The sequence below is a fragment of the Methylobacterium sp. 1973 genome (assembly GCF_040545035.1).
Lineage (GTDB): Bacteria > Pseudomonadota > Alphaproteobacteria > Rhizobiales > Beijerinckiaceae > Methylobacterium > Methylobacterium fujisawaense.
In genome coordinates this window covers 56,263-171,605 of sequence record NZ_JBEPLA010000003.1, presented here as the reverse complement: position 1 = coordinate 171,605, position 115,343 = coordinate 56,263, and the positions used below count along the sequence as shown (strand labels likewise).

General features: G+C 67.8%; 93 protein-coding genes, 1 pseudogene and 1 riboswitch (2 of these 95 only partly in view). Of the genes and pseudogenes, 51 read left to right on the top strand and 43 right to left on the bottom strand.

All coding sequences use genetic code 11. From position 1 onward, the window contains the following. Both ABIC70_RS07800 and ABIC70_RS07795 read left to right on the top strand, forming a co-directional pair. Positions 1–174 carry the 3' portion of an AMP-binding protein gene (locus ABIC70_RS07800; protein WP_354439360.1) on the top strand. It extends 2,715 nt beyond the left edge of the window, so the window shows 174 of its 2,889 coding nt (coding positions 2,716–2,889); its start codon lies off the left edge, out of view; the stop codon is at positions 172–174. Continuing rightward, a complete protein-coding gene (locus ABIC70_RS07795; protein WP_502915958.1) occupies positions 171–2,015 on the top strand; it encodes an AMP-dependent synthetase/ligase in 1,845 nt (614 codons plus the stop codon). The genes ABIC70_RS07800 and ABIC70_RS07795 overlap by 4 nt, the downstream gene beginning before the upstream one ends. 330 nt (positions 2,016–2,345) lie before the next feature. On the opposite strand, the gene ABIC70_RS07790 is transcribed toward ABIC70_RS07795, so the two are convergent. Next, positions 2,346–2,717: a hypothetical protein gene (locus ABIC70_RS07790; protein WP_354439358.1), complete on the bottom strand. Its 372-nt coding sequence runs from the start codon at positions 2,715–2,717 to the stop codon at positions 2,346–2,348. On the opposite strand from ABIC70_RS07790, the gene ABIC70_RS07785 reads away from it, so the two are divergent. Beyond that, a complete protein-coding gene (locus tag ABIC70_RS07785; RefSeq protein WP_274925996.1) occupies positions 2,716–3,366 on the top strand; it encodes a BON domain-containing protein in 651 nt (216 codons plus the stop codon). The genes ABIC70_RS07790 and ABIC70_RS07785 overlap by 2 nt on opposite strands. Positions 3,367–3,738: 372 nt before the next feature. Here ABIC70_RS07785 and aqpZ read toward each other — a convergent pair whose 3' ends face one another. Next, on the bottom strand, positions 3,739–4,473 hold the full coding sequence (gene aqpZ, locus ABIC70_RS07780) for an aquaporin Z (protein ID WP_354439356.1): 735 nt from the start codon (positions 4,471–4,473) through the stop codon (positions 3,739–3,741). Between the two features lie 367 nt (positions 4,474–4,840). On the opposite strand from aqpZ, the gene ABIC70_RS07775 reads away from it, so the two are divergent. The 11 genes from ABIC70_RS07775 (at position 4,841) to ABIC70_RS07725 (ending at position 19,901) form a co-directional block, all read left to right on the top strand. After that, the gene (locus ABIC70_RS07775) at positions 4,841–5,452 is read left to right on the top strand and encodes an HdeD family acid-resistance protein (protein ID WP_043350331.1); all 612 of its coding nucleotides are present in this window, start codon (positions 4,841–4,843) and stop codon (positions 5,450–5,452) included. A 97-nt stretch (positions 5,453–5,549) separates the two neighbouring features. Next, on the top strand, positions 5,550–5,777 hold the full coding sequence (locus tag ABIC70_RS07770) for a hypothetical protein (RefSeq protein ID WP_354439354.1): 228 nt from the start codon (positions 5,550–5,552) through the stop codon (positions 5,775–5,777). 89 nt (positions 5,778–5,866) lie between these two features. Then, positions 5,867–7,981 (top strand): alkyl/aryl-sulfatase, encoded by a 2,115-nt coding sequence (locus ABIC70_RS07765; protein ID WP_354439353.1) that lies wholly within the window; start codon positions 5,867–5,869, stop codon positions 7,979–7,981. A gap of 94 nt (positions 7,982–8,075) precedes the next feature. Beyond that, the gene (locus tag ABIC70_RS07760) at positions 8,076–9,125 is read left to right on the top strand and encodes a patatin-like phospholipase family protein (RefSeq protein WP_274925993.1); all 1,050 of its coding nucleotides are present in this window, start codon (positions 8,076–8,078) and stop codon (positions 9,123–9,125) included. A gap of 332 nt (positions 9,126–9,457) precedes the next feature. Beyond that, positions 9,458–9,658 (top strand): hypothetical protein, encoded by a 201-nt coding sequence (locus tag ABIC70_RS07755; protein WP_182592529.1) that lies wholly within the window; start codon positions 9,458–9,460, stop codon positions 9,656–9,658. A gap of 566 nt (positions 9,659–10,224) precedes the next feature. After that, positions 10,225–10,431, top strand: a riboswitch (cobalamin riboswitch). A gap of 236 nt (positions 10,432–10,667) precedes the next feature. Further along, complete coding sequence (locus ABIC70_RS07750; protein WP_354439351.1) at positions 10,668–12,755, top strand: TonB-dependent siderophore receptor; 2,088 nt, start codon at positions 10,668–10,670, stop codon at positions 12,753–12,755. Continuing rightward, the gene (locus tag ABIC70_RS07745; protein WP_354439350.1) at positions 12,755–13,480 is read left to right on the top strand and encodes an ABC transporter ATP-binding protein; all 726 of its coding nucleotides are present in this window, start codon (positions 12,755–12,757) and stop codon (positions 13,478–13,480) included. Before ABIC70_RS07750 ends, ABIC70_RS07745 begins: the two co-directional genes overlap by 1 nt. Next, complete coding sequence (locus ABIC70_RS07740; protein ID WP_354439348.1) at positions 13,477–14,871, top strand: DUF3526 domain-containing protein; 1,395 nt, start codon at positions 13,477–13,479, stop codon at positions 14,869–14,871. Before ABIC70_RS07745 ends, ABIC70_RS07740 begins: the two co-directional genes overlap by 4 nt. Beyond that, complete coding sequence (locus tag ABIC70_RS07735) at positions 14,868–16,355, top strand: DUF3526 domain-containing protein (RefSeq protein ID WP_354439347.1); 1,488 nt, start codon at positions 14,868–14,870, stop codon at positions 16,353–16,355. The genes ABIC70_RS07740 and ABIC70_RS07735 overlap by 4 nt, the downstream gene beginning before the upstream one ends. Before the next feature lie 259 nt (positions 16,356–16,614). Further along, a complete protein-coding gene (locus ABIC70_RS07730; protein ID WP_043755194.1) occupies positions 16,615–17,766 on the top strand; it encodes an acetyltransferase domain-containing protein in 1,152 nt (383 codons plus the stop codon). Positions 17,767–18,230: 464 nt separating this feature from the next. Continuing rightward, positions 18,231–19,901 (top strand): SulP family inorganic anion transporter, encoded by a 1,671-nt coding sequence (locus ABIC70_RS07725; protein ID WP_354439345.1) that lies wholly within the window; start codon positions 18,231–18,233, stop codon positions 19,899–19,901. Between the two features lie 18 nt (positions 19,902–19,919). Here ABIC70_RS07725 and ABIC70_RS07720 read toward each other — a convergent pair. The 6 genes and pseudogenes from ABIC70_RS07720 to ABIC70_RS07695 form a co-directional block, all read right to left on the bottom strand. Beyond that, a pseudogene (locus ABIC70_RS07720) lies at positions 19,920–20,212 on the bottom strand (IS630 family transposase); the annotation flags it as partial. A gap of 219 nt (positions 20,213–20,431) precedes the next feature. Then, positions 20,432–21,094 (bottom strand): ribonuclease HI, encoded by a 663-nt coding sequence (gene rnhA, locus ABIC70_RS07715; protein WP_354439343.1) that lies wholly within the window; start codon positions 21,092–21,094, stop codon positions 20,432–20,434. 669 nt (positions 21,095–21,763) lie between these two features. Next, positions 21,764–22,564 (bottom strand): MetQ/NlpA family ABC transporter substrate-binding protein, encoded by an 801-nt coding sequence (locus ABIC70_RS07710; RefSeq protein ID WP_236952827.1) that lies wholly within the window; start codon positions 22,562–22,564, stop codon positions 21,764–21,766. A 176-nt stretch (positions 22,565–22,740) separates the two neighbouring features. Continuing rightward, positions 22,741–24,078, bottom strand: a complete 1,338-nt coding sequence (locus ABIC70_RS07705; protein WP_354439342.1) for an LLM class flavin-dependent oxidoreductase — start codon at positions 24,076–24,078, stop codon at positions 22,741–22,743. Positions 24,079–24,092: 14 nt separating this feature from the next. Beyond that, a complete protein-coding gene (locus tag ABIC70_RS07700; RefSeq protein ID WP_053608937.1) occupies positions 24,093–25,136 on the bottom strand; it encodes an LLM class flavin-dependent oxidoreductase in 1,044 nt (347 codons plus the stop codon). Between the two features lie 4 nt (positions 25,137–25,140). Beyond that, positions 25,141–26,130 carry an ABC transporter substrate-binding protein gene (locus tag ABIC70_RS07695; RefSeq protein ID WP_107088705.1) on the bottom strand — a complete coding sequence of 330 codons (990 nt, stop codon included), beginning with the start codon at positions 26,128–26,130 and terminating at the stop codon, positions 25,141–25,143. A gap of 405 nt (positions 26,131–26,535) precedes the next feature. Here ABIC70_RS07695 and ABIC70_RS07690 point away from each other — a divergent pair, with 405 nt between their 5' ends. From ABIC70_RS07690 to ABIC70_RS07680, 3 genes are read left to right on the top strand one after another with little or no spacing between them, the layout of a single operon-like run. Further along, positions 26,536–27,756: an acyl-CoA dehydrogenase family protein gene (locus tag ABIC70_RS07690; protein WP_043382265.1), complete on the top strand. Its 1,221-nt coding sequence runs from the start codon at positions 26,536–26,538 to the stop codon at positions 27,754–27,756. A 13-nt stretch (positions 27,757–27,769) separates the two neighbouring features. Next, positions 27,770–29,134: an LLM class flavin-dependent oxidoreductase gene (locus ABIC70_RS07685; RefSeq protein ID WP_354439340.1), complete on the top strand. Its 1,365-nt coding sequence runs from the start codon at positions 27,770–27,772 to the stop codon at positions 29,132–29,134. A 44-nt stretch (positions 29,135–29,178) separates the two neighbouring features. Further along, positions 29,179–29,373 (top strand): hypothetical protein, encoded by a 195-nt coding sequence (locus tag ABIC70_RS07680; RefSeq protein ID WP_139239460.1) that lies wholly within the window; start codon positions 29,179–29,181, stop codon positions 29,371–29,373. 348 nt (positions 29,374–29,721) lie between these two features. Here ABIC70_RS07680 and fghA read toward each other — a convergent pair whose 3' ends face one another. Together fghA and ABIC70_RS07670 are read right to left on the bottom strand one after the other, a co-directional pair. Continuing rightward, the gene (gene fghA / locus ABIC70_RS07675; protein WP_043382092.1) at positions 29,722–30,555 is read right to left on the bottom strand and encodes an S-formylglutathione hydrolase; all 834 of its coding nucleotides are present in this window, start codon (positions 30,553–30,555) and stop codon (positions 29,722–29,724) included. Between the two features lie 134 nt (positions 30,556–30,689). After that, positions 30,690–31,826, bottom strand: coding sequence for an S-(hydroxymethyl)glutathione dehydrogenase/class III alcohol dehydrogenase (locus ABIC70_RS07670; protein ID WP_043382090.1), 1,137 nt, complete (start codon positions 31,824–31,826; stop codon positions 30,690–30,692). A 751-nt stretch (positions 31,827–32,577) separates the two neighbouring features. On the opposite strand from ABIC70_RS07670, the gene ABIC70_RS07665 reads away from it, so the two are divergent. Then, positions 32,578–35,232, top strand: a complete 2,655-nt coding sequence (locus ABIC70_RS07665; protein ID WP_354439337.1) for an MHYT domain-containing protein — start codon at positions 32,578–32,580, stop codon at positions 35,230–35,232. A gap of 240 nt (positions 35,233–35,472) precedes the next feature. On the opposite strand, the gene ABIC70_RS07660 is transcribed toward ABIC70_RS07665, so the two are convergent. From ABIC70_RS07660 to ABIC70_RS07605, 12 genes are all read right to left on the bottom strand, one after another. After that, complete coding sequence (locus tag ABIC70_RS07660; RefSeq protein ID WP_354439336.1) at positions 35,473–37,545, bottom strand: response regulator; 2,073 nt, start codon at positions 37,543–37,545, stop codon at positions 35,473–35,475. Next, positions 37,542–43,355 (bottom strand): HAMP domain-containing protein, encoded by a 5,814-nt coding sequence (locus tag ABIC70_RS07655; protein ID WP_354439335.1) that lies wholly within the window; start codon positions 43,353–43,355, stop codon positions 37,542–37,544. Before ABIC70_RS07655 ends, ABIC70_RS07660 begins: the two co-directional genes overlap by 4 nt. Positions 43,356–43,612: 257 nt before the next feature. Then, positions 43,613–44,056 (bottom strand): hypothetical protein, encoded by a 444-nt coding sequence (locus tag ABIC70_RS07650; protein ID WP_053608934.1) that lies wholly within the window; start codon positions 44,054–44,056, stop codon positions 43,613–43,615. Between the two features lie 122 nt (positions 44,057–44,178). Beyond that, on the bottom strand, positions 44,179–44,412 hold the full coding sequence (locus ABIC70_RS07645; protein WP_043382083.1) for a hypothetical protein: 234 nt from the start codon (positions 44,410–44,412) through the stop codon (positions 44,179–44,181). A 494-nt stretch (positions 44,413–44,906) separates the two neighbouring features. Continuing rightward, entirely contained in the window at positions 44,907–45,152 is a 246-nt protein-coding gene (locus ABIC70_RS07640; protein WP_078947043.1) for a hypothetical protein, read from the bottom strand. Between the two features lie 126 nt (positions 45,153–45,278). Further along, the gene (locus ABIC70_RS07635; protein ID WP_043347011.1) at positions 45,279–45,632 is read right to left on the bottom strand and encodes a response regulator transcription factor; all 354 of its coding nucleotides are present in this window, start codon (positions 45,630–45,632) and stop codon (positions 45,279–45,281) included. A gap of 104 nt (positions 45,633–45,736) precedes the next feature. Further along, the gene (locus tag ABIC70_RS07630; protein ID WP_354439559.1) at positions 45,737–45,904 is read right to left on the bottom strand and encodes a response regulator transcription factor FixJ; all 168 of its coding nucleotides are present in this window, start codon (positions 45,902–45,904) and stop codon (positions 45,737–45,739) included. After that, positions 45,825–46,601 (bottom strand): PAS domain-containing protein, encoded by a 777-nt coding sequence (locus ABIC70_RS07625; RefSeq protein WP_354439333.1) that lies wholly within the window; start codon positions 46,599–46,601, stop codon positions 45,825–45,827. The genes ABIC70_RS07630 and ABIC70_RS07625 overlap by 80 nt, the downstream gene beginning before the upstream one ends. Before the next feature lie 105 nt (positions 46,602–46,706). Then, entirely contained in the window at positions 46,707–48,761 is a 2,055-nt protein-coding gene (locus ABIC70_RS07620) for an ATP-binding protein (RefSeq protein ID WP_354439332.1), read from the bottom strand. Beyond that, positions 48,761–50,287 (bottom strand): ATPase domain-containing protein, encoded by a 1,527-nt coding sequence (locus ABIC70_RS07615; RefSeq protein ID WP_354439330.1) that lies wholly within the window; start codon positions 50,285–50,287, stop codon positions 48,761–48,763. The genes ABIC70_RS07620 and ABIC70_RS07615 overlap by 1 nt, the downstream gene beginning before the upstream one ends. 116 nt (positions 50,288–50,403) lie before the next feature. Then, entirely contained in the window at positions 50,404–52,800 is a 2,397-nt protein-coding gene (locus tag ABIC70_RS07610; protein ID WP_354439328.1) for a hybrid sensor histidine kinase/response regulator, read from the bottom strand. Between the two features lie 326 nt (positions 52,801–53,126). Then, a complete protein-coding gene (locus tag ABIC70_RS07605; RefSeq protein WP_354439327.1) occupies positions 53,127–56,858 on the bottom strand; it encodes a vitamin B12-dependent ribonucleotide reductase in 3,732 nt (1,243 codons plus the stop codon). Between the two features lie 513 nt (positions 56,859–57,371). Between ABIC70_RS07605 and ABIC70_RS07600 the strand changes: the two genes are divergently transcribed. Both ABIC70_RS07600 and ABIC70_RS07595 read left to right on the top strand, forming a co-directional pair. Then, positions 57,372–57,788 carry an NADH:ubiquinone oxidoreductase subunit NDUFA12 gene (locus tag ABIC70_RS07600; protein ID WP_078947231.1) on the top strand — a complete coding sequence of 139 codons (417 nt, stop codon included), beginning with the start codon at positions 57,372–57,374 and terminating at the stop codon, positions 57,786–57,788. Between the two features lie 128 nt (positions 57,789–57,916). Continuing rightward, positions 57,917–58,573 carry a DUF2155 domain-containing protein gene (locus ABIC70_RS07595; RefSeq protein ID WP_043380931.1) on the top strand — a complete coding sequence of 219 codons (657 nt, stop codon included), beginning with the start codon at positions 57,917–57,919 and terminating at the stop codon, positions 58,571–58,573. Positions 58,574–58,656: 83 nt separating this feature from the next. Here ABIC70_RS07595 and ABIC70_RS07590 read toward each other — a convergent pair whose 3' ends face one another. Then, positions 58,657–59,718 carry a polysaccharide deacetylase family protein gene (locus tag ABIC70_RS07590; RefSeq protein WP_354439325.1) on the bottom strand — a complete coding sequence of 354 codons (1,062 nt, stop codon included), beginning with the start codon at positions 59,716–59,718 and terminating at the stop codon, positions 58,657–58,659. 245 nt (positions 59,719–59,963) lie between these two features. Between ABIC70_RS07590 and ABIC70_RS07585 the strand changes: the two genes are divergently transcribed. Further along, on the top strand, positions 59,964–61,151 hold the full coding sequence (locus tag ABIC70_RS07585; RefSeq protein ID WP_354439323.1) for a GNAT family N-acetyltransferase: 1,188 nt from the start codon (positions 59,964–59,966) through the stop codon (positions 61,149–61,151). A gap of 43 nt (positions 61,152–61,194) precedes the next feature. On the opposite strand, the gene ABIC70_RS07580 is transcribed toward ABIC70_RS07585, so the two are convergent. Continuing rightward, positions 61,195–63,417 (bottom strand): GumC family protein, encoded by a 2,223-nt coding sequence (locus ABIC70_RS07580; protein WP_354439322.1) that lies wholly within the window; start codon positions 63,415–63,417, stop codon positions 61,195–61,197. A 189-nt stretch (positions 63,418–63,606) separates the two neighbouring features. Here ABIC70_RS07580 and ABIC70_RS07575 point away from each other — a divergent pair, with 189 nt between their 5' ends. Beyond that, positions 63,607–64,185 (top strand): polysaccharide biosynthesis/export family protein, encoded by a 579-nt coding sequence (locus tag ABIC70_RS07575; RefSeq protein WP_043345320.1) that lies wholly within the window; start codon positions 63,607–63,609, stop codon positions 64,183–64,185. A 16-nt stretch (positions 64,186–64,201) separates the two neighbouring features. Here the strand turns inward: ABIC70_RS07575 and ABIC70_RS07570 are convergent, their stop codons facing one another. Both ABIC70_RS07570 and ABIC70_RS07565 read right to left on the bottom strand, forming a co-directional pair. Further along, positions 64,202–64,840, bottom strand: coding sequence for a hypothetical protein (locus tag ABIC70_RS07570; RefSeq protein ID WP_043755239.1), 639 nt, complete (start codon positions 64,838–64,840; stop codon positions 64,202–64,204). A 182-nt stretch (positions 64,841–65,022) separates the two neighbouring features. Further along, complete coding sequence (locus ABIC70_RS07565) at positions 65,023–65,271, bottom strand: hypothetical protein (protein WP_043345326.1); 249 nt, start codon at positions 65,269–65,271, stop codon at positions 65,023–65,025. Positions 65,272–65,540: 269 nt separating this feature from the next. On the opposite strand from ABIC70_RS07565, the gene ABIC70_RS07560 reads away from it, so the two are divergent. Then, positions 65,541–65,759, top strand: coding sequence for a hypothetical protein (locus ABIC70_RS07560; protein ID WP_043345328.1), 219 nt, complete (start codon positions 65,541–65,543; stop codon positions 65,757–65,759). A 19-nt stretch (positions 65,760–65,778) separates the two neighbouring features. Here ABIC70_RS07560 and ABIC70_RS07555 read toward each other — a convergent pair whose 3' ends face one another. Together ABIC70_RS07555 and ABIC70_RS07550 are read right to left on the bottom strand one after the other, a co-directional pair. Continuing rightward, entirely contained in the window at positions 65,779–66,834 is a 1,056-nt protein-coding gene (locus ABIC70_RS07555; RefSeq protein WP_354439321.1) for a hypothetical protein, read from the bottom strand. Between the two features lie 28 nt (positions 66,835–66,862). Continuing rightward, the gene (locus ABIC70_RS07550) at positions 66,863–69,910 is read right to left on the bottom strand and encodes a penicillin-binding protein 1A (RefSeq protein ID WP_354439319.1); all 3,048 of its coding nucleotides are present in this window, start codon (positions 69,908–69,910) and stop codon (positions 66,863–66,865) included. Between the two features lie 156 nt (positions 69,911–70,066). Here ABIC70_RS07550 and ABIC70_RS07545 point away from each other — a divergent pair, with 156 nt between their 5' ends. The 5 genes from ABIC70_RS07545 to gyrB all read left to right on the top strand — a co-directional run bounded on the left by ABIC70_RS07545 (position 70,067) and on the right by gyrB (position 76,514). Continuing rightward, positions 70,067–71,734 carry an alpha-amylase family protein gene (locus ABIC70_RS07545; RefSeq protein ID WP_043755248.1) on the top strand — a complete coding sequence of 556 codons (1,668 nt, stop codon included), beginning with the start codon at positions 70,067–70,069 and terminating at the stop codon, positions 71,732–71,734. A gap of 67 nt (positions 71,735–71,801) precedes the next feature. Continuing rightward, positions 71,802–72,185: a hypothetical protein gene (locus tag ABIC70_RS07540; protein WP_043345342.1), complete on the top strand. Its 384-nt coding sequence runs from the start codon at positions 71,802–71,804 to the stop codon at positions 72,183–72,185. 89 nt (positions 72,186–72,274) lie between these two features. Next, the gene (locus ABIC70_RS07535; protein WP_043380910.1) at positions 72,275–72,919 is read left to right on the top strand and encodes an MBL fold metallo-hydrolase; all 645 of its coding nucleotides are present in this window, start codon (positions 72,275–72,277) and stop codon (positions 72,917–72,919) included. An 8-nt stretch (positions 72,920–72,927) separates the two neighbouring features. Further along, positions 72,928–73,890 carry an aldo/keto reductase gene (locus tag ABIC70_RS07530; RefSeq protein ID WP_043380908.1) on the top strand — a complete coding sequence of 321 codons (963 nt, stop codon included), beginning with the start codon at positions 72,928–72,930 and terminating at the stop codon, positions 73,888–73,890. Positions 73,891–74,069: 179 nt separating this feature from the next. After that, positions 74,070–76,514, top strand: coding sequence for a DNA topoisomerase (ATP-hydrolyzing) subunit B (gene gyrB, locus ABIC70_RS07525; RefSeq protein WP_043380905.1), 2,445 nt, complete (start codon positions 74,070–74,072; stop codon positions 76,512–76,514). Between the two features lie 217 nt (positions 76,515–76,731). Here gyrB and asd read toward each other — a convergent pair whose 3' ends face one another. Next, the gene (gene asd / locus ABIC70_RS07520) at positions 76,732–77,634 is read right to left on the bottom strand and encodes an archaetidylserine decarboxylase (RefSeq protein ID WP_043380867.1); all 903 of its coding nucleotides are present in this window, start codon (positions 77,632–77,634) and stop codon (positions 76,732–76,734) included. Between the two features lie 32 nt (positions 77,635–77,666). On the opposite strand from asd, the gene ABIC70_RS07515 reads away from it, so the two are divergent. Next, a complete protein-coding gene (locus tag ABIC70_RS07515; RefSeq protein ID WP_354439317.1) occupies positions 77,667–79,358 on the top strand; it encodes an aminotransferase class III-fold pyridoxal phosphate-dependent enzyme in 1,692 nt (563 codons plus the stop codon). A 40-nt stretch (positions 79,359–79,398) separates the two neighbouring features. Here ABIC70_RS07515 and ABIC70_RS07510 read toward each other — a convergent pair whose 3' ends face one another. Both ABIC70_RS07510 and ABIC70_RS07505 read right to left on the bottom strand, forming a co-directional pair. Further along, positions 79,399–80,010 carry a hypothetical protein gene (locus tag ABIC70_RS07510; RefSeq protein WP_279897423.1) on the bottom strand — a complete coding sequence of 204 codons (612 nt, stop codon included), beginning with the start codon at positions 80,008–80,010 and terminating at the stop codon, positions 79,399–79,401. 51 nt (positions 80,011–80,061) lie between these two features. After that, positions 80,062–80,748, bottom strand: a complete 687-nt coding sequence (locus ABIC70_RS07505) for a class I SAM-dependent methyltransferase (protein WP_053610386.1) — start codon at positions 80,746–80,748, stop codon at positions 80,062–80,064. Between the two features lie 680 nt (positions 80,749–81,428). On the opposite strand from ABIC70_RS07505, the gene ABIC70_RS07500 reads away from it, so the two are divergent. The 4 genes from ABIC70_RS07500 to mqo all read left to right on the top strand — a co-directional run bounded on the left by ABIC70_RS07500 (position 81,429) and on the right by mqo (position 86,225). Continuing rightward, positions 81,429–82,223: a lytic murein transglycosylase gene (locus tag ABIC70_RS07500; protein WP_043380860.1), complete on the top strand. Its 795-nt coding sequence runs from the start codon at positions 81,429–81,431 to the stop codon at positions 82,221–82,223. A gap of 230 nt (positions 82,224–82,453) precedes the next feature. Continuing rightward, the gene (locus ABIC70_RS07495) at positions 82,454–83,560 is read left to right on the top strand and encodes a tlde1 domain-containing protein (RefSeq protein WP_043346664.1); all 1,107 of its coding nucleotides are present in this window, start codon (positions 82,454–82,456) and stop codon (positions 83,558–83,560) included. A gap of 157 nt (positions 83,561–83,717) precedes the next feature. Next, positions 83,718–83,852, top strand: a complete 135-nt coding sequence (locus tag ABIC70_RS07490) for a hypothetical protein (protein WP_280142406.1) — start codon at positions 83,718–83,720, stop codon at positions 83,850–83,852. Positions 83,853–84,494: 642 nt separating this feature from the next. Continuing rightward, positions 84,495–86,225 carry a malate dehydrogenase (quinone) gene (mqo, locus tag ABIC70_RS07485; RefSeq protein WP_354439314.1) on the top strand — a complete coding sequence of 577 codons (1,731 nt, stop codon included), beginning with the start codon at positions 84,495–84,497 and terminating at the stop codon, positions 86,223–86,225. Positions 86,226–86,285: 60 nt separating this feature from the next. Here the strand turns inward: mqo and ABIC70_RS07480 are convergent, their stop codons facing one another. The 3 genes from ABIC70_RS07480 to ABIC70_RS07470 form a co-directional block, all read right to left on the bottom strand. Then, positions 86,286–87,020 carry a DUF3750 domain-containing protein gene (locus ABIC70_RS07480; RefSeq protein ID WP_354439312.1) on the bottom strand — a complete coding sequence of 245 codons (735 nt, stop codon included), beginning with the start codon at positions 87,018–87,020 and terminating at the stop codon, positions 86,286–86,288. A gap of 106 nt (positions 87,021–87,126) precedes the next feature. Further along, positions 87,127–87,999, bottom strand: a complete 873-nt coding sequence (gene mdcB / locus ABIC70_RS07475; protein WP_053610443.1) for a triphosphoribosyl-dephospho-CoA synthase MdcB — start codon at positions 87,997–87,999, stop codon at positions 87,127–87,129. A gap of 340 nt (positions 88,000–88,339) precedes the next feature. Then, positions 88,340–90,322 (bottom strand): acyl CoA:acetate/3-ketoacid CoA transferase, encoded by a 1,983-nt coding sequence (locus ABIC70_RS07470; protein ID WP_342144777.1) that lies wholly within the window; start codon positions 90,320–90,322, stop codon positions 88,340–88,342. 714 nt (positions 90,323–91,036) lie between these two features. Between ABIC70_RS07470 and ABIC70_RS07465 the strand changes: the two genes are divergently transcribed. Beyond that, positions 91,037–91,357 carry a hypothetical protein gene (locus tag ABIC70_RS07465; protein WP_043386257.1) on the top strand — a complete coding sequence of 107 codons (321 nt, stop codon included), beginning with the start codon at positions 91,037–91,039 and terminating at the stop codon, positions 91,355–91,357. A gap of 164 nt (positions 91,358–91,521) precedes the next feature. Here the strand turns inward: ABIC70_RS07465 and ABIC70_RS07460 are convergent, their stop codons facing one another. The 4 genes from ABIC70_RS07460 to ABIC70_RS07445 are packed head-to-tail and all read right to left on the bottom strand — an operon-like array spanning position 91,522 to position 94,981. Continuing rightward, positions 91,522–92,811 (bottom strand): NAD(P)/FAD-dependent oxidoreductase, encoded by a 1,290-nt coding sequence (locus ABIC70_RS07460; RefSeq protein WP_354439311.1) that lies wholly within the window; start codon positions 92,809–92,811, stop codon positions 91,522–91,524. 9 nt (positions 92,812–92,820) lie between these two features. Further along, positions 92,821–93,552 carry an amino acid ABC transporter ATP-binding protein gene (locus tag ABIC70_RS07455; RefSeq protein WP_043386251.1) on the bottom strand — a complete coding sequence of 244 codons (732 nt, stop codon included), beginning with the start codon at positions 93,550–93,552 and terminating at the stop codon, positions 92,821–92,823. Beyond that, positions 93,549–94,202, bottom strand: coding sequence for an amino acid ABC transporter permease (locus tag ABIC70_RS07450; RefSeq protein WP_043346657.1), 654 nt, complete (start codon positions 94,200–94,202; stop codon positions 93,549–93,551). Before ABIC70_RS07450 ends, ABIC70_RS07455 begins: the two co-directional genes overlap by 4 nt. A gap of 5 nt (positions 94,203–94,207) precedes the next feature. Beyond that, positions 94,208–94,981, bottom strand: coding sequence for an ABC transporter substrate-binding protein (locus ABIC70_RS07445; RefSeq protein ID WP_043386249.1), 774 nt, complete (start codon positions 94,979–94,981; stop codon positions 94,208–94,210). A 144-nt stretch (positions 94,982–95,125) separates the two neighbouring features. On the opposite strand from ABIC70_RS07445, the gene ABIC70_RS07440 reads away from it, so the two are divergent. Continuing rightward, positions 95,126–95,743 (top strand): cupin domain-containing protein, encoded by a 618-nt coding sequence (locus tag ABIC70_RS07440; RefSeq protein WP_354439309.1) that lies wholly within the window; start codon positions 95,126–95,128, stop codon positions 95,741–95,743. 60 nt (positions 95,744–95,803) lie between these two features. Here ABIC70_RS07440 and ABIC70_RS07435 read toward each other — a convergent pair whose 3' ends face one another. The 3 genes from ABIC70_RS07435 to ABIC70_RS07425 are packed head-to-tail and all read right to left on the bottom strand — an operon-like array spanning position 95,804 to position 98,351. Further along, on the bottom strand, positions 95,804–97,096 hold the full coding sequence (locus ABIC70_RS07435) for a TadE/TadG family type IV pilus assembly protein (protein WP_354439308.1): 1,293 nt from the start codon (positions 97,094–97,096) through the stop codon (positions 95,804–95,806). A gap of 38 nt (positions 97,097–97,134) precedes the next feature. Then, complete coding sequence (locus ABIC70_RS07430) at positions 97,135–97,749, bottom strand: TadE/TadG family type IV pilus assembly protein (protein WP_043386279.1); 615 nt, start codon at positions 97,747–97,749, stop codon at positions 97,135–97,137. Then, positions 97,749–98,351, bottom strand: coding sequence for a TadE/TadG family type IV pilus assembly protein (locus tag ABIC70_RS07425; RefSeq protein WP_091955289.1), 603 nt, complete (start codon positions 98,349–98,351; stop codon positions 97,749–97,751). Before ABIC70_RS07425 ends, ABIC70_RS07430 begins: the two co-directional genes overlap by 1 nt. A 514-nt stretch (positions 98,352–98,865) precedes the next feature. Here ABIC70_RS07425 and ABIC70_RS07420 point away from each other — a divergent pair. After that, entirely contained in the window at positions 98,866–99,351 is a 486-nt protein-coding gene (locus ABIC70_RS07420) for a protein phosphatase CheZ (protein ID WP_236952834.1), read from the top strand. A 22-nt stretch (positions 99,352–99,373) separates the two neighbouring features. Next, positions 99,374–100,450, top strand: a complete 1,077-nt coding sequence (locus ABIC70_RS07415) for an HD-GYP domain-containing protein (RefSeq protein WP_043346635.1) — start codon at positions 99,374–99,376, stop codon at positions 100,448–100,450. Between the two features lie 124 nt (positions 100,451–100,574). Here ABIC70_RS07415 and ABIC70_RS07410 read toward each other — a convergent pair whose 3' ends face one another. Continuing rightward, positions 100,575–101,918: a dicarboxylate/amino acid:cation symporter gene (locus tag ABIC70_RS07410; protein ID WP_043346633.1), complete on the bottom strand. Its 1,344-nt coding sequence runs from the start codon at positions 101,916–101,918 to the stop codon at positions 100,575–100,577. 295 nt (positions 101,919–102,213) lie between these two features. Between ABIC70_RS07410 and ABIC70_RS07405 the strand changes: the two genes are divergently transcribed. The 10 genes from ABIC70_RS07405 to ABIC70_RS07360 all read left to right on the top strand — a co-directional run bounded on the left by ABIC70_RS07405 (position 102,214) and on the right by ABIC70_RS07360 (position 110,020). Then, positions 102,214–104,097, top strand: coding sequence for a sensor histidine kinase (locus tag ABIC70_RS07405; protein ID WP_354439306.1), 1,884 nt, complete (start codon positions 102,214–102,216; stop codon positions 104,095–104,097). After that, the gene (locus ABIC70_RS07400; protein WP_354439305.1) at positions 104,094–105,449 is read left to right on the top strand and encodes a sigma-54-dependent transcriptional regulator; all 1,356 of its coding nucleotides are present in this window, start codon (positions 104,094–104,096) and stop codon (positions 105,447–105,449) included. The genes ABIC70_RS07405 and ABIC70_RS07400 overlap by 4 nt, the downstream gene beginning before the upstream one ends. 146 nt (positions 105,450–105,595) lie before the next feature. After that, on the top strand, positions 105,596–105,832 hold the full coding sequence (locus ABIC70_RS07395) for a DUF6894 family protein (protein ID WP_354439303.1): 237 nt from the start codon (positions 105,596–105,598) through the stop codon (positions 105,830–105,832). A 604-nt stretch (positions 105,833–106,436) separates the two neighbouring features. Further along, entirely contained in the window at positions 106,437–106,679 is a 243-nt protein-coding gene (locus ABIC70_RS07390) for a hypothetical protein (protein WP_354439302.1), read from the top strand. 167 nt (positions 106,680–106,846) lie between these two features. Further along, complete coding sequence (locus ABIC70_RS07385; RefSeq protein WP_043346618.1) at positions 106,847–107,215, top strand: hypothetical protein; 369 nt, start codon at positions 106,847–106,849, stop codon at positions 107,213–107,215. A 333-nt stretch (positions 107,216–107,548) separates the two neighbouring features. Next, complete coding sequence (locus ABIC70_RS07380) at positions 107,549–107,758, top strand: cold-shock protein (protein WP_043346616.1); 210 nt, start codon at positions 107,549–107,551, stop codon at positions 107,756–107,758. A gap of 105 nt (positions 107,759–107,863) precedes the next feature. Then, complete coding sequence (locus ABIC70_RS07375) at positions 107,864–108,226, top strand: DUF6481 family protein (protein WP_043755289.1); 363 nt, start codon at positions 107,864–107,866, stop codon at positions 108,224–108,226. 41 nt (positions 108,227–108,267) lie between these two features. Further along, positions 108,268–108,465: a hypothetical protein gene (locus ABIC70_RS07370; protein WP_043346614.1), complete on the top strand. Its 198-nt coding sequence runs from the start codon at positions 108,268–108,270 to the stop codon at positions 108,463–108,465. Positions 108,466–108,989: 524 nt separating this feature from the next. Then, entirely contained in the window at positions 108,990–109,262 is a 273-nt protein-coding gene (locus ABIC70_RS07365; protein ID WP_043346613.1) for a hypothetical protein, read from the top strand. Between the two features lie 602 nt (positions 109,263–109,864). Further along, positions 109,865–110,020, top strand: coding sequence for a hypothetical protein (locus tag ABIC70_RS07360; RefSeq protein ID WP_164706323.1), 156 nt, complete (start codon positions 109,865–109,867; stop codon positions 110,018–110,020). 438 nt (positions 110,021–110,458) lie between these two features. Here the strand turns inward: ABIC70_RS07360 and ABIC70_RS07355 are convergent, their stop codons facing one another. Beyond that, a complete protein-coding gene (locus tag ABIC70_RS07355; protein ID WP_043346609.1) occupies positions 110,459–111,352 on the bottom strand; it encodes a LysR family transcriptional regulator in 894 nt (297 codons plus the stop codon). 339 nt (positions 111,353–111,691) lie between these two features. Here ABIC70_RS07355 and ABIC70_RS07350 point away from each other — a divergent pair, with 339 nt between their 5' ends. From ABIC70_RS07350 to ABIC70_RS07335, 4 genes are all read left to right on the top strand, one after another. Beyond that, positions 111,692–112,195, top strand: coding sequence for a flavin reductase family protein (locus ABIC70_RS07350; protein ID WP_043346606.1), 504 nt, complete (start codon positions 111,692–111,694; stop codon positions 112,193–112,195). Between the two features lie 139 nt (positions 112,196–112,334). Next, the gene (locus ABIC70_RS07345) at positions 112,335–113,723 is read left to right on the top strand and encodes an MFS transporter (protein ID WP_354439301.1); all 1,389 of its coding nucleotides are present in this window, start codon (positions 112,335–112,337) and stop codon (positions 113,721–113,723) included. A gap of 29 nt (positions 113,724–113,752) precedes the next feature. Further along, a complete protein-coding gene (locus tag ABIC70_RS07340) occupies positions 113,753–114,907 on the top strand; it encodes an LLM class flavin-dependent oxidoreductase (protein WP_354439299.1) in 1,155 nt (384 codons plus the stop codon). A gap of 19 nt (positions 114,908–114,926) precedes the next feature. Beyond that, positions 114,927–115,343, top strand: the start of a protein-coding gene (locus ABIC70_RS07335) for a YbfB/YjiJ family MFS transporter (RefSeq protein WP_354439297.1). 777 nt of this gene lie beyond the right edge of the window; 417 of the gene's 1,194 nt are visible here — the first part of the coding sequence; the start codon lies at positions 114,927–114,929; its stop codon lies off the right edge, out of view.

Sequence of the window (115,343 nt, the reverse complement as noted above, 5' to 3'; positions counted from 1 at the left end):
CGGCGGAGCGTGATCCACGTCCATATCGGAGCGCCGATCGCCCCGGACGGCGAGGATTTCCACGCCGCGATCCGCCTGCGCAATCGGGCGCGCGCGGCGATTCTCGCCCGCTGCAACGAGCCGGATCTGTCCCGGGAAGCGGTGCCGCCGCCCGTCGAGCCGGCTCCGGAATGATCATGTCGGGCCGCTCCGAGACACGGATCTGCGCAAAGCCGCCCGCGGAGGCCTCGACGGGCACGATCCCCAGCCTTCTGCGAGCCCAGGCAACCCGCCGCCCGACGGCGGTAGCCTACGTGGCGCACGATCCTGCCGAGGGACGTTTTTCTGCGATCACATGGGCCGAGATGGCCGAGCGGGTCGCCGAACGGGCGGCCGCCCTGGCCAGCGAGGCGCTCGAACCGGGCGCACGGGTCGCGCTCTGGCTGCCGAACGGGATCGAGTGGGTGGCCTTCGATCATGCGGCGCTCTCGCTCGGCCTCGTGGTGGTGCCGCTGTTTCCCGATGACGCTCCCGCCAACGCCGTCGACATCCTAGTGGATTCCGGCGCCCGCATCGTCGTCGTCCGCACGGCGGCGCAGTGGGACAGCCTCGGCGATCGCGCCCAGCTGCGCACAGGAGTTCAGCGCGTGATCGCGCTCGAGGAGCCGCGAGGAACCCGACCTTCCGATCCGCGCCTGCAGAGCCTGCGGTTCTGGCTCGCAGGGGCGCGTGGATCCGTGCTCAATCCTGCCGGGCGCGACCCCGATGCCCTCGCGACGATCGTCTACACGTCGGGGACCACCGGTCGCCCGAAGGGCGTGATGCTCTCGCACCGCAATCTGCTGGCGGTCGCGCAGGCTGTTCTCGACCGCAATCCCGGCTCGGATCGGGACGTGTTCCTGTCCTATCTGCCCCTCGCCCACATCTTCGAGCGTGTGGTCGGGTGCTATCTGCCGCTGATCCTCGGAGCGCCCGTCGTGTTCGCACGATCGGTGGCGCATCTCCAGGAGGACCTCCTGTTCGCACGCCCGACCATCCTGCTGGTGGTCCCGAGCGTGCTGGAACGTCTGCGCCACAGCGTGACGGAACGGGCGGAGCGGACGCCGCCGACGCGCTGGCTGCTGCGCGCAGCCCTGGCCCGAGGCTGGGCGCTCTTCGCGGCCCGGCGGGACGGACGGCGGCTCGGCCTTGCCCGGACCGTACTCGGCCTCCTGCTGCGCAGCATCGTGGGGCGCCCCATCCGCCGCGCGTTCGGCGGTCGTTTGCGGCTCGCGGTCTCTGGAGGCGCCGTGCTTCCGGAAGATACCGCCCGGTTCTGCCTCAGCCTCGGCCTGCCCCTGGTCGAGGGATACGGCCTGACCGAGGCGGCCTCGGCGGTCACGGGATTCCGGCTCGGCGCCACGCGCCCGGGCCGGGTCGGCCCCGCACTCCCCGGAATGGAGATCCGCCTCGCGGCATCGGGGGAAATCCTCGTGCGCTCGCCAGGCGTGATGCTCGGGTATTGGCGCCGTCCGAACCTCACGGGCGAGGTCCTACGTGACGGATGGCTGTATACGGGCGATCTCGGCACGCTGCAGGACGGCGATCTGTGCATCACCGGCCGGCTGAAGCAGATGATGGTCCTGTCGACCGGCGAGAAGATCTCGCCCGAGGCCGTGGAGGCCGCGATCTTGCGCGATCCCCTGTTCCGTCAGGCCATGGTCCTGGGCGAGGGCGAAGCGCGGCTGTCGGTCCTGGCGGTGGTCGATGCGGCGATGTGGACGCAGCTTGCGCAGGATCTGGGTCTCGATCCCGCGGCGGAGGACGCCCTCGATGACGCGCGCGCCCGACGGGCCGCGCTCGATCGGGTCGCCGCGGCGCTGCATGACGGACCCCGCGCTGCCAGGGTCCGGGCGGTGCGTCTGCTGCGGACGCCCTGGACTGTCGAGGACGGCCTCCTGACCCCCACGCTGAAGCTGCGCCGCGCCGTCCTCCTTGACCGGTTCGCCGGAACGGTGGCGGCCCTGCGCGGCGAGCCCGAACCGCCGCGCGCCTGAGCAAGTCTGGGTTCGCCGACACGGTCCACCCCTGATGCGGCTCCGGTTCGCCGCTCAGTACTTATCCGTCAAAACCGCCTCGATCCCGTAACGCACCAGACGATCGCGCGATCTGACGCCCGATCGGATGCGGTGGGCAACTTCGAAGGCGATATGATTCTCGACAAGATATCGCGGAATCATAGGAAACTCGGACAAGAATCCGGTCAATGCGTCGAGGGCCTCTCTGTGGGCTTCGACAGCGAGTCGAATATCCGATGGCGACATCGCGATCCTCCTCCTGGCTTGAGAGTTTGATGCCGGAGACGGATGCGGCAGCGTTGATCCTGATCAATGTGTGCCGCGGTCGACTGCTTCACCGCTTCGACAGACGAAGAGCGCCGCCAGCGCCACGATGGACAGGCTCTCGGTGTCGCGCGAACCGGAATGCTGAAGACGATGGCAACGTTGAAAAAGGCCCGCGGAGTTGATCAGCCCGGACGCCGGGCCACGGCGATCGCGAATGCCAACTGGTTCCGGGCCCGTGCCCGCCAGGCGCTCCGCGAGGGCCATCCGGACAGCAGGCTGCGCGCCGGCCGAGCCCGGGTGGCCGCACGGCTCGTGCTCGAGCGAGCGCGACGCGAGGGCCTTCTGATGGATCAGGCGGCCGGCGCCGCCTGACCGGGAGCCGCGCGGCGCGCGCCGCCTCAGGAGGAACGCCATGACCGACAAGGATTTGCGCCGGGCGGTGCTCGACGAACTCGACTTCGACCCCAGCCTGGACGCCGGGGATATCGGCGTCGCCGTCTCCGAAGGGGTGGTGACGCTCACCGGCCATGTCGGCAGCTATGCCGAGAAGGTGGAGGCGGAGCGCGCCGTGCGCCGCGTCCGGGGCGTGCGCGCCATCGCGCAGGAGATCGCGGTCCGTTACGCCGACGCGAAGAAGGTGGCCGACGACCAGATCGCCGCCCGGGCGCTGGCGATCATCGACTGGTCGGTGCATCTGCCGAAGGACGCCATCCAGGTCACGGTGAGCGGCGGCTGGATCACCCTGACGGGCGCCGTGCCCTGGCGCTACCAGTCGAGATCCGCCGAGGCCGTCGTGCGGCAGCTCTCAGGGGTGCTTGGCGTCACCAACCGGATCGCGATCGAACCGCGCGTTCCACCTGGGGCGGTCAAGGACAAGATCCTGGAGGCGTTTCGGCGAAGCGCGCTGTTCGAAGCCGACGCGATCAAGGTCACCGTCTCGGGCGACCGGGTCATTCTGGAAGGTGCCGTGACGGCCTGGGCCGAGCGTGATGCGGCCGAGCGCGCCGCATGGTCGGTGCCGGGCGTGCGCGCCGTCGAGGACCGCATCGTAGCCATGGCCTGAGCGGACAAGATGGGATGCACCGCGGCGCGGATTCGAGATCGATCCTCGATCCCGGAGACGAACGCGCGCGGCACCGATCCGTCTGGCGGACGGAAAGACACGAAGTGTTCGGACCGGGGGGCCTGTCCCGTCGCGTGACAGATCGCGAGCCGCTGAGGCGCGGTTCCCGGTGTCCGATCAAGGATCGCGCCGGCCTTCGATTCGACTGGCGAAGGCCGGCGCAGGGAGGAACATCCCGGGTCGTCCGGCCAAGTCACGTTCGGCGCATCGCGATGACGCGCCGCGCGCAAAAATCGACATCGCGAAGAGAGACAGTGAATATGGTTTTTCAGCAAAGTTCTTGCCTGATTTCCCGGCGAGCGGTGCGTCGTCTCACTCCGCGGGGGCCGGAGGAGAGATGCCGGTCACTTGGACGGAGGGCTCCTCACTCAGCCAGCGATACAGAATCCCGCCGAGAACCCCACCGAAGATCGGGGCGACCCAGAACAGCCAGAGCTGGGTCAGGGCCCATCCGCCGACGAAGACCGCCGGTCCCGTGCTGCGCGCCGGGTTCACCGAGAGGTTCGTGACCGGGATGCCGACGAGGTGGACGAGGGTCAGGCACAGCCCGATGGCCAGCGGCGCAAAGCCGACCGGGGCCTTGCCGTGCGTCGCGCCCATGATGACGAAGACGAACATCATGGTGAGCACGACCTCGGTCAGGAGGCAGGCGGTCAGCGCGTATTGCCCCGGCGAATGCGCGCCATAGCCGTTGGCGGCGAAGCCCTTCTCGACGGAGAAGGCCGGCGCGCCGCTGGCGATGGCGTAGAGCACAGCCGCGGCGGCGAGGCCGCCGACGACCTGGGCGATGACGTAGGCCGGGATGTCGTGGGCCGGAAACCGGCCTCCGGCTGCGAGTCCGCAGGTCACCGCCGGATTGAGGTGGCAGCCCGAGATGTGCCCGATGGCATAGGCCATGGTGACGACAGTCAGGCCGAAGGCGAGCGCGACGCCGAGGAGGCCGATTCCGACCTGCGGAAACGCGGCCGCGATGACGGCGCTCCCGCAGCCCGCGAAGGTGAGCCAGAACGTGCCAATGGCCTCGGCCGCGCACTTGCGGATATCCATGGAACCTCCTGCGGTCAGGCGAGGCGACATTTCCGTGGCCCGCCCGACCGAGCGGATCGGATTATCCAGGGCCGGACCGCATCCTGCCGCGAAGGGAGGGGCCTCGATTTGAGCTAGATCAATCCCGCATCGCGGGTCTGGTCGCCGGCACCGATCTCTTCGGTGCGGTGCCTCGGTCGATCCGCCTGTTTCTCCCGTGCTGCGCAGGCCATGCCGAGCCGTCGATCGACGCCCGGGCCGTCGAGAACGGGGACCCGCGCCTTTGATTTGAATCAACGCCGTTCCGATCGAACGGGCGATTCAATCGGAAGTGATCGGACGGAGTAGGTACAGCCTCCTCATCCACGGGTCCGACGGGAGGTGTCGTATGGGCGGAACGGTCACCTTTGGAACGCTGCAGACCGGAGCGGGGCGTGCCCGCGGATGGCTCCTCGCGGTCGGCAGCCTGCTGCTGATCCTCGGCATCGTGGGCCTCTTCATGGTGGTCAGCCTCACGATCGTCAGCACGCTCTGGTACGGCGTCCTCCTGATCGCGGCCGGGATCGCCGAGATCGCCGAGGCGCTCGCCAAGCCGTCGGAGGTCGAAGCGTGGCGATCCCGCGTCGTTCGGTTCTTCGCGGGCCTGCTCTACCTCGTCGGCGGTCTTTGGGCCGTCTTCCGCCCCCTCGAAGCGTCGCTCGCCCTCACGCTCGTCCTCGGGCTCACCCTGATCGCCTCCGGCGTGGCGCGCGCGCTCTGGGCCATCGTCCATACGACGCAGCTGTCGCGCGCCACGGTGATCCTGTTCGCCCTGCTCTCGATGCTCCTGGGCGCCGCCATCATTGCGCAATGGCCCTATTCGGGCCTGTGGGCGATCGGCCTCTTCGTGTCCTGCGACCTGATAGCCGCGGGATTGTCATGGGCGTGGATCGGCCTCTTCGGCCCGCCGCCGGTCGCGCCGGCGCTCGCATCGCCCGGAAGCGGGTCGGCGACCCGTTGAGCCGCTGGGGTGAGCGCCGATCTCCGTCGGCGCGGACGGGATCGGGTGGCAGAGCCAGGGACATCAGACCACGAGCCGGAGGATGGCAATGGAACCGATGCATCGTCGTGCCGTGCTGGGCAGTTTCTCGTCCGCCGCCCTGGCGGCTGCGGGCCTGCTCATGGTGCCGGCTGCCGTCTACGCCGCGCCCCTGAGAATCGAGCCCCTCGATGATCCGAGCGGCGCGCCCGTCGAGAAAGCACAGGCCGTCGTCGTCGTCCCGCGGCGGCGCCGCCGCAGGGTCTGCTGGTGGCGACGCGGACGACGGGTCTGCGCCTGGCGCTGACTGGTGCGCCGATGACCGGATCCGGCCGCCGCCGCCCGGCGACCCGGTCGTCCCACGGCAAGCCACCGCGTCCGGGATGGAGCAGACCGATGTCGACGCGCCGCGCCTTCATCAAGACTCTTCCCGCTGTCGGAGCCGCATTCTCCGCAGCCGGATGCCTCCTGGCGGAAGCGCGTGCCGCGGACGACGGGGAATCCCCGGCTGCATCCGCCGGTCCGGAGCACTTCCACCCGAAAGGCAAACCGCCGTCGTCGTTCACCCGCGCCGTGCTCCGGCAGGCCCGCACGCGCCTGCCGTTCGCGGACGACACGGATTTCGAGGAGCAGCGGCGCGGGCTGATCGCCCCCATGGCCGACGGGATCATCCGGGCCGACGATGGTCACGTCGCCTGGGACATGCAGCAGTTCCAGTTCTTGGAGCAGCAGGACGGATTCGACAGTATCCATCCGTCTCTGCTGCGCATCTCGCGTCTCAACAACAATTACGGGCTCTACGAGGTCGTCCCCGGCATCTATCAGGTCCGGGGGTTCGATCTCTCGGACCTCACCATCGTGCGGGGGCGGACGGGTTGGATCGTGTTCGACCCCCTCGTCAGCCAGGAGACCGCACGCGCCGCCTGGGCGCTGTTCCAGGCGCATGCGGGCGAGGGGCGGCCGATCTCGGCCGTGATCTACTCGCATACGCATGGCGATCATTGGGGCGGCGTGCGCGGGATCCTTAAGGAAGAAGACGTGCGGTCCGGCGCCGTGCCGGTGATCGCGCCGGCCGATTTCCTCGTCCATACGGTGGCGGAGAACGTCTACGCCGGCAACGCCATGAACCGGCGGCTGTTCTACCAGTACGGGCTGCTCCTGCCGGCGGCGCCGCACGGCTATGTCGGGCAGGGCCTGGGACAGCGCGTCTCGGCCGGCACCACAGGCCTGATCGCCCCGACGCGCTACGTGGAGAAGCCGATCGAGACCTTCGAGGTCGACGGCATCCCGATGGTCTTCCAGAATACGCCGAACACGGAAGCGCCGCGGGAGATGAACACATACATCCCGGACCGGAAGGCGCTCTGGATGGCGGAGAACGTCATCGCGTCCCTGCACAACATCTACACCCTGCGCGGCGCCCCGGTGCGCGATCCGCTCAACTGGTCGAAATACATCAACGCGGCGCTGTACCGGTTCGGCCGGGAGGCCGAGGTAATGTTCGCCTCCCACCACTGGCCCCGCTGGGGCAATGCGCGGATCCAGGCGGTTCTGCGGGCGCAGCGCGACCTCTACGCCCACATGAACAATCAGGTGCTCCACCTCGCCAACCAGGGCGTGACGATCAACGAGATCCACAAGGTCTACGCGCTGCCGCAGAGCCTACAGCAGACGTGGCATTGTCGCGGCTATCACGGGTCGCCGGAGCACAACAGCCGGGGCGTGATCCAGCGCTATCTCGGATTCTGGGATTGCAACCCGGCGACGCTGATTCCGCTCGCCCCGTCGGAGAGCGCCCCCCTCTACGTCGACATGATGGGCGGTGCGGAGACGATCCTCGCCCGGGGAAAGCGGCTGCACGACGCGGGCCAGTATCTGCTGGCCCAGGAGATCGTGAACAAGCTCGTCCAGGCCGAGCCGCAGAACCAGGCCGCCAAGGACCTCCTCGCCGACATCTTCGAGCAGATCGGCTACCAGCAGGAGAATCCCGGCCTGCGCAACTGCTTCCTGGCTGGCGCCTACGAGCTACGCTCCGGCATCCCGGAAGGCGCGACGGCCAGTTCGAGCAGCCCCGACGTGGTGCGGGCGATGCCGACCGAGCTCTTCCTGAACTTTCTCGGCATCCGCATGGACAGCCGCAAGGCGGAGGGGATGCGCTTCACCATCAACCTGATCACGCCGGACAACGGCGAGCGGTTCATCGTCGAATTGGAAAACGCGACGCTGACCAACATCGCGGGGTTCCAGGCCGAGAAGCCCGATCTCACCCTGACCATCAACCGGTCGGATCTCGAGCAGACGATGATCGGCGCCAAGACCCTGGAGGCGCAGATTGCCGACGGGACCGCGCAGGTCGAGGGCGACGCCGGCATCCTGAGCCGGCTGGCCGCCACGATGGTGACGTTCGACCCGCGATTCGAGATCCTGCCCGGCACCAAGGCGCGCGGCGCCACCAATCGCGTGCAGTCCGACCCGTATCGGGCCGATTCCGGCGAGGCGGTCGCCGAGTAGCCGGCGACCGCCGCTCTTGCTCCGCAGCCGGTCGCGGTCCGGGATGGCCGCAGGGCGACGGAAGAGGTGCTCACGGGATGAGGGTATCGGTCCCATGTCGGATGAGGCGATCACGGCGGGCAGGCGGGGGCGGGATCCGGTCCTGATCGATCTGGCCCTGCAGGGCGGCGGCGCGCACGGCGCCTTCACATGGGGGGTCCTCGATCGCCTGCTCGAGGAGCCCTGGCTGAGCATCGACGGCATTTCCGGGACGTCGGCCGGTGCCATGAACGCAGCCGTCCTCATCGACGGCTACGAGCGGGACGGGGCCACCGGTGCGCGCGCGGCACTCCAGACCTTCTGGGACGCCGTCTCGCGCGCGGCCCGGTTCAGCCCGCTGCAGCGCAGCCCGCTCGACGTGATACTGGGCCGCTGGACGCTCGATTCCGCGCCTCTGTATCTGGCCGCGGACCTGATGGCGCGGGTCTTCTCCCCGTATGACCTCAATCCGCACGACTTCAACCCGCTCAGACAGATCCTGGACTCGCGGCTGGATTTCGAGCGTATCGCACGGAGCCGGATCAAGCTCTTCGTCACCGCGACGGATGTTCATACGGGCCGGGGCCGGGTGTTCCGCAACGCCGAGGTCACTGCCGACGTGCTCCTCGCCTCGGCATGCCTGCCGACCCTGTTCCAGGCGGTGCGGATCGACGGTGCCTCCTACTGGGATGGAGGCTATTCCGGAAACCCGACGATCACCCCCCTGGTCCGCGAATGCGAGTCGCGCGATACGATCATCGTGCAGGTCAATCCGGTCGAGCGCAGACAAGCGCCGACCTCGGCCCGGGAGATCCTCAACCGGCTCAACGAGATCTCCTTCAACGCGGTCCTGCTCAAGGAACTGCGGATGATGGCCTTGCTGCGGCAGGTCGCGCCCACGGACAATTCCGAGTGCGCCCGATGGGCGGCCATGCGCATGCACCGCATCGCCAGCGACGTTGTCGCCGAGCTGGGCTCGTCCTCGAAGCTCAACGCGGAATGGGCATTCCTGACGATGCTTCGGGACGAGGGACGCCGGAGCGCCGCGACCTTCCTGACCGATCATGGGCCGGATCTGGGCCGGCGTCCGTCGTTCGATCTCGACCGACTGCTCGAAGGCGTCTGACGCAGCCGGAACGCCCCATCGCGCATGACAGAGCTTGCTCAACTTGATCAATATCAAGGCGCCTATATTGATTTATGACTTATATTTATTTGGTATAAATGCAGCATGTGTTCCATTTATCAGTCTTGCGCGTCGCAGATCGACGATATTTTGTCAGACTAAATGGGCCTCTGCCCAAGCCTCTTCACACCGGTTCACGCGCATGATCGGCGCGGCACTTCGCAGTCGGACCGGCCCGATTCCGGGGGAGCACCTTCACACCGAAGACCGCTCGTCGCATCCGGCCGGCCCCGGAAACGGCCCGGCGCCCACAGACAGAGGAGTGAACGCTTATGCACACGATCCGGGCTCTTCGCGCGGCGCTGGCCGCCTTACCCCTGTTGACCTTCGCGACGTTCGCGGACGCGACGGCCGCTGGCCCCGCACCGGGCAAGGCGCTGGCCGGACCGACGGTGTCGGAAGCCAGGGTCACCATCGGCCGTCACAAGGCACTTCCGAAGAAGAAGCGTATCCATCGCGAGCGGAAGATGTAGGGGCGATCGAGCGACCGCAAATGCATGACTGACTTGACCGGCTGGCTTAGAACCGAACCGATCGAGAGCATCTGCCCGGTGCAAAGCCAGCCTGTCAGGGTATCGGGTTCGCGCCGAACGAGAAGTTTTGGCACGGGGCCACCGCGACCACGGCGATGACGCATGCCGCGATCCAAGGCCGGACGGCAAGGCCGGCCCTGAGATGGAGCGGGTCACCGAAGGACCGTATGCCGGGTCATGAGGTCGGGCCGCGCGTTCGGCAATCAGCAACACGATGCCAAGAGCGGACCATCGGATCTCCAATCAGCTGAGACGCTCGGCGCCCACCGGCGCATGAAACAGGGCGTCGATGACCGCTCGTCCGTTCGGTTCAGGATGGCGCATATCCAGCCGCCATCGGCCCGCCGATCTCGTTCGGACCCACGTCGTCCGAGCCCAAACCGGCCCATCACGGCAACTTGAGAGCCATGCGTTCCATCAAGGATCAGGCTGTGGCCATAGCGCCACACGTAACGTAACACTGTTACAAAGTTTGTCAGGCCCGTTGACCGGATGCGCGCCGGTGGCGAATATCGTCCGGCCAAGGTTCTCCGGGTCCCGGCCCGGAGCTAAGACGGGAATTCGGTGCGCTTTTCGGAGCGAATCCGAAGCTGCCCCCGCAACTGTGAGCGGCGAGCGCCTGCCACCGATGACCACTGGTGCTTGCACTGGGAAGGTCCGGCGGGCGCTTTGACCCGTGAGCCAGGAGACCTGCCTTCGGCACGATGACGTCCCTCGGGCGGGGTGCCCCGGCGGAGCGCGCGGTGTCGCCGTCTCGTGGGCGACGCTGCCCGTATCCCCGTGGCCTCCACCTGGCAACAGCGAGTGTGTGGTGGCGACCTCCGAACGTCCGTCTCTCGGCGAGCCTGCGCGATTTTCAGCGCCATCAGCGCGTCGTCCGCGGACTCCGCATCGCGGTCGGCGGCTGGCGCTCGCCGCTGTCCTCTCGGCCGGACTCCCGATCGAGGACGTGCGGGCGCAGGAGAGCGTGACGTTGGAGGAACTCTCGGTCGAGCAGGTCGGGGAGGGTGCCAGCCGCACGACGGCCTCCGGGCGCGGCACCATCGGCCTGATCGGCCCGACGCCGGGATACGGAGCGGGCACGGCCGTCAGCGCCACGCGCACCGCCACTCCGCAGATCGACGTGCCGGTGGCCGTCTCCGTGGCGCCGCGGGAGACGATCACAGACCTCGCCGCCACCCGCGTAGACCGGGCGTTCAACTATCTGCCCGGCGTCGCCCAGCAGAACAATTTCGGGGGTCTCTCGATCTTCAGTTACGCCATTCGTGGTGTGACGACCTCGGAGATCTACAAGAACGGTTTCCCCCTCAATCGCGGGACCCCGCCTCCGCCCGACGCGCAGAACATCGAACGCATCGAGGTGCTCAAGGGACCGGGGGCGGCCCTGTTCGGACGCAGCGATCCCGGCGGGCTCGTCAACCTCATCACCAAGCAACCCACCGCCGAACGGTTCGTCGAGTTCGGCAATCAGGTCGATTCGTTCGGTCTGACCCGCGGCACCATCGATGCCGGCGGTGCCCTGAACGCGGACGGGACGGTCCTCTATCGTTTCAATCTCGCCGCACAGGGGGCCGGCAGCTTCCGCGACTTCGTGGACAGCGACCGGCTGCTCGTGGCTCCAGTGGTGAGTTGGCAGGTCACGCCGGACACACGCGTTACGGTCGAGACCGAGTTCGTGAAGAACCGCATCGTCTTCGACCGGGGCGTGATCGCGCTCAACCGCCAGCTCGGCTTCCTGCCGCTCTCGCGGTTCCTCGGCGAGCCCGGTCAGAGCACCTACCAGAACAACAATTCGCTGCAGGTCCGCGTCGATCATCGCTTCGATGAGAACTGGCAGATGCGGCTCGCCGCTTACTTCAACACCGGCGATCTGGAAGGGGAATCGGCGGAGATCCGCGGAATCGCCGCCAACAACCGCACCGTCTTTCGCGACCGCAACGTGCGCGACTATCGCTGGGACGTGGCGGTCGGTCAGGCCGACCTGATCGGGCGGTTCGATACGGGCGGCATCGGCCACACGCTCCTCCTCGGCATGGACCGGGAGAGCACCGACAGCCGGACGGTCTATCTGCGCTCGAACTTCCGCACGAGCCCCTTCGCCCTCGACATCTATTCGCCGGTCTACGGACAGGCGCTGCCGCCGATCACCATCCCACGCAACAATATCGAGCGCATCACCAATACCGGCCTCTACGCGCAGGACGAGATCGTCCTGAGCCCGGAATGGCGGGCGCTGATCGGCCTTCGGCTCGACATCTTCGAGCAGAGCTTCCGCGAGCGCGTGGTGCGCAGCCAAGTGGACCAGTCGCGGGTCGCGGCCTCGCCCCGGGCGGGCCTCGTCTACCGGCCGATCCCGGAACTCGCCTTCTACACCAATGTCGGCACGAGCTTCCGGCCGAATATCGGCACCGACGCCGCCGCCGTCACGCGCGGCACGGCGCTGCCGCCCGAGACCGGCCTCGGCTACGAGGTCGGCGCCAAGTCCGAGTTGTTCGGCGGCAATTTGCTCCTCACCGCCGCCGCCTTCCGCGTGGAGCGGGAGAACGTGCTCACGCCCGACCCGGCGAATACCGGCTTCTCCCTCGCGGCCGGCGCCGTGCGCAGCCAGGGCTTCGAGCTGACGGCCCAGGGACAGATCACGCCGGAACTGAAGCTCCTGGCCGGCTACGTCTATGCCGATGCCCGCGTTACCAAGGACAACGTCCTTCCGGTCGGCGCCCCCCTGGTCAACGTGCCCCGCCACTCCGGCAGCCTGCTCGCGGTCTACGAGCCAGCAGGCGCGTGGCGCGGCTTCGGGATCGGCGGCGGCGTGCGCGGCGTGGGCGAGCGGGCGGGCGACGCGGCGGGGTCCGGCTTCACCCTGCCGGGCTTCATCGCGGTCGATGCGCTGGCCTATTACAAATTCGGGAACGCCCGCGTGGCGCTCAACATCGAGAATATATTCGACACCGATTACTACGAGAGTTCACTGAACGTATTCCGCGTCTATCCGGGCTCGCCCCGTCGCATCACGGGCTCCGTGACGGTGCGGTTCTGATGGCGGTTGAGTCGGTGTTGGCGCTCGGCCGCGTCGTCAAGCAGTTCGGAGGCAGGACCGCCCTCAGCGGTCTCGACCTCACCCTGAGCGCGGGTGAGGTCTATGCCCTGCTCGGTCCCAACGGTGCCGGAAAGACCACCACGATCAACCTCATCCTCGGCTTCCTGAAGGCCGATGCGGGGGAGGTCCGGGTCTGCGGGATCGATGCAGGAACGGATCCCATCGCTGCCCGGGCGCGCACCGCCTACATCCCGGAGCAGGTGGCCCTGTATCCGGGGCAATCGGGATTGGAGAATCTCCGTTACTTCGCGACCCTCGCCGGTCTCGCGATCGATCGGGCGGAGGCCGAGACGCATCTCGCGGCGGCCGGCCTGGCGCCCGAGGCCTGGTCGCGGCCAGCCTCCGGCTATTCGAAGGGGATGCGCCAGAAGGTCGGCATCGCCATCGCGCTCGCGCGAAAGACCCGGCTGCTACTGCTCGACGAGCCGACATCCGGCCTCGACCCATCGGCGGCGGCGGCCTTCTCCGGGACGGTGCGGGCGGCGGCGGAGCGCGGCATGGCGGTGCTGATGGCGACCCACGACCTCTACCGCGTGCGCGAGATGGCCGACCGGGTCGGCGTGCTGGCGGGCGGGCGCGTCGCCGAGGAGATCGATCCGAGGCGCTACGCGCACACCGATCTGGAACGCCTCTACATCGCGCGCCTGTCGGGGGCGGTCACGTGAGGCGCGTCCGCGCGGAGTTGGCGCTGCTGTGGCGGGACGCGCGCGTCCGCTGGATCGGCGGCATGCTCGTCCTGCTCCTGATGGTCACGGGCCTCGGCGCCTGGCAATCCGCCCGCGATTACGGTGCCGAGGTCGCGCGGGTTACGGCCGCAGAGCGAGCCCGCTGGCTCGGGCAGGATGCCAAGAACCCGCATTCCGCCGATCATTACGGCCTGTGGGTGTTTCGCCCGTCGTCGCCCCTCGCCATCCTCGATCCCGGCACCGAGCCCTATACGGGCCGGATGGTGCGGATCGAGGCGCACCTGTTCAACGATGCGGTCTACCGCGCCGTGCAGGATGCCGGCCCCTTCGACCGGGCCGGCCTCTCCGATGTCTCCGATGTCGTCGGCCTCGTCGTTCCCCTGGTGGCGCTTCTCCTCGGCTTTGCCGCCTTCGCGGCGGATCGCGAGCGCGGTACCCTGCGCCTCGCCCTCGGCAACGGCGCGCCGCCCGGCCCACTCTTTGCCGCCCGCTTCACCGCACTGACCCTCGTCCTTGCGGTCCTGGTCTGCCTGCCCCTCCTCACGCTCGGCGGCGTGGCCATCGCGAGCCTCGGCACCGCGGGTTGGCAGGCTTGGCCGCGCCTCCTCGTCTGGGTCGCGGTGCAGGCCCTCTACGGTGCCGTCTTCCTGCTCATCGCGATGATCGCCTCGCTGCTGGCCCGCACGGCGCGAGGAGCCTTGACGATCTCCCTCGCGATCTGGATCGCGCTGTGCCTCGTCGCGCCACGGCTCGCGACTGCAGGCATGGAGATGGTCTCGCCCGCCCCGTCCTATCGCGAGACCCGGCTGCGGATCGACGGGGACCTGCGTCCCCATAAATCCGCCGAAGCCAGCGATGCGCGAGCGCAGGCGACGCTCGCCCGCTACGGCGTGAGCGATTCGCAGGAACTCCCTGTGGATCTGCGTGGCCTCATGATGGTGGAGAACGACCACCATGCCTTCGCGGTCTACGACCGGGAACTCGGGGCCTTCTTCGCGGCCCTGGCGGCGCGGGATGCCGCGTTCGGCTGGGCGGGCCTGCTCTCGCCGCGCGTCGCCCTCCAGCGTGTGTCGGAAGGCCTTGCGGGGACCGATTTCGTTCAGCACGCCCATTTCGTCTGGTCTGCCGAGGCTTACCGGCGGGCGATCTCGGAGCGCATGAATGCCGAGATCCGCGACAACCCACAGCGCGACGGGCGCGCCATGCTGGCGGGGCCGGAATTGTGGCGCGCAATTCCGCCCTTTGCCTTTGCGCCCCTGCCGCTGTCGCGGTCCCTCGCCGAGATCCGGGTCCCGGGCCTCCTGCTCGGTCTGTGGCTGGCGCTGCTCGCCGCCGGGAGCTTCCCCCTGATCCGCAGGCTGGCCCCGTGAGCCAATCGCGCTTTCTCCCACTGCTGAGGACCGAACTGCGCCTGATCCTGCGCGAGCGGCTGACCTGGGCGATTCTCGCCGCGCTCCTGGCGGCCCTCTGCCTGGCGGGACATACCGGTGCCCAGCGTGTGGCGGGCGAACGGGCCGCGATCGCGCAAGCCTCGGACGATGCCGCGCGCTCCCTCCGGGACGCTAAGGAGGCCGCCGCCCGCTACGCCGTGCCGCGTGCGATGACGGTCAATTACTGGCAGGATCCGACCCACGCCTTCGGCTACATGCACTACTTCCTCGCCGCCTACGCCGTGAAGCCGCCGACGCCCCTGGCCGTGCTCTCTGCGGGGCAGAGCGAGATCCAGCCCGCCGTCATGAAGACGAGCTTCGGCTTCAGCTCCGTATTCGAGGACACGGCCTACGAACTGGGATCCGCCGCCGCGCTGAATCTTGGGCCCTTCGACCTCGCCTTCGTCCTCATCTACCTCGTTCCCCTGGCGGTGATCGCCATCGCGGGAACGCGCCTCGCCGCCGAGCAGGATGCCGGGATCCTCCGCCTCATCGCGGCCCAGCCCGTACACCCCCGGATCGTCGCGGGCGCGAAGTTCGGCGCGGCAGCGCTCATCCTCGTCGCCGCCGTGATCGGGGGGACGGCGTTGGCCCTGGCGCTGGCGGGATGGCTGGACCTCCCTCCGGGCTGGGCCACGACCGTCGCCCTCTTGGCCGCCGCGCTCTGCGCCTATGTCGTACTCTGGGTCGCCGCCTGTGCCCTCGCCGCCAGCCTATGGCGCGGGGCTGTGGCGTCGCTGACGATCCTCGTGCTGACCTGGGCCTGCGTGACCGTTGTCCTGCCGGCCCTCCTCGGTCTCGCGGTGGACAAACTGGCGCCGCCCCCCTCGCGGATCGCCGCCATCGACGCCAGCCGCCAAGTTCAGGATGCCTTCTACCGGGGCGACGAGGCGGCGAAAGTCACGGCCGCATGGCTGACGGCGCGGTTGCCCGGCACCACGGACCGACCCGACTTGCGCGAGACGCCGCAAATCAAGCGGCTGGCCCGGGATGCGTTCTACGAGACGACGCTCGCCCCCTACCGCGCAGGGATGCAGGCCCGCGCCGAGGGCGCCGCGGCCTGGAGCGCACGCCTGGCTCTTCTGTCTGCGGCGACGACGCTCGCCCTCGCGCTCGACACGGCGGCGGGCACCGACGCCGCCCGCCACGCCGCCTTTCTCGCTGCAGCCTCCGAGTACCGCCGGAGCCTGCGCGCCTTCTTCGAACCGCGCATCCTGGCGCAGGAGGTGCGGCCGGCGGCCGTCTGCGCAGGCTGCCCGGCGCGCCTCGATTTCGACGCCTACGATGCCGTGCCGCGATTTCCGACTGTGATAGCGGCAGACGCAGCGCGATGGCAGGCCGCGCTCAGTGCGCTCACCCTGTGGGGCGTGGCATTGGCTCTGGCCGGGCTGGCCTTCCGCCGCTTCGCGATATGGTCCGTATGAGCGCTGTCGCGACGTCGGCTGCCCGCCCGGATTTTGAGACGCGGCCCGGCGATGCAGAACGTCGAGCCGCGTCGCTTCGCGCGCAACGGTCCAGGCACGCGTCGAAGCGGCGACTGGCGGCTCTCGTGCGCGAGCGGCCGTACACCCCGGTGGGCTTTGCCGGCGGATTGAGCCGTCGCGGCTTCTGCATGCTCCGCGGGGGCACCGTCTGGACCCCGGCCGCGCGCCCAAATCTGCTTTGCCGTCTTGAGGACCAGTCGTGACGACCACGGACGTGAAGCGCCCGCCGCGCATCCTCTCGATCGACGCCTTGCGCGGGCTGGTGATGCTCCTGATGCTCGTCGACCACGTGCGGGAGTTCTTCTACCTTCATGCGCAGGTCCGAGACCCCATGGATCTCGCCGCGACGCCGCCGGACCTGTTCCTGACGCGGGCGTCCTCGCACCTCTGCGCGCCGCTCTTCATCCTGCTCACCGGCCTTTCGGCCAGCCTCTATGGGCAGAAGCACGGTCCGCGAGCGACCGCCGCCTTCCTGCTCAAGCGCGGGCTGCTCCTGATCCTGCTGGAAGTGACGCTCGTCAATGTCGCCTGGGCCGGCAGCTTCTGGCCGCCGATCCTTTATCTGCAGGTGATCTGGGTGATCGGCCTGTGCATGGTGGCACTGGCCGCGTTGCTCTGGCTGCCGCGGGTTCTCCTCGTGACCGGAGCCCTGGCGCTCATGCTCGGTCATAACCTGCTCGACGGGCTTGTGCTTCAAGTGGGCGAGCCGGGCTACGTGCTCTGGTCCATCCTGCACCAGCGCGGGATGATCGCGTTGCCCTGGGGCGGCGTGGCCCGGACTTCGTACCCGCTCCTGCCCTGGATCGGCGTGATCGCGGCAGGCTACGCGCTCGGGCCGCTTTTCACGGGAGCGGTCAACGAAACGCGCCGTCGCGCCTGGCTCGCCGGGCTCGGGGCGGCCGCCCTCGTCGCCTTCCTCGTCCTGCGCGCGCTCAACGGTTACGGCGAACCGGTGCCGTGGCAGCCCGGCCGCACGCCCCTCGCCACCGCGCTGTCCTTCGTCAATCTGACCAAGTACCCGCCGTCCGCCGATTTCCTGCTGCTGACGCTCGGGCTGGGCCTCTGCCTGCTGACGCTGTTCGAGGTGGTTCCGGCGCGGCTCGTCGGCTGGCTGTGCGTCTTCGGCGGCGCGCCGCTGTTCTTCTACCTGCTCCACCTTGCGCTCCTGCGTCTCCTGTATGATGGAGCCGCGACGGTCGGTCTGGTTGGGGCTTCAGGACGGGTCGAGGCTGGCTCACCGGCGGCGCTCTGGCTCATCGCCGCCGCTGTCAGCATTCCCCTCTGGGTGGCCTGCCGTTCGATGGTACGGCTGAAACGATCCGGGAGATGGCCGGCTTTGAGCTATCTCTGAGAGCACGAAGATCGCCCCAGTTAGAGCAGAGAGCGGGACAACGGACGTCCCATTGGTGACGGATAACCCAACAGATGCGGGGGAGGGGCTTGACGGCATCGTCCGACGGCGCAGGGTCTGCACCGCGGGTCGCGATCCGGCGGCGGCCGCGTCTGCCAGTCCGGCCGAGGGTCGCAAGACGTGGGCCACCGCGACACCGAGCGCCTCGCCGAGATGGGGATCGCCTTGGTCGAGACCGAGGTGAACCATCGACGCGGGCCGTGGCGGATGCTGCCCCGGCTGCCAGCGGGGCAAGGTCAGCCTTAACCACGCCCGACTTCGCGGATCGAACGCGATCCGTTATTCAATTGAGGAATGTTCTTAAGACAAGAATCCGGCCGAAGCTGCGCGGTGTCTTGTGCGGGAATCGTCGAAGCACTGGTAGAATCGATCCTCGTGCCCACGCCGAGCGCGGAGGAGCGCACATGAAGGACTTCGGTTCGACGCCACATCCAGTCCGGAAGGACGCGCCAAGGGAGATTCGGCTCGACGTGGTGGCAGGCCTTACGGCTGCGGCCGTCGTCCTGCCCAAGGCGATGGCTTTCGCCACCGTGGCTGGACTGCCGGTAGCGGTCGGCCTCTATACGGCTTTCGTTCCCGCGCTCATCTACGGTCTTCTGGGCTCGTCCCGCGTGCTCAGCGTCAGCTCGACGACGACACTGGCCATCTTGACCGCGGCAGAACTCGGCAGCGTGGTCCCTGACGGCGATCCGGCGAAGCTCGTCACCGCGACGGCGACGCTGACGGCACTTGTCGGAATTCTGCTCCTCGCGGCCAGACTGCTGAAGCTGGGCTTCGTCGCCAGCTTCATCTCGCTGCCGGTGCTCACGGGCTTCAAGGCCGGCATCGGAGCCGTCATTCTGCTGGACCAAGCTCCCAAGCTCCTCGGGCTGCACGTCGCGAAACAGTCCTTCCTTGCGGACGTGGTGAGCCTCGTTCAGCACCTGCCCGCAACCTCCCTGCCGACTTTGGCCGTCGCAGGGACCACGCTGACCGTGCTCGTCGGGATGGAATGGCTCAAGCCGCACGCGCCAGCCCCTCTGGTCACGGTGGCGGCTGCCCTCATTGCCTCATGGCTGCTGGATCTCGGCGCCGCGGGCGTGTCGACCGTCGGGACAATCCCGCAGGGCCTGCCCTCTTTCAGCCTGCCCGACCCAGCGCTCGCTCAAGCACTCCTGCCGGGCGCGATGGGCATCGCCCTGATGAGCTTCACGGAGAGCATCGCCGCGGCACGGGCGTTCGTGAGGCCCGGCGATCCGCCGCTGGATGCCAATCGCGAACTGGTCGCCACGGGCTTGGCGAACCTGGGGGGAGCCCTGCTCGGGGGCATGCCGGCCGGCGGCGGAACGTCTCAGACCGGTGTCGTCCGAGCCGCTGGCGGCAGGACACAAGTGGCCTCGCTCGTGACGGCCGGGGCGGCTCTCGCCACGATGCTGTTCCTGGCTCCGATCCTCAGTCTCCTGCCGCAGGCGACCCTCGCGGCGATCGTCATCGTCTACTCAGCCAGCCTCATTCAGCCGGAGGAGTTCCGGGCCATCTACCACGTACGGCACATGGAATTCCGCTGGGCGATTGTGGCGGCACTCGGTGTGCTCGTCTTTGGAACACTCCAGGGCATTGTCGTGGCGATCGTGCTCTCGCTCCTCGGCCTTGCCCTCCAGACCGCCCATCCGCGGGTCTCGATCATTGTCCGCAAGCGGGGGGCCGATGTCCTGCGCCCCCTGTCTCCGGAGCACCCCGACGACGAGACGTTCGAGGGCCTTCTGATACTGCGTCCCGAAGGCCGCCTCTATTTCGCCAACGCGCAGAACGTGGCCGATCGGATCCGGACGCTGGTCGCCGACCGTGCGCCGCGCGTCGTCGCCCTCGACCTCAGCCGTGTGCCAGACATCGAGTATTCGGCGCTGCAGATGCTGCAGGAGGGCGTACGGCGGACCGACGTGACGGTCTGGCTCGTGGACCTCAATCCGAGCGTCCTCGACATGGTGCGGCGCGCTGGCCTGGATCAGGAACTCGGTCCGGATCGCCTGCTGTTCAACACGCGGGCAGCCATCGCGCGATACAGGGAGCTTCATCCGCGTTCGGCGCCGGACTAGCGCTTCATCGGATCTGACCGGATCGTCAGAGTCGGAGCCTGCGGCCGCGGGAAAGTTGCGGCACTCGGCCGTGGAGAAGCGCCCGAGGACGGGCGTCTGATGGTGTCCGAGGAGGCGCTGACCGTGCGGGTTGCCTCGGCGCGTGGTCTGGCCTTGAGCGGGGCGAAGACGAGTCCGATCAGATTGAAGCCGAAAGAGTCGGCCGGTCGGTAGAGCAACCGTCCGCCGGCCGCCTCGATAGGCGCGCGGAGACCGCCGACCTTGCGGGCGGGCCGATTGCCGAGGACCACCGGATCACCATGCTTGAGCGCGTGGGCGGCGAACAGCAGACGCTCCGTCTCGACGGCCGCCTGCACGCCGTAGCCGACCATTCCCGTGCCCCTGCGAGTTTAGGTAAAGCTTCGGCAGCGTCGCGGGATGAATGTCGCGCAGGCCCGTCGCAGCCGGCGTCATGTCGGCGAGACCCAGGACCGCGCGATCGCGCTCATCCGCGAACACATCCACAAGGCGAATTGGATCGGCCTCGGCCACTAGGCCCGGCTCGATCGCAGGCGTGCGACCTCGCGAGGCCCGATCTCAAGGTAGAAGCGGATCGCATCGTCGACCAGAGCGTCGGGCGTGACGCCCGCCGCCTTTGCGGCGCGCGTGATCTGGAGACCCAGCGCAAGATCGACGCGCAGGTCCCCACCCTGGCTCGGCGAAGCCGATGCGGGGGTCGCGGCAGGTATGGGCGCAGCATGGGTCCGCGATTCGGGTTTGCCGAGCTTCGCTTCGCGGCGGCCTCGGTGGACGAGAGCGTCGGCGCGCTCATTGAGACGGTCGCCGGCATGCCCCCGGACCCAGGTCCATTTCACGTCGCGCGCCGCGTTCAGTTCGTCGAGGCGCTTCATGAGGTCGACGTTCTTCACGTCACCCGTCGTCGTGCGCCAGCCTTTCGCCTTCCACCCGCGCATCCACTCGGTCACGGATTTGACGACGTACTGGCTGTCGCACCGCATCTCGATCGCGGCTCCGGCCGGGAAATGCTCGAGACCCTTGATCGCGGCCGTCAGCTCCATGCGGTTGTTGGTCGTCGTACCGGGTTCTCCGCCGCACAGCTCGACCGTGCCGTCCGGGGCCGCAACGACGACCCCCCAACCACCTGGCCCGGGGTTAGGGTCGCAACCGCCGTCGGCATAAACGATCGTTCGCATCGTGGCGTCAGCCCTTCCGTTTGGTGTGGTCGATGGGAGGCCGCCATCCATGCCCGAAATCGGCTGACGGACGGTATACCCACCCCCGGCCGGTGCCGCTGGAGAGCTGCGAGCCGGGCAGCACACCTGTCGCCCCGGCCACGCCGCAGGCCGGGCCTGCGAGGCGCCCGTCAGCACGATCGCGGGGCTCGCAAATCCGCTGCTCCTCACGGAGCGGCCACCCTGCAGCGCTTAGATCAAAACCCGATCGGTTGGGCAATGCGCGGAGCCGCCTGCGACCCGAGCACGTCCTTGCGAACGACGCGCACCGCATCGAATGCGGTCACTCCGAGAGCCCTCCGCCCATCGGAGTCGATCGGTGGGCGCGGAGACGGTGGGATCGTGGTCACCGGCATGCAGGACGGCTCTGCTTACCGAAGACGTCGCGGTCCACGGGGCGACCGCGCCGGTCCCCCGATGGGTCTCCGACGAACGCCGCGACCTGCGATGCGAAGTCGCGATAGGAGCCGCTTTCCAATCAGGCCCTGCTGCCGGGCGGCGACGATGAGGCCGAACTTTTGGTAGCCGATCCGGAATTCCCTGGGCGCATTCTGGGCGAGGACGCCGGCCCCGAGGCAGAGGCCGGACTGCCCCCGCACCGAACCTCCGTCGTCCCGCAACCGTGGTCGGTCATGAATTCCGGACGGGGATCACGGAGCCGCGGTAGCGGCTGCGGATGAACGCCGCGACTTCGGCCGAGGTCAGCAGCGTTGCAAGACGCTGGATGCGCGGATCCTTCGCCAAACCCTCGGTCGTCACGAGGACGTTCGCATACGGATTGCCCTCGGCGCGTTCGAGGGCCAGCGCGTCCCGTGCGGGCTCCAGCCCCGCTTCCAGCGCGTAATTGCCGTTGATGACCGCGATCGCCACGTCATCGAGGGAGCGCGGCAATTGCGGCGGCGCGATCTCGACGAAACGGAAGTTCTTCGGATTCTCAAGGACGTCGTCCAAGGTCGCGTTCACGCCCGCGTCCTTCGCCCGCAGACGGATCAGGCCGTTGGCCTGAAGCAGCGACAAGCCTCGGCTGGTGTTGGACACGCTGTTCGACAGGGCGACGGTCCCGCCGGCCGGCACGTCCGCGAGCGACTTGGCCCGGCGGCTGTACAATCCCAGTGGCTCGATATGCACCGCCGCGACGACGGCGAAGCGCACGCCCATCGCGGCTTCCTCCGAGCGGAGGAAGGGTACGTGCTGAAAGAAATTGGCGTCGGCGTCGCCGTCACGCAGCAGGGCGTTCGGGCGGAGATCGCCCGAGATCTCGATGGTCTTGAGCGGCAGGTCGGGGGCGAGCTTGTCGGCGACGAACTCGAGGATCTCCGCATGCGGTACGGACGAGGCCACGACACGCAGGGGAGCCGTCGCGGCGCGCGCCGGCGCCATGCTCAGGGCCAGCGCGCCGGACAGGAAGAGACGACGGGAGTATTGGGGCACGGCGCACGCTTCTCGAAGAAAATTCTTGAACGATAATGCTTATATTCTTATCGCTCGGTGCTCCGTGGAATCAAGAGTATCGACTGTCGAACTTTCGCATTTCTGTAGGTCTTGCTTCTCGTGTCGTCGGGAAGATCGAGAGCGGAATTCTCTCAGCCTGATGCTGCTGCACTTGATCATGCCGAAGCCGCGGCGTCCGTGGCGGCGAAGCGGCTCGCCGGCCGTGGCAGGCCGAGATGGTCGCGCAGGGTGGCGCCGGTATAGTCGCGACGGAACAGGCCGCGCCGTTGGAGGATCGGGACGACCGCGTCCACGAAAGTCTCCAGACCATCCGGCAGCACGTCAGGCATCAGATTGAAGCCGTCCGCCGCGCCCGCGCGGAACCAGGCCTCGATGTCGTCGGCGATCGCCTCCGGCGTGCCCACGACGATGCGGTGGCCGACGCCGCCGCCCAGCGCCCGCAGGAGTTGGCGGACCGTCAGCCGGTCCCGGCGCGCGAGGGCGAGCGTGCCGAGAAACATCGTGTGGTTGGCGTCGGGCGGCAGGGGAAGCGGTTCCGGCAGTGGCTTGTCGAGTTCGAGCCGCGACGGGTCGAGGCGCAACGTCCCGGCGAGACGGGCGAGACTGTATTCCACCGGCACGAGGTCCCAGAGTTCGTCCTGGCGGCGGCGTGCCTCGGCCTCCGTCGCGCCGATCACCGTGGCGAGGCCCGGCAGGATAACGAGCGCGTCCGGTCGGCGTCCGTATCGCGCGGCCCGCGCCCGCAGGTCTCGGGCGTAGGCGGTGCCGTCCTCGATGGTCTGCGCCAGGGAGAACACCGCGTCCGCGGTGGCAGCGGCGAGTTCACGCCCGTCTTCCGATCCTCCGGCCTGAAAGGTCACCGGGCGCCCCTGCGCGCTCCGTGGCACCGTCAGCGGCCCGGCAACGGCGTAATGCGCGCCGCGGTGCTCGACGGCATGGACCTTCGCCGTGTCGATGAACCGGCCGCTCGCCTTGTCGCCGACGAACGCATCGTCCTCCCAGCTGTCCCACAGCGCGTGGACGAGATCGGTGAATTCTCGCGCCCGGGCGTAGCGTGCCCCGTGCTCCGAAGCGCCGGCGAAGCCGAAATTGCGGCCGGCGGCGGCATCGGCCGTCGTCACCACGTTCCAGCCCGCCCGGCCCCGGCTGACGAGGTCCAGGCTTGCGAAGCGGCGGGCAAGGTTGAACGGCTCGTTGTAGGTCGTCGAGGCGGTGGCCACGAGGCCGACATGGCGCGTCGCGGTGGCCAGCGCGGCGAGCAAGACGGTCGGCTCCAGGGCGTTGAAGGGCCGGTGGTCGATCTGGTCGTTGATGGCGGGCGTGTCCGCCAGGAAGACCGCGTCGAGCTTGCCCCGCTCCGCGACGCGGGCGACGCGCACGAAGTGGTCGAGGTCGAGGAAGGCATCCGGCTGGCTCTGCGGCAGCCGCCACGCGGAGGGGTAGACGCCCGCATGCAGTACATTGACGTTGAGGTGCAATTGACGGCCGCTCATCGACTCTCTCCGGATCAGCGGACGCGCGGCAGGATCTGCTCGGCGAAGCGGCGCATCTCGGCCTCGAAGGGCTGGAACTGCAGCATGAACAGGTCGATGCCGGCAGCGTGGAAGTCGCGGAGACGGCGGGCCACAGTCTCGTAGCTGCCCACCAGCCCGGCGGCGGTGCCGCCATTGGTGCCGACATGCCGAGAGGCGGCCGCATCGGTCTTGGCGAACATGACGCTCGCGGCATCGGTGCGGGCCCGGGTGTCGGCGCGCAGGGCCGCGTCGCGCTGGGCGAGGTCGAGGAGACGGTCCTGCTCGGCCTGCGCCTCCGCATCGGTCTCGCGGGCGATCACGAAGGCCGAGAGGCCGTAGCGCAGCGGGCCATTGGGGGCAGGGCGGCGGGCGACGTCTTCGATCAGCGCCGCGACCTCCGCGAGCGGCTGGCCGTTGATGAACCAGACATCGGCATGGTCGGCGGCGAGCGCCCGGGCGGGCTCGGATTCGCCGCCGAGATAGATCCTCGGCCGCGCCCGGAAGGTCCCGGCCGGGCGGAGCTGGTACTCCTCCACTTGGAAGTGCTGGCCCTGGACGGTCACGCGCTCGCCGCGCATCAGCCGGTCCACGAGGCCGATCCACTCGCGGCCGTAGGCGTAGCGCTCGTCATGGGCCGGGAAGGGCAGCCCGGCCCGCTCGAACTCGGCCTTGTTCCAGGCATTCACGAGGTTCAGGGCGAAGCGGCCGCCGCTGATATGCTCGATCTGCAGCGCCATCTTGGCGAGCACCACGGGGTGGTAAAGCCCGGGCTTGATCGCCGCGATGATCTCGATGCGCCGGGTCAGGGCCGCCAGTGCCGCCGCTCCTGTCCAGGCCTCCAGCTGATCGCGCTGCGGATCGTAGGGGTTCATCGTGTGCTGCGCGACCAGCACCGCGTCGAAGCCCAGCGCCTCCGCCTCCAGCACCAAGGCCCGGTTGCGCTCCCAGCTGGCATCGTCCGGCTCGTCGGGATCATGGTGGGCGGCGCGGGAGCCGTGGACGGCGGCCCAGATGCCGAACCGGGGTGAACCCGTCATGGCGTCAGCCCCGGCCGGGAGGAATCGCGAAGATCGGCACGGCGGTGGCGTCGATCCGGCGGGGGATGAGTTTCGCCTCGTAGAACACGTCGGCGATGGCCTGCTGCTCGCCGAGCTGCGCCCGCTCCACCGGCTCGACGGCATAGGTGCGGCGGCTGTTGGCGGCGGCCACGACGGCGGGCGGCAGGTCGCCCCAGATCGGAGCCAGCAGCGCCACGGCCTCCACTGGGTTCGCCTTCATCCACGCGCCGGCCTCGGCGAGCGCGCGGTAGACGGTCGCCACCACCTCCGGCTGCGCGGCGGCGAAGCTATCGTTGACGAGGTAGTACCGGTGATAGCTCGTGAGCCCGCTGCCGTCGGCGATGACCCGCACCGGGCGCTTCGCCGCCGCGAAGGCCAGGAACGGATCCCAGATCGACCACGCATCGAGGCGGCCCTGCTCGAAGGCCACGGCACCTTCCGGCGCCTGAAGATAGGCGGGCGTGATATCGCCGAGCGTGAGGCCGTCGCGCTTCAGCGCGGCGGCGAGCACGTAATGGCTGCCCGAGCCGCGCGAGACGCCGACCGTCTTGCCCTTCAGATCGGCGACGGTGCGGATCGGCGACTCGTCCGGCACGATGATCGCCTCGGCCGATGGCGCCCCCCGCTCCCGGGCGTAGAAGGTGAGGGGCGCCTTGGCCGATTGGGTGAAGATCGGCACCGCATCGGCCACGTCGGCATGGATATCGACCGCGCCGGCATTCATCGGCTCGATCACGCTGGTGAACAGGTGCCAGGTCGGCGTGAAGCCCAGCGGAGCGAGCCGCTCGGCCAGCGTGCCCTTCACCTTGAGCACGGTGAACAGCACCGACGAGCGCTGCATGCTGATCTTCACCTCGCGCGGCGCCGCGTGCACGGCGGGGGCACCGAGCGCGACGGCGGCCGCGCCGCCGAGTCCGGTGCGCAGGAGCGAGCGGCGGGAGGGCGCGATCCGCCAGAGGGTCTCGTCGGTCATCGAAGGCTCGCAACGCGGCAGGGAAAGAAGAGGCCGGCCCCGTATTGAAAGCCGCCTGGGGGCGCCGGATCAATGAAACGTGTTTTCGATTTGCCGTAGCAGCATGGCAGACCGTTCCTCGACGGGCGCTCGGAAAAGTATTCTTTCGCTGTCGACGCCCGACAGTTCGGAATTCGGCGCCGACGATCGATCTTTGTCGGATCGTCCACGAATCACGGGCCCGAAGAGGCAGCCTTTTCTCTCTGGGACGTTGAAGAAAATGAAAATCTCCGAAGCGTCTTCCTTGCAAGACCGAGTTTCCAAAAACGGATAGTGCAAGACCATTCGGCTTGAGATCCGGGAACAACTCACCGATTCCAGGGGCATCGCTGTCGGGCCGTCGGCCGGAATCGGGAAGTCGTGTTCATGTCTCAGACGGAAGCGGGCTGGGGTGCGGGGCCGAGCGGGCGCTACGAGGAACTCGCGGACCGGTTTCGGCCGGTCTTCGCCGAGATCCGCGCCACGGCGGTCGAGCGGGATCGGACACGCCGACTGCCCCATGCCGAGATCGGCTGGCTGCGGGAGGCCAACTTCACCACGCTGCGCCTCGCGCCGTCCGAGGGCGGCCACGGCGCCAGCCTGTCGGAACTGTTCGCTCTGTTGATCGAGCTGTCGAGCGCCGATTCCAACGTCACCAATGCGCTGCGGGCGCATTTCGGCTTCACCGAGGATGCGCTCTGCTCGTCCTCGCCCGAATGGCGCGCGGCCTGGATCGGGCGGATCGGCGCGGGCGAGACGATCGGCAGCGGCGTCTCGGAGACGGGCCCCGCCAAGGTCGGCGCATTCGACACGGTGGTGCGCCAGCGTGACGGTGCCCGCGTGGTCGACGGCCGGAAGTTCTACACGACCGGCTCGCTGTTCGCGGACTACATCCACCTCTCGGCGGATGACGAGGCGGGCGGCCCGGTGACGGCGGCGGTGCCGGTGCGCGCGCCGGGGGTGACCATCGTCGACGATTGGGACGGGTTCGGGCAGTCGCTCACAGCCAGCGGCACCGCGACCTTCGAAGGCGTGGTGCTCGCCCCCGACCTGATCAAGCCTGATCCGGCCCGTTTCCCCTATGCGATGGCGTTCTTCCAGCTGGTTCATCTCGCGACGCTCGCCGGGATCGGCCGGGCGGCGGCGGACGACGTGGCACGGCTCGTGGCCGAGCGGACCCGCGTCTACAGCCACGGCAATGCCGGGCGGACGGCTGACGACCCGCAGATCCAGGCGGTGGTGGGGCGCGTGCGTGCCAACGCCTACGCGGCGGGCGCGATCGTCCTGAAGGTCGCGGAGGCCCTCCAGAGGGTCCACGACGCGCACCGGGCCGGATCGCCGGACGTGGAGCGTCAGGCGACGCTCGCCGATGTCGAGGTCAACCAAGCGGTCAGCGTGGTGACCGACCTGATCTTGAGCGCGACGACGAGCCTGTTCGACGCGCTGGGCGCCTCGGCGGTGAAGGTCGGGAACGGGCTCGACCGTTACTGGCGCAACGCCCGCACCATCGCCTCCCACAACCCGCGGATCTACCGGGACCGCTCCGTCGGCGCCTTCGCGATTTCCGGGGAGGCGCCGCCCCGGCAATACCGGGTCGGCTCGGCGTGAGGGGGCGACGGGCATGGCACGCCGCGACCGCATGCGCCTGGGCGCGTTCCTGTATCCCGGCGGCCACCACGTCGCCGCGTGGCGGCATCCGTCGTCCCAGGCCGATGCCGGGATCAACGCCGCCCATTACCGGCAGATCGCCCGGATCGCGGAGGCCGCGAAGTTCGATCTGCTCTTCCTCGCGGACGGCGTCAGCATTCGCGGGGACGATCTTGACGCCCTGAGCCGCACGGCGATCCGCTATGTCGGCCAGTTCGAGCCCCTGACGCTGCTGTCCCACCTGTCGGCGGTCACCGAGCGCATCGGGCTCGTGGCGACCGCCTCCACGACCTACAACGAGCCGTTCCATGTCGCGCGGAAGTTTGCCTCGCTCGATCACCTGAGCGGCGGCCGGGCGGGCTGGAACCTCGTCACCTCCGCCGATCCGCGCGAGGCCTGGAACTTCGGCCGCGAGAGCCATCTCGCCCACGCCAACCGCTACGCCCGAGCGGAGGAATTCGTGGACGTCGTCCGCGGTCTCTGGGATTCCTACGCGGACGACGCCTTCGTGCGCGACCGCGAGACCGGCCGCTTCTTCGACCCGGACAAGCTCGGCCTGCTCGCGCACGCGGGCGCGCATTTCTCGGTGAGGGGGCCGCTCAACGTCCCCCGGCCGCCGCAGGGGCATCCCGTGGTGGTTCAGGCCGGCTCTTCGGAGGCGGGCAAAGCCCTCGCCGCCCGCACCGCCGAAGTGATCTTCACCGCCCAGCAGACCCTGGAGGACGCGGTGGATTTCTACGGCGACGTGAAGCATCGGATGGCACGCCACGGCCGCAACCCCGACCACCTCAAGATCATGCCGGGCGCCTTCCCCGTCGTGGGCCGGACGGAGGCCGAGGCGCAGGACAAATTCGCGTCCCTGCAGGAGCTGATTCATCCGGTGGTCGGCCGCGCGCTCTTGCAGCAGCTCATCGGCGCCGATCTCTCCGCCTACCCGGACGATGCCCTCGTGCCGGATCTTCCGGAGACCGACGGCGGCAAGAGCCGTCAGGATCTCTTCCTCCGTCTCGCCCGCCGCGAAGGGCTGACGATCCGCGCATTGTACCTGCGGGCCGCCAGCGCCCGTGGACATTGGACGATCGTCGGCACGCCGGCGCAGATCGCGGACGCCCTGCAGGAGCGCTTCGAGGCTTATGGCGCGGATGGCTTCAACATCATGCCGCCGACCCTGCCCGGAGGCCTAGACGATTTCGTTTCCCTGGTGATCCCCGAACTGCGCCGAAGGGGCCTGTTCCGGGAGGCATACGAGGGGACGACCCTGCGGGAGAATCTCGGCCTGCCGCGTCCCGCCGACCGGTTCTCCACCCCGCACGCCGCCTCCGACCGGGGAGCGGCATGACCGTGCCCCGGCCGCAAGCGCCTTCGACTTCGGATCGCACGGCCATGACCGACGACGACACCGATATCCCCGCCCGGCGGCGCTTTCTGGAGGGCGGTGTCGCCGCCGTTGCCGGTTTGGTGGCCGGACACCCGATTGATCAGGGCGACCGTTGGGTTCGCAACGACGAGGTCCCGAGATGTCCCGGCGCGCCGCCGGGATCCTGTCCTGACAGACGTCGCGCCAGTCGGTCGGCCTGATTCCGGTCCGGGACGTGAAGCGGATCGATCTCGCCCCGGAACCGTGCCGGCTTCGGGGGACGTTTCTGCCCCTCGCCGTTCAGCCGAATGGAGCGCAAACCCGGATGCGCGGTGTTGGGGGCTTCGGAGATCCGGCGTGCGTTGGTCTGGCCGGAAGTCAAACGTCCGCCTTGCAGAGGGCGCGCTGCACAAGCGGACGAGCTCCAACTGATCCATGTCGGGCATGCGGAAAACCGCCTGGGCTTCCCGAAAGCGGGGGGATCGAGCCTCCGCGGGCGCCCAGGACGGCGTCTTCCACCCGAGGTCGGGAAGCATCGCTTCCCGACTGCGCCGAGGGTGCTGACAAACTTACTTCAGGCGCGCGGCAGCCCAGGCGATGTGGTCGGCCATGAAGGTCGAGATGAAGAAGTAGGAGTGGTCGTAGCCCTCGCGCATGTTCAGCGTCAGCGCGATGCCGGCCTTCTTGCAGGCCTCCTCAAGCAGCCAGGGGCGCAGACCGTCCTGAAGGAAGCTGTCGGCGGTGCCCTGATCCACCAGGATCTCGGGGAAGCGCTTGCCGTCCTCGATCAGCGCGGTGGCGTCGTGGGCGCGCCAGGCGGCCGGGTCGGACCCGAGGTACTTCTCGAAGGCAGGCTTCGACCAGCCGGCCGTGGACGGCTGTGCGATCGGCGCGAATGCGGAGCAGGACTTGAAGCGTTCCGGGTAGGTCAGCGCGATGGTGAGCGCCCCGTGGCCGCCCATGGAATGGCCGAAGATGCCCTGGCGCGACAGATCGGCGGGGAATTCCTGCGCGATCAGGGCCGGCAACTCCTCAGTCACGTAGCTCCACATCTTGTAGTTCTTCGCATAGGGCGCCTCGGTGGCGTCCAGATAGAAACCGGCACCGGAGCCGAACTGCCAGTTGCCCTCTTCGTCCGGGATCCCGGGGCCGCGCGGGCTGGTATCCGGAGCCACGACGATCACACCATGATCGGCTGCCGCCTTGCGATACTCACCCTTGTCCATGACGTTGGCGTGCGTGCAGGTCAGCCCGGACAGGTACCACAGCACCGGGACTGGTCCCTTCTCGGCCTGGGGCGGCACGAACACCGCGAAGGTCATCGGGCATCCGGTGGTCTGCGCGTCGTGCTTGTAGACGCCCTGCGTGCCGCCGTGGGCGCGGGCCTTCGAGACGGTTTCCATCAGCTGTGATCTCCTGCTCGGGCGTCGAGAGCCCCGCTCGGGGGCCGGATCGCGGGCACCGGGGCTCCGGGAATGCGGGGGCGTGCGTGGGGCTCCCCGACCTCGCAGGCGGGGGAGCCCCGGATCTGTCTTCCTTAGTACACGACCACGGAGCGGATCGACTTGCCCTCGTGCATGAGGTCGAAGCCGTGGTTGATCTCCTCCAGCGGCATGGTGTGGGTGATCAGATCGTCGATGTTGATCTTACCCTCCATGTACCAGTCGACGATCTTCGGCACGTCCGTGCGTCCGCGCGCGCCGCCGAACGCCGAACCCTTCCAGACGCGGCCGGTGACGAGCTGGAACGGACGGGTCGAGATCTCGCGGCCGGCTTCCGCCACGCCGATGACGATCGACTCGCCCCAGCCGCGATGGCAGCACTCGAGGGCTTGGCGCATCACGTGAACGTTGCCGGTGCAGTCGAAGGAGAAATCGGCGCCGCCGCCGGTGAGATCGACGATGGCCTGGACCACCTTGTCGGTGCCGACCTCGTTCGGATTGATGAAGTCGGTCATGCCGAATTTGCGGGCCATGGCCTGCTTCTCCGGGTTGATGTCGACGCCGATGATCTTGTCGGCACCGACCATCCGGGCGGCCTGGAGCACGTTGAGGCCGATGCCGCCGAGACCGAACACAACCACGTTGGCGCCCGGCCAGACCTTGGCGGTGTAGATCACTGCGCCGATCCCGGTGGTCACGCCGCAGCCGATGTAGCAGATCTTGTCGAAGGGGGCGTCTTCGCGGATCTTGGCCAGCGCGATGGCGGGCAGGACCGTGAAGTTCGAGAAGGTCGAGCAGCCCATGTAGTGGAATACGGTGCTCGAACCGCCCGGGCTGCCGCCGGTCGAGACGCAGGAGAAGCGGCTCGTGCCGTCCGGCATCACGCCCTGGCCCTGGGTCGCCCGGATCGCGGTGCACAGGTTGGTGCGCTGGGACAGGCAGGACTTACAGTTGCGGCATTCCGGCGTGTAGAGCGGGATGACATGGTCGCCGGGCTTCAGCGTGGTGACGCCGGCGCCGACCTCGCGGACGATGCCTGCGCCCTCATGGCCGAGGATCGCCGGGAACTTGCCCTCGGAATCGAGGCCCGACAGCGTGTAGGCGTCGGTGTGGCAGATCCCGGTGGCCATCAGCTCGACGAGAACCTCGCCGGCCTTGGGCCCCTCGATGTCGATGGTCTCGATCGTGAGAGGCTTCTTGGCCTCCCACGCGACAGCCGCGCGCGTCTTCATCACAAGTTCCTGTTGTCTGGACGATCACGGACGGCGCCGAACTGCCGACTCTTCGGTGCGCCTCGCTCATGGGCGGCGCACCGAACGGTCCGGAAATCTGGTGCGTGTGTGATGCTTCTGGCGCTCGGATGCAACGTCTGCGTCCGCATTTTGACCCTGGCGTCCCGGTTCCGGCAGATCCGGGGAATGGGTCGCATCCGCACCGTGCATGGCGTGCGCCGACTGCGACGGTTGCACCAGGTCCGTCGCCGACGGGACCAGTTGCCTTGGCCGAAATCGACCCGTGGCTGTCCCAGGCTCCGCTCGGCCATGCCCACGGTGCTGACGGGATCCGGACGCGCGCTGATCGGCGATCCTGCCCTGGGACGATATGGGCACGACCGTCGCCCGGAGTCGCACGCGTCACGCGCCGCGTGAATCTCCTGTCCGCGTCGGTGCATGAGCGGTGCCCGTCACGGTCCGCCAGCGTGGGCGGGCCCAGCTACATGCGTGAGCCGCTGTCCGCAGCGTGATCGAAAGCCACGTGAGCCGACCCCGATCTCTCATCCCCGGAATGGGATTCGGGCTGGCGGGAGGCCTGAGCCGACCTCTCCACCGCGGTCGTCGCGCGACAATGCCACGCTATCGGCGTCCGGCGCGGGCGGATACCGAAGCCAAACGCATCGGTGAGTGGACACGCTCCGTCGCCGCCCGCAGATTCGTCCGCCCTCCCAGGCGCCCGACGCCCGACCTCTCCCTGATCGATCCTCGTATGATCCATACCGGCTACAGCCCGGCCCTTGTGGCGCTCTCCATCGTGATCGCGGTGTTCGCATCCTATGCGGCGCTCGACCTCGGAGCGCGCATCCGCCAGCCCGATTCCGGTCCGCGCTGGGCCTGGGCCGCAGCCGCCGCGTGCGCCATGGGCGGTGGCATCTGGGCCATGCATTTCGTCGGGATGCTTGCCTTCGAGATGGGCATGCCGGCGCGGTACGACCTCGGCACGACCGTCCTGTCGCTGTTGATCGCTGTGGGCAGCACGGCCGCGGCCTTTGCCTGGGTGGCGCGGGAAGGCATCGCCACCGCTCCGCTGCTCGTCGCGGGCTCGGCGATGGGCCTGGGCGTGGCGGCCATGCACTATACCGGCATGGCCGCGATGCGGGTCCCGGGGAACCTGGCCTACGACCCGCGCATCGTCGCGGCGTCGGTCGCCATCGCCGTCACCGCATCGACCGCCGCGCTGTGGCTCACCTTCCGGCGCAACCGCCCCTGGCAGAGGCTCATGGCCGCCGGCGTCATGGGGCTGGCGGTCGCCGGCATGCACTACACCGGCATGGCCGCCGCGACCTTTACAGCCGAGGAGGCGGGTGCTCACCCGGCCCACGCGGCCATCCTGTCCACCGGTCAGCAGGATCTCGCCCTGGCGGTGGCCGGTATCACCTTCGTCGTCCTGTTCCTGGCGATGATGGCGGGTTCGTTCGACCAGCGGCGCACCCAGCGGCGTTTACACGTCAGCGAAGCGCGCTTCCGCTCCGCGGTTCGGGCCGTCGATGGCGTGATGTGGACGACGAACGCTGCCGGTGACTTCATCGAGGAGCAGCCGGGCTGGGAGCAGATCACGGGCCATACCTTCGCTGAGTATCGCGGTCGCGGCTGGGCGAAAGCGATCCACCCGGAGGATTTCCCCGAGACGAACCGGATCTGGCAGGAGGCGTCCCGGACGGGCGGCGCCTACGCCGTGGAACACCGCGTCCGCGCATCGGATGGCAGCTGGCGGCACTACGCGGTGCGCGCCGTGCCCGTGCGGGATGCGGACGGGGCGATCCGCGAATGGGTCGGCGTCCACGCGGATGTCAGCGCCCGTCACGCCCACGAGGCCGCCTTGCGGGATGCCCGGGATGCGGCCGAAGCCGCCAACCGCGCCAAGAGCGCGTTCCTCGCCAACATGAGCCACGAGCTGCGCACGCCGCTCTCGGCGGTCATCGGCTACGCCGAGATGCTTCAGGAGGAGGCGGAGGATCTCGGGCAGGACACGTTCCAGGCCGATCTCGGAAAGATCCGCTCGAACGCCCAGCACCTTCTCGGGCTGATCAACGACGTCCTCGACCTCTCGAAGGTCGAGGCCGAGAAGATGGACGTCCTGGCCGAGGACGTCGCCGTCGAGGCCTTCGTGCGAGACGCCGCCGCGACCGTCGAGGGTCTCGTGGCCAAGAAGGGCAACCGCCTCGTCCTCGACCTTGCTCCGGACCTCGGCCATGCACAGACCGACGCGGTGAAACTGCGCCAGTGCCTGTTCAATCTGCTCGGCAACGCCGCCAAGTTCACCGAGGGTGGGACCGTGACGTTGCGGGTCCGGCGCGAGCCCGGCCCCCACGGTGACCGGCTGACCTTCGCCGTATCGGATACTGGCATCGGCATGACGCCCGAGCAGCTCGCCGGGCTGTTCCAGAGGTTCGTGCAGGCCGACGAATCGACGACGCGCAAGTACGGCGGCACGGGACTGGGCTTGGCCCTGACCAAGGCCTTCGCCAATCTGATGGGCGGCGACGTCTCCGCGGACAGCGCCGAAGGTCGGGGCACGACCTTCACCCTCACACTGCCGGCGACCATGCCCGGGCCCGAGATCGCGGATGGGCATCCTCCGGCCCTTCACGGGGGCACGGCGGACGGCACGCGCGGTCTGGTCCTGGTCGTCGACGACGAGTCCAGCCAGCGCGAGCTGATGATCCGCTTCCTGGCCCGCCAGGGCTTTGCGGCCCAGGCTGCGGTCGACGGACGGTCGGGTCTCGAACTCGCACGCCAGTTGCAGCCCGTCGCGGTGCTGCTCGACGTGATGATGCCGGAGATGGACGGCTGGGCCGTGCTGGCCGCGCTGAAGCGCGACGACGCCACCCGCGACATCCCGGTGATCATGGTCAGCTTCGTGGCCGATGCCGCACTCGGGGCCGCGCTCGGGGCGGCCGGTTCGCTTCCGAAGCCGGTGGACTGGAGCCGCCTGAAGGGGGTGCTCGACCGGATTGGCGCCGGCGCGGGCGACGTGCTGGTGGTGGATGACGACGCCGAGATGCGGCGCCGGCTCCGCACCGTGCTGGGGCGCCAGGGGTTCGCGGTTCGGGAGGCCGGCGACGGGGCCGAGGCCCTGGCCAGCGTGCGCGCGGCGCGCCCGGGGCTCGTGCTCCTCGACCTGACCATGCCGGTGATGGACGGCTTCGCATTCCTGCGTGCGCTGCGGGCAATGCCGGGCGGCGACGAAGTTCCGGTGGTCGTCCTGAGTGCCCGCGACGTCTCGGAGGAAGAGCGTCATGATCTGTCCGCGGCCGACCGGATCTTGCGCAAGGGTGACGCCAGCTTGCAGGACGTTGCCGCGGAAGTCGGCCGGCTCGGCCGACTGAACCCGTCCATCCCGGTGCGTGCGACAGACGGCTGATCGACAGGCAGCGCGTCCATCCCTCGACAACCGGCGTCGCCCGGGTGCCGTTCGTACGCACCGTCTTGGGGCACCGCTGGCCGTCTCACCGGGAACCAGAACGCCGGCAGCCCTGTGCCGATACGCGGGAACGGCGGATCTCCACAGATCCCGGGGATCTCTGCCGGGCAAAATCGCCGCGCCTGTCTGCGATCGGCACGCGTTCCCCTGTCGATTCTCTCGGGCGCGATCCAGAAAGCTTTAACCCCGCGCGTTGCCAAGCAGGTCCCGCAGGTTGTCAATCAAGTCGTCCGCACGGAATGGCTTCTGCAGCAATGGGAAGTCATTGGCATCCTGACCTTCTCGAAGGTAACCGGAGGCCAGCAGGATCTGCATGTGTGGCCATTGCTGTCGGATGATGTGTCCGAGCTCGATGCCGTTCATCGTGCCGGGCATGTTCACGTCGCTGAAAACGAGGCAGATATTCGCCTCCTTCCGCAGAACGCGCAGAGCCTCGCTGGCATCATGCGCACTGAGCACCTCGAACGCGAGGGCCTCGAGGGTCGAGACAACGGTCGAGCGAACATCGGCGTCGTCCTCGACGACAAGCACGGCCCTACCCGCACCATTCATCGGGTTGGGAGATACGTTCGTCGGACCCGCAGGGTCTTCTTTCGACTTGGGACTCCCTCCGGCGAGCACGGGCATCGTGACGACGAAACGGGTGCCTTGATGCGGCGTGCTGTCGACAACGATGGTCCCGCCGCTCTGCTGCACGAAGCCGTAGACCATGCTCAGACCGAGGCCCGTGCCTTTGCCGGCCTCCTTCGTCGTGAAGAAGGGTTCGAAGACGCGCGCCAGAACATCAGGTGACATCCCCGTGCCCGAGTCGGCGACCGTGATCTCTACGAAACGCACGTCCTCGACCCCCTCCGGCCCAGTGAAGTCCCGGCGCCTGATGCGGATGTCCAAGGTCCCTCCATCCGGCATCGCGTCCCGGGCATTCACCGCGAGGTTGATGAGAGCGGCCTCGAACTGAGCGTGATCGACACAGACTTCCGGCAGTCCCGCCTCCAGATCCGCGGAGATCGTGATCCGCTCGCCGAGCGTACGCTCCAGAAGCTTGATCAGGCCAGGAATGAAGTTCGCGAAGTTCAGCGCCTTCGGCTGGAGAGGGGAGCGTCGCGAGAAGGCCAGCAGCCGGCTGGTGAGTTCGGCGCAGCGATGGGCCCCTTCGATGGCGCTCTCGATGCGGCGGTGCGCCTTCTCGTTGCCCAGCAACGCGCCCTTGACCAAGTCGAGATTGCCGATGACGATGCTCAACATGTTGTTGAAATCGTGCGCGATCCCGCCGGTTAGGCGGCCCATCGCCTCGAGTTTCGAAGCGTGCTGCAAGTTGAGTTCAAGTTCCTTACGCTCCGTCACGTCGAACCACATCCCGAAGAGTTCGACCGCCGTGCCGCTCTCATCACGGTTCACCGCGATCTGGTCGAGGATGTGTCGTTCCAAGCCATCCGCGTTGCGCCAGCGATATTCCAGAGCCACCTCGCCGGTCTCGAGGACCGCGCAAAGCGCCGCCGACACGCGCTCACGGTCGTCTGCTTCGAGGCGGGAGCTCCAGAGGCCGGAGGTGGCGAAGGCCTCGCGCGAGAAGCCGGTGATGCGCGCGATGCTGTCGTTGGTGAAGTACAGGCGCCGGTCGGCGACGCCGATCGGTGAGGTGTAGAGGGCGATGGGAAGGCCGCGCAGGACAGCGGCCTGATGCTCTTCCCGCCTGCGCAGCGCCTGCTCGGCTTCCAATTTCTCACCGCGTACGCGAAGGTTCTCCAGGAGCAGACGCTTCTCGGCGGTCGCGTTGCGCTTGATCTCTTCGGTCTTGCGGTACAGATCAACGAAGACATCGACCTTCGACTTCAGCACCAAAGGCTGGATCGGCTTGAAGACATAGTCGACCGCGCCTGCGGAGTAACCGCGGAAGATGTGGATGTCGTCCTTGTTGTGGGCCGTGAGGAACAGGATCGGGACACGGGATGTGCGCGAGCGGCTGCGGATGAGGGCGGCCACCTCGTAGCCGTCCATGCGCGGCATCTGTACGTCGAGCAGAATGAGGGCGAAGTCCTCCCGGAGGGCCCGGCGTAGGGCTTCCTCCGGCGAGTTCGCTAGAATCAAGTCGGTCTCGGGATCGGCTAGAATCTCGGAGGCGGCAAGCAGATTACGCTGGTCGTCATCGACGATCAGGATCTTGGCTCGGACCGGGGCCAGCTCGGTGGGTAAGCCGAGCTGTCCTGCGGTATCGTCCGGACCAGCCGGATGGGGATCCAGTCGGCGGCTCATCGGGGTTGCCGCTCGAAGTCTCTCGCTTCCGCGCGTAGCGGCGGCACACCGTCGGCGATCTCGCCCCGTCGTGCCAACTGCACCCGCAGCACGGCCAGAAGCTCGTCCATGTCGATCGGCTTCGAGACGTAATCCGACGCGCCCGCCTCGAGGCACTTCTCGCGGTCGCCCTTCATGGCCTTCGCGGTCACGGCGATCAGCGGCAGGGTTCGGAATGCGCCCTGAACCCGGATCGCACGCATCGTCTCGTAGCCGTCCATTCCTGGCATCATGATGTCGATCAACATCGCGTCGATGTTCGGATGGGATTCGAGCAGCGCGATGCCGTCGTGCCCGCTCTCCGCGAACAGAACCTCAAGCCCGTGCTGCTCCAGGGCGCTCGTGAGCGAGAAGATGTTACGCAGGTCGTCGTCGATCAGGATGACCCGGCAGCCCTGGAGAGACACGCCGTCACTGCGATCGCCGAGACCCTGCTCGTCGGCCGGGGCGCTGGCGATGGCCCGATGCAGGAACAGGGCGGTCTCGTCGAGAAGCCGCTCGGACGAGCGCGTGTCCTTGATGATGATCGTCGAGGCGGTCTGCCTCAGCTGCTGCTCCTCGGCGGGCGTGAGCTCCCGACCGGTATAGACGATGATCGGCAGCTCCTCCCCGTTTTGCGAGGCGCGGATCTGCTCGATCAGCTCGGAACCACCGATATCGGGCAAGCCGAGATCGATGATCGCGCAGTCGAACCGGCCGCCGGTCAGGGCTTCCAGTGCGGCCGACGCCGTGCCGACCCCGAAAATCTTGACGTCCTCCTCGCTCAGGAGCGCCGTGATGCTGGCGCGCTGGTTCTCGTCGTCCTCGACGAGCAGAAGGTTGCGGACGGGCCGCGTGATGAAATCCTTCGAGAGCTCCAGGGCCCGCAGCAGGCCCTCGCGCTCCACGGGCTTCTCCAGAAAGCCGAACGCGCCGGCGCGCAGGCCGCGCTTCTTCTCGTCGTTGACGGAGATGACGTGGATCGGGATGTGGCGGGTGCGGGAGTTGTTCTTCAGGAGGTCGAGCAGGGCCCAGCCGTCCATGTCGGGCAGGCCGATATCGAGGGTGATGGCGTGCGGCTTGAAGCGGTGGGCGAGGCTCAGCGCGCCGGCACCGTCCTGCGCGATCAAGCCTTTGAACCCGCGTTCGCGCGCAAGTTCCAGCAGCACCGAGGCGAACATCGCGTCGTCCTCGACGATGAGCACGATGTGATCCCCCGGGTGGATGGCATGGCGGTCGTCCGCGGCGGCCGAAAGGGCCATCGCGGCGTTCGGCTGGCGGCCGGTCAGCGCGGCATTTCCGGTCCCCGCGGCCGTCTCCCACGCGCGGCCCGTGGCCGCCTGAACGGGCGGTTCGAAGGGCAGGAACAGGGTGAAGGTGCTGCCCGAACCGATGCGGCTCTCGACCACGATCTCGCCGCCCAGCAGGCGGGCGATTTCGCGGCTGATGGCGAGGCCGAGGCCGGTGCCGCCATACTTGCGGCTCGTGGTCCCGTCGGCCTGCTGAAACGCCTCGAAGATGATCCGCTGCTTATCCTCGGCGATGCCGATGCCGGTATCGGTTACGGAGAGGGCCATCCACTGGCTCCCGGCGCGCAGCGGCGAGCCCTCGGCCGAGCCGATCTTGAGCGAAACGCTGCCCGTCTCGGTGAATTTGAAGGCGTTGGAGAGAAGGTTCCGGAGAACCTGCTGCAGGCGCTTGGAATCCGTGCGTACCGACCGCGGCAGGCCGGGCTCGACATCGATCACGAAGGCGAGCTGGCGGTCCTCGGCCAGCTGGCGGAAGGTCCTTTCGAGGTTCTCGACGAGGTCTTGCAGCGCGACATCGCCGACTTCGAGCGACACCGTCCCGGACTCGATCTTGGAGAGATCGAGGATGTCGTTGATGAGCGACAGGAGGTCGGTCCCGGCTGCGTTGATCGTCTTGGCGAACTCCCGCTGCTTGTCCGTGAGGTTCCCGTCGCGGTTCTCGGAGAGAAGCTTCGAGAGGATCAACAGGCTGTTGAGCGGCGTGCGCAGCTCGTGGCTCATGTTGGCCAGGAACTGCGACTTGTAGCGCGAGGTCAGGCTCAGCTGCTCGGCCTTCTCCTCCAGCGCCGTCTTGGCGACGGAGACCTCACGGTTCTTGCCCTCGACCTCGCGCTTCTGGATTTCGAGCAGCCGCGCCTTCTCCTCCAGCTCCTCGTTGGTCTGCTGCAGGCGCTCGCGCTGGCTCTTCAGCAGATCCTCGGATTGCTGCAGGGAGGCCGCCTGAAGTTCCAGGCGGTCGTTCGTCTTCTTTAGCTCCTCTTGCCGGCTCTGCAATTCGCCGGTCAGGAGCTGCGACTGCTTGAGGAGACCTTCGGTCCGCATGTTGGCGGCAATCGTGTTGAGCACGATCCCGATGGATTCGGTCAGTTGGTCAAGGAAGGACTGATGGGTCTCACTGAAACGGTTGAACGACGCCAGCTCGATGACTGCCCGAACTTCCTGCTCGAACAGGACTGGCAGGACGATGATGTTGAGGGGTGGTGCCTCGCCGAGAGCCGAGCCGATGGTGATGTAGTCGCCGGGCACGTTGGTGAGGGTGATGCGCTTTTTCTCGAAGGCGCATTGGCCCACGAGACCCTGACGGAGGCGATACCGGTTCGACAGGTTCTTGCGCTCCGTGAAGGCATAGCTCGCCATCAGATCCAGAACCGGCTCTCCGCCATCGTCCTCCACCATGAAGAACACGCCGCGCTGGGCATTCACGAGCGAAGCGATCTCGGACAGGATCAGATTTGAGACGGTGGCGAGGTCGCGCTCGCCCTGCAGCATGCGCGTGAACTTGGCGAGGTTCGTCTTCAGCCAGTCCTGCTCGGCGTTCTTGAGGGTCGTGTCCCGCAGATTGCGGATCATCTCGTTGATGTTGTCCTTCAACGAGGCGACTTCGCCGGAAGCCTCGACCGAGATCGAGCGTGCGAGGTCGCCCTTCGTCACCGCCGTCGCCACTTCGGCGATGGCGCGCACCTGGGTCGTCAGGTTTGCCGCGAGCTGGTTCACGTTGTCGGTGAGATCGCGCCACAGCCCGGCGGCACCCGGCACCCGGGCCTGACCGCCGAGCTTCCCTTCGACGCCCACCTCGCGGGCCACGTTGGTGACTTGGTCGGCAAAGGTGGCGAGCGTCTCGATCATCTCGTTGACGGTGTCGGCCAGGGCGGCGATCTCGCCCTTGGCATCGACCGAGAGTTTCCGCGTGAGGTCGCCCTGGGCCACCGCCGTGACGACATCCGCGATGCCGCGGACCTGACCGGTCAGGTTGGCCGCCATCATGTTCACGTTGTCGGTGAGGTCCTTCCAGGTTCCGCCGACGCCGCGGACCTGTGCCTGTCCGCCGAGCTTGCCCTCCGAGCCGACCTCACGGGCAACGCGGGTCACCTCCGAGGCGAAGGAGTTGAGCTGATCCACCATCGTGTTGATGGTCGATTTCAGCTCCAGGATCTCACCCTTCACGTCGACGGTGATCTTCTTGGACAGATCGCCGTTGGCCACCGCAGTCGTGACGTCGGCGATGTTGCGCACCTGACCGGTGAGGTTCGCGGCCATCATGTTGACGTTGTCGGTGAGATCCTTCCAGGTTCCGCCGACGCCGCGCACTTGGGCCTGTCCGCCGAGCTTGCCCTCGATGCCAACCTCGCGGGCGACGCGGACCACCTCCGAGGCGAAGGAGTTGAGCTGATCCACCATCGTGTTGATGGTCGACTTCAATTCCAGGATCTCGCCTTCGACGGCCACGGTGATCTTCTTGGAGAGATCGCCGTTGGCCACCGCGGTTGTGACCTCGGCGATGTTGCGCACCTGGCCCGTCAGGTTGGCCGCCATCATGTTCACGTTGTCGGTCAGGCCTTTCCACACGCCGCCGACGCCCTTGACCTGCGCCTGCCCGCCGAGCTTGCCTTCCGTGCCGACTTCGCGGGCGACGCGGGTCACCTCCGAGGCGAAGGAGTTGAGTTGGTCCACCATCGTGTTGATGGTCGATTTCAGCTCCAGGATCTCGCCCTTCACGTCGACGGTGATCTTCTTGGACAGGTCGCCATTGGCCACCGCGGTGGTCACGTCGGCGATGTTGCGCACCTGACCGGTCAGGTTGGCGGCCATCAGGTTGACGTTGTCGGTGAGATCGGCCCAGGTTCCTGCCACGCCTTCGACGCGGGCCTGCCCGCCGAGCTTCCCCTCCGAGCCGACCTCCTTGGCGACGCGGGTCACCTCCGAGGCGAAGGAATTGAGCTGATCCACCATCGTGTTGATGGTGTTCTTCAATTCCAGAATTTCGCCGCGCACGTCCACGGTGATCTTCTTGGACAGGTCGCCGTTGGCCACCGCGGTGGTCACGTCGGCGATGTTGCGCACCTGGCCGGTAAGGTTGGCGGCCATGAGGTTCACGTTGTCGGTGAGATCGGCCCAGGTGCCGGCGACCCCAGGAACTTGGGCCTGCCCGCCGAGCTTCCCCTCCGAGCCGACCTCGCGCGCGACGCGGGTCACCTCCGAGGCGAAGGAATTAAGCTGATCCACCATCGTGTTGATGGTGTTCTTCAGCTCCAGGATCTCACCGCGCACGTCCACGGTGATCTTCTTGGACAGGTCGCCGTTGGCCACCGCGGTGGTCACGTCGGCGATGTTGCGCACCTGGCCGGTGAGGTTGGCCGCCATCATGTTCACGTTGTCGGTGAGGTCCTTCCAGGTCCCACCGACGCCTTCCACCTGGGCCTGACCGCCGAGCTTGCCCTCCGTGCCGACCTCGCGGGCGACACGTGTCACCTCGGAGGCGAAGGAGTTGAGCTGGTCCACCATCGTGTTGATGGTCAGCTTCAGCGCCAGGATCTCGCCTTTGACGTCGACGGTGATCTTCTTGGAGAGGTCGCCACGCGCGACCGCGGTCGTGACTTCGGCGATGTTACGTACTTGGCCCGTCAGATTCTCGGCCATCATGTTGACGTTGTCGGTCAAGTCCTTCCAGACACCACCGACGCCCTTGACCTGAGCCTGGCCTCCAAGCTTGCCTTCCGAGCCCACCTCCTTGGCAACGCGCGTGACCTCCGAGGCGAAGGAATTGAGCTGATCGACCATTGTGTTGATGGTCGATTTCAGGTCGAGGATCTCACCTTTCACATCGACAGTGATCTTCTTGGACAGATCGCCATTGGCCACGGCAGTGGTGACCTCCGCGATATTGCGGACTTGGCCTGTCAGATTGGCCGCCATCAGGTTCACGTTGTCGGTGAGGTCCTTCCAGGTTCCGCCGACGCCCTTGACCTTGGCCTGACCGCCGAGCTTGCCCTCCGAGCCAACCTCCCGGGCCACGCGGGTCACCTCCGAGGCAAAGGAGTTCAGCTGGTCGACCATCGTGTTGACCACTTTGCCGATGCGGAGGAACTCGCCCCTCAACGGGCGGCCCTCGATCTCGATCTGCATGGTCTGACCGAGGTCGCCTTTCGCGACCGCCCCGATGACGCGGGCCACTTCGGTGGTCGGTTGAACGAGATCTCCGATCATCGTGTTGACCGAGTCGACACAGTCGTTCCATCCGCCGGTCGCGGCCGGAAGCTTGCCACGCTCGCCGATGCGCCCGTCCTTGCCCACGGCACGAGCAACCCGGTCGAGTTCCCGGACGAGACCCTGATTGAGTTCGAGAATGTCGTTGAACGCGTCCGCGATCTCGCCATCGATGCCCGTGAGATCCAGCGGCAGCCGGATCGAGAAGTCACCTTTCCGAAAGGCGCGGAGGCTCTTCAGGAGGAGCTTCGGCTCCAACTGCGACGTAGTCGGCGTCATGCGGAAACAACCTCAGGGTAGATGCGCATGGCTAAGCGTGGCAGCCATCCGAATCGTCAGCGACTACGAGTGACCACCAACGAAGTGGCACGGCAATTGAGCTCAGCCCAGCGGGTTGCTCAATCGTTTGGAACTCGGGACGAAGCCAAATCGCGAGCCTCGTCCTGCGTAGAACTTGTGTCGTGGCCGATCTGACAGAAACGAATACGCTCACACTGGCATGGCCGTGTCAGGCCGGTTCGGTGCCTCCGGACAGGTCAGCATGGATGCCCGCGCAAGTTGAGGTGCTCCTCGCTGGCAGGATTCGCAACGCGCCAGGCCCGGGCGCGGCGCGCCCGGCTTTTCACAGGACCGGTTTGACAGCCCATCACTTCGGCGGCCGCCTCATAGGTTAAGTCTCGCGCGCTCACGAGCAGCAGACCCCCGCGCCACATCTCAGGCAGCTGACCGATGGGCGACGGGACGGTCGGCAGATCGGAGCGGTGCTCGTGGGCCGCGGGCGCAGCGCGCTGAGTCGTAACGGAGCCGTCCACATTTCCGATCACGCGCCTGCGCTCGCGGCACTCCGCATGAAACGGATTGTGGCTGATGGTGCAGAGCCGCGCCTCCAGGTTCGAGCTTGGCGTGACGTCATCCTGGCGCGTCCAGGCCCGCTGCACCGTCTCCAGCACCCCGTCGTCGGCGCACGCGTCGTCGGCCATGAGCGAAAAGGCGTTTACGCGCCGTCCAACGGGTTTTGCTCAGGAAGACGCGTTTCCAAACGCTTACTTCTGATAGGCCCAGCTCCTCACCGGCATAGCGGTGCTGGCCAGCGGCTTTGACGTCACCCGGACCCTGCCATCTGTTCAGCATTGGATGCCACCGTGAAGCCCTCGCGGTCGAACACGTTGTAGAGGACACAGGAAGGATCGAGCCCGAGCCCCGCTATGTGGGTGACAGCGGCTTCCTTGGCTTCGGCCAGCGTGCTGAAGGGGTCGGGCAACTGGTACAGCCTTGCTGGCCGTTCCTCGCCGTCGACCTGCGCCGCGAGCGTTGTGATCTCGACTGTGTAGGGCATGATGCTGGCCCACCGGCGCTCAGTGGAACACGCCGAAGAACCACAACAGCAGGATAATAGGCAGCGGGATCCCCAGCAGCCACAGCATTCCACCGCGCAGCATTCGCGCCTCCTTCATGTCAGAAATCGTACCGGAATACCGGTTCGCTTGTTAATAGAACGCGGCAACATGGGAAAGCGATGCAAAATATCTGCGTCAGTGTTCACGGAGCGGAGGCATAATTACTTCAAGTAGCGCCCGCATCGCGTTCCGCCTGTAAGGACGAGGTCGGCGAAACCTCAGTGGCCCTGGGACCGGCAAGCGGATTGGGGATCGGCGCGGCCGAGTTTTTCGGCTGGAATACGGTGAGGACGCCGCAGGATCGCGCCGGGATCAAAAGCAATCCGACCGATTTGGCTGCCTATGGAGTGTGTCCGTTGACCAAATCGCGATGACTTGGCGAGCCTAAGCGCCGTCCGCAAATTATCCTGTAGCCGGTTCGACAGATACCATCTTAAGCAAATCGAGCATGGTACTGGAATTCGACAGGTTCGAGACAGCCCAAGGTCGAGAGCCGCCTTGTCGGGCTATAGAAGCGCTCGATGTCATCGAACACATCCGTGGGCGCCTCGTGCCGCGTGCAGTCGGTCCTCGGGGCCGTGCGCGCGATCGTCAGCGACGAGAAACGGCCTTCCATGGTCGCGCGGTCCCACGCATCGCCCGACCGGCTCATGAAGCAGTCCATACCGCGCTCGGCCATCAGGTCCGGGAAGGATTCACTCGCGCATTGCGGTCCCTGATCCGAACAGGCACCAATAGATCTGGTTTTCCCTTGCGCCAGAGTAACATTCTGCACGCCGTCCAGCCTCCGTCCAAGAACGTATGGTCAATGCAGCGGACCTATCGCCTCGATGGCGCCGAGCAGGTCCTCGACGAAGGCCTTTTCGACCAGCGGCAAGCCAGCCTGCCGCACCTTCTCGCGGATCGCGGCGCTCGGATGGCCTGTGATGATGATCACCGGAGCGGTCCCGCCCGAAGACCGCACGCGTTCATAGGCATCCAGCCCCGTCATGTCCGGCAGCACGTAGTCGATCACGATGCAGCACGGTTTCGCCTGCGGAAATGCGGCGATCAGCTTGCTGCCCGACTCGAACGTGGCGACCGTGTAACCTTCGCCCTCCAGCATGAACCGTGCTGAACTCAAAATGGCGGCATCGTCGTCCACGATGAAGATCGGCATTACGCTATCCTGGAAGACAGGGTCCGTTCGCCTACCAACTCGACTGGCACCATAGAGCGGGAAATGACGCTGCCACTTCCGCGGTTCCGTCGAATTGCGGAGGATCAAACCCACCGGAGACCGCTCAGCATCCACCAACGCACCAGCTCCTGTCGGTGGGCCGCCTGCGTTTTGGTGATGCGCTTCGCCCGATTAATCCCGACCAGGCGCGGGCTGAAGTCGAGCACGCGACCGATTTCCTGGCTGGTGTCCCCGCCGACCAAGTGGTCCAGAACGTGTCGCTCGCACTCGGCGATCCGGCGGATGTGCACTCGCCGCGTGTTCGACCCCGTCTCGGTCACGCAGCCGCGTTACAGGGTGGCGCGCAAAGGTCGTATAAAGGCTCTCTCGTCGAACGGTTTCTCGCTGAAGTCGCAGGCCCCGAGCTTCATCGCCTCGACCGCGCGCGACGGATCTTCGTGCCCCGTCACCATGACGACAGGCCGCATAGGATCGGTCGCGATCCGGCTCCGGCAGCACCAGACTGATCTTCCGACCCACGATCTCGGCCGACCGGTAGCCGAAGATGCGCTCGGCAGCAGGGTTGAACGAAGGGATGATGCCGCGTTCGTCGATGACGATCATGCCTTCAGTCATCGTGTCGGGGATGGCGTACAGGCGCGCCTCGCGCGTCCGCACTTGCGCCTCGACCGTCTTCTGCTCCTCTTCGGCGCGCTTGTACGCGTCGATGTCGAAGACCACGCCGCGGTGCCGGACCGGCTGGCCCTCCTCGTCTACCTGCACGCGCCCGCGCGAGCGCAACCGGCGGATCTGCCCGCCGGGATGAACGATCCTGTAATCCACGCCGTAGATCCCGCCGGAGCAGCGAACACGCGCGATGGTGTCGGCCCGAGCAAGTCGGTTGTTAGAATACAGCAGAGCTTTGAACGCGGCGAGATTGGCCGAATGCGCGCGCCGAACCTCCAACATGACAGGCCCAGAGTCTGATGACTATACTCCCGGCGCAGAGTGTATCTCCCTCGCGCTCTTCATTGTGCGAAGCCTCTAACAAGCCAGATCGTCCTCGGTGTCGCGTCAACGTCCCTCTCCCCCCAGGACCAGGCGCAGCGAGCGGGCGAGCTCGTCGCGGCGGTAGGGCTTGTTCAGGACCGGCATCTCGCCTCGACCGATGACCTGACCCTCGTCGAGGTTTGCGACGTAGCCTGATGTGAGCAGGACCTTGACACTTGGCCGAAGCTTCTGTGCCTCGACCGCCAGCTGTGATCCGTTCATCCCGCCCGGCATCACGACGTCGGAAAACAGAATGTCGATCCGCTCCACGCCGCGAAGGTGCTCAAGAGCCTCGACGGCGTTTCGAGCGATGATAACCCGGTAGCGCAGCTCCTCCAGGCTCTCGACAGCCATCCCGAGCACCTGCTCGTCGTCCTCGACCAACAGAACCGTCTCGCCCTCGCCGGCGCGGCGCAACGGGATCGAGCTCGCCGAAGCGGCGCCCCTCTCATCGCCGGCCGGGTCGGTCGAACGCGGAAAGTACAGGTTGACCGTCGTGCCCGAGCCGATCTCGGACTCGATCTGGGCAAAGCCCTTGGCGCTGCGCGTGAAGCCGTAGACCTGGGACAGGCCGAGCCCCGTTCCCTTGCCGACCTCCTTGGTGGTGAAGAACGGCTCGAATACACGCTGGAGCGCGTCGGGTGGAATGCCGCTGCCGGTGTCGCTGACCGATACGACCACGTAGGGCCCCGGGGGCACCCCCTGGTCGGCGACAGCCGCGGTGCCAAGGTGGACGTTGCGGCTCACGACCGCGATGCGGGCGTGGCCGTCGCGGCCCTCAATGGCGTCGCGGGCGTTCACGATCAGGTTCAGCACCGCCGCCTCGAATTGTGCCGGATCGATGCGAATCGGATCGAGCGCCGGGTCGAGGTTGAACACCAGCTCGACGGCACCCGTGGCCGCCCGTTCGGCCAGCGGTCTGAAGTCGAGCAGCAGGCGGTTCGGGTTGAGCGTCTGTGGCCGCAGCATCTGCCGGCGGGAGAAGGCCAGGAGCTGCTGCGTGAGCTGCTCGCCGCGCCGGGCTGCGCTCATCGCCGCCTCGGCCAGCCGCTTCACGCGGTCGGTCTGCTCGGGCCGGCGAAGCATCATGTCGAGGCCGCCGACGATGACGGTGAGGAGGTTGTTGAAGTCGTGGGCCACGCCGCCGGTCAGCTGACCGATGGCTTCCATCTTCTGGGCCTGGCGCAGCGCGTCCTCGGTGATGCGCTGGTCGGTTCGATCCACCAGGATCCCGGCGATGCGGGTCGGTACGCCGGACGCGTCGTATGTGACCTGCCCTTTCGCCGCGACCCAGCGCCCGGCGCCGTCCTGGCGCGTGATGCGGCATTCCAGGTCGATCCGGCCGGTCTCCGGGATGGCCGAGAACGCCTGCTCGACCGCGGGACGGTCCTCCTCGACGACATGGGCGAGAAACGTGCCTCGGGTCCACGATGGACACGGGTCGGAATACCCGAAGATGGCATCGAAGCGCGGGGAATGACGGGAGGTTCCGTTCGCGAGATCGAGGTCCCACGAGCCCATGCCGGCCGCTTCGAGGGCGAAGGCCAGGGTCTCCCGGGCGGCCTCGACCTCGTGGGTCCGCTCGGCGACCCGCCGTTCGAGACCCTCGTTGAGGAGTCGCAGGTGCTCCTGCGTCCGTTCACGGCCGGCCAGGAGGCTGCGCACCTGATACTGGCGCCGGCGCGCCCGCAGCGCCGACTCGGCGGCACTGATCAGGGTCTCGGCATTGATCGGGCGTTCCAGCAGGACGACGTTTCCGAGCCGCGCGAGGATGCCGGCGGCGGATTCCGACCGGCGGCCTGTCTGCCGCGTCGCCAGGACGATGAAAGGGAAGTCGGACCAAGCGGGCTGCGCGTCGAGCCAGGCGAATAAGGCTCCCGTATCCGCCCCGGCGAGCACCTCCTCGGTGACCAAAGCGGCTCCGGCCCCCGCCTTCAGGCCCGTCACGCAATCCGACACGTCGGCACAGACCTCGGTCGGCGTGCCGACGCGGTCGAGCACCTGCGCGATCACCGCCGCGTCACGCCCGCGCGGCGCCAGGACGAGGACGCGCCCTTCGTGATCCGGCGGCTGAGGCATCACGCTTGGCTTCCGAGGGGAGCGTCGTCCGGCAACAGCGCGACTCTCCCTCGGTAAGAGGGCAGCCCCGTGAGCACACCTTGGAAGTCGTCCAGGGCCGAGCCGACCCGCAGCCCCTGACTCGTGAGCTTCAACTCACGGATCGTGCGCTCATGCGCATTCACCCGGCTCTTCACCACAGAAACGGCGGTGCGAACCTCTCCCTTCGCCTCGAAGAACCGGAACAGCAGGATGCCGTCACTGAGATAGCTGAGGTCGACGTCGGTCTGGACATCACCGATGATGCCGTGCTGTCCGAGAACCAGAAGCGTCGTGACGCCCTGCTGATTCAGGTAGTTCAGAAGCTCGTGCATCTGCAGGATGAGGAATTCCTCGCCCGGCATCGCGTGCAGGTAGGCGTTCAGACTGTCGATGACGACGAACCTGGAGCGGCGCTTCTCCACCGCATGCCGAACATGGGTGGCGAACTCACCCGGAGCGAGTTCCGCCGGGTCAATTTGGGTGATCGTCAGCCGGCCCGCCTCTATGTGCGGGGACAGGTTCATGTTGAGCATCGCGGAACGGGCGAGCAGGGTGGCGAGCCCCTCGTCGAACAGGAAGTAGGTCGCCGACTCACCCCGCTCCAAGGCCGCCAGCATGCACCCGAGCGCCGTCGTGGTCTTCCCGACCCCCGATGGGCCGATCAGCAGGGTATTGGTGCCGGGCACCAAGCCGCCGCCGAGCAGCAGATCGAGCTCGTTGGACCCGGTCGAGGCGGCGGTCGGATCGAACGTCGCGTGGTGCTCGGCGGCGACGAGGCGAGGAAAGACCGTCAGACCGCCGGTGTCGAGGGCGAAGTCATGATAGCCGCCGCGGAACTTGATGCCGCGCATCTTGACGATGCGCAGCCGACGGCGCTCGGAGCCGAACTCGCGCGGTGCCTGCTCCAGCGAGATCACCCCGTGGGCGATGCTGTGAAGTTGCTGGTCACCCGGCTCCGACGTGCGGTCGTCGAGCATGAGAACGGTGCAGCTGCGTCGGGCGAAATATTGTTTGAGGGCCAGGATCTGACGACGATAGCGCAGCGGATTCTGGGCCAGCAGGCGCAGCTCGGACAGGCTGTCGAAGACGACCCGCGCCGGCTTCAAATCGTCGACGCGAGCAATAACGTCCCTGACGGTCTCGCCCAGCTCGATCTCCGACGGGTGCAGGATCGACTGCTCGCTGTCGGGATCGAGGCCGAACTCGTTGACGAGTTCGTAGATCTCGATGCCGTCGAGCGACCAGCCGTGCGAGGCGGCTGCAGCACACAGCTCATCTTTGTTCTCGGATAGTGTGACGTAGAGGCCGCGCTCACCGCGCGCGGCGCCGTCGAGCAGGAACTGGAGTGAGAGTGTAGTCTTGCCGGTGCCCGGTGTGCCCTCAAGCAAGTATAGTCGATCCTGCGTGAGGCCACCGCACAGGACCTCGTCGAGGCCGGGAACGCCGGTGGATATGCGCCCGTGAACGCCGCTCGGTGTGGCGGAGCCGGAACTGTCTTCTGCCATGATACTGATGCGTCGCGCCTATCCAGATTATTGCTTCAACGTTTTCCCACGAAGAACGCTCCTGGTCGCGCAACGGCTCCCGGCGCGCCGCCTCTGCGCACCCTGTCGGGGGTCGTTCAAGCAGCTCGGGACCGCTCGGCGGACTCGACGAGACAGCGCTCGATAACCGCGCGGAGATGGGTTCGGTCGAAGGGCTTTCCGACGTGATCGTTTGCGCCCGCCGTAAGGAGCGCGCGAACCTGCTCCGGCAGGACATGCGCCGTCATCGCGATGATTGGCACGGCGCGCACCACACCCTCGAGCCCCCGTATGATCCGCATCGCCGTGATGCCGTCCATGACCGGCATCTCCACATCCATCAGCACGAGATCGTAGGCCTGCTCCTGCACCCGTTTCACGGCTTCCGAGCCGTCGCAGGCGATGGACACGCGATAGCCCATGGCCTCCAGAACCATCTGGGCGATCTCGCGGTTGATCGCGCCGTCCTCGACGAGGAGCAGATGCGCCTGCCGCGACGTGTCGTCTTGGACCGGTCTGGGCAGAGCCGCGGCAACCGGTCGTTCGGGCGACCGCTCGCCAGTCGGTACACGCGGAAGCACGAGTCTGAACCAGAAGGTCGAGCCGACACCGTCGCGGCTCTCAAGGCCGATGGCGCCGCCCATCGCTTCGATCAGCCCTTTCGATATGGCCAGCCCTAATCCTGTACCGCCGAACCGGCGCGTGGTGCTGCTGTCGGCCTGCACGAAGCGGGTGAAGAGCCGCGCCTGCGCCTCGGCGGGAATGCCGATGCCCGTATCGCAGACGGCGACGCGCAGAGCGATGCCATCCGGCGTTGCCGCTTGTTCCAAAGAGACGGTCACAGAGCCCTGCGGCGTGAACTTGACCGCGTTGTTGACGAGATTGAGCAGCACCTGTCTCAACCGGGTCTTGTCGCCGATGAGGAAATGCTCGTCGCCTGCGCCGACGTCCAACCGCAGGTCGAGACCCTGGCGCTCAGCGGTGCCGGCGACGAGGGCGACGGTCTCCTCCACCAGCCCTCGCGGCGAGAACGGGGCAGCTTCGAGTACGACGCCATGGGCTTCGATGCGTGCGTAGTCGAGGATGTCGTTGACGACCGTCGTCAGGACTTCGCAACCGACGCGCATCTGATCGATGCAGCGCATCTGGTGCGGGGTGAGGTTGATTTCATCACGGAGTAGGTCACCGAAGCCCACGATAGCGTTCAGGGGCGTGCGGACCTCATGGCTCATCGTCGCCAGGAAGTCGCCCTTGGCACGCTCGCCGGCTTCGGCTCGCGCTTGCGCCCTCTCGGCGCGATGGCACGCTTCGGCCAGTTCTACAGTCCGCTCTGCGACCCGGCCTTCCAGATCGGTGTTGGCCTGCGCCAGGGCGCGATCACGCTCGCCGAGCCGGGCCAGCAATTTTGTCAGGGCATCCGTCAGTTCGGCGATCTCCCGGTAGCCGTGCGGCTTGGGTAGCTGCGCGTTCGTCGAGGAATGGCCGATGCCGCCAGCGGCGCCCGCCAAGGCGCGAAGCGGCTCGGCCAAGCGCTCGGCCGCCCACCAGCCGAGCAGCGCGAATAGAAGCGTGAAAGCCGCGCCGCCGAGTACCAGTTGATTGACGATGGGATCGGAGATCGCTTTCGCGACCTCGACCGGCTGGCGGACCAGGACTGTCCAGGGCAGCGTCGGCCGGTCAGCCACAGGTCGGGCGCGGCTCGCGCCGGTGAAGTAATCGCCCCCATCGGGCCATGTCCCGCGGGCGCTCGCGAGCTCGGCTCCGGCCGTCAGTGCCGGAAGCGCGGGCAGATCAACATCGATCCGTCGACCGGCCTGATCGCCGGGACCGAGGATCACGGTTCCGTCCCCTGCGAGGATCAGCACCTCGACGCTCGGCTCACGCTTCAGGGCGGTCGCGATGGCCGCTCGGCTCATCTCACGCATCCAACTGACACTGAGATGGCCGCCGACCACGCCGACGACGGCGCCGGAAGGGTCGCGGAAGGGCATCGCCACGTCGACGAACCGCCGCGGCTCGCCGTAGGGCAGCGACGGCAAGCGTTTGGCCAGCAGCTTCGCTTCGTGGATGTCGATGACGGCCAAGGCCTCGATGCCGCGCTGGAACCACGGGCGCGCCGCAACGCTCTCGCCCTCCAGCATGCCGTCGGTGCTGGCGAGGACGATACCGGTCCGGTCCGCGAAACCGATCCAGGCATAGGCGGGAAAGCTCTCGCGCAAGGCGTCGACCCAAGCACGCCGCGCTTCCGGCGTGGTGGCGTTCGTCCGGGCGACCGAGGACAGCACGGCCATGTCGCCGAGCCGCTCGCTGATGTTGGCGTCGATGATCTGGCGCAGATGCTCCGCCAGGTCAGCCGTGTGGGCCTCCGCGCGGATCTGCACCCGCGCCGCGATGAATTGGGAGACGACGATCGTGGCGGCGAAGGTGAGGAGCAGCGCCCCGGCCGCGAAAGTGAGGGCGAGGAGCGTGCGCAACCGCATGATGACGTCCGACACTGAGACGTCCCATCATGGCCCCGAGCGGTTAATTTCGAAGCCCGCTCGGTCCCGACGATTCGGCGAGCGGATCGACGTTCGGCCTTCTCGGTCCAGCGCGACAACTCAGGGATCCAGAGCCGTCTCGCACACGTAAAGCGCTCTATTCGGTCGGCCCATGATTGTCGCAAGAGGCCATATATTCATGTTTTGTTCTGCTTAATGTTCCAGGCCGCCGAAAGGCGGCCTGGAAGGAGATCGAGCGATTCGGATTTTGAGTGCTGCCGTCGTCGTTAAACAAAGGCAAACGCTGCCGTCACCCAAATCTCCACCCCAGGACGTCGGGATTACGAGCAGCCCGTCGTGGACCCGCAGGTGTCGCACTTCAGGCAGGTGCCGTTGCGGACCAGCGTGAAGTTCGCGCATTCCGGGCAGGCCTCGCCGACATAGCCTTTCATCTTCGCCTCGGCGCGGCGGTCCGCGACGCTCCGCTCCACCTTTGCGAAGGGCAGGGCGTCCGCGATGGTCTCGGCCTGACCGGGTGCCACCGGCTCCGCCTTCAGCGCGGTGCTGCCGCGGATCGCGTGGACCGTTCCGCCGGCCGGGGCCGACTGACCGGCGCTCGCCGCGCCCACACCGACCGTCCCGCCCGCCGGGCCGCCCTGGATCAGGGTGAGCCGGTCGGCCGAGCCGCGCAGGAGGCCGCGGGAGACGACCGAGGAGGCTGGGGCGGGCTTCGGGCCCTCGCGGGTCGTGTCGCCGCTCTCGCCGCCGCCGATCACCGTGCCGCCGATCTCGGCGGGGCTGACATGGGCGAGGTCGGCGCGGCCGAGATACGAGACCGCCAGCTCGCGGAACACGTAGTCGAGGAGCGACGTCGCGTTCTTGATCGCGTCGTTGCCCTGCACGAAGCCCGCCGGCTCGAACCGCGTGAAGGTGAAGGCCTCCACGTATTCCTCCAGCGGCACGCCGTACTGGAGGCCGAGCGAGATCGCGATGGCGAAGTTGTTCATCAAGCTCCGGAAGGTCGCGCCCTCCTTGTGCATGTCGATGAAGATCTCGCCCAGCCGCCCGTCGTCGTACTCGCCGGTGCGCAGGTAAACCTTGTGGCCGCCCACGACTGCCTTCTGGGTGTACCCCTTGCGCCGGGCCGGCAGCTTCTCGCGGGAGCGGATGCGCTCCACCCGCTCGATCACCCGCTCGACGATCTTCTCCGCCACCGCGGCAGCCTTGGCGGCGGCCGGGGCCTGGATCAGCGCCTCGATGCCCTCATCCGCCTCGTCGTCCTCATCCGAGATGAGGGCCGAGTTGAGCGGCTGTGACAGCTTCGAGCCGTCGCGGTAGAGGGCGTTCGCCTTGAGGGCGAGACGCCAGGACAGCAGGTAGGCCGCCTTGCAATCCTCCACCGTGGCGTCGTTCGGCATGTTGATGGTCTTGGAGATCGCCCCCGAGATGAAGGGCTGGGCCGCCGCCATCATGCGGATGTGGCTCTCGACCGAGAGGTAGCGCTTGCCGATCCGCCCGCACGGGTTGGCGCAGTCGAAGACCGCGTAGTGCTCGAGCTTGAGGAAGGGCGCGCCCTCCAGCGTCATCGCCCCGCAGATATGGGTGTTGGCGGCCTCGATCTCCTTCTTGGAGAAGCCGAGGAACGGCAGCAGCTCGAAGGTCGGGTCCGCGAGCTTCTCGGCCGGGACCTTCAGGGTCTGGATCAGGAAGTCGTCGCCGAGCGTCCAGCGATTGAACACGAACTTGATGTCGAAGGCCGACTTCAGCCCCTTCTCCACCGCGGCGATCTTCTCGTCCGAAAAGCCCTTGGCGCGGAGCGTCGTCGGGTTGATCCCCGGCGCCTGGCCCATGGAACCGTGGCCGACCGCGTAGGCCTCGATCTCGGCGATCTCGGATTCGCGGTAGCCCAGCGCCCGCAGGGCGTCCGGCGCGGCCTGGTTGATGATCTTGAAGTAGCCGCCACCGGCGAGCTTCTTGAACTTCACCAGGGCGAAGTCGGGCTCGATGCCCGTGGTGTCGCAATCCATCACGAGGCCGATCGTGCCGGTGGGCGCGATCACGGTGGCCTGCGCGTTCCGGTAGCCGTGCTCCTCGCCGAGCTTCAGCGCCCGGTCCCAGGCGGCGCGGGCATGGTCGCCCAGGTCGGCCTGCGGGATGTTGGCATGGTCGAGGGCGACCGGCGCGACATTCAGGAACTCGTAGCCTGCGGTCTCGCCATGCGCGGCCCTGCGGTGGTTGCGGATCACCCGCAGCATCGCGTCGGCGTTCTCGTCATAGGCCTGGAAGGTGCCGAGTTCGGCAGCCATCTCGGCGGAGGTGGCGTAGGCGACACCGGTCATGATCGCGGTAAGCGCGCCGGCCAGTGCCCGGCCCGCATCGGAATCGTAGGGCAGGCCCATCGTCATCAGCAGGCCGCCGATATTGGCGTAGCCGAGACCCAGCGTCCGGTACCGGTAGGAGAGCTCCGCGATCTCCTTGGATGGGAACTGCGCCATCATCACGGAAATCTCGAGCACCACCGTCCAGAGGCGGTTGAGGTGCTCGAACGCCTCCACGTCGAAGCGCTTGGTCTCCCGGTCGTACATCGTCAGCAGGTTCGCCGAGGCGAGATTGCAGGCGGTGTCGTCGAGGAACATGTACTCGGAGCACGGGTTCGAGGCCCGGATCCGCCCACCCGCCGGGCAGGTGTGCCAGTCGTTCATCGTGGTGTTGAAGTGAAGGCCCGGATCCGCCGACGCCCAGGCGGCCTCGCCGATCCGCTCCCACAGCTCACGCGCCTTCAGGGTCTTGGTGACCTTGCCGGTGGTGCGGGCCGTGAGGTTCCAGTCCGCGTCCGCCTCGACGGCGCGCAGGAAGCCGTCGGTCAGGGAGACCGAGTTGTTGGAGTTCTGGCCGGCCACCGTCAGGTAGGCCTCGGAATCCCAGTCGGTGTCGTAGACGGGGAAGTCGATCTTGGTGAAGCCCTGACGGGCGAACTGCACCACGCGCTTGATGTAGGCGTCCGGCACGGACGCCCGCCGAGCAGCCTTGATCTCGCGCTTGAGGGCCGGGTTGCGCTCGGCGTCGAAGCAGGCGTCGCCTTCCGCCTCGCACTGGGTGCAGGCCTTCATCACCAGGGCCAGGTGCTTGGAGACGACCTTCGAGCCGGTCACCAGGGCGGCGACCTTCTGCTCCTCCTTCACCTTCCAGTCGATGAAGGCCTCGATATCCGGGTGGTCGATATCGACGATCACCATCTTGGCGGCGCGCCGGGTGGTGCCGCCCGACTTGATCGCGCCCGCCGCCCGGTCGCCGATCTTGAGGAAGCTCATCAGGCCCGACGACTTGCCGCCGCCGCCGAGCTTCTCGTTCTCGGCGCGCAGCTGCGAGAAGTTCGAGCCGGTGCCCGAACCGTACTTGAACAGGCGCGCCTCACGCACCCACAGGTCCATGATGCCGCCCTCGTTGACGAGGTCGTCCTGAACCGACTGGATGAAGCAGGCATGCGGCTGCGGGTGCTCGTAGGCCGTGGCCGACTTGGTCAGCGCGCCGGTCTGCGGGTCGCAGTAATAGTGTCCCTGGCTCGGGCCATCGATGCCGTAGGCCCAATGCAGGCCGGTGTTGAACCATTGCGGCGAGTTCGGCGCCACCATCTGGCGGGCGAGCATGAAGCGCAGTTCGTCCATGAAGGCGGACGCGTCCGCCTCCGACGAGAAATAGCCGCCCTTCCAGCCCCAGTAGGTCCAGCAGCCGGCGAGCCGGTCGAAGACCTGCGTGGCGGAGGATTCCGAAACGAAGCGCTCGTCCTCCGGCAGTTCCGCCAGCGCCGCCTCGTCGGGCACCGAGCGCCAGAGGAACGAGGGAACCGCGTTCTCCTCGACCTTGCGGAGGCGGGCCGGCACACCCGCCTTGCGGAAATACTTCTGCGCGAGGACGTCGCTCGCCACCTGGCTCCAGCTCTCCGGCACGTCGATGCCGTCGAGGCGGAACACAATCGACCCGTCCGGATTGCGGATCTCGCTCAGGGCCTTGCGGAAGGGGATCCCGGCGTAGGGCGATTGTCCGGCCGTTGTGTAGCGACGCTCGAACCGCATGAAACACACCTCTTCCGACGGGACACGACGGCCCCGGCCCCGCGCGACGCGGGGTCTATGCCCGATATTGGGATTCGCGGCCGAACACGCCCGGCGAAGGGTCGTCACCCGGTGTCGCGAACGAAATCTAGGAACGGTCGCCCCTGCTCAACGCGCCACTCCAAGGTCGCGACCGATGCCGGGAGAATACCGCCGCCTTCACTCTCACGTCAACAAGTGGTGTTCGGCGGCCTTGTTCCCCGCTAGATGTTGTGCCGGCTCGCAAAAGCCTGTGGATATCGTCCCGGGCCCGGATAAGTGTCCTTCCCGCTTTCCGGAATCGGATCGGGAAAATTTTAGATTCACAACCCTGGAGAGAGCGGTGGGCGCCCGGCCGAAACGGGGAGCGGAAAGCCCGCCTTGAGCGTTGCCGCGCAGCGACACTTCCGTCACGCGGCTGGACTCGCGGGCGCGCGGTCACCATAACGACGCCGAGAAGCGCCCCCGCGGCGCGGCACGATCTCGGGACCGGCGATGGCGCTGAAGGACACTTTGCTGCGCGTCTTCACATGGTGGAACGGCCAGACCGTCTCCCTGGCGCTCCAGACCGCCCGCACCGGCATTTTCGTCGGCGAGGACGAGTTCGGGAACAAGTACTACAAGGCGGAAGGCGCGCTGATCGACCGCTCGGTCGGTTCGGAGCGCCGCTGGGTCGTCTACAACGGCTATGCCGACGCCTCGAAGGTCCCCCCCGGCTGGCGTGGCTGGCTCTGCCACAATGTCGATCTCGCCCCGAGCGAGGAGAACTACGAGCCGAAGGCTTGGCAGAAGCCGCATATCGAGAACCAGACCGGCACGGCCAACGCGTACCGGCCGGCGGGTTCGCAACTCTCCTGGGGCCAGCGGCCGGCGGCCACCGGCGACTACGTCTCCTGGTCGCCGGGCGAGTAGATCCCCGGTCTCCCGCGGACCCGGCGCCCTTTTGCCGCCACCGTTCCGGTGTTCATGACGGGCCAATCCCGATCGTCCGCCGCGCAATCGTTGGCGCGGCCGGCCACCCTCGTCTAGGGGTCCGAGCCTTGAGCCGCATCACCGCCTTCGCACGCCGCGCGCTCGCCCCGAGCCTGGCGCTCGCCATCTGCGCCAGCCCCGCCGCCGCCGACAAGATCAAGAACCCGACCGCGGTCTTCTCCGGCCTCGACAAGATCACCGGCCGGATCGTCAACTTCGAGGTGGCGGTCGACGAGACCGTGCAGTTCGGCGCGCTGCAGCTCACCCCGCGGGTCTGCTACACGCGTCCGCCCACCGAGAGCGCCAAGACCACGGCCTTCCTCGAGGTCGACGAGGTGACCCTCGACAACAAGTACCGCCGCATCTTCACCGGCTGGATGTTCGCGTCGAGCCCCGGACTGCACGCGATCGAGCATCCGATCTACGACGTGTGGCTGGTCGACTGCAAAGGCGGCAGCGATGTGATCGCCGAAGCCAAGGAGCAGGAAGACGTCCCGGCCGTCGCGGCCAAGCCCGAGAAGGCGAAGCGCCCGGGCAAGGACCCCACGAAGACCGCGCAGCAGCTCAATGCGGCCGGGCAGGTGGACGTGGAGGCGCCGCGTGGCGTGCCCGTCCAGCCGCGCCAGAAGCCCTCGCGCAAGTTCTTCCCGTCGAACGAGGGTCCGGCACCGGCTCCGCCGCCGCCGCATCAGCCGCAGAACCTGTTCGACGCTCTATTCCGCTGACCGCGTCCGCGATCCGGTCCCCGCACCCGCCTCGATGAACTCGTCCGGCGTCGTCAGGGGCCGGTTCGAAGCGCGACGCCGCTTCAGGCGACGTTGACGCGCCGCCCGCGATTCCACGCCAAAAACGGAACACCGGAGAGAAGTCCGGCGAGCGCCGCACCCGTCTGGTGGCAGCCGTTCACCGAGACCCGGGGCAGGGCCTGAAGGTGCGCGGCATGCTCGGCGAACAGGTGACCGGGCCGCGTGGTCACCGCCGTCGCAAAGCCCATCTCCCGCGCCAGGGCGAATTCCCGCGGTCCTGCGGAGGTCGGGTCTCCCACCGGATAGGACAGGTGCCGGACCGTCCGTCCGAGTTCCGCCTCGATCCGCGCGCGTCCCTCGGCGATCTCGTGGGCGGCGAAGGCGGCGTCGTGCTTGGCCAGCATCGGGTGGCTCACCGTATGCGCGCCGATGGTGACGGCCGGGTCGGCCGCGAGGTCGCGCAGCTCCGCCCAGGACAGGCACAGTTCGGAGGCGATCCGTCCGGGCGGGAAGCCGGCCTGTCGGCAGAGCTCGGCGATCCGGTCGAGAAGGTCGGCCTCGCAGCCGCGGCGCAGGTCCCGGTAAACGACTTCGAAGGCCAGAGCCTTCTCCTGCGGGCTGCGGGCCGGCAGGTCCACGCTGCGGGACCCGATGTCGATCCGCACGCGATCGAGGCGCGCGATCGCGTGCTCCAGCTCGATCCACCAGAGCCGGCCAGCCTGATCGGCGAAGCCGCTGGTGACGAACAACGTCCATGGCGCGCCGTGGCGGGCCAGCACGGGACGGGCATGTACGACGTTGTCCCGGTAGCCGTCATCGAATGACAGAACCGCGAAGGGCGGCCCGTAATCGGGTTCGGCCAGGCGCTCCGGCAGGTGATCCAGGCCGATGATCTCGAAGCCCCGGGCATCGAGTTCCCGCAGGGTCAGGTCGAGAAATTCCGGCGTGATGCCCAGCAGGCGATTCGGCGCGAAGGCGGGACTCGGCGCGGGGCTGACGTGGTGGAATGTGAGGATCACACCGAGGCCGCGGGCGGCGGGGCCGAGCCACCGATCCGCCCCGAGCGCCTGTATCGCGCGAAAGCCGGACGCGAAGACCCGATGCTTGGCGCGCGACGACAGCATGATTCTGAACCGATCGGGCCGCAGCGCCCGTACCACGGAGCCTTGGCGCGACGCGGTAAACAAATCCGAAAGCCGCCGCACCGAGGGGCGACCGGAAGAAAGGTGCTGTTAGCCACGCATCCCTTTTGCCGCGCCGTGCCGCGCCGCGGGCCCAGGATCTCGCGTTGAGGTGACGGGCCATTCAGGCCCTGGAACCCAGTATTCGGGCGGCACGGGATCGTCGGTGGTCCCTGGGAGATCGGGTCATGGCGACCGGCGTCCAGATGGCGGGAACGGACATGGTCGAATCGCGCCTGGCCCACGGGCTCATCGCGGAGATCATCCCGGATCTGAATGCCGCCGAGGCACTCTGGCGCCGGCTCGAAACCGACCCGGCCGCCCTCGGGACACCCTATCAGCGGTTCGATTGGGTGAGCGCCTATCTGCATGCGACCGGGCAGGTCGAGCATGCCCGCATCGTGATCGTGCGGAACGCAGATGGGCGTCCACGCCTTCTCATCCCGTTGACGCTGCAGCGGGAACACGGCCTCCGCATCGCGCGCACCGTCGGTGACACGCACGCCAACTATCATATGCCGCTCTTCGCCACCCGCGATGCGGCAGCCCTCCCGTCCAGCAGCATCGTCACGGCCCTGATCCAGGCGGGCCGGGCCAACGGCATCGACGCCTACACCCTCAAGCATCAACCCAGGATGTGGGACGGGGCGGCGAATCCGCTCGCCGCGACCGGCGAGCCCGAGGCCAGCGATGCCTACGGTCTCATGCTCGGGCCGGACCCGGAGGCGACCGTGCGCCGGGTCTTCAGCGCCGACGCCCGCAAGAAACTGCGCTCGAAGGAGAAGCGCCTCATCGAGGCGCACGGCGCCATCGCCTACCGCCGCGCCGGGACGCCCGAGGAGGCGCAGCGTCTGCTGGCCGCCTTCTACGCGCAGAAATCGGCGCGCTTCGCCGTCATGGGCATCTCCGACCCCTATGCCGATCCCGCGATCCGCGCCTTCCTCGCGGCGGCGTCGACCGGCGCGGAGCCGGCGATGGAGGTGCATGCCCTCTGCCTCGTCGAGAGCGGCCGGGTCCTGGCAACGTTCGGCGGCGCCGTGAGCGACCGGCGCTTCAGCGGCATGATGACGGCATTCGACGCCGACCCGGAGATCGCCCGGTACAGCCCCGGAGACCTGTTGCTGCAACATCTGGTGCGCGATCAGACGGACCGGGGCCGGCAGGGCTTCGACCTCGGCGTCGGCGAGGCGCGCTACAAGGCCAGCATCTGCGACGAGACGATCAACCTCGTCGAGACGGTCATACCGGTGACCTTGCGCGGCCGGACCTACGGAGCCGTGCGCGGAAGCCTGACGCGCACGAAGCGGCGCATCAAGCGAGACCCGCGTCTCTACGCCGTCCTCAAGCGGCTCCGGGCTTTGCGCCGCCGGCCCTGACCGTCGCCGTCCTGGGCCGGACCTGCGCCCGGCGGCACCCGTCTCAAGCGGCGCTGAGGCGCAGCTCGGCCGCCGGATCCTCGAAACCCGCATTCGCCGGACGGTCCTGAGCGACCAGGATCTGCCCCGCACCCGCATCCTCGGCCAGGGCGTAGAGATCGGCCAGCGCCGGATCCTCCGCATCGGCATTCGACGCGATCACCACGCAGTCCATGAAGCCCGCGACGAGCTCGAGGAGGTCGACGGCGCCCGGCGCGGCGGCGAGCCGGCAGAGCACGCATTCGTAGGCCTCTGCCATGGCTTCGAAGGTCAACACCAGAGCGTTCGGCGCGTCGAACAGGACCGTCGAATCGTGGAGCCCGGCCGCGATCCGATGATGACCGCCGGCGCGACCGGCCTGAATCACATCGAGGAAGGCAGCCTCGCCGGCGATGAGGTCGGAGAAGCCCAAGCCCCGGGGCCCGCTGCTCGGCGCGTTCAGATCCACGGCGACGAGGCTCCCCTCGCGGCCGAGGGCACGGGTCAGGGCCTCCGAGAGCGTCGCCGGACCGCGCCGATCCTCGGTCTCGACGATCAGGATCCGGCGGCCGGACTGGGCTCCCGGGTCGCGGGGCGCTGCGGCGATGCGCGCGACGAGGGGCGCAAGGTCGAAGGCCTCGGCGGTGCCGGCTGACGCTTTCGCCACGGGTGCCGTCGTCGCAGAGGCGGCTGCGGCCTCCGACGGCTGGGACCAGCGCTCGGACGGCATCGGCTCCGGAAACGCGAAGGTCGGCCGGTCCATCACCGGCTCGCGGCGCCGGCGATCGTCCGTCGGATCGCCGTCGCGCTGTCCGGCAGCGCGGCCGGATTCGGCGAGCAGCGCGCTGGCGATGACGCCGCCGGCCGAGAGCATGAGGGTCAGCAGCGTCGCGAACGCGACGATCGGCAACTTCTTCGGGAAGGACGGCACCTCGGGCGTCACCGCGCGGGATACGATCCGGGCATCGGCCGGCGTCGCCGCCTCGCCGTCGCGCGCCGCCGCCTCGCGGTAGCGGCCGAGATAGGATTCGAGCTGCTCACGCTGCGCCTTGGCCTCGCGCTCCAGCGCCCGGAGCTGGATCTCGCTGGCGTTCCCCTGGGCGACGACGTCCTGCTGGCCGTCCACGGCGTTCCGAAGGCTCTCGACCCGTGCGCCGGCGATCTTGGCGTCGTTGTCCATCGTTCGCACGATGCGCTCGGCGGAAGCCTTGATCTGCGCGTCGAGATCCTCGAGCTGAGCGTTGAGTTCCTTGATCCGCGGATGAGCCGGCAGCAGCGTGCGCGATTCGAGGGCGAGCTGGGCGCGCACCGAGATCCGGTTCTCGACGATCCGCCGGATCACCTCGTTGTTGGCGACATCCGGGATCTCGAAGGCGCGCCCGTCCTTGATCAGGTCCTTGATGGCCTTCACCTTGCCGTCGAGATCGGCTTTCAGGCTCCGCGCCGCCGAGAGCTGGCTCGACAATTCGCCGAGCTGCTGCGCGTTGAGGGGCCGGCCGGTGGCGCCGGCGCTGCCCACGAGGCCGTTCTTGACGCGGAACGCCTCGACCTTCGCCTCGGCTTCGGCGACGCGCTTGCGGAGCCCGTCGATGTTGCCGCCGAGCCACGTGGAGGCATAGCGGGCAGTGTCGACCTTATCGGCCTCCAGCGAGCCGATGTAGAGCTTCGCGATGGTGTTGGCGGCTTCGGCCGCGAGCTTCGGATCCTTCGCGCGGAACTCGATCGTCAGGATGCGTGACTTTCCGGCGGGAAAGACCAGCAGGTGATCGAAATAGGCATCGAGCACGCGGTCCTCGGCCGGGCGGTCCAGAGGATTGGTGCCGATGCCGAGCATCATCAGCACGCGCTGCACCGGGCCGATGCTACCGGCGCCGGGATCGAATTCGGCGTTGCCCACGAGTTTGAGCCGGCGGATCGCCTCGCGGGCGAGATCCCGGGACATGACCACCTGCACCTGGCTCGCCACAGCCTGCTCGTCGATGGGTGCGAGCTGGTCGGCGCGTTCCTGCGCGGTGCGGGCGAAGGCCGGGTCGCGGCTCTCCAGGAGAACCTTCGCCTCGCCGGTGTAGCGGGGGCTGACCACGTTGACGAAGACGCTCGCCCCCAGGGCGACCACCAGGGTCGGTCCGACGATCCATCCGATCGAGCGCCTCAAAATCCGCGGCAGCTGCGCGAGACCGAGGCCCTCCTCGGCGCGCGGCTGCGGGCTGGGCAGGGCGTTGGTCGAGCGTTGACGTATAGAGGACATGCGGACGCTCTGGACGCGGCGGAAAACCGGGCCGGCATTACTGCCCGCCCGCCGCCATTAGTGGATGTTAAGGTTGCTCAAGAGTTAAGGCGCGCGCGGACCGGCGGCGCCGGCCGGCCCGTCCGGCGGTGATCAAGTTTCATTAACCTTAACGGCCTAGATCATCCGGCAACTGCATCCTTGACGGCGATGGTGATGAACCGGCGCGCTCTGCTTCTCGCACTCGGCTCGACTCTGGCACTCGGCGGTTGCCTGCGGCCGAGCTTCCGCACCGACGAACTCGACGCGACCGGCACCGGGTCGATCGCTGCCCGCTACACGCTGGCGGCGGGCGACAAGCTCCGGGTGATCGTCTTCGGCCAGGACAACCTATCGAACATTTACGCGGTGGATGGTGCCGGTCGCATCGCCATGCCGCTGATCGGCACCGTGCAGGTCGGCGGTCAGACGACCGCCCAGGCGGCCAAGGCGGTCGAGGCCAAGCTGGCGGCCGGGTTCGTCCGCGAGCCGCACGTCACCGTGGAGGTGGACGCCTACCGGCCCTTCTACATTCTCGGAGAGGTGACCACCTCGGGCCAGTATCCGTTCGTCAACGGCATGACCGTCGAGACGGCGGTGGCCATCGCCGCCGGCTTCGGCCCCCGGGCGGCGCGGGATTATGCCGTTCTGACCCGCGACACCAACGGCACGCTGGTCTCGGGAATCGTGCCGATGACCTACGCGGTCCGTCCGGGCGACACGATCGTCATCAAGGAGCGCTTCTTCTGAGCGACGGCCGCGCCAGTCACTGCGCCTCATGCCACGGGTTGATCACCCGCATCGCGGTCTTCTGCGCGGGGATCGGCGTCGCGATCTCGGGGGCCGGCTGTTTCGCCCGCGCCATCATCTGCCGTGCGGCCTGTGCGGGCAGGGTGCCCACCGGCGTGAACAGGCCGGCCAGGACCTTGCGGGTGCCCTTGCTGACCAAGCGCGAGTTCTGGACCGGTTCGAAATCCCGGATGGCGTGACGCTTGTCGGGATTCCCGGTGAACACCCGGGCGCCGGCATTCAGGACCACGATGTCGCCGGGGCGCAGCGTCTCGTCCTTCAACAGAGCCGCCGTGGCGCCGCCCTTCATGTCGATGGGGGTCTGGCGCTCGCTGATCTCCCGCTCCTTGACGCGGATCTTCAGCGGCAGCGCCGCGTAGCGGGTCTGAAAGCGCCGGCGCGCGGCGCCGAGCCGCGGGCTCGCTTGGCGGCCATACGAACGGCCCTCGAAGGCCGGAGCCTGGGTCTGCGCGGGCTGAGCTTGTTGAACCGCCGGCCGAGCCCCGAACAGCATCTCGAGGAAGCCCAGTTCGGCCGCGTGGGCGTGCATCGTCGTCCCGGCGAGAAGGCCGCCGGACGTCATGACGGCCAGCAAACTGCTCGTGCGAAGCCTCATGACATCCTCCGGAACCGACGCCCGACGTGAGCATCCGACCCTCAACCGCAAGGCGTACTGGAGGGTTCCGGATGATTTACGATCTGCTTAGCAACACCGGTCGACTTCGCGACGGTGCAGTATTCGACGCCCCCGTCTGAGGGCGATGACGCGATCCGGATGCGGTGGGGGTGAAGCGCCGATCAGCCCGGAGCGGATTGTTCGCCCTCGCCGATGCAGTCGAGGGCGCGCTCGACCGCACTCACGGCATCGAGCAGGTGCTGGACCGTCCGCTCGACCTCGAGCGCGGGGCGACCCATCGCGGCGGCGCGGGCGCTCACATCCTCGAGCTGCTCCAGGAGGGCGAGAAGATCGCCGGCCACGGTCACAACCTCGCAGCGGGCGAGGCGCGTGACGGTGGGACGCGGGCGGAAGGGCAAGACGTTGCTCATTGCCGAGGGTTTTCGCCCGAAACGGTCCGGATTCGCCAGGGGGCGCGGGCCGCGCTCAACACGATTGCCCGTCGGTATCCGCCCCAAACCGGGGGTGTGGTGGATTTTCCGTGGCCGCTGCGCATCGGAGGCCACAGAACGGATTTACACGTTGCGCGCGACCTTGACGGGCGCGCTCCCGGGCTGACCATGCCGCGAGACGTTTCGTCGAGGCCTCGTCCGGGAGATGCCGGAGGGAGGCTCGACTCCGGCAGGCTTCAGGATTTGCGATGCGCTTGACCCTTCTCGCCCTCTCCGCACTCACCCTCGGTGGCCTGTGCGCCTGCAGCACCAGCGACGGGCCGGACTCGCGCAGCGGGCTGGCCGAGACCTTCAACCTCGACAATTACCGCGCCTCCGGCAACACGAACGGCACCCAGAGCCGCCGGGACGTGAACCGCGCCTACACCCAGCCCACGCTGCCGACGATCGGCAACCGCGGGATGTGACACCCGCGGTCGCGACGCGTCAGCGCTTGGTGAGCGCGTCCGCGAAGGCGGCGATCCGGTTGCGGGCGTAGACCGGCAGGCCGGCGCTGATCGAGTTGCCGGTGTTGAAGCTCGAATTGCCCATCAGCACCTGCGCCGGCAGCAGGTTCTTGAGGACCGGCACACGGGCGTACTCGGCCTTGCGGTCGAGGACGTCCCCCTTGATCGCAAGGGCCATGTAGGTGGTGACCACCGTCTTGGTCGGGTCGTTCGGCATCGGCTGGAACACGGCGAGGAACTTGCCGAAGCGCAGGATCTGGTTGACCCAGAAGATCGTCTGCTCCAGGCCGCCGGTGACGGACGTGTCGATCTTGGTCAGGGCCTTGAGCGCGGCGGCCTGGTCCGGCCCGAGGATCCGCAACTCGCTCTGGAACGAGACGAACTCGGCGATCTTCTTGGCCGACCCTTCCTCCAGCTTGTTGGCGAGCTTCACCCCGAGCGGCAGCTTGCCCTCGAGATCGTAGCGCGACTCGATGCAGGCGCCCGCCCCCTCGCACCAGGGCCGGTCGGGTCGCTTGGCGAAAGCGGCGGCCGGATCCTTGTTGGGGGTCACGTCGGCGGCCGAGATGGCGCGGTGCTTGATCGCCGGATCCATCTTCTGGACGAAGGCGAGATTGGCGAAGGCCTGGAGGTCGATCGCCTCGGCCGGCCGCGGGACGACGAAGCGCCCCTCGGCCACATAGACCTTCAGCGTCTCGTGCCGGGGCTTCGTCACGCCGTTCACCGTGACGGTGTAATCCGGCTCCTTGTAGCCGGGATAGGGGGCGAGTGCCGTCGCCTCGGCCGGCCGCACCTTCAACCAGTCGAGATACGGGATCAGGCCGTTCTCCGGCGCCGACGGATTCTCGCGGTGATCGGTGAACAGGATCTGGCCCGGCTTGATCGCGGCGGGGTCGACGGCCGTGACGGAGGTCACATCCTTGACCCGCTCCGGTGCCGGCGCCGTGTTGGCGGCGGGCGTCTGAGCGCAGACCGGGATGGCCGGGAGAGCGACCGTGAGGGCGGCCGCCAGGGCGGCAGGAAGCTGCTGACGCAACGGGATTCTCATCTCTCGGGGAGGGCAGTCAGTAACCGGGATCTTCGCCGAACAGGTAGTCCGGATCGCGGCGGCGCGGCCGGCGCGCGTCGTCATCCCCGCCGAAGGGCGAGCGGTTCGTCTGGCCGGGCCAGGGCTTGTACGGATCCTGCCCGTAGAGATCCACATCGCCCTGCGCACGGCGGCTGCGCGGCGCCGGACGCTCGCCGAACGGGTCCAGGAAGTCGGCCCGCGGCCGCTCGCCCGTCATGTTGCCGTAATAGTCGCCCGCCACGTTCGCGCCGTCGTCGGCGCCGGCGAGATCTCCGTCTTGGGCATCGGGCCGCATGGCGTAGAGCGTCTCCCGCGGAACGAGGCGGTACTGCGTGTCCGCCATCCGTCCGTCGCCGCTTGTGCGGAAATGCTCGAGAAAGCCGCCGCCCGCGACCCGCACGCCGCTGCGCGGATCGACCGCCAGGTCGGCGATGAAGGGGCGCGCCTCGGGGGAGGGGCCCCGCAGCGGCGTCTTGGCGATGCCGTTCGCCCAGGCCGCCTGCAGGATCGCCGAGGCGATCGGCACCGAGACATGGCCGCCGGTCTGGCCGCGGCCGAGGGTCTTGCGGGTGCCGTCGGCGTTGTCGTAGCCGACCCAGACCACCACGCTGATCTCGTTGGTCAGGCCCGCGAACCACGCGTCGTTCTCGTTTTCGGAGGTTCCGGTCTTGCCGGCGACGTAGGCCGAGACCTTCGACAGCGCCGCCGCGGTGCCGTGCTGGGTCACCCCCTGCAGCATGGTCTTGAGCTGGTAGAAGGCGACCCGGTCCGCAGAGGCGATCCGCGCCGGCTCCTTGGCGGGGTGCGTGTAGAGCGGCTTGCCGTCCCGCTCGACGGATTCGAGCGCATACGGGGCCGGACGCGCGCCCTCGTTGGCCACTGCCGCGTAGAAGCCCGCGAGGTCCAGCATCCGCACCGGCTGTGCGCCGAGGACGAAGGGATAGTAGGGCTCGCACTCGGCGTAGATCTGTGCCTCCAGGGCGATGTCGCAGACCCGTTTCAGGCTCGCCGGCGCCTTGGGCTCGATTCCACCCTGGAGCAGACGGGCGGTGACAAGGTTCTTGGAGAATTCGAGGCCGCGCCGCAGGGTGGTGGGGCCCGAACCGCCCCCCTCGTAGTTCTTCGGCGACCAGGAATCGCCGGTCCCGCCGATCGGCGGCAGGGTGACGGCGGAATCCATCACCAGGGTGTTGGGCTGCAGGCCGGCATTGAGCGCGGCGAGATAGGTCAGCGGCTTCAAGGTCGAGCCGGGCTGGCGCACCGTCTGGGTGACGCGGTTGAGCTGGCTCAGCGGGTAGGAGAAGCCGCCGGCCATCGCGAGGATCCGGCCGGTCTGGTTCTCCATCACCAGGGCCGCGCCCTGGACCGTGGGCCGGACGCGGATCTGCGCGCGCAGGCCGCCCTTGCCCGAGCCGACCTTCACGCGGATCACGTCGTAGAGCTGCAGCTTGCCCCGGGCGATGCCGGGGTCGAGAACGGCGGTCCGGCCATCGGCGAGGCCGACCTTCATGCCGCCGCGCCCGGTCTCCAGCACCACCGCCATCGGCCAATGCACGTCGTAGAGCACCGGGCGGGCGCTCTCGAGCGCCAGAAGCCAGGCCGGCTTCTTCTGCGGGACCGCCGCGACCTTCTCGCCACGACGCGCCTTGGCGTCCGCCTTGGCGTCCATCTTGGCATCCGCCTTGGGCGCATCCGTTCGCGCTCCCGTCACCGCGGGCGCCGCCTGGGTCGCCCCCTCCGGTGCAGGAGTCGCGGCCTGGATCCGGCGGACGCTGTCGGCGAGGTTGAGTTCGGGCCCCGCGAAGACCTGACGGCCCGTGGAGCGCTCGTAATTGGCGAGCCCGTCCTGGAGAGCCTCCTCGACGGAGCGCTGCAGGCCCGCATTGATCGTCGAGCGGACGGTCAGCGACCCGGAGGTCAGGGAATCCACCCCCGCGAAGGTGCGGGCCTCCCGATTGAGGAAATCCACCACGTAGAAGCCGGAATCGCGCCGCGCGGTCTCGATCGGCTTCAGCCCGAGATCGGACTTGATCGCCGCGCTCATCTCGGCCTCGGTGATCGCGCCCTCTTCCTTGAGGCGGGCGAGCACGTAGGCGCGCCGCTCCCGCGCCCGGTCCGGATACTTGTCGGGGCTGTAGAAATTCGGCCCCTTGGGCATGCCGGCGAGGAGCGCGGCCTCCGGCAGGGTGAGCTGCCCCACCGGCTTCCCGAAATAGCTCTGCGCCGCCATCTCGATGCCGTAGGCGCCGCGGCCGAGATAGATGCCGTTGAGATAGAGCCCGAGAATCTGCGGCTTCGAGAGGATCCGCTCCAGCCGCGACGCGACGATCATCTCGCGGATCTTGCGCTCGTAGGTGACGTCGTCGCCGACCGAGAGGTTCTTGACCACCTGCTGGGTGATGGTCGAACCACCCGCCGGACGTCCCGGCGAGGCGAGATTGGCGATGAAGGCGCGGATCACGCCGCGCTCGTCGATGCCGTGATGGGTCTCGAAGCGCTTGTCCTCGGCGGCGATGAAGGCCTTCTGCACCAGCGTCGGAACCGCCGTGATGGGCACGACGATGCGGCGCCCGTTCGGCTCGGAGGCCTCGGCGAAGGGCTTGCCGGCGCCGTCGAGGATCCGGGTCATGCCGGGCAGCGCCTTGTCGCGCAGGGCCTCGGCGCTGGGCAGGTCCTTGGTGGCGTTGTCGTAGAACTCGATCACCGCCTTGGCGTCGAAGGGCGAGTTCGCCGGGTTCTCGCCTTTACAGAACTGCTTGTAGCTCGTGTTCAACTCGTTCAGGTCGAGCCCGTGCAGGATCTTCGGGGCGGCCGGCCCAGCGACGGTGGACGGATCCTCCATCGCGGTGGTGATCAGCTCGTCGAGGTTGATGTCCTCGATGTCGAAGGCCTTGCGCATGTGGGCGCAGCCGTCGCGCAGCAGGCGCACAACCTCGGGCCCATCGGTGGCTGGATCGAACTGCGTCCGGACCGCCTCCGGCCGGGTCGTGACCTGGCTCAGGGTCAGGGCTGTCGCGAACAGCTTGATCAGGATGGCGTTCATACGGGCCGGGTTCGGGGGACGCGACGGGGCGGGCGCGGACCTTTCGGGAGCGCGCCTGAACAAGGCGTGCACAACGCGGCTGATTTAAGGAGACGCCGCACGGCAACGCTTTGATGGGGTCCCACGTTCGTGAGGCGCGACGACGCCGGGGGGGCCATGATCAACGACCTGTGGTACAAGAACGCCATCATCTATTGCCTGTCGGTCGGCACCTTCATGGACGCCAACGGCGACGGGATCGGCGACTTCGCTGGGCTCGAGCGACGGCTCGACTACATCCAGGGCCTGGGCGCTACCGCGGTCTGGCTGATGCCCTTCCAGCCGTCGCCCAAGAAGGATGGCGGCTACGACATCGCCGACTATTACGGCGTCGACCCCGATTACGGCTCGCTCGGTGACTTCGTCGCCTTCACCCACGCCGCCAAGCAGCGGGGGCTGCGGGTGCTGATCGACCTCGTGGTCAACCACACCTCGGACCAGCACCCGTGGTTCCAGTCGGCCCGCTCCGACCCGGACTCGCCCTATCGCGACTGGTACGTCTGGTCGAAAGAGCGCCCCGCGAGCGCCGACGAGGGCATGGTTTTCCCCGGCGTGCAGGAGACCACCTGGACCTACGATGCGAAGGCCAAGGCGTGGTATTTCCACCGCTTCTTCAACTTTCAGCCTGATCTCAACACCGCCAATCCCGAGGTGCTGGCCGAGATCCTCAAGATCATGGGTTTCTGGATCCAGCTGGGCGTCTCCGGCTTCCGCATGGATGCCGTGCCGTTCGTCATCGCCGAGAAGGGGGCCGATGTCGGCGGCAAGCCCCGCGAGCAGTTCGAGATGCTGCGCGACCTGCGCGAGTTCCTGCAATGGCGGCAGGGCGACGCCATCATCCTGGCCGAGGCCAACATCCTGCCGAACCAGGACATGGATTATTTCGGCGACGACGCCGACCGCATGCACATGATGTTCAACTTCCAGGTCAATCAGGCGACCTTCTACGCCCTTGCGGCCCATGATGCGCGCCCGCTCGTCAAGGCGATCGAGCGGACGAAGCCGCGGCCGCTCTCCTGCCAATGGGGCATCTTCCTGCGGAACCACGACGAGCTGGACCTGGGACGCCTGACGGGCAAGCAGCGTCAGAGCGTGTTCGACGCCTTCGGGCCCGAGAAGGGGATGCAGCTCTACGACCGCGGCATCCGCCGCCGCTTCGCACCGATGCTGGCCGGCGATCCCCGCCGTATCCGGCTGGCCTATTCGCTGATGTTCACCCTGCCGGGGACGCCGGTGCTGCGTTACGGCGACGAGATCGGCATGGGCGACGAGCTCGCGCTCAAGGAGCGGGACTGCGCTCGCACGCCGATGCAGTGGACCAGCGAGTATCAGGGCGGCTTCTCCACGGCCGACCGCACGGTGATTCCGCTGATCGACCACGGGCCCTACGGCTACGCGCACGTGAACGTCGCCGACCAGCGCCACGAGGCCGACTCGCTGCTCAACTGGATGCAGAGCATGATCCGTCAGCGCAAGGAGGCGCCGGAGATCGGCTGGGGCGACGTGGTCCCGATGGAGACCGGGCGTCCCTCGGTGCTGGCGCTCCGCTACGACTGGCGCGGCAACGCCATCCTGTGTGTCCACAATCTGGCGCCGGAGCCCGTCGAGGTCGCCATGGCATCCGGCGTGGAGGATCCCGAGCACGACATCCTCGTCGATGTGCTGACCGGCAGCCGCAGCGAGGTCGGCGAAGACGGACGGCACTGCCTGTTCCTGGAAGGCTACGGCTACCACTGGTTCCGGGTCGGGGGCCTCGACGCGCTGTTGAAGCGGCGGCCGGCGTGAGGAAAACCGGTGCCCGGCTCGCCCTCGGCCGGCGAAGACGGTAGGACACGCCCGAGCAAGGTGTAGCATGGCCCGGACGAAGCATTATCCCTCGGACGCGACGATCGCCGACATCCTGCCGGATCTCGCCGACGCTGAAGACTACCTGCGCGAAGTGCTGGTCACCATGAGGCTGTGCCAGAAGCATTACGGCGACGCCTCGGTGCGGATCGGCGTGACCGGCCGGTCGCCGACGCCGTCCTACCGGATCGACCGGCCGGACGAGACGGCGCGGGACGACGGTGCCGTCGAGGCGGGCAGGACCCTGTTCGGAGCCTATGGCGGCCGGTCCCACGACCGGTTCACGCAGGTCAACACCGCGGAGACCCGCTGGAGCTCGCGGGCGCTCGGCATGGCGGAGATGCTGGCGCTTCACGACGGCCTGCGCCGCCCCAGGGGCGACGCGGCCTGAGCGTGCCGCACAGGGTGCCGCCCACCGGCGTTCTGCGCTAGACTGCGGCCGAGGGCGTCCGGAGCGGCGCTGCCTACACGCGGGACGACATGCCAGGTACGCCACGCGCCGGGATCATCCCGGTCACACCCTTCCAGCAGAACTGCACCCTGATCTGGGACGACACGACCAAGGTCGGCGCCGTGGTGGATCCCGGCGGCGATCTCGATCGGATCGAGGCGGCCATCCGCGAGCAGGGCGTCACCGTCGAGAAGATCCTGCTGACCCACGGTCATGTCGACCACGCCGCCGGCGCCGACGAGCTGCGCGAGCGCCTCGGCGTTCCGATCGAAGGGCCGCACCAGGCGGACAAGTTCCTGCTGGATTCCCTGCCCGAGACCGCCGCCAATTACGGCCTCGGCGCGGCCCGGCCCGTCACGCCCGACCGCTGGCTCGACGAGGGCGATGCCGTGACGGTCGGCGGTCTCGGCTTCGACATCCTTCACTGTCCCGGGCACTCGCCCGGCAGCGTCGTGTTCGTGAGCCGGGACGCGCGGTTCGCCCTGGTCGGCGACGTGGTGTTCAAGGGCTCGGTCGGCCGCACCGACCTGCCGGGCGGCAACCACGAGCAGCTGATCCGGGCCATCAAGGACAAGGTCCTGCCGCTTGGCGACGACATCGCCTTCATCCCGGGCCATGGCCCGACGAGCACGCTCGGCGAGGAGCGTGTCTCAAATCCTTTCCTGCAGGACTGACCGACATCATGGACAAGCGCCGCATCGGCCGCTCCGACCTGACGGTCGCGCCGTTCTGCCTGGGCGGCAACGTCTTCGGCTGGACCGCCGACGAGGCGACCGCCTTCGCGATCCTCGACCGGTTCGTGGAGAGCGGCTTCGATTTCATCGACACCGCCGACGTCTATTCGCGCTGGGCCCCCGGCCATGTCGGCGGGGAATCCGAGACGGTGATCGGACGGTGGCTGGCCAGCCGTCCGGGCGTCCGGGACAGGATCGTGCTGGCGACCAAGGTCGGGATGGACATGGGCGAGGCCGGCAAGGGTCTCTCGGCGGCCCATATCGAGCGGGCCTGCGAGGCCTCGCTGCGGCGGCTGCGGATCGACCGGATCGACCTCTACCAGTCCCATGTCGACGATACCGACGTGGCCCTGGACGAGACCCTGCGGGCCCATGAGCGCCTGATCGCGGCGGGCAAGGTCCGCGCGATCGGCGCCTCGAACTACAGCGCGGCGCGGCTCAAGGAGGCACTGACGATCGCCGCCTCCGCGGGGCTGCCCCGCTACGAATGCCTCCAGCCGGATTACAGCCTCGCCCAGCGCGGCTACGAGGCCGAGCTGGAGCCGCTCTGCCGGGCCGAACAGATCGGCGTCATCGGCTACTTCTCGCTGGCCGCGGGCTTCCTCACCGGCAAGTACCGCAGCGCCCAGGACGCGACGGGACGGGCCCGTGAGAACCGCGTCGCTAAGTACCTCAACCCGCGCGGTCTCGCGCTGCTGAACGTGCTCGATTCGGTCGCGCAGACGCACGGTGCCAGCCCGGCCCAGGTGGCGCTTGCCTGGATCATCGCCCGCCCCGGCATCACGGCGCCCATCGCCAGCGCGACCTCGGTGGCGCAACTCGACGAGCTCCTCGGCGCCGTCCGGCTGACCCTTTCGCCGGAGGCGATCGGCCGCCTCGACACGGCGAGCGCGGGCGGCATCGAGGGCTAACGCGGCGTTAAGCGGCGAGCGTCACAAAAGCTTCGGGACGGGCCCGCCGCGGGCCCGTAAAATCGTGCAATCTCAACGCGGAACCCCTATATCAGGCGGATCAAGCGAGAGTTCAGGCGCGGGCACCCGACGGCGCATCTGCCACCGACGCGATCAGGCCCGCCTGCCCGAGGAAGTTCATGGCCGACACCCCCCAGACCGAGCCTGCCGATTACGGCGCGGAATCCATCCGCGTGCTGAAGGGCCTCGACGCCGTCCGCAAGCGGCCCGGCATGTATATCGGCGATACCGATGACGGCTCCGGCCTCCACCACATGGTCTACGAGGTCGTGGACAACGCCATCGACGAGGCGCTGGCAGGCCATGCCGATCTCGTCACCGTCACCCTCAACGCCGACGGATCCTGCACCGTCTCCGATAACGGGCGCGGCATCCCGGTGGACATCCACAAGGAGGAGGGTGTCTCGGCGGCCGAGGTCATCATGACCCAGCTGCACGCCGGCGGTAAGTTCGACCAGAATTCCTACAAGGTTTCCGGCGGCCTGCACGGCGTCGGCGTGTCGGTGGTGAATGCCCTGTCGTCGTGGCTTCGCCTGCGCATCTGGCGCAACGACAAAGAGCACGCGATGGAGTTCCGCCACGGCGACGCCGTGGCGCCCCTGGAGGTCGTCGGGCCCGGCAACGGTCGGCGCGGGACGGAAGTCAGCTTCCTGCCCTCCACCGAAACCTTCACGATGATCGAGTTCGATTACGGGACGCTGGAAAAGCGCCTGCGTGAACTCGCCTTCCTCAATTCCGGCGTGCGGATCGTCCTGACCGATGCCCGCCATGCCGAGAAGAAGCGCGAGGAGCTGTACTACGAAGGCGGCATCGAGGCCTTCGTCCGGTATCTCGACCGCTCCCGCAAGCCGATCGACGGCATGACCAGCCCGGTGGTCGTCAGTTCCGAGCGCGACGGGATCCGCGTCGAGGTCGCGTTCTGGTGGAACGACTCGTTCAACGAGACCGTGCTGCCCTTCACCAACAACATCCCGCAGCGGGATGGCGGCACCCATATGGCCGGCTTCCGGGCGGCCCTGACCCGGCAGGTCACCGGCTATGCCGAATCCAGCGGCATCGCCAAGAAGGAGAAGGTGTCGCTCACCGGCGAGGATTGTCGCGAGGGCCTCACCGCCGTCATCTCCGTGCAGGTGCCGGACCCGAAATTCTCGTCGCAGACCAAGGACAAGCTCGTCTCGTCCGAGGTCCGGCCCGCGGTCGAGAACGTCCTCAACGAAGGCCTGTCGACCTGGCTCGAGGAGAATCCGAGCCAGGCGCGGTCGGTCATGGCCAAGGTGGTCCTGGCGGCCTCGGCGCGCGAGGCCGCCCGCAAGGCCCGCGAGACCGTGACCCGCAAGGGCGCCCTCGACATCGCCTCGCTGCCCGGCAAGCTCGCCGATTGCCAGGAGCGCGACCCGACGAAGTGCGAGATCCTTCTGGTTGAGGGTGATTCCGCCGGCGGCTCGGCCAAGCAGGGCCGCGACCGGACCTTCCAGGCGGTGCTGCCGCTGCGCGGCAAGATCCTGAACGTCGAGCGCGTCCGTGCCGACCGGATGCTGTCCTCGGCCGAGATCGGCACGCTGATCACGGCGCTCGGCGCCGGGATCGGGCGCTCCTCGACCGACCGCGAGGGCTTCAACCCGGAGAAGCTCCGCTACCACCGCATCATCATCATGACCGATGCGGACGTGGACGGCTCGCACATCCGGACGCTGCTTCTGACCTTCTTCTTCCGGCAGATGCCGGAATTGATCGACCGCGGCCATCTCTACATCGCGCAACCGCCGCTCTACAAAGCGGAGCGCGGCCGGAAGGCGATCTACCTGAAGGATGAGCGCGCCCTTGAGGATTACCTGATCGACCAGGGGACCGACGGGGCGATCCTGCGCCTCTCCACCGGTGCGGAATTCGCCGGGCCTCAGCTCAAGAGCCTCGTCGAGGAGGCGCGGACCTTCCGCAACATCCTGCAGGGCCTGCACACGCGTTACGACCGCGCCGTGGTCGAGCAGGCGGTGCTGGCCGGCGCCTTCGACCCCGAGGCGGCCTCGCGGACCGGCGAGGCCGAGGTGCTGGCCGACCTGACCGCCCGCCGGCTCGACGCCATCGCGGACGAGATCGAGCGCGGCTGGCAGGGCGAATCCTTCGAGGGCGGCTATCGCCTCAGCCGGACGCTGCGCGGCGTCCGGCAGGTGGCGACCCTGGATCTCGGCCTGATCACCTCGCAGGAAGCCCGGCGCCTGTCCGAGCGGGCCGACGCCTTCCGGGAAATCTATGGCGAACCCGCCACCCTGATGCGTAAGTCCGACGAGACCGTGCTGCACGGGCCCGTCGCGCTGTTCGAGGCGGTGATGGCGTTTGGCCGGAAAGGCCTGCAGCTCCAGCGCTACAAGGGCCTCGGTGAGATGACCGCCCAGCAGCTCTGGGAGACCACCCTGGATCGCGACGTGCGCTCCTTGCTGCAGGTCAAGGTAAAGGACGTGACCGACGCCGACGACCTGTTCGTGAAGCTGATGGGCGATGTGGTGGAGCCGCGGCGCGAGTTCATTCAGGAAAACGCCCTCAGCGTCGCCAATCTGGACGTCTAGGGCTCAGCCTGTGTGATGGCGCGGTACAGCACGGTCCGGCCTCTGCCGGGCCGGGAGGCGCGCGCACGTGGTGGGCAGCGCCGGCGCATCCTGCCCGTCGCGTGCTGATCGGGGCCGTGTGAGTCCCCAGTGAAGCGCATCGCAGAGCGTGCCGGGTCGGCAAGGCGCGGCTTCTCCAGCCCGGCGCGAAAGGTGCGGGCGAGGGCGGCGCAGATCGTCAGCGGATGGGCGGCTCCGGAAGGCGCATCAGGGGCTCGCCGACGCGCAGACGCGACCCCACGGAGAGTTCCGGACAGAGCGTGAAGCCCGGCGGTGCCAGCACCACGATGGTGGAGCCGTGCTCGAACCAGCCCATCTCCGCGCCCTTCGCCAGATGCGCGGCGCTGGGCAAGGTCCGCCCCCCGGTCTCGCGCAGGGCAAGCCCTTCGGGCAAGAAGCCGAGGCGTAAGCCCGCCACGAGGATGGCCGCCACGGGCACCAGGGTCACGGCATGGCCGCCTTCCGCGAGGCGCAGGCGCAGGATCGCGCGCTCGTTCCGGCAGAACAGCGCCTCGACACGCTTCAACGCGATCGGATTCACGTTCCAGGTATCGCCCCAGATGTGCCGGACCGACTCGACGCGCAGATCGTGCGGCGCGTGAAACCGATGGTACATCCCGGCCGTCAGCCGCAGGGTGGCATAACAGCCGCCTTCATGGGCGCGCGCCAGCGTGACGTCGCCGCCGAGCAAATCGGCGAGCGGATAGGACAGGCCCTTGATCTGAAACAGGCGTCCCGCTTCGATGCGGCCATGGGCGCCCAGGATCGCGTCGCTGGGGCTGGTGAGCACTGCGGGATCGGGGGCAACCGGCCGGGCGCCCGGGCGTAGGGCGCGCACGAAGGCGGCGTGAAGGCTGGGAAAGCGCGTCTCCTCGGCGTCGCGGAGATCGACGTCGCAGAACAACCGCCACGTCGCGATCGAGAGGTCGCGCACCAGGGGCTGTTCGATCCGGCTGAACCGGCCCATGAACCGGGTGGCGAACCGGCGCGGAAGGCGGTTCGTCAAAAGGAAATTGAGATCCTCCTGCGCGCCGACCCGCGCCAGGACCGCCCGCAACCGGGATCGGGCAACCGTCATCATGCCGTGAACCGTCTCCGATAGGGCGCGGGGCGATGTCCGCGCTCCTCATCACCCTGTCCGCCACCGCCGCTGCCGCGGTTCTCGCCCTGCCGCGCGCGGCAGAGCGCCTGCAATTGTCGCGGGCGAAGCACCGTTCGCTCACCGGCCATGCCCGCATGGCCCGGCGCGTCGCCGGGCTGATCCCGCACTACGCTTATTCGGAGCGCGCCTTCTTCCGGTCGGACGAACCGGACGAAGCGGTGGCCCTGCGCCGCGAGGCGGGTTTCGCCGGGCTCTCCGACCGGTTCCGGACACGCTTCGCCCGGACGCGGGCCGAGACCGAGGCGGTGCGCGACGGCCTCTCGGATCTGCAGTTCACCGGGCTGTACCGGGTGCCGTTCCAGTATGCCCGCCACGTGCGCGCGCATCTGGGGACAGGCGCCTTCGCGGCGTCGGCCGCGGGCGTGACCGTCACGGATCTCGACGGCAACGTCTTCTACGACCTCGCCGGCTCCTACGGCGTGAATCTGTTCGGCGTCGATTTCTACCGCGCCTGTCTGGAGGAGGGCGCCACCCGCGTCGCGGCGCTCGGCCCCGTCCTCGGGCCGCTGCACTCGGTCGTCTCCGGCAACGTCGCGCGGCTGAAGGCGATCTCGGGACTCGACGAAGTCTCGTTCCACATGTCGGGCACCGAGGCGGTGATGCAGGCGGTCCGGCTCGCCCGCTACCACACCGGCCGCCGCCGGATTGTGCGGCTCTGCGGCGCCTATCACGGCTGGTGGGGCGAGGTGCAGCCGGGCATCGGCAACCCGGTCCCGACCCGCGACACGCTCACCCTGGCCGACATGTCGGAGCGGACGCTGCGGGTGCTCGCCACCCGCCGCGACGTCGCCTGCGTTCTGGTCAACCCGCTCCAGGCCCTGCATCCGAATGCCGGCGCGCCGGCCGATTCCGCGCTGGTGGACAGCGGTCGCAGGGCGTCCTTCGACCGCGCCGCCTTCACCAAGTGGCTTCACGACCTGCGGGCGGTGTGCAGCGCCCGAGGGATCGTGCTGATCCTCGACGAGGTCTTCCTCGGCTTCCGCCTCGCCCGCGGCGGCGCGCAGGAGTATTTCGGCGTGCGTGCCGACATGGTCACCTACGGCAAGACGCTCGGTGGCGGGCTGCCCGTCGGCGTCCTGTGCGGGCGCGCCGACCTGATGCGCCGCTACCGGGACGATCGTCCGGTCGACATCTGCTTCGCCCGCGGGACCTTCAATGCCCATCCCTACGTGATGGGCGCCATGGGCGCGTTCCTCGAGCGGCTGGACACCCCAGCGGTCGCTGCCCTCTATGCCGACCTCGACGCGACCTGGGACGGGCGGGCGCGGCGCCTCAACGCCCTGCTGGCGGACGCCGACCTGCCGGTGCGGGTCGCCAACATGTCGACGGTGTGGACGGTCCTGTACACCAAGCCGTCGCGCTACAACTGGATGCTGCAATTCTACCTGCGCGCGGAGGGATTGGCCCTGTCATGGGTCGGGACCGGCCGGTTGATCTTCAGCCTCGCCTACGACGACGCGGCCTTCGACGCCGTGGCGACGCGCTTCGTGGCGGCGGCGCAGGCGATGCGGTCGGATGGGTGGTGGGAAGGTGGCGCCCCCAGCGACAAGGCGATCCGCCGGTCGATCCTGCGGGAGGTCGCGGCGGTGCGCCTGGGCAGGCTCGGCACCCGGCTGGGCCTGCCCGCCCCGGATCACGACTGATCCGGGGCGCCGAGCCGCGCGCTCGGCGCGGGATCCAGCCTTAGGCGCCGCGCTCGTGCGGCTCCTGCTCCTCGACCAGTTCACCGTGCAGCAGCGCGAGCGGCGCCTTGTAGTAAAGCTTGATGTCGTGGAACGGGTCCGTAAGGATCTTGGCGACCCAGACGAGACCGGTCTGCACGTCGCGCTGGACGAAGAGTTGCACCATCCGGAACAGCAGCCCGGCCAGCGCCAGCCACAGCCAGATCCAGCCCACGTTGCGGATCAGGTCCGCGGTGGTCTGGTGCGGTGAGATCAATCCGAACAGGCTCGGGTCGAAATAGAGCGGCAGAGGCGACAGGGCCCAGATCGCCAGGAGTACGACCTTGCGTTGCAGGTTGTAGCCGACCTTGATCTCTTCCTTGTGCTCGTGCGTCGCGTCGTTGATGTGGTCGTAGCCCTTCGGCTCGAAGAAGAGGTGGCCGGCCTGCCGGGAGGTCATCGCCACGAGCCAACCGATCAACGCCGCCGTGGCCGGATCCTTGAACGCGAGGGCATAGGCGACCAGAAAACTGATCGCGCTGACGACGTGCAGGCTCTGGTTGATGCGGTTGTGGTGGTAGTATCGATGATCGTCCCAGCGCTGCACGCGCAGCGCGTCCAGAAAACTCGCCATGGTGTTCGTCCCCGCTCGGATTTGGGTGGGCTGGTCGGAGGTGAGGCGCCCTCAGGCGTCGCGCTTGCGCAGGCGGAGGAGGGAGAAGTGGCCGAGGGGCGGGAGCGCCCTGCGCTCGACGATCTCCACGGGTGCAGTCACGGCCCAGGCGGCATAGCGCTCCCAGGCGAACTCGGTCCGCCAGCCGAGGCGGCTGGTCACCGGCGCGAGGGCGTGCTCGACGACGCGCCGAAGGCCCGACTCGGCACCGATCCGGGTGGTGATCACGATCTCGCCGCCGGGGCGGAGCACCCGGGCGAACTCGTCCAGCGCCGCCTCGGGATTGGGCACCGCCGTGACGACGTACTGCGCCACTACCACGTCGAAGGACGCGTCGGCGAAGTCGAGATGCTCGGCGTCCATCACGGCGAGACGCTCGACATTGCGCAGGCGCAGCCGCGCCACCCGTTGGCGCGCCTTCTCCAGCATGGGGGCCGAGATATCGATCCCGACGATGCTGCGGGCGTGCCGGTAGGCGGGCAGGGACAGACCCGTTCCGACCCCGACCTCCAGGATCCGGCCGCCGATCCGTTCCGCGGCCGCCGCCGCCAGGGTCCGGCCCTGTGCGAAGACGGGCCCGAAGACCAGATCGTAGACCGGCGCCCAACGGCCATAGGCCTTGGCGACTCCGTCGCGGTCGAGATCGGGACCGAGCGTCGCCGGACGCGAGGAACCGGTATCGTGCATTCCGATGGCCATGAGCATCCTGTCTCGATGTCGGCAAGGTCGGCGCAGGGGCGGTCTTGGTCGGACCGCCGGTGTTGCGGATTTCGGTCGTGCGTTCGGGATCGAATTCGTGTCAGCGCGGGTTCGGACCGGCTGCTCCGCAGGCGGAGGATGCGCGACCGCCTGCGCCCTGGCCCGATCGACCGCAAGCTTTGCGAGACAGCATCGGCCGATCAGGAGGAGCGCAAATGCGGGTGGCGGACTCTTGGTTCATGCCGAGCCACACCGACAATCATCGACCCCACGCCGCCCCTCCGCAGAAGTCTTTCCGCCGGCAAAGCTATGTCCGTCGTTTGACGGCGTTGTGACAGTATCATCAACGGCGCGAGCCAATCCTAATTTCGTTGGCAAAATAGCGATGATCCAGACGGAACATCTTCGACCGACGCCAGGAATGCGATCCGCCCAATGCCTGTTCTTTGAACCGTGGCTCGCGCCTCTCAAGCGGTGGCTACGCCTGAAAACGCGGCATTCACGATGCCGCCAACCCGCAGCCACCGCGCTCTCGTCGGAGATCCGCGGATGCGCAATGATTTGAGGGCGAGAAAGGTGAAGGTCGCCCCTTCGACATCTTCTCGCCCTCTTATCGACCAGATGTGGCCCGGTATCGCCAGCAGGACAGGGCGCGAGGACGCGCCGAAGGAGTGTTTCGCGTGATCGAGAATTTGCGGCGTCAGACCATCGCGGTCGCGGCCTTTGCCGGGATCGCCCTCAGCGCCGGGCAGGTGCAGGCTGCGCAGTGCGGCAACACAGCGGCCGGGTTCGATGCGTGGAAGCGGCAGTTTGCCGAGGAGGCGCGCGGCCGGGCCAGCGCTGCCAGCCTCGCGGCATTGCAGAACACCACCTATTCCACCGCCACGATCTCGGCGGATCGCGGACAGCACAGCTTCAAGCTGTCGCTTGAGCAATTCCTCGCCAAGCGCGGCGGCCCGACCATCGTGTCCCGCGGACGCGCCCTGAAGCGGCAGAACGCTGCCCTCTTCGAGTCCATCGAGCAGCGTTACGGCGTCCCGCCGGGACCGCTCCTAGCGATCTGGGGCATGGAGACCGGCTTCGGCGCCGTGCGCGGCAACGTCAATACGCTCTCGGCGGTGGCGACGCTCGCCTATGATTGCCGCCGCTCCGAATACTTCACGGATCAGCTCTACGCCGCCTTGACCCTCGTCGATCGCGGCCTGCTCACCCCGAGCACCCGCGGCGCGGCGCATGGCGAGGTCGGCCACACGCAGTTCCTGCCGAAGAACGTGCTCACCTACGGCACCGGCGACCTCAACAATGTCGGGGCGGCCCTGTCGTCGACCGCGAACTTCCTCAAGGCCCATGGCTGGCGGGCCGGCGCCGGCTACCAGCCCGGCGAGCCGAACTTCGCGGCGATCCAGGGCTGGAACGCGGCCCCGGTCTACGAGAAGGCGATCGCGCTGCTCGGGCGTCAAATCGACAACGACTAGCAGTCTATCGCACATAGATCCGTGTCTTAGAGACACGAACACTGGTGGCGGTGCGCCTGAAAATGGTCTCGATCGATCCAAGATCGACCATCGCATCGCCGCAGAAAAGCCGGCCCGACCCCGCTGTTTCGCTTTGAGCGGGGCCGGTCCGCCCGCGGCGATTCCTCACCCTGTGGTGGAAGGCTGCCGCCGGTCTGCCCCGTCTCGCGACGAGGAGCATGGGCAACCGCATGGCTGTCGAATCCGTGCCGCTGGACGGCCTCAAATCCCAGACTGCGCGCGGCGCCTGGCTGGCGCCCCTTTCGGTGCTCACCGGCGTGGTAGCCCTCGCTGCCCTCGGAGGCAGCGTCCTGCACCGCGCCCCGGATCCGGCCGCCGAGATCGAGATCGCCCGAACGGAGGCGTCGACCGAAAGATCGGATGCCGCTGAGACGGCGGCGGCCACCGTCGTCGAATCGGAAACGGTGGGATCGCCTGATCCGTGGCGGGAAGCCGCCGGCGGAAAGCTGTCGCGCTGGGCTTGGACCCAGATCGCGCCGCCCGCTTTGACACCAGAACCCGTGCCGGAGCCCGGCGCCGAGACCGAACCGAAAGCCGCGGAGCCGCCGCAGGCCGCGATGGTCGTCCCGCTTCCGATTCCGCGGCCGCCCGAATTCCGTGCGCCGGCCGGAACCGGCTTCGCGCGTCGGTCCGACCGGCGCATGGCGCGCCGCGACGTCCCGCCTGTGGCGCAGCCCGCTCCCCAGACCGACGAGCGGTCCTTCCTCGAGAAGCTCTTCGGCATCGAGCGCGGACCGGCTCTCGCCTACGCCGCTCTGGAGAGCAAGCCTGCGGACGTGGCGCCACAACGGCGCATCTCGCCGCCGCTGGCGCTGTCCCCGGCGCCGAGCCCGACGGGCGGAGTGGCCGTCTACAACATCGCCGCCAAGACCGTGACGCTGCCGAACGGCGAGCGTCTTGAGGCCCATTCGGGTCTCGGGGAGGGGCTGGACGATCCCCGCCTCGTCAATGTGCGGATGCGCGGGCCGACGCCGCCTGGAACCTACGATCTCACCGAGCGCGAGCGGCCGTTCCACGGGGTTCGGGCTATCCGGCTCACGCCGGTGGGCGGCAACGAGGCGGTCTATGGCCGTGTCGGCCTTCTGGCGCACACTTACATGCTGGGGCCGCGCGGTGATTCGAACGGCTGCGTGTCGTTCCGCGACTACGAGCGGTTCCTTCAGGCCTTCCTGCGCGGCGAGGTGCAGCGCCTCGTCGTGGTCAGCGGCACGCAGGATCCGCTCCCGAGCCTCGCCGCCGGTACGGTCACGACCCGGATGGCCCGCAACGGCGGTTGAGCCCGCCCCGCGACCTGAGCCGGCGGCGCGCCGCGCATCGCGCCTTGAACCGGCCGGTCGTGCCGTCCGAGGTCACGGACCGAGAGGCCGGCCCGCTCATCGATGCGATGGGCAGCGTCCGCAAGCTGGAATCCTCCGGCCCGTTCGGACCGCGCACATGGAGACCCTCGTCGCCGGTACCGTCTGCCACCGGATCGGGAGAGACCGGTGGGTCACCGGCGTCCAGACCGCCAAGGCGCCCGAAAGGCTCGCCACCGAGCTGCGACGCGCCACCCGGATGGACGGCGACTGAACCGACTTGACGACGCCAGGGCGCGTCATGCCGCACTGAACCGACGGCCGACCGTCGCGCAGCATCAGCCGTTGCCAGTCCATCCGATAACGTCGATCGCGGATCCGGACGCACGATCCCGGACAGTCTATCGGCGGCGCCCGATCGTGCTGGCCTGTCATACCGCGGTTGGTCGTCAACCTTCGATGCTTGCATCCGGGCCTGACAGGCAGACGGTGAATGCAACCCCTGCAGCGATTGTCCTTTCGAGCGTCGTCCTCTAAGAGGCCGACATCAATCTGCTGAGCTAAGCCAGCCAGCGTCTTTCCTCCCCCTCGGCGATCGCGTTTGTGCGCGTTCGAGGTCTTGGACCGAAGATTACGGCTCCGGCCGGATCGAGCGTCCGAGTGGCAGGAGACACGCGCGTCGCATCGGTACGTTCCGTCGCCTCGCGATCTGCGCGGGCACCGGAATTTCGCACCGCTGCGGACACGCGCCGTACCGTCGTGTCGGGTCGATCGAGACCGCCGGCACGCCGCCACGGCAACGGGGAAACGATCCGGAAGGCCTGACGAGCGGGACTCTCGCTCGTCGTATCGAGTGTCTTCCGTACGCGGATCGGCCGATCGGGCCTGTCCGGTACGCAAAAAGCGGGATCTGCCCATGCGTGGCGACGACGAGACTCACGACCTGCGTAACCGCCGTGCCTCGGCCGCGCTGCCTCTCAGCCGGCGTCAGATCCTTGGAACGGCCGCGACGGGCCTGGCCGTGGCCGCGCTGCCGGGCTCGCCGGTCCTGGCCGACGGTGCCGACGGCACGGTCGACGTGCTGCTGATCGGCGGCGGGATCATGAGCGCGACCCTCGGCATCTGGTTGAATGCGCTGGAGCCGGATTGGTCGATCCAGATGGTCGAGCGGCTCGATCAGGTCGCCCTGGAGAGCTCCAACGGCTGGAACAATGCCGGCACCGGACACTCGGCCCTGGCGGAGCTGAACTATACGCCCGAGAGCAAGACGGGACAGATCGAGATCGCCAAGGCGGTCGAGATCAACGAAGCTTTCCAGGTCACCCGTCAGTTCCTGGCGCATCAGGTCAGGACCGGCGTGATGAAGGATCCGCACACCTTCATCAACTATACGCCGCACATGAGCTTCGTCTGGGGCGACGACAACATCGCGTATCTGAAGAAGCGCTGGGAGGCTCTCAAGGCGAGCCCGCTCTTCGCCGGCATGGCGTATTCGGAGGATCCGGAGCAGCTCCGCAAATGGGTGCCCCTGATGATGGAGGGGCGCGACCCGAAGCAGAGGGTCGCCGCGACGTGGTCGCCGCTGGGCACCGACTGCGAGTGGGGTGAGGTGACCCGTCAATACGTCGCCCATCTGCAGAAGCAGCCGAGCTTCAAGCTCCGGCTGTCGACCGAAGTCGAGACCATCGCGAAGAATGCCGACGGCTCGTGGCGTGTGACCGCGAAGAACCTCAAGGACGGCACGCGCCGGACGGTCGACGCTAAGTTCGTCTTCATCGGCGCAGGCGGCGGCGCCCTGCACCTCCTGCAGAAATCCGGCATTCCGGAGGGTGACGATTACGCCGGCTTCCCCGTGGGCGGCTCGTTCCTGATCAACGACAATCCCGACGTCGCCATGCTCCACCTCGCCAAGGCTTACGGCAAGGCGTCCGTGGGCTCGCCGCCCATGTCGGTGCCCCATCTCGACACCCGCATGCTCGGCGGCAAGCGCGTGATCCTGTTCGGGCCCTTCGCGACCTTCTCGACCAAGTTCCTGAAGGAAGGCTCCTATTTCGATCTCCTCAGCTCCACCACCACCAGCAATCTCTGGCCGATGATGAAGGTCGGCGTCGACGAATTCCCGCTGGTCGAGTACCTCGCCGGACAGCTCATGCTGTCGGACGACGACCGGATCGCGGCGCTCCGCGCGTACTTCCCGAACGCCAAAAAGGCGGAGTGGCGTCTCTGGCAGGCGGGCCAGCGCGTCCAGATCATCAAGCGCGACGCGAACAAGGGCGGCGTCCTGAAGCTCGGAACGGAGATCGTCAACGCCAAGGACGGCAGCATCGCGGCCCTGCTCGGGGCCTCGCCCGGGGCCTCGACGGCGGCGCCGATCATGCTGCAGGTGCTGGAGAAGGTGTTCGCCCAGAAGGTCGCCACGCCGGAATGGCAGGCCAAGATCCGGGCGATTGTCCCCAGCTACGGCACGAGGCTCAACGACGATCCCGAGCGCGTCGCCCAGGAATGGGCCGAGACCAGCGCACAGCTCCAGCTGCCGACGCCGCCGCAGATCGACCGGGCCTTGCTGAAACCGGTCCCGACCGGAAGCACCGTGCTCAACAGCAGTGCCACGCCGGTGAAGGAGCCGGTCCACGACCTCGCGCCGTAGGACCGGTTCGGCGTGCGCGACTGCGCGCACGCCTGCCAGGGTGGTGGCCGGATCCGCCGCTCAGAGGCCGAGCCGGCCCACCGCCGGCAGCTTGATCCCGGGTCGCCGCAGGTCGATCCCCGCGACGCCTCCGAGCAGGTTCAGCTCGAATCCCTCGACCCAGCCGAGGGTCACTCCGGCATAGCCGCCGAGATTGACGCGGATTCCGGTCTGGGAGGGCGTCAGGCCGGCCCAGCGCCCGTCGTAGGGGAAATCCTTGCCGATCGCCGTCGTCGGCAGGCTGGCGCGGATCTCCGGCACCGCTGCCATCACGGCGGCCACGAAGGTGTTCGAGTTGGGCCCGGGCCAGACGACATAGTCGCCGGGCCGGCTGTAGCGGTACTCGGCCACAGCCCTGCGGATCCGCGGGAGCATCGCCTCCGCCTCCGGCCCGTCCGCCGCGAACACGACCGACGGCGGATTTCCGAACCAGCGCCCGTCCGGCACGAACCGGTCGACCCAGATCGGCTGGCCCCAGGCCGTGTAGTCGAACCGGCTGAAGGCGGGGGCGTCGCGGTCCTTGATGACGATCCAGCTATGCGTGGCCACGATGCCGCGCCAGCTCACGGTCCGCGCCGAGAAGATGCGCAGCACGGCGCCGGGATGCGCATCCGCGCGTGGCAGCAGACCGACGCTGGACCGATCCGCGAGACGCCAGTCGCCATTCGCCCGCGTCGCGTAGAGCACGGCCGATGCCGCCACGGGCAGGACGAAGAGCACGGCGAGCGCGAGGAGGACGATCCTGAAGCAGGTCACGAACGAGGGAGCTCCGGGTGATGGGCCGGCCGGATGAAGGCTGCGCGTGCCCCGACGTATGCCGCCAGTGGAACGCGGCCGCGCGGATCGCTTCGCACCGTCGCTCTCAACCAGCGGCGGCGAGCGCGTCGAGCAGAAGCGTCGCGGCGAGGAGATCCGCGCAGCCACCCGGGCTGAGGCGCGTCGCCACGAAGGCGCGGTGGATCGCAGCCGCCCGGTCCCGCCAGCCCGGCGCCGCGATTCCACCGTCCGCGAGAAAGTCCGCCGCCGCCGCCTGCGCCCATCCGAGGCCGTCGGGTCCCCCGCGATGGAGAAGATTGGTATCGTCGACCACCGCCAGCAGCGCGAAGAAGCAGTGCACGCGCGCCGCCTCAGGCTCGCCCGGCCGGCAAACGCGCCCGGCGCGCAGCGCCGGCAGGCCGACCGTACGGATCGTCGGGAAGCCGGCCGCCGCCTCGGCGCTGGCACCGCCGACTCCGAAGCGGCGCACCGCCCGTCCGCCATGGCTCACCGGCGAGACAGGGGCCCCGGCGATCGCCGCTCCCCACAGATGCCCGACGCGTTCGGCCCGCGCCTCGGCGGAGCCGCGCCCCGTGTCCGGCGTGCCGGCCGCCGCGCAGATCAGACCGAGGGAGAAGATGGCGCCGCGATGCGCGTTGACGCCGCCGGTGGCCCGCATCATCGCGGCCTCGGCCCGCAGCCCGATCCCGCGGAGTTCCGCCATCTCCGCCCCTCGGCTGCCCGCCGAGACCAGATCGGCGAAGAACGGCCGGATCGCCACGGCGCTCCGGTGGAGGGTGTCGGCATCCATGTCGTCGTGGCTGCCGGAATCCACCAGGCTGACGAGGCCGGGCTTCGGCCAGGTCTCCAGTTCCTCGATCAGAGCCGCATGGGCGAGGTCGGCGACGCGCTCGGCCCAGGGGGGCTGGGCGCGTTTGGCATCGGACGTCGCGGCAGCGAGGTTCTGATGAGCGTGCAGGAGCGGACCTCCCCGAGGCGTGCGCCGACATGGCCGGACGGAACTGGGCCGGCCCAACCTATACGGGAAGAAACGGCGCGTGCATGCGTCGGTAACAGACCCAGTCTGCTTGGGCGTCTCCGGCCTGGAGATCCTTCGGAAACACTATCGCCGCGGATGGCGGGTGGGGCTCGGCGGAGGCGTGATCTGTCGATAACCGCGGGGAGCCGGGGCTTGGCCCTCCCACGAGAGCCACCGACGACGCGCCGAATGCCGGCCCCGGACGGTCCGCCACGCCGACCCGTCCGGGACGGCGCGGCAAATGCCCCGAACTGCCGGCCGCCTGCGGCCGGCACTCTCCTCAGGCCGCCGAGGCGACCGCCGGAGAGATCCGCTTCCGGGCCTTCTTGTCCTCGGTGCTGCTGACGAAGGCCTGCGCCTCCTCCTTGCGCTCGAAGACGTGTGGTGCGACCCCGCGGTTGTTCAGGGCCTCCTCCATCTTCAGGCGCAGGAACGCGCTCGTCGCGTACCGGGTCGTGGTGGCGTAGTAGTTCGCCTGCAGATACTGGACCATGCCGGCGTAATCATCGACAAGGTTCTCGTTGAGCCGGAAGCCGTCGTGGTTGATTACGGCGTTGACCCGCTGGCCGGCCTTGCGGCAGGCCTCGACGATAGTCATGCGCAGCTCGTCCATGTCGCCCTTCACCCGGCAGTACCAGCCTTCCAAGTTGATGAAGAGAATGTTGCGCTCGCCATCGTAGCTGACACGCGACTTGAGATCGAGGTTGAGCAGATCCGAGATCAGCTCCATCGGCTCGTCGCGGAAGATGCGCGGATCCATCGGCACGGGATTGCGCACCACGGGGGCGAAATCCATGTGGGCGATGATATCCCGCTCGATATCGATGCCGGGTGCGACTTCGATCAGTTCAAGACCGTCCGATGTCAACTGGAACACGCAGCGCTCGGTCACGTAGAGGACCGGTTGCGACCGCTCCACCGCGTAGGGACCCGAGAAGGTGTTCTGCTGCACCTGCGTGACGAATTTGCGCGCCTTGCCCTCGCTGACGATGCGCACCTGACCGTCGTTCACCGCGATCTCGAGGCCGCCGGCCGTGAACGTGCCGGCAAAGACCACGGTGCGGGCGTTCTGCGAGATGTTGATGAAGCCGCCGCAGCCATTCAGCTTGCCGCCGAACTTGGACGTGTTGACGTTGCCGGCGGCATCGCACTCGGCCATGCCCAGGCAGGTCATGTCGAGGCCGCCGCCGTCGTAGAAGTCGAACATCTGATTCTGGTCGATGATGCAGTCGGCATTGGTCGCCGCACCGAAGCTCGAACCGGAGGCCAGCACCCCGCCGACCGCGCCCGCCTCGGTGGTGAGGGTGATGTAGGGCGTGATCTTCTCCTCGTTGGCGACCGACGAGATGCCCTCCGGCGCACCGACGCCGAGATTGACGACGCCGTTCGGCGGCAGCTCGAAGGCGGCGCGCCGGGCGATGATCTTGCGCTCGTTGAGCGGCATCCGCTTGATGCCCGTCACCGGAACGCGGATCTCGCCGGCGAGCGCGGCGTCGTGCATGACGCCGTAATTCATGCGGTGCATCTCGGGCTCGGCGACCACCACGCAGTCGACGAGGATACCGGGGACGCGCACGTCCTTCGGCAGAAGATATCCGTCGTCGACGATGCGCTCGACCTGGGCGATGACGATGCCGCCGTTGTTGCGGGCCGCCATGGCCTGCGCGAGGCAGTCCAGGGTCAGCGCCTCCTTCTCGTAGGAGAGGTTGCCGGACGGGTCGGCCGATGTCGCGCGGATGAACGCCACGTCGATCTTGGTCGCCGTGTAGAACAGCCACTCCTCACCATCGACCTCAACGAGCTTGACGATGTCCTCGGTGGTCAGCTCGTTGACCTTGGCGCCGCCATGGCGCGGATCGACGTAGGTCTTCAGGCCGACCTTCGAGAACAGGCCCGGCTGGCCTGCGGCGCAGGCCCGGTACAGCTGTGAGATGACGCCCTGGGGCAGGTTGTAGCCGCGGATCAGGTTGTCCTGCGCGGCCTTCGCGACCTTCGGCATGCGGCCGAAATTGGCGGCGATGACCCGCGAGAGGAGGCCGTCATGGTGCAGGCGGCCCGTGCCGAGCCCTTTGCTGTCACCGGCACCCGCCGTCATGATCAGGGTGAGCCCACGGGGCGATCCGGTCTCGACGAACCGCTTCTCGAGGGCGGCGTGCAGGGCCTCCGGGATGCAGCTCTGGACGAACCCCGTTGTCGTCACGACGTCGTTCTCACGGATCAGCGCGATCGCCTCTTCCGCCGAGATGACCTTGTTCTTCCTCATGGAGCCCGTGATCCTCCCCGGCCTTCGGAGGTGCGGCCGGCCGTGATGCCCGTCCCCTCCGATTCTGCCATGCGCCGCCCCCGTGGTTCCGGGACATATCGGCCCCGGGAGTCAGCTGAGTTTTGAATACGATCGTTATTGCACCGCATCAATATTTGCGGCATTGCACGAGGGCCCATGCCGGCCGCGTGACAGTACTCCTAAAATGCAGACCGGCGCTGCTGAAAAACTCTTCGGTCCACGATCAGAAAAATTGCGCGGTGTCAGCGCCGCGGACGAGGATCGGCTCGAGCGTGACCGCATGTGCTCCCCCGCACGCGGTTTCCGCGGTTCGCGTGCGCGGCCTCACCGCGGGGTCCCCGGTTCCGGTGTCTCTCTCTGTCACGCAGGGAGGCGATCATGAATCGAGATCCGAGAGACCGAAACAGCCAGCGCGAGGGCAGGGGCCGGCCTGCCGATCCGACCAGGAGCGCCGAGGCCGGCGCACGCGAGGCCGTCGTGGCCGCCTGGCGGCGGGCGCTCTGCAGGATGCGCGAACGGCGGGCCGCGCAGGATCGGACCGATCCCAGCGGCTGAGCCACGGGCGCAAGCGCGCAGGCCACACCCACCGCCGACGTTGCCCGAATGGTGACGGGACCGACCCCTTTTTCCCTACTTTGCGCGGCGCCGCGCAGGCGGCACAGCGGGCCTGACGGATGAGGAGTGCATAGGCCGATGGACGACGACGTCGCAGACGGTACGGACGGCGGCGACGCGAGTTCAGACGCGGCCCGGGAGGCGAACGGGATCGCCTTCCTGCTGGCGAGCGCGGCCTATCTGACCCTCGCGGACGCACATCTCCGGAGGGAAGGTCCAGAAGGCCTCGCCCTGATGGACGAGATCGAGGATCGGATCACGGAGGCGCTGCAGAGTTTCGTCGACGAGACGTCCTACGAGGATGCCCGACCGGATATCCTGCTGCATGCGACCCGCAAGGTTCGGGCCCTGCTCGAGGCCGGACGCTCCCTTTCACCGGAGATGCGGCGGTTTCAGTAAGCCGCTCCACCGGCGCGGCAGGCCTGTTCCGATGCGGCTCGATGGCAGGGTCGCGATTGCCCCGAGAAGCCGATAGCGTCCGCTTCCCGACTTGTCGGTCAGGATCCTGGCACCTCCGCCCGCGGGGGTCTCGCTGGATCGTCGAGACGCCGAGCCTTGCCGCCTCAGCGGATGCCGCCATCGCTCAGGCGATACCAGGCGATGATCGCCGACACGTACAGTCTGTGGAGGGCGTGAAGCGGCAGCGGCGCGATCGGAGTGAGCGGGAGCGGCAGGTTGTCGGCATCGCCGGTGGCGATGTAGGCGGCCATCGCACGCCCCATCGCCGACTGGAGGCCGACGCCCCGGCCCTGGCAGCCGATATCGATGAGGAGGCCGGGTGCCGGCTCGTGGAGATGGGGCAGGTAGTCCCGGGTGATCGCGACGCGGCCGCACCAGCGGTGGTCGAAGGCGGTCCCGTCGAGCTGCGGGAACAGCTTGCCGACGATCCGTTCGAGATGGGCCCAGTCGGCAGGACTCCGCGGCTCCCGGAACGGACCGCGGCCGCCCATCAGCAGGCGACCGGTATGGTCCAGCCGGAAGTAGAGCAGGAGCTTGCGCGTGTCCGACGAGACATGGCCTTCGGGCAAGATCGAGCGCCGCAGGTTGTCGGAGAGCGGCACCGTGGCGACCTGGAAGGAGTTCGCCGCGATCACGGTCCGCGCGAGGTCCGGCCAGAGGCCGCCCGTGTAGCCGTTGGTGCACAGAACGACCCGTTCGGCATTCAGCCGGGCCCCCTGGGCCGTCGTGACCGTCCAGCCCGACCCCGTCCGTTCGAGGGAGGTCACCGGCGATGCGCCGTGGATCGACGCTCCGGCCTTCAGGGCCGCCCGGGCGAGGCCGCGGGCATAACTCAAGGGCTGGATCGCGCCACCGCGTCCGTCGAGCCAGCCGCCGCGATAGCGACCGGTCCCGAGGAGCTGTTCGGCCTCGGCCTTGTCGAGGACGCGGGTCGGCGCGCCGAGATCGGCCCATTGCGCCGCCCGTCGCTCGATTTCGGCGAGCCCCGTCTCGGTATGGGCACCCTGAATCCAGCCGGCACGCCGGTGCGGCACGTCCATCCCGTGCCTGGCAATCAGGTCGAACACAACGTCGGCGGTTCCGCCGGCGAAGCGTGCGAGCCGCTCGCCGCGCTCTCGCCCGAACCGGGCGACGAGATCCGCGGGATCGTATTTCAGGCCCGGGATCACCTGGCCGCCGTTGCGACCGGACCCGCCATAGCCGACCTCCCGCGCCTCCAGAACCACCGGGCGGATGCCGCGCTCGGCCAAGTGCAGGGCGGTGGACAGGCCGCAGAATCCGCCGCCGACGATCACCACGTCGGCCGTGCCGGATTCGGCGAGCGGCGGTGTGTCCGGCGCGGGCGCCGCCGTAGTGGCCCAGAGCGAGGGGGCGAGGGGGAACGGTTCGGCCACGGCCTTGTCCTAAAGCGGGTGCAGCACACGCTGCAGGAAATCCTGCGTGCGCGGGTTCTGCGGACGGTTCAGGATCTCGGCGGCGGGTCCCTGCTCGACGAGCCGGCCGCCATCGAGGAACAGCACCCGGTCGGCGACCTCCCGGGCGAAGCCGATCTCGTGGGTCACGACGATCATCGTCATGCCCTCGTCGGCGAGCCCGCGCATCACCCGCAGCACGTCGCCGACGAGTTCAGGATCGAGGGCCGAAGTCGGCTCGTCGAACAGGATCGCCTCCGGGCGCATGGCGAGCGCCCGGGCGATCGCGACGCGCTGCTGCTGGCCGCCGGAGAGTTCGTCCGGCCGGGCGTGCTCCTTGCCGGAAAGGCCGACCCGCGCGAGGAGCGCCCGGGCGCGCTCCTCGGCCTCCGCACGGGGTTCGCCCTTGACGTGGATCGGCCCCTCGACGACGTTCTCGAGGGCGGTCCGGTTGGCGAACAGGTTGAATCGCTGGAAGACCATGGAGACTCGGGTCCGGATCGCCTTGATGCTGCGCTTGTCCCGGTCGACCCGCTGACCGTCGACGCGGATCTCGCCGCCGTCATAGGCTTCCAGGCCGTTGATGCAGCGCAACAGGGTCGACTTGCCGGACCCCGAGGGTCCGATGATGCACACCACCTCGCCCTTGGTGACTTCGGCCGAGACGCCCTTGATCACCTCCAGGGTGCCGTAGTGCTTCCGCACGTCCTTCAGCACGATCATCGATGCCGCCCCTTGGCCTCGAGATGCCGGACCAGAAGGATGAGCGGCAGGCTGAGCGCGAGGTACATCAGCGCCACCATCGTGTAGACGCTGGTATTCTTGAAGGTCGACGACGCGATCAGCTTCCCCTGGAGTGCCAATTCCGCCACCGTGATGGTGGAGGCCTGGGACGAATCCTTGAGCATCATGATCATGATGTTGCCGTAGGGCGGCAGTGCGATCCGGATCGCCTGCGGCAGGATCACCCGCCGCATCGTCATGCCCCAGCCCATGCCGATCGACAGCGCCGCCTCGACCTGGCCGCGATCCACCGCCTCGATGCCGGCGCGGAAATTCTCCGCCTGGTAGGCCGAATAGGCGATGCCGAGCCCGATGATCGCCGCCTGCACCGCGGTCAGCGACAGGCCGAAATCGGGCATGACGAAGTAGATGTAGAACAGCTGCACGATGATCGGGATGCCGCGCAGGATGTTGATCATCACCGCGCTGAAGCCCGCCAGCACGGCGATGCCGGAGACGCGCATCACCGCCCAGACCAAGCCGAGGAGCGTCGAGACCACCAGGGAGGCGAGGGTGATCAGGACGGTCAGTTGCACGCCCTGCAGCAGGATCGGCAGGTATTCCTGAGCATCGGCGAGGAACTCGCGCATGGAGCTCAGGACCGGTCGGCCGATGGCGGCAGGCCCCATTTGGTGAGAATCGCCTGGAGCGTCCCGTCGGCCTTCAGCTTGGCGAGCGCCTTGTCGATCTTGGCCAGCAAGTCCGCGTCGGTCTTGCGCACGCTGAGGCCCACCGAGGCCACCACGGTCGGCTTGAAGGTCTCGACCAGGCGGACGCCGGGGAACGCTCCCTGCTTCACGTAGTAGGCCAGGATCGGCGCATCGGCGAAGCCGGCCTTCAGCCGTCCGGAGTTCACGTCCCGAATGATGTCGGGGATCGTATCGTAGATCTTCACCTCGCCGAACAGGCCGGATTTCTTCAGCGGCTCGACGAAGGCGGTGCCGACCTGGGCGCCCACGGTCTCGCCCTTCAGGTCAGCGAAGGACATGTAATCCTTCGTGTCGGCCTTCGGGACGATCAGCCCCTCACCGTAACTGTAGACCGGCGCCGAGAACGCCACGACTTCCTTGCGCTGCGGCGTGATGAACATCGCCGCCGAGATGATGTCGATCTTCGAGGCGGTGAGCGCCGGGATCAGCGTCGAGAATTGCAGCGGCTCGACCGCCACGGTGAAGCCCGCCTCTTTGCCGACCGCGTTGACGAGGTCGACCATCACGCCCTGGATGGTGTTCGTCTTGGTATCCAGGAAGGTGAACGGCAGGCCTGTCGGCGTCGCACCGACCTTCAGGGATTGGGCGCCGACCGCGCTCCCCAGGATTCCCAGGAGCAGCGTCGACGACAGACACAGCCCGGCCAACCGTCTTCTCATCCTGCCGCTCCCATCATGACCGGATTGCGCGACGAGAGCCGCCGCCCGATTTCATTCTCGTGAAGAATACCGCACGTTTCCAATATCGACGCAAGGGACTTTCACGTGCATGAAGAGACACGCGAGAGGCAGGTTGGTGCGACGGTGAGCATTCCCCAAGGCGACGCAACGGGTCCGGAACCGGTCGACCGGGCCGTGGGTCAGCGCCTGCGCGGCCTCCGGCGCGCCAGGGGGCTCTCCCTCGAGGCGATCGCATCCAGCACCGGTCTCTCGATCGGGTTCATCAGTCAGGTCGAACGGGGTCTGTCGTCGCCCTCGCTCCGGGTCCTGGCGCTCCTCGCGGACACGCTGCAGATCGGTATCGGCGGCCTCTTCGAGCCCAGCCCGGACGAGCCCGATCCGGACCCGATCGTGGTGTTCCGGAAGGACCGGCCGGAACTTCAGCTCTGGAGGGCCGGCATCACCAAGCAGTTGCTGACCCCGCCCGGCGGCACGCACGGGATGAGCCTCTTCCACATGGTGCTGAGGCCGGGGGCGAGCACCGGCGACGAGCCGTTCAGCCACGAGGGCGAGGAGGCCGGCCTCGTTCTGGAGGGGCGCCTGACCCTGGTCGTCGAGGCGCGGACCCTTCGACTCGCGGAAGGCGACAGCTTCCGCTTCGAGAGCCGGCGACCACACCGGTTCAGCAATCCCGACCCGCATGGCCAAACCATCGTGCTGTGGGTCAATGTCCTCGGACCGACGCCGGCCGGATCGCCTTAGCGGAACGCAGGGCCACCGACAGGCAGGGCCATGCCGGCCCCCGGAGTGACCGGAACCCGTTCAGTTGCTGATCCGGACGGATGCCACCGCGGTGGAGAACAGCTTGAGCATGGCGGCGGTGATGTCGCCCCCGGACGCAACGGGGAAGTACAGCCCGTCCGACGCGCAGGACCGCAGCGCCGGCCCGATCTGGCCCTCATAGGGTCTGACGTACCGATTGTAGAAGTCGTTGTCGTAGATCGGCAGGTATTGCGTATAGATGATGCCGATCCGCACGTTCTTGCTCTTCAGCGCGTTGCATGTCGATGGGCTGAAAGGGCCGATGAAGCGGTCGCTCTGGATTTGAAAGCCGGCGCTCTGGTTCGTGACGCTGCCACCGGTATCCTCGACCCCGTCGGTGACCAGGAACAGAAAGCGGATCGGAGAGGACGCCGTGATGCCGGTCCCGCTCGCCGGGATCGTGGTATTCATCACCGCGATGGCGCGCTCGAAATCCGTCTGGTTGTCCGACTGGTTGTAATACGCGTACGCGATGTCGATGTTCGGCGCCGCAGCCTTGATCTGGCTCAGGGTCGGCGTCATCGCCTGGAGCCGGGTCTGCGTCGTGGAATCGTTGAACGTCCACATTTCCATTTGATACTGCTGCGACAGCGACATGCTTGCGTTCGCCTGATCGACCAGTGCCGACACGGCGTCACGCAGGACCTGAATGCGCAGCTTGATGTTGTTCCTCAGCGCCACGTGATAGAAGTCGGTTTGACTATCCCCTGTGACGCGACCTTTATTGTCGTAGGTGTGCTGATGACACGCGAAGGCACAGCCGCCTGTCGCGATCTTCATGTTGGCGACATCGGTGTCGGTCGCCGCCAGCCCCATCGACGGCGAATTGTCGAGCAACAGGTAGAAATTGATATATTGGAACATGTTGCGGGTGCTGGACGAGCTCCCGTTGATGTTCATGACCGGCACCTGCATCAACGATGAGATCGTCGTCTTCACCGTGGCCGTATAGCTCGCTGCCAAGCTGAGTGTGGCCGAGTTGCTGACGGGTGTTCCCGGGTTGAAGGAGGTCACGGTGACGCCCGGAACCTTCGCGGCCTCCGCTCGGAACTGCGTCTCCATGTTCAGCAGGCTGGTCGATGAGATCGAATTCGTCTTCTGCGAGATCACCGCCAGGACGGCGCCGTCGAGGGCCGCGTCGAGCTGTGCCTTGGCGGCGTTGCGTCGACCGTAATCCACCGCCGCTCCCGTGGCGAACAGCACCGGCAGCATCACGAGGGCGAAGGTGATCGCGACCTGGCCGGATCGCGAGCGCGCACACGTGCGGACGCAGCGCGTGAGGAGGCGGCTCATTCCGGCTGGAACAGCGGACACGTTGGGCCCCCGTCGCGCTAGTTGAAGATCGGGCAAGCCACGCCGCCCGGCATGATGATCTCGCTCGCGGTGCGCTCCGACCACGGGATCTGCCGCGTGAAGGTCAGGCCGCGGTTGCCGAAGATCCAGCGGTAGAGGGCGCTGCCGATGATCGGCGTATAGGTCATCGTCACTTCACCGAGGATGTAGCGGGCGCCGTCGAACTGATAGACGGCCGGCGTCTGGGGCAACCCGTTGGTCCCGTTGCGCTGCTGCGCCGGCCGCTTGGTCGCGTTCTGGGCCCAGCTGGAGCAGACCCCGCCATAGAGCGTGCCTGAGACCGACTCCACACCCATGGCGTTGACGACGATCTGCAGATTCGAGGCATCGAGGGGACGCAGGATCGCGGTCGCGGCGCCCGCGATCGTCGCCATGGCTTCGACCGTCGGACTCGGATTGTCCGCGCGTCCCGACAGATCACTCAGCGTGCGCGCGAACAGCGTCAGCTTGCGGTTCGCGTCGACCAGGCGCGTGAGTTCCGCGGTGGCAAAATACAGGATGATGAGGAGGGGCAACACGAACGCGAACTCGACCGCGGCGATCCCGCGCTCGTCGCATCGGTAGCGCGCGAGACGTTCCAGAATCCGGCGCATCAGGAGCACACGGACTGGGTTGTGTACGGTTCGACCTTGAAGACCGTCGCCGCCTGAATCACCCGACGCCTGTTGGGCAGGCTCGGCGTCGCCGCACCGAGCAGCGGGAAGAAGATCGGGACGTCCACGGCCGCCTGCACGATCACGATCGCGGAGGCGCCCGCGCAGGAATAGCTGGGGAAGCTCGCGTTCCAGTCGCTGGCGCCGCTGGCATTGGTCGCCACGGGCGAGACCGGGTTGGCGGCCGCGTAGCTGCTGGCCTGCGTGACGCTGACCCGGACATTGGCGCAGTTGAAGATCGTCACCCGCGGGGTGCCGTTCGACTGTGTGCAGATCGCCGTCCGGAACCGGCTCATCAGGGTCGCAGGATCGGTGGTGCCGGTGTTCGCGGTCTGAAAGGAGCCCGTATAGATCTGCCGGCCGGCATCGGACACTGCCTGCTGGAGGATCTCCTGCTCCCAGAAGACGATCCCGTTCTCCAGGCAGGCCCCGATCAGCGCGAAGAACGGAAGGGCCACGAGGGCGAACTCCACGGCAGTCGCACCCCCGCGCGCCCGCACGAAGCGCGCCGCCTGCGCTCGTCCATCAAGCCAGCGAACCACCGTTCGGATTTCCGTGCTCAATACCCAGCCTTCGACCGGACCACGCCGCTAGAAGAGCATCAAAAGCTTACTTTTTTTTCGCGCAGCATTGTTCAAAATCGATCAATTCGGAATGCTGTCACTTAACATGCAATTGCAAATTTAACCGCCACGTCCACCTCAAGTTGAAAGAACTGGCAGAGATTCCACGAGGCTTGCGACGGCGCCCCGGATCGCTGCCGCTTGTCAGATCAGCAGATCACCGTTGCACGCCCTCGAAGACGCCGCTGATGAGTCGGCGGAGATCGAATTGACCGATCGTCCGGGTCGGAGCGCAAAATCATGAAATCTTTAAGTCATCAATCGTACGATACGCTGACGAGACACGGAAACAATCGGCATTAAGCCCAGCTTAAGACATGGTCGATAGTTTCGGCGCCTAAATTAAAGCGCATGGTGATCGTCGATCATGGCCCGTGCTGTACCGGACGTCGTTTCCATCGAAGAGGGTGTCGGGCTCCTGCGGAGCCAGCTCGTGTCGATCTCGGACGCGATCGCGCGGACGCGCCAGGAAATCGCAGACCTTCGACAGGAGCAGGAGACCAGTCGCGCCTGCGACGAGCTCCACGCCGTCGTACAAGGCACGGAAGACGCCACGAACGCGATTCTGACGGCGTCGGAGACCGTCGATGGGCTGGCCCGCGGGATCGTGAGGCGTTCGGAACACCCTGCGACCCGGGCCGACGCGGAGGCCATTCAGGCCGAGATGCAAACCATCTTCGAGGCGTGCAACTTCCAGGATCTGACCGGGCAGCGGATCTCGAAGGTCGTGCGCACGATCGTTCTCGTGGAGGAGCGGATCGGCGAGATGCTGCGCGTCTGGTCGGCGTCCGGCGATGGCCCGGCACGGCCCAACCTGCCGCACGACAGACGCAGCGGCGAAGCGGCCCTGCTGAATGGCCCCGTGCTACCCGGCGACGCCTCGGTCTCGCAGGACACGGTTGACGCAATGTTCCCGTAGGCCGCGATCAGAGAGCGTGCCGATGGGCCGTATCCTTCTGATCACGGACGATCCCGTACGCAGCCTGGGCTTGCAGGGGGACCTGTCCGATGGTCTGTCTTGCGAGATCCACGACCTCCGCGCCGCGGCGGCGCCGGTCGGCACACCGACCGCGATCGTCACCGACGTCCTCGATCTCGGTACGGCATCCGTCGAGCGACTGCGGCGCCTCCTGGTGCAGATCCGGCACGGGGTCCCCCTGGTCGTCCTTTTGCCGACCGAGAGCCCGCGCACCCGGCTCGTCGGCGTCGCGCTCGGTGCGACGCACACGCTGTGCGCCCCCATCGACATCGATCACCTGCGGGATCGGCTCGGCGCGCAGCGACCGCCGTCACCCGTCGCGGCGCATGTCGAGGAGCCGGTGCCCGCCTGCGCGGTCCGGATGGCGGCAGAGGTGCGCGGGTTCTACGCATCGGTCTTCGTGGCGGATCAGCCGATCACGCCCGCTGTCATCGACAACGGCACCCAGGCCATCGACGTCGCGATCCGGGATACGGGGATCCGCGACTGGATCCGAGCGGTGCGCCAATTCGACGATGCCACGCACCAGCACTGCCTGCTGGTGGCCGGGCTGGCGGCCGCCTTCGCGACAAGTCTCGGCCTCGGCGTGCAGGAGCGTCACCGGGTCACCAAAGCGGCCCTGCTGCACGATGTCGGCAAGATCCACATCCCGGCCGCCATCCTCAACAAGCCGGGCCGGCTCGACGACACCGAGATGGCCGTGATGCGGCTGCATCCGGAAAAGGGATACAGCATGCTCGCCGAGCAGGGCTTCGAGCAGCAGATGCTTCTGGTGGTCCGGTCGCATCACGAAATGCTCGACGGTTCGGGCTATCCGGACCGGCTCAAGGGACGTGACATCCCCGACCTCGTCCGGCTCGTCACCGTCTGCGACATCCACGCGGCCCTGATCGAGCAGAGGCCCTATAGGGCGCCCATGGCGAGCGAGGCGGCATACGCGATTCTGGAGGGCATGGCCGGCCGGCTCGATCCTGCGATCGTCGGCGCGTTCCGGCCGGTCGTCGCCGCCTTCGCACCCCAGGCCCTCGCGCAGGGCTGACGGCCGTGGATCGGCCCTTGGAGTCCCGGGACAGCCGCCCGCCGGTCTGCGCGGGCTGATCGCATATCGCTTGTCTAGGATGTGGCCGTCGCGAGCCGCACCCGCGGCCCGCGACGGCCGCGGCTCACTCGGCGGCCTGCAGGGCCGGCGTGTGGCCGGCCGGTCGGGTGGTTTGGCCGGCAAGGGCCGCCGCGAGCTTGTCCTCGTCGACCTCGTTCTCCCAGCGCGCCACCACGATGCAGGCCACGGCGTTGCCGATGAAGTTCGTGAGCGCCCGGCACTCGGACATGAAGCGGTCCACGCCCAGGATCAGCGCCATCCCGACCACCGGCACGGAGGGCACCACCGCCAGCGTCGCCGCCAGCGTGATGAAGCCCGAGCCGGTCACGCCCGCCGCGCCCTTGGAGGACAGCATGGCCACGAGGAGCAGAAGGGCCTGTTCGCCGAAGCTCAGGGGCGTATCGGTCGCCTGGGCGATGAACAGGGCCGCCATCGTCATGTAGATGTTGGTGCCGTCGAGGTTGAACGAGTAGCCCGTGGGCACGACGAGGCCGACGACCGGCTTGGAGCAGCCGGCCCGCTCCATCTTCTCCAGCAGCGAGGGAAGCGCCGACTCGGACGAGGACGTGCCGAGCACGAGGAGCAGCTCCTCCTTGATGTAGCGGATGAGCCGGATGATCGAGAAGCCGTTGTAGCGGGCCACCGCCCCGAGCACGACCAGCACGAAGATCGTCGAGGTCAGGTAGAACGCGCCGACGAGATAGGCGAGGTTGGCGAGCGAGCTGATGCCGTACTTGCCGATCGTGAAGGCCATCGCGCCGAAGGCGCCCACGGGGGCGACCTTCATGATGATGTTGACGACGCCGAAGATGGCCTCGGACAGCACCTTGATGATGTCCAGGACCGGCTTGCCGCGGTCGCCCAGGAAGGCGAGGCCGAAGCCGAACAGCACCGAGAAGAACAGCACCTGCAGGATCTCGCCGCCCGCGAAGGCGCCGACCGCCGTCGTGGGGATGATGTTCATCAGGAAGTCGACGATGCTCTGCTCCTTCGCCTTGCCGGCGTAGGTGGCGATCGCCTTCGGATCGAGCGACTTCGGGTCGATGTGCAGGCCGTTGCCCGGCTGGAGCACGTTGGCGACGATGAGGCCGACGATCAACGCCAGCGTCGAGAACGTCAGGAAGTAGATCAGCGCCTTGCCGCCGACGCGTCCGACCTTCTCCAGGTTGGTCATGCCGGCGATGCCGGAGACGACGGTGAGAAAGATGACCGGGGCGATGATCATCTTGACGAGCTTGATGAAGGCGTCGCCGAGCGGCTTCATCTCGGCACCGAGCTGCGGATAGAAGTGGCCGAGCAGGATGCCGATCGCGACGGCGACCAGGACCTGGAAGTACAGCGTCCGGTACAGCGGCTTCGGTTTGGCGGGCGGATGCGGGGCGGTGAGTGGTGACGGCACGGCAGCCATGGGGCGTTCTCCCTGTCGATAGCTTCGGTTTGGGCGGCTGGCGTCGAAATGGTCCGACGCTGTCCGCGCTTGCTCTTGGCCGTTTGGCTGGCAGCCGTTCACTGACGACATGGCTGCGTTACGTGGCGGGAATGGCAACCGGCATGCCACCGAAAGGCGGCGAGTTGCATTTCTTCATTTCATTGAAAGGAAACAGTTTTCTACGGCCGTGGCGCGACCGCCTGATCGGTTCCTGTGCGGATTTCTGCACGCCTCGGGCCGAAGCGTTCCGGCTTTCCGCACGGGTTGGAGCCCGTTGATCCGCTCGGCGACACCCAAAAGCGGAGCCCGGACGCCGGACGGAACGCCGTCGCGGCGGGGTCTCGCGATTCTTCTCGGGCTCTGCGCAGTCCTGGCGGCGACGTGGCTCGCAGGCCGCACCGCAGAACGCTGGGCCCTGTCGGATCTGCGGCGGGCCGCCCGCTCGGCCATCGGGCTTCAGGTCGGCGTGCTGCTGGCCGAGATGCAGAAGCAGGCCTCGCTGCCGCTTGCACTCGCCACCGACCCCGAAGTCGTCGCCGCACTCGGGCCGGATACGGGCCGCGGCCTTCTGGATCGCGTCGACAAACGGCTCGCACAGATCGCAGCCGCCACCGGCTCGGCTGTCATCTACGTGATCGGCGCCGATGGGCTCACGGTCGCAGCCAGCAATGCCGGGAGCGACCGCAGCTTCGTTGGACAGGATTACGGTTTCCGTCCCTATTTCAAGCAGGCCCTGGCCGGCGGCGCCGGATCGCAATTCGCCCTCGGCACGGTCAGCAGCCGGCCCGGCCTGTACCTCGCGCGGCGCGTCGGCACTGGCGCCGGGGTCGTCGTGGTGAAGGTGGAGTTCGACGCGGTCGAGGCGGCGTGGCGCGCGGCCCACGAAGTGACCTTCGTCACCGATGCCCGGGGCATCGTCCTCGTCACCAGCGAGCCGGGGTGGCGCTTCGATACCCTCGACGCCATCGATGCCGCCGAGCGTGCCCGGATCGAGGCGGGGCAGGAATTCGGGGCGGCGTCCCTCAAGCGGCTGCCGCTGCATCCGATCGCCGGCAAGCCGGACGCCGTCCGCGTCGTCCGGGGTGCGCTGCCGGCCTGGACCGCGATCCTGTCGCAGGCCCCCGTGCCCGGCACGGACTGGCGGTTGCATACGCTGACACCGGTCGGCACCGCCGTCGAGCGCGAGCGGCTTCAGGCCTGGATCATCGCGGCGCTGGCCACGGCGCTCGTCGGGTATGGGCTCTTCGCCCTGGCCGACCGCGGCCGCCGGACGCGGACCCGGCTGGCGGAAGCCGCTGCGCGCCGGGCGGAGCTTGAAACCCGGGTCGAGGCGCGGACACGCGCGCTGCGCGAGACCAACGCGCAGTTGCGCGCCGAGATCGCGGAGCGGCAGCGCGGTGAGGCCGAACGCGAGCGCCTCGGCCGCGAATTGGCGCAGGCCGGCCGGCTGGCGGCCCTGGGCCAGTTCGCGGCCAGCATGGCGCACGAGATAAACCAGCCGTTGGCGGCGATCCGCTCCTACGCCGACAACACCGCGATTCTCATCCGCCGCGGGCGATCCGACGACGCGGCCGAGAACGCGGCCGCCATCGGCCGGCTCACCGACCGCATCGCGGGCCTCACCCGGCAGCTCAAGGGCTTCGCCCGCCGCGCCTCGCCGCGACGCGAGCCGGTGGCGCTGCGCGACGTGGTGGCGAACGCCTTGGAACTCGTGACTGCGCGCGCGGCGGCCCTCGACGTCCCGCTCGCGGCAGACCGGCCCGACCCGGATCTGCGCGTGCTCGGAGACGGTCCGCGGCTGGAGCAGGTTCTGGTCAATCTGCTCCAGAACGCCCTCGACGCGGTGGCGGGCCGACCGGACGCCCGCGTCGGCCTGCACCTTCGCTCCGACGGTGGCGAGCGCATCGCGGTCGAAGTGGCCGATACCGGGCCCGGCATTCCCGACGCCCTACGCAGCCAGGTCTTCGACGCGTTCTTCACGACCAAGGCGGATGGCCTCGGTCTGGGTCTCGCCATCGCCCGTGGGATCGTGGAGGATTGCGGCGGCAACCTGATCCTGGCGGGCGACGCGGACGCCGGCACGGTCTTCCGGATGGAGCTGCTCCGGGCGACGGAGAAGAGTCCGGGCGTGGACAAGCCCTTGGGAGCAACACCGTGAGCGGATCGGCGGACGCGGAGGCGGCGACCGAGCGCGTCGTCTTCATCGACGACGAGGCGGAGGTTCGCCGGGCCAATTGCCAAAGCCTGGAACTGGAGGGATTTGCCGTCGAGGCCTTCGCCGCCGCAGAGGCGGCTCTGGCGGCGATTCTGGCCGCGCCTCCCGGCGTGGTGGTCACCGACGTGCGGCTGCCCGGACTCGACGGCGTCGGCCTGCTGGCGCGCCTGCGCCGGGTGGATCCGGACCTGCCTGTCATCCTGATCACCGGCCACGGCGACATCCGCATGGCTGTGGCCGCCATGCAGGGCGGCGCCTACGACTTCCTGGCCAAGCCCTATCCCGCGGAAGCGCTCGTCGCCTCCGTGCGCCGGGCGCTGGAGCGGCGGCGGCTCGTGATGGAGAACCGGGCGCTGCGGGCGCGGCTCGACGCGGCGGTCGAGGAGGATCCGGCGTTCCTCGGGATCTCTCCGGAGATCGCGAGCCTGCGCGCCCTCGTGCGCGAGGTGGCGCAGGCCGATGTCGATGTGCTCGTCTTCGGTGAGACGGGATCCGGCAAGGAGGTGGTGGCGAGCGCCCTGCACCGCTGGAGCCGGCGCTCCGGGCGGAATCTCGTGGCGATGAATTGCGGGGCGCTGCCGGACAGCGTCGTCGAGAGCGAATTGTTCGGCCACGAGGCCGGGGCCTTCACCGGGGCGCTGAAGCGCCGGATCGGTCGGATCGAGCACGCACAGGGTGGAACGCTCTTCCTCGACGAGATCGAGAGCATGCCGCTGCCGCTGCAGGTCAAGCTGCTTCGGGTGCTTCAGGAGCGCACCGTGGAACCGCTGGGCACGAACGAGGTGCGGCCGGTCGACATGCGGGTCGTCGCTGCCACGAAGGTCGATCTCGGGCAGGCGGCCGCTCAGGGCACCTTCCGGGACGACCTCTATCACCGCCTCAACGTCATCACGATCGCGATCCCGCCCCTGCGTGACCGGGGCGAGGACGTGATGCTGCTCTTCCAGCACTTCCTGCGCCGCGCCGCCGAGCGGTTCGGACGGCCGGTGCCGCCGGTCACGCCGTCCATCCGCGATCATCTGCGCCGTCACCCCTGGCCGGGCAATGTCCGCGAACTCGGCCATTTCGCCGAGCGTTGCGCCCTCGGGCTCGGAGCCGTGCCGCAATCCGCCACTGAGGCGGCGGCCGGCAGCCTCACCGATCAGGTGGATCGTTTCGAGCGGCAGTTGATCCGCGACGAGTTGATCATGGCCGGCGGCGATGTCCGGGCCGCCGCCGAGGCGCTCGGACTGCCCCGCAAGACGCTCTACGACAAGATGGCGCGTCACGGCCTGACGCCGGGCGACTTTCGCTAGGGGCGCCCGTTCGACCTGTTGCCCGGACCAAAGGGCGCGACCGACGCGTGTGGCGCCGCGGTCCGGGCAAGCTACCGAAAAGGGGTAAGCGGACAAGTGCGGAAACGGCTTAGCGTGGCGGACGGATCAGCCCCGCCGAGCCGCCTATGCCGCGTTATTTCATCGATCTGCACGACGGAACCGACATCGTCCGCGACAGAGACGGCTACGACCTGCCGAGCCTTGAGGCCGCCCGGTCTCAGGCCGTGAAGATCATGACACGTATCGCGCAGGGATTCTCCGACGCGCCCGCCCGGCAGGACTACATGGCGGCTGTCCGCGACGAGATGGGGGTGGTGCGGATGCGCCTGCGCGTATCGCTCGATGCGGACCCCGTCGGCTGACGCCGCGGCAGCCACTGCGGGCGTACGCGGTCAGAAGCGCCCCGACGCAATACCGGTAATTCGGACCGGGCCGAGGGAGAGGCGACTGCAGGGCCGCTGCATGGGCAGCGGATGCCCCGACGCCAGAGGACTATCTTTATCGCGCTCGAAGGCGCAGAGTGAGACCATCATCGGATCGACTGATCCAGGCGCCGGTGACTGAGGGCCTGCGCCCCCGCCTGCAATGGACAGGCGTGCTTGGCAAACATCCCGTCAGTTTCAGGACGGTTCCGCTCTCATCAGGTGCGCCAAGCCTATCGGCTGCATCGGCCTGCATCCGAACGTGAGGTGCTGACGCTTCGTTCCTATACCGGGTACGGCGCGCATGACGGCCCAACGGAGATTCGACCGCTTGCCATCCGGCCGTCCGACAGATCCCGGAGCCGGTCCTATCCTGCCTCCGAACGTGACGCGGAGCGCGATCATGGCAACCGAATCGAGCCGCGGACCCAGCGAGTCAAAGAAAGCGGAAGAGCCGCGGGTGGCCGTCAACAGGGCGGCTCCGTCGATTGTGGGCCTCGCCGAGCCCCGCAATCGTGGCTGACACGATGGCGGAAATCGGGAGATGACAATCGTGGTCGAGCCGTACTCAGCACCGCCTTGCCCGGTGATGCAAAGATTGATCAGGATGGTTGCACGTTCATCGCAGCTGCCTGGTCTTCAGGAGCGTGGGTGGCTGATCGATCAGCTCACGGACCTCGAAGCCGAAGGTATTGCCGCAGATGCGCATCGGCGCACCCTGGACGCGATCCGGGCGACGCGGCTGAAGCTCCGCATCGACAGCCTTCTACCGATGGCTTCGGCCTAGAACAGGCACTGATCTATCCGCAGACGGTCGCATGCGCGGCCATTCAGGACTGCTCTTCAAGCGCCCGTCGAACCGGGAAGGGCGGATACCGAGCCGGATACCCGGATCCGCGAGACGGCGCGACAGCACCGAGCATCGCTCAACGGCCCTTAAGTCAGGAGGACAGAATGCACGTCATGCGCTGGTTGACCAGCAAAATCATCGGTCTTTTCCTTGGCGAAACTCAGAGTCGCAGGGCGAATACGATGTCCAAAGAGCGCGAAGCCGGCACCTTCGAAGGCGGGTATTCCACAAAATCCCGACAGTTCGAAAGCGATTACAACGCAGCAACGCGAATGCTCAAGCTGCGGATCGATGAGCGCTTTCCGGACAGCTACTATGCCAGGCTGAGTTCCGACAGAAACAGCTCTTACGATTATGGTCAGGATCGCGCGCTGGCGATCGACACCATATCGACGGCCATCGCCATGGCCCTGCGCGGCGGTGCTTCCGTGGAACAAGCCGCGGCCGCTGGGGCGGCGAGTGTGAGGATCTGAAGGCAGCGTGCAGCTTCGTTCGGGTAACCGGGGACCCGGATTGGGAATCCATGGCGCGGTCGGTATGGAAACCGCCGCCTAGCTTCGCGCCGCTGATTTGCACCGCCAAAATCTTCTGCGCCGCGTGTCAAACATCCTGCATTTTGACTTAGTGCTTGTGATTATCTCTCCGATGCCGTACAGATGATAAATCGACTTTTGGCCAGATATTCGGCCGCATCGCCTCAACAGGGCGAGCGCTCTGCATCTCTCCCATTTTCGAAAATTCGCGACCGGGCGCGTGCATGGCGTGCGCTCGACCTATTTAACTACCTATAACGATATGGAATACCTATGAGCATCGGCACCGTTAAGTGGTTCAACGACACCAAGGGCTTCGGCTTCATCCAGCCGGATGACGGCGGCAAGGATGTGTTCGTGCACATCTCCGCCGTCGAGCGTGCCGGCATGCAGGGTCTGACCGAAGGCCAGAAGGTCTCCTACGAAATGGAAACCGATCGCCGCAGCGGCAAGCAGTCCGCCGGCAGCCTTCAGGCCGTCTGAGCCACACTCCGTCTTCCAAGACGCGTCTCGAAGCCGTTCCCCCGGGGGCGGCTTCATCTGTATTTCGCAGCCAAAGCTTAGCTCTGGCGCGCACAAGGAATATTCGTGGGACCATACAAAGCAAGTCAGCTTGTTGACCATCTGGCGGCGATCGCCAAGTCGCGACAGGACACCCTGGCCCGGTTCCGGGCCCGCCCGTCAGCCGACGATCCGGCCCTTCGCGCCCGGCAGGCAGCCCGCCAAGCTGTGGTCGCGGCACGGACTGCACGCAACACCGAGCGTGTGGTCGCCCGCCTCGCCGACGAAGCCGCACGCGAGGCTGAGAGTCTCGCTGCCAGCGCGCAGGCCGAAGCCGACCGGATTCGGTTGGTCGCCGAGGCAGCGGCTTTGCAGACGGCCCGCGCCGCTGAGCAGAAGGCCGCCCGCGACGCGCGCTTCGCCGCTCGCAAGGCCAGAGCCCGCCGGTAAGCCGGTCGCTCCCCGCTCAGCGCTTCTTTGGAGGACGAAACATGTCTCACAAGTTCAAGATCGGCCAGCACGTGCGGCAGCTGGGGACCAGCTATACGGGCAACAAGGGCATCGTCGACGGCCTGTTCGAAGTGGTCCGCCTGACACCGGATGACCGCTCCGGCGAACCCACCTACCGGATCCGGTCCGACGGCGGTGAGCGCGCGGCACGGGAAGGCGAACTCGTTCCGGCCTCTTGATCCATCCGGCCCGACCGGGCTTCCGCACGGCCGCTGCGACCGGCAACGCTGCGGGAGCAATCGGGCCAGAGAAGAACGCCCTGAGGGAATGCTGCTGCGATCTGGATCGACGCGGCGAGCCGAACGCCACTCTCAGGACCGACAGGGACGATGATCCGTCCCGGCCTCGCCTGCCGCGTCGAAAGCCGCGGGAGATTGGCGGCCACACGGTGCCATCATCGGTGCGCCGCGCGAACTGCTGCGAGCAGAGCTTAGGCGTCCGGTCTTGTTTTTTTAAACGATCAGCAAAGCTGCGACGATTGTTTCGAGCAGGGCATCTCGGATGCTCTGTCATGCCCGTAACGATCGTCCGTCGCGACGGCACGAGCGATGGAGTTTGCGATGCACAGGCGCGCATCCTCTCGCTCGGCCTTCGGCTGCCCGTCGGCTCACGGCGAGTGTTCCCGCGCGGGAACCGGGTTCCGGAGCCAAACCATCATCGATCGCTGCTGCGAACTCGACATGTTCAGACGTGAGGATGTTTCATGCCCCCGGCCGGCGCCCATTCCCCCGAGGCGGCCATGATCGAGCCCAATCAGACCGCCTATATCCTCAAGGTGACGCGCCCCGACGAGGCGGAACTATCCGGTTCCTTGGTGATGTTCTACGCCGTGATCACGACCTCCGAGGACGAGGCGCTTGCGGTCGTGCGCCAGGCCGTGAAAGCGGATGCGGTGGTCGAGCCGACGGGCGTCCGCCTCGCTCAACAGACGGCCAGCGCCCTCAACCTGGAGGCGGGTCTCGCAAGAGCACTCTGACGCGACTTCCAGGGCTGCCCCGGTCCTCGAGCGGGATCTCGTGTCGCCAGCCCGGCGGTGCGGCGACAGGCAGGGAACGGGGAACCTCCGCCATGGATATCGACCGCTTGGCAGAAACCGAGCGCGTGCTTGCGGTCACCGACCGTCTCTGGCGTGCCGAGATGCATCGGGTCTTCGGTCCCGACGCGGTGCTGCTCCACGGCTTCGGGGAGGAACGTCGGGGCGCGCCTGGAACACGCCTGCGGTCGACCTTCGAAGACAGACGCAGCGCGATCGCGGCTTGGCGGCGGGTGAGGAGTCCGGCGCCTTCGCGCGCCTTCACGGGCAGGCCGGTCGTCCCGGGAGCCTGACGCCCCTCATCGCAGAGCGGCGATGACCGTCCGCGCGAAAATCGGACACGGGGCCCTTTTGATGCGCGTTCCGGATGTGCAACGCAGCCGCCGCGGATCTCCGAACTGGCGAAACCCGCGCTCAGCCGCCCTCCGATAGTCGTCCCACCGTCGACACCCTGCGTTGGGAGTGGCGTTTTGGCTTCGGACGGCGCATAGCTTCGGCATCCCTCCGCGCAATCCCGTGCCCTGGGCGACGAAGCGGAGGCCGAGATGGCACGCGAATTTACGACCGGCAAAGCGCAGGCTGTTACGCCCGAGGACTTCAACGAGCGCGTCAAGCGTCTTTTCGCCGACAAGCCCGACCCGCGAAAGGCCGAGCCGAAGGGCAAGAACTACAAGTCGAACAATCCGTTCACAAAGAGCTGAGACCGAGCGCCCCGGGATAATTGCAGACGGGCCGCTATGAACTTGCGGCGCGTCGGGGATCCTGATCTGGGCATGACGCCGACGAAATCGGTGATTGTCCTGCTGCTGGACTGGTGCAGGCAAGTCTGATCGACGCGAGCTCGGTTCTCCAGCTCGACCGGGCCAGGCTCTCCGAGCGTCTACGACGCCGCGTTGCGTCGTAGACGGGCCCGATATCATCGAAGACGTCCACCTGCGCCTCGTCCCGCATGCAATGGGTCCGCGCCGGACCGTCCGCTCGGCGCGGACACGTTCAGCGCCGCGCCCCTTCAGGCGACCGACCGACGGCCCCGACGCGCATTCCGTGGGCTTTTCATCCGGCCTCACCGAACCGCTGAGGCCTCGCAGCTTCAGCCTCCTCGTGTCAGGCCGGACGGACAATCTCTTGAAGCTGCGCATTTAGCCAAGAGCGTCCTCGAACGTGCTCGACGCCGCCGCAAGGTCGGTGAGCAGGCGCGGAATGGTCGTTGTCGCGTCCGCCGCGTAGACGGCGAAGAATTCCACCAGCGGCCCCTCCGGGCAGGTCTCCAAAACCCTCAGGGCGCCGGATGCGATCTCCGCCCGGTAGCATTGGATCGGGAGAAGGCTGACGCCCACGCCGGCCTGCGTCAGGGAGGCGACGGCGCCCATGCTGTTGCAGAGATCGACGACGCGCGGCGCGTCGCCCCGTTCGTTGAGCCAATGCTCCACGGTTCGATGATGGAAGCTGTTCTTGCCGAGCGACAGGATGCGGATCGCCCGGAAGTCCGCAGGCTCGATTCTGCGGTTCGGAAGATCGAGGCCGCGGCCCGCCATCCAAGCGAAGCGCACCTGTCCGAGGGAGCGCGTGGCGAGGTGCGGGTCGAAGCGCGTGCCCGGCATCAGCGCCATGTCGATCTCGCCATTCGCCATCAGGGTCTGGAGGTCGGCCGTCAGGGCGACCTGCAATTCCAGGGTCAGGCGCGGATAGGATCGATGGATGAGGTCCACGAAATGCGGGAGCCACGTCACCGCGACCAGTTCGGCGACGCCGAGCCGGACGAGGCCGGACAGGGCGTCGCCGCTGCCGACCCGCGTCCGAATTTCAGCGCAGGCTGCGATGGCGCGCTCGGCATAGACCTGCAGTTCCCGGCCTTTGGCGGTCAGCCGGACCCGCCGCTGCGAGCGGTCGAAGAGGGAGACGCCGAGATCCAGCTCCAGGTCCTGGATCCGGGCCGAGATCGTCGACGGCGTCGCGTTCAGACGGTCCGCGGCGGCCGTAAAGCTTCCGCACCGCGCGATCTCGAGGAAGGTCTCGAGCTGTTTGATGTTCACGACCGAGCAGCCTTGATGACCGTGTAGTCTCTTCGGGATCTACGGGGAGAGAGCCCGCCAATCTGGAGGCGCGCGGGACGGGCCGGATCAGGCCTAGCAACCTGATCCCAGTCCTGCAAAATATCGATCGGGCGTCAACGATGACACGATGGTTCGACATTTTCGAACGTTTGCCTGCGGAATAATTCGCTTTTTTCGTGTGCTGCCAGCGCTATCGTGTCGTTCGTCGAGATAATCGCCGGTCAGAGCAACCGCTCCACCGCTTGCCCGGCCTGTCGCGTGGATTGCGGCACCGGCCGAATGCTGCGCGCGCCGTGACCGCAGGAAGGATGTGTTGTGATGATCCCGTCCCAGAGCATATCGGGAGATCAGTTCAAGTCGGTGATGCGGCGGTTCGCGGCCTCCGTGAACGTCATCACCTCCGCCGACGGGGCTGTGATGAACGGCATGACCGCTACCGCCGTCTGCAGCGTCTCGGCCGATCCGCCGAGCCTGCTCGTCATCGTCAACAAGTCCAATCGCTCGCATCCGGTGATCAGTCGATCCGGCACCTTCGCCGTCAACGTGCTGTCGAGCGATCAGGAGGAGCTGGCCGGGCACTTCGCCGCCAAGAAGCCGGATCCGTTCGCCGACATCGACCATCGGATCGGCCAGACCGGCTGTCCCCTGATCCGCGACGCCGACGCGACGCTCGAATGCGCCGTCGTGCAGGAGACGGATTTCGGCACGCATACGATCTTCATCGGGCGCATCGTGACCTGTGCGGTCGCGAGCAAGTCTCCGCTCCTCTACCACGAGGGTCGCTTCTGCCGTCTGGAGGACATGGCCCTGCACTACGCCTGACGGCGAGCCGATCCTCTCCCGACGCAGCCGGCCCGTGACGCCAACGGGAACCGGCCGGAGAGCAGTGTGGCCCCAAAAGGATCTGCACCAAGAAGAAGAGAGCGCAATCGCTCAAGACGCCAACACGAGGGTGGAAACGATGGCCTCTGCAGAAGACAGCCGGCCCGGATTGGATCCGGGTCAGGCGAAGCACGCGCGTCGCGCCGTGATCGCCGCCACGATCGGCACGATGATCGAGTGGTACGACTTCTACCTCTACGGTCTCGTCGCCGCGCTCGTCTTCGGGAAGCTCTACTTCCCGTCGCATGACCCGTTCGCGGCGACGCTCCTCTCCTTCTCGACCTTCTTTCTCGGCTTCGTGGCCCGTCCCTTCGGGGCGGCGATCTTCGGACATTTCGGCGACCGGATCGGCCGCAAGGCCACGCTCGTGGTCACGCTGATGCTGATGGGGGTGAGCACCGTCCTCATCGGCCTGATCCCGACCTACGACTCGATCGGCATCTGGGGGGCCGTCGCCCTGACCACCCTGCGGATCCTGCAGGGCGTCGGGGTCGGCGGCGAGTGGGGCGGGGCCATCGCGGTCGCGACCGAGTGGGGTCAGTTCAACAAGCGGCGCGGCCTGGCCGGGAGCTGGCCGCAATTCGGCTCGCCGCTGGGCATGCTGCTGGCCGTCCTCGTCCTCACCGTCGTCACCCATGCCGGCTCGCCCGAGTGGTTCGAGACGATCGGCTGGCGCATCCCCTTCCTGCTGAGCGCCGTCCTGATCGCCGTCGGCCTCTACATCCGCCTGGGCGTGCTGGAGACCCCGGTCTTCGAGGAGATGAAGGCCAAGAAGCAGGTCGCCAAGGCACCGGTCCTCGACGCCGTGCGGCTGTACTGGAAGGACATCCTGCTCACCTGCCTGATCCGCACCGGACAGCAGGCGCCGTTCGTCCTCTTCACCACCTACCTGCTCTCCTACGGCACCGGCGTGCTGAAGCTCGAACGGTCGTTCCTGTTCAACTGCGTGCTGGCGGCCGCCGCAACCTCGCTGATCACGACGCCGCTGTTCGGCTACCTGTCGGACCGCATCGGCCGGAAGCGGATGTACCTGATCGGCGCCTTCACGATGCTGGTCTTCGCCTTCCCCTATTACTGGTTGATCAACAGCGCGATCCCGGCCGTGATCGCCCTGACGGTGGTCGCCTCTCTCGTCGTCCACGACATGCAGTACGGGCCGCAGGCCGCCTTCATCGCCGAGAGCTTCCCGCCGAACGTGCGCTACAGCGGCGCCTCGATCGGCTACCAGCTCGCCTCCCTCACCTCGGGCGGCCCGGCGCCGATCATCGCGACGTGGCTGATGCACACCTACGGCACCTCCACGGCGATCAGCTGCTACCTCGCGATCATCGCGGCGATCAGCCTGATCTCGGCGGCGCTCCTCAAGGACCGCTCGCAGGAGGACTACATCTCGGTCGCGCCGCGCGCGCCCGATCCGGACGCTGGCCAACCCCTCGTCGCGTCCAACGCCAAGCCCACGCTCTCCTGACCACCGCCTGACCCGTGAAGGTGACGAGCATGCTCACCCAGAACCCTCTCACGCCGCCCGCCCACGACGCGCCGGCCTCGCCCCTGGAGCGCCTCGCGCCGAACAAGCTCATCCTCGGGCTGTTCCTGCCGATGCAGGAGGGCGCCTGGAGCCCGTCGCGGGCCCCGCGCTCGACCTCCTGGACCTTCGACTACCTCGCCCAGTGTACGCGGCAGGCCGAGGATCTCGGCTTCGACCTCGCCTTCGGCCTCGCCCAGTGGATGGGCAAGGGCGGCTACGGCGGCGAGATGCATTTCCGCGAGCACGAGCTCGATCCGATCATCGTCAACACCGCGCTGGCGGCGATGACGAAGCGGATCGTCCTCATCAACACGGTGCACATCCTCTACGCGTGGCACCCCCTGCATCTCGCGAAGTTCGGGGCCGCGCTCGATCACATCAGCGGCGGCCGCTGGGGCGTGAACGTCGTCACGGGCTACAAGCCGAGCGAGTACCGGATGTTCGGCCTCGACATGATCGAGCACGACCTGCGCTACGACATGGCCGACGAGTTCACGACGCTCCTGGAGCGCCTCTGGGCCGAGGACGAGAACCTGACCTTCGCGGGGCGCTGGTGGAAGACCGAGAACGCCTTCCTGGCGCCGCGTCCGGGGCCCCGCCGGCCCTTCCTGGTCAACGCGGCCTCGTCCGGCGCCGGGCTGGCCTACGCGGCCAAGCACTCGGACCTGATCTTCATCACGAGCCCCGGCGGCGCCGAGCCCGCCAAGGCCTACGAGACCCTGCCGCCGGTCAACGCCCGGATCAAGGACCTCGCCGCCTCCTTGGGTCGGCAGGTCAAGACGATCATCAACCCCCACGTGATCTGCCGCCCCACCGAGAAGGAGGCGCAGGAGGCCTACCGCCGCATCCTGGAGCTTGAGGATCCCGTCGCGGCCGACAACTTCGTCCAGACCTTCGTGGGCGGGGACACCAAGTCCTGGCGCGGTCACAGCCGCGCCCAGTGGGTGATCGGCGGAAACGTCCACCTCGTCGGCACGCCCGAGCAGATCGTCGAAGGCTTCGTGAAGCTGCAGGCGGCCGGCTGCGACGGCGTCCAGGTCAACTTCTTCGACTACCTGCCGGACCTCGCCTATTTCGGCGAGGCGGTCATCCCGATGATGAAGCAGGCGGGTCTGCGGACATGAACTGCGGCGGTCGGTGCCGGTGAGCGGCGCCGCTGCGCCTGTCCCGGCCGCGGGGGAGGCAGGAGGCCGGCTGCCGTTCCCGGCCCTTGCCGCCGGCTTCCTCGCGCTCGCCGTCGCGATCGGCATCGGTCGCTTCGTCTACACGCCGATCCTGCCCGCCATGGCGGACGGGCTCGGCCTCACCCGGGCAGAAACGGGCCTGATCGGCTCCGCCAACTTCGCCGGCTACCTCGCCGGCGCCCTGGCCTCGGCGCACCCGCTTCTGCTCCGGGCACGCAGGCTCTGGCTCGCCAGCGCCCTGGGGACCTGCGTCGCCACACTCGTCGCCATGAGCGCGTGTTCGACGCTCGCCGCCTTCGTCGCCCTGCGCTTCGTCGGCGGCGCGGCGAGCGCCCTCGGCTTCGTCCTCGCCACGGCCCTGGTCATGGACCGGCTG

Bases quoted from the DNA above. Each gene is read 5' to 3' on its own strand.
- ABIC70_RS07795 (WP_502915958.1), top strand. From the start codon at position 171: ATGATCATGTCGGGCCGCTCCGAGACACGGATCTGCGCAAAGCCGCCC.
- ABIC70_RS07785 (WP_274925996.1), top strand. From the start codon at position 2,716: ATGACCGACAAGGATTTGCGCCGGGCGGTGCTCGACGAACTCGACTTC.
- ABIC70_RS07790 (WP_354439358.1), bottom strand. From the start codon at position 2,717: ATGGCGTTCCTCCTGAGGCGGCGCGCGCCGCGCGGCTCCCGGTCAGGC.
- aqpZ (WP_354439356.1), bottom strand. From the start codon at position 4,473: ATGGATATCCGCAAGTGCGCGGCCGAGGCCATTGGCACGTTCTGGCTC.
- ABIC70_RS07775 (WP_043350331.1), top strand. From the start codon at position 4,841: ATGGGCGGAACGGTCACCTTTGGAACGCTGCAGACCGGAGCGGGGCGT.
- ABIC70_RS07770 (WP_354439354.1), top strand. From the start codon at position 5,550: ATGCATCGTCGTGCCGTGCTGGGCAGTTTCTCGTCCGCCGCCCTGGCG.
- ABIC70_RS07765 (WP_354439353.1), top strand. From the start codon at position 5,867: ATGTCGACGCGCCGCGCCTTCATCAAGACTCTTCCCGCTGTCGGAGCC.
- ABIC70_RS07760 (WP_274925993.1), top strand. From the start codon at position 8,076: ATGTCGGATGAGGCGATCACGGCGGGCAGGCGGGGGCGGGATCCGGTC.
- ABIC70_RS07755 (WP_182592529.1), top strand. From the start codon at position 9,458: ATGCACACGATCCGGGCTCTTCGCGCGGCGCTGGCCGCCTTACCCCTG.
- ABIC70_RS07745 (WP_354439350.1), top strand. From the start codon at position 12,755: ATGGCGGTTGAGTCGGTGTTGGCGCTCGGCCGCGTCGTCAAGCAGTTC.
- ABIC70_RS07725 (WP_354439345.1), top strand. From the start codon at position 18,231: ATGAAGGACTTCGGTTCGACGCCACATCCAGTCCGGAAGGACGCGCCA.
- rnhA (WP_354439343.1), bottom strand. From the start codon at position 21,094: ATGCGAACGATCGTTTATGCCGACGGCGGTTGCGACCCTAACCCCGGG.
- ABIC70_RS07705 (WP_354439342.1), bottom strand. From the start codon at position 24,078: ATGAGCGGCCGTCAATTGCACCTCAACGTCAATGTACTGCATGCGGGC.
- ABIC70_RS07700 (WP_053608937.1), bottom strand. From the start codon at position 25,136: ATGACGGGTTCACCCCGGTTCGGCATCTGGGCCGCCGTCCACGGCTCC.
- ABIC70_RS07695 (WP_107088705.1), bottom strand. From the start codon at position 26,130: ATGACCGACGAGACCCTCTGGCGGATCGCGCCCTCCCGCCGCTCGCTC.
- ABIC70_RS07690 (WP_043382265.1), top strand. From the start codon at position 26,536: ATGTCTCAGACGGAAGCGGGCTGGGGTGCGGGGCCGAGCGGGCGCTAC.
- ABIC70_RS07685 (WP_354439340.1), top strand. From the start codon at position 27,770: ATGGCACGCCGCGACCGCATGCGCCTGGGCGCGTTCCTGTATCCCGGC.
- ABIC70_RS07680 (WP_139239460.1), top strand. From the start codon at position 29,179: ATGACCGACGACGACACCGATATCCCCGCCCGGCGGCGCTTTCTGGAG.
- fghA (WP_043382092.1), bottom strand. From the start codon at position 30,555: ATGGAAACCGTCTCGAAGGCCCGCGCCCACGGCGGCACGCAGGGCGTC.
- ABIC70_RS07670 (WP_043382090.1), bottom strand. From the start codon at position 31,826: ATGAAGACGCGCGCGGCTGTCGCGTGGGAGGCCAAGAAGCCTCTCACG.
- ABIC70_RS07665 (WP_354439337.1), top strand. From the start codon at position 32,578: ATGATCCATACCGGCTACAGCCCGGCCCTTGTGGCGCTCTCCATCGTG.
- ABIC70_RS07660 (WP_354439336.1), bottom strand. From the start codon at position 37,545: ATGAGCCGCCGACTGGATCCCCATCCGGCTGGTCCGGACGATACCGCA.
- ABIC70_RS07655 (WP_354439335.1), bottom strand. From the start codon at position 43,355: ATGACGCCGACTACGTCGCAGTTGGAGCCGAAGCTCCTCCTGAAGAGC.
- ABIC70_RS07650 (WP_053608934.1), bottom strand. From the start codon at position 44,056: ATGGCCGACGACGCGTGCGCCGACGACGGGGTGCTGGAGACGGTGCAG.
- ABIC70_RS07645 (WP_043382083.1), bottom strand. From the start codon at position 44,412: ATGCCCTACACAGTCGAGATCACAACGCTCGCGGCGCAGGTCGACGGC.
- ABIC70_RS07640 (WP_078947043.1), bottom strand. From the start codon at position 45,152: ATGGCCGAGCGCGGTATGGACTGCTTCATGAGCCGGTCGGGCGATGCG.
- ABIC70_RS07635 (WP_043347011.1), bottom strand. From the start codon at position 45,632: ATGCCGATCTTCATCGTGGACGACGATGCCGCCATTTTGAGTTCAGCA.
- ABIC70_RS07625 (WP_354439333.1), bottom strand. From the start codon at position 46,601: ATGTTGGAGGTTCGGCGCGCGCATTCGGCCAATCTCGCCGCGTTCAAA.
- ABIC70_RS07620 (WP_354439332.1), bottom strand. From the start codon at position 48,761: ATGCCTCAGCCGCCGGATCACGAAGGGCGCGTCCTCGTCCTGGCGCCG.
- ABIC70_RS07615 (WP_354439330.1), bottom strand. From the start codon at position 50,287: ATGGCAGAAGACAGTTCCGGCTCCGCCACACCGAGCGGCGTTCACGGG.
- ABIC70_RS07605 (WP_354439327.1), bottom strand. From the start codon at position 56,858: ATGCGGTTCGAGCGTCGCTACACAACGGCCGGACAATCGCCCTACGCC.
- ABIC70_RS07600 (WP_078947231.1), top strand. From the start codon at position 57,372: ATGGCGCTGAAGGACACTTTGCTGCGCGTCTTCACATGGTGGAACGGC.
- ABIC70_RS07590 (WP_354439325.1), bottom strand. From the start codon at position 59,718: ATGCTGTCGTCGCGCGCCAAGCATCGGGTCTTCGCGTCCGGCTTTCGC.
- ABIC70_RS07585 (WP_354439323.1), top strand. From the start codon at position 59,964: ATGGCGACCGGCGTCCAGATGGCGGGAACGGACATGGTCGAATCGCGC.
- ABIC70_RS07580 (WP_354439322.1), bottom strand. From the start codon at position 63,417: ATGTCCTCTATACGTCAACGCTCGACCAACGCCCTGCCCAGCCCGCAG.
- ABIC70_RS07575 (WP_043345320.1), top strand. From the start codon at position 63,607: ATGGTGATGAACCGGCGCGCTCTGCTTCTCGCACTCGGCTCGACTCTG.
- ABIC70_RS07570 (WP_043755239.1), bottom strand. From the start codon at position 64,840: ATGAGGCTTCGCACGAGCAGTTTGCTGGCCGTCATGACGTCCGGCGGC.
- ABIC70_RS07565 (WP_043345326.1), bottom strand. From the start codon at position 65,271: ATGAGCAACGTCTTGCCCTTCCGCCCGCGTCCCACCGTCACGCGCCTC.
- ABIC70_RS07560 (WP_043345328.1), top strand. From the start codon at position 65,541: ATGCGCTTGACCCTTCTCGCCCTCTCCGCACTCACCCTCGGTGGCCTG.
- ABIC70_RS07550 (WP_354439319.1), bottom strand. From the start codon at position 69,910: ATGAACGCCATCCTGATCAAGCTGTTCGCGACAGCCCTGACCCTGAGC.
- ABIC70_RS07545 (WP_043755248.1), top strand. From the start codon at position 70,067: ATGATCAACGACCTGTGGTACAAGAACGCCATCATCTATTGCCTGTCG.
- ABIC70_RS07540 (WP_043345342.1), top strand. From the start codon at position 71,802: ATGGCCCGGACGAAGCATTATCCCTCGGACGCGACGATCGCCGACATC.
- ABIC70_RS07535 (WP_043380910.1), top strand. From the start codon at position 72,275: ATGCCAGGTACGCCACGCGCCGGGATCATCCCGGTCACACCCTTCCAG.
- ABIC70_RS07530 (WP_043380908.1), top strand. From the start codon at position 72,928: ATGGACAAGCGCCGCATCGGCCGCTCCGACCTGACGGTCGCGCCGTTC.
- gyrB (WP_043380905.1), top strand. From the start codon at position 74,070: ATGGCCGACACCCCCCAGACCGAGCCTGCCGATTACGGCGCGGAATCC.
- asd (WP_043380867.1), bottom strand. From the start codon at position 77,634: ATGATGACGGTTGCCCGATCCCGGTTGCGGGCGGTCCTGGCGCGGGTC.
- ABIC70_RS07515 (WP_354439317.1), top strand. From the start codon at position 77,667: ATGTCCGCGCTCCTCATCACCCTGTCCGCCACCGCCGCTGCCGCGGTT.
- ABIC70_RS07510 (WP_279897423.1), bottom strand. From the start codon at position 80,010: ATGGCGAGTTTTCTGGACGCGCTGCGCGTGCAGCGCTGGGACGATCAT.
- ABIC70_RS07505 (WP_053610386.1), bottom strand. From the start codon at position 80,748: ATGGCCATCGGAATGCACGATACCGGTTCCTCGCGTCCGGCGACGCTC.
- ABIC70_RS07495 (WP_043346664.1), top strand. From the start codon at position 82,454: ATGGCTGTCGAATCCGTGCCGCTGGACGGCCTCAAATCCCAGACTGCG.
- ABIC70_RS07490 (WP_280142406.1), top strand. From the start codon at position 83,718: ATGGAGACCCTCGTCGCCGGTACCGTCTGCCACCGGATCGGGAGAGAC.
- mqo (WP_354439314.1), top strand. From the start codon at position 84,495: ATGCGTGGCGACGACGAGACTCACGACCTGCGTAACCGCCGTGCCTCG.
- ABIC70_RS07470 (WP_342144777.1), bottom strand. From the start codon at position 90,322: ATGAGGAAGAACAAGGTCATCTCGGCGGAAGAGGCGATCGCGCTGATC.
- ABIC70_RS07465 (WP_043386257.1), top strand. From the start codon at position 91,037: ATGGACGACGACGTCGCAGACGGTACGGACGGCGGCGACGCGAGTTCA.
- ABIC70_RS07455 (WP_043386251.1), bottom strand. From the start codon at position 93,552: ATGATCGTGCTGAAGGACGTGCGGAAGCACTACGGCACCCTGGAGGTG.
- ABIC70_RS07450 (WP_043346657.1), bottom strand. From the start codon at position 94,202: ATGCGCGAGTTCCTCGCCGATGCTCAGGAATACCTGCCGATCCTGCTG.
- ABIC70_RS07445 (WP_043386249.1), bottom strand. From the start codon at position 94,981: ATGAGAAGACGGTTGGCCGGGCTGTGTCTGTCGTCGACGCTGCTCCTG.
- ABIC70_RS07435 (WP_354439308.1), bottom strand. From the start codon at position 97,096: ATGAGCCGCCTCCTCACGCGCTGCGTCCGCACGTGTGCGCGCTCGCGA.
- ABIC70_RS07430 (WP_043386279.1), bottom strand. From the start codon at position 97,749: ATGCGCCGGATTCTGGAACGTCTCGCGCGCTACCGATGCGACGAGCGC.
- ABIC70_RS07415 (WP_043346635.1), top strand. From the start codon at position 99,374: ATGGGCCGTATCCTTCTGATCACGGACGATCCCGTACGCAGCCTGGGC.
- ABIC70_RS07410 (WP_043346633.1), bottom strand. From the start codon at position 101,918: ATGGCTGCCGTGCCGTCACCACTCACCGCCCCGCATCCGCCCGCCAAA.
- ABIC70_RS07395 (WP_354439303.1), top strand. From the start codon at position 105,596: ATGCCGCGTTATTTCATCGATCTGCACGACGGAACCGACATCGTCCGC.
- ABIC70_RS07390 (WP_354439302.1), top strand. From the start codon at position 106,437: ATGACAATCGTGGTCGAGCCGTACTCAGCACCGCCTTGCCCGGTGATG.
- ABIC70_RS07385 (WP_043346618.1), top strand. From the start codon at position 106,847: ATGCACGTCATGCGCTGGTTGACCAGCAAAATCATCGGTCTTTTCCTT.
- ABIC70_RS07380 (WP_043346616.1), top strand. From the start codon at position 107,549: ATGAGCATCGGCACCGTTAAGTGGTTCAACGACACCAAGGGCTTCGGC.
- ABIC70_RS07370 (WP_043346614.1), top strand. From the start codon at position 108,268: ATGTCTCACAAGTTCAAGATCGGCCAGCACGTGCGGCAGCTGGGGACC.
- ABIC70_RS07365 (WP_043346613.1), top strand. From the start codon at position 108,990: ATGCCCCCGGCCGGCGCCCATTCCCCCGAGGCGGCCATGATCGAGCCC.
- ABIC70_RS07360 (WP_164706323.1), top strand. From the start codon at position 109,865: ATGGCACGCGAATTTACGACCGGCAAAGCGCAGGCTGTTACGCCCGAG.
- ABIC70_RS07350 (WP_043346606.1), top strand. From the start codon at position 111,692: ATGATCCCGTCCCAGAGCATATCGGGAGATCAGTTCAAGTCGGTGATG.
- ABIC70_RS07345 (WP_354439301.1), top strand. From the start codon at position 112,335: ATGGCCTCTGCAGAAGACAGCCGGCCCGGATTGGATCCGGGTCAGGCG.
- ABIC70_RS07340 (WP_354439299.1), top strand. From the start codon at position 113,753: ATGCTCACCCAGAACCCTCTCACGCCGCCCGCCCACGACGCGCCGGCC.